The 115,343-nt window shown below is 36.3% G+C and carries 107 protein-coding genes and 2 riboswitches (2 of these 109 running past the window's edge); of the genes, 95 read left to right on the forward strand and 12 right to left on the reverse strand.

All coding sequences use genetic code 11. From position 1 onward, the window contains the following. From H0184_RS08195 to H0184_RS08210, 4 genes are all read left to right on the forward strand, one after another. On the forward strand, positions 1-11 hold the end of the coding sequence (locus H0184_RS08195; RefSeq protein ID WP_221823269.1) for an iron-containing alcohol dehydrogenase. The gene continues 1,153 nt to the left of window position 1, outside the view; 11 of the gene's 1,164 nt are visible here — the last part of the coding sequence; the start codon falls outside the window, past its left edge; it ends in the stop codon at positions 9-11. A 171-nt stretch (positions 12-182) separates the two neighbouring features. Continuing rightward, positions 183-1,529, forward strand: a complete 1,347-nt coding sequence (locus H0184_RS08200; protein WP_221823271.1) for a glucose-6-phosphate isomerase — start codon at positions 183-185, stop codon at positions 1,527-1,529. A 343-nt stretch (positions 1,530-1,872) separates the two neighbouring features. Further along, on the forward strand, positions 1,873-2,271 hold the full coding sequence (locus H0184_RS08205; RefSeq protein WP_221823273.1) for a YugN-like family protein: 399 nt from the start codon (positions 1,873-1,875) through the stop codon (positions 2,269-2,271). A 144-nt stretch (positions 2,272-2,415) separates the two neighbouring features. Further along, a complete protein-coding gene (locus tag H0184_RS08210) occupies positions 2,416-2,580 on the forward strand; it encodes an aspartyl-phosphate phosphatase Spo0E family protein (protein ID WP_260631492.1) in 165 nt (54 codons plus the stop codon). A gap of 45 nt (positions 2,581-2,625) precedes the next feature. Here the strand turns inward: H0184_RS08210 and galU (H0184_RS08215) are convergent, their stop codons facing one another. Beyond that, complete coding sequence (galU, locus tag H0184_RS08215) at positions 2,626-3,507, reverse strand: UTP--glucose-1-phosphate uridylyltransferase GalU (protein ID WP_221823275.1); 882 nt, start codon at positions 3,505-3,507, stop codon at positions 2,626-2,628. 227 nt (positions 3,508-3,734) lie between these two features. Here galU (H0184_RS08215) and H0184_RS08220 point away from each other — a divergent pair, with 227 nt between their 5' ends. The 4 genes from H0184_RS08220 to H0184_RS08235 all read left to right on the forward strand — a co-directional run bounded on the left by H0184_RS08220 (position 3,735) and on the right by H0184_RS08235 (position 7,540). Continuing rightward, on the forward strand, positions 3,735-5,363 hold the full coding sequence (locus H0184_RS08220) for a DUF6044 family protein (RefSeq protein ID WP_260631499.1): 1,629 nt from the start codon (positions 3,735-3,737) through the stop codon (positions 5,361-5,363). A gap of 19 nt (positions 5,364-5,382) precedes the next feature. Next, complete coding sequence (locus H0184_RS08225; protein WP_221823279.1) at positions 5,383-6,396, forward strand: glycosyltransferase family 2 protein; 1,014 nt, start codon at positions 5,383-5,385, stop codon at positions 6,394-6,396. Further along, positions 6,374-6,796, forward strand: coding sequence for a GtrA family protein (locus tag H0184_RS08230; RefSeq protein ID WP_221823281.1), 423 nt, complete (start codon positions 6,374-6,376; stop codon positions 6,794-6,796). Before H0184_RS08225 ends, H0184_RS08230 begins: the two co-directional genes overlap by 23 nt. Positions 6,797-6,913: 117 nt before the next feature. Beyond that, a complete protein-coding gene (locus H0184_RS08235) occupies positions 6,914-7,540 on the forward strand; it encodes a LysE family transporter (RefSeq protein ID WP_221823283.1) in 627 nt (208 codons plus the stop codon). A 33-nt stretch (positions 7,541-7,573) separates the two neighbouring features. On the opposite strand, the gene H0184_RS08240 is transcribed toward H0184_RS08235, so the two are convergent. Both H0184_RS08240 and H0184_RS08245 read right to left on the reverse strand, forming a co-directional pair. Continuing rightward, positions 7,574-8,935, reverse strand: a complete 1,362-nt coding sequence (locus tag H0184_RS08240; protein WP_221823285.1) for an amino acid permease — start codon at positions 8,933-8,935, stop codon at positions 7,574-7,576. Then, a complete protein-coding gene (locus H0184_RS08245; protein WP_221823287.1) occupies positions 8,919-9,092 on the reverse strand; it encodes a hypothetical protein in 174 nt (57 codons plus the stop codon). The genes H0184_RS08240 and H0184_RS08245 overlap by 17 nt, the downstream gene beginning before the upstream one ends. A 221-nt stretch (positions 9,093-9,313) precedes the next feature. On the opposite strand from H0184_RS08245, the gene H0184_RS08250 reads away from it, so the two are divergent. Further along, a complete protein-coding gene (locus H0184_RS08250) occupies positions 9,314-10,066 on the forward strand; it encodes a TraR/DksA C4-type zinc finger protein (protein WP_221823289.1) in 753 nt (250 codons plus the stop codon). 42 nt (positions 10,067-10,108) lie between these two features. Here the strand turns inward: H0184_RS08250 and H0184_RS08255 are convergent, their stop codons facing one another. After that, entirely contained in the window at positions 10,109-10,327 is a 219-nt protein-coding gene (locus tag H0184_RS08255) for a YozQ family protein (protein ID WP_221823291.1), read from the reverse strand. 94 nt (positions 10,328-10,421) lie between these two features. Between H0184_RS08255 and H0184_RS08260 the strand changes: the two genes are divergently transcribed. The 7 genes from H0184_RS08260 to H0184_RS08290 all read left to right on the forward strand — a co-directional run bounded on the left by H0184_RS08260 (position 10,422) and on the right by H0184_RS08290 (position 16,111). After that, the gene (locus H0184_RS08260) at positions 10,422-10,562 is read left to right on the forward strand and encodes a hypothetical protein (RefSeq protein ID WP_221823293.1); all 141 of its coding nucleotides are present in this window, start codon (positions 10,422-10,424) and stop codon (positions 10,560-10,562) included. A gap of 24 nt (positions 10,563-10,586) precedes the next feature. Next, positions 10,587-11,471, forward strand: a complete 885-nt coding sequence (locus tag H0184_RS08265; protein ID WP_221823295.1) for a cation diffusion facilitator family transporter — start codon at positions 10,587-10,589, stop codon at positions 11,469-11,471. 205 nt (positions 11,472-11,676) lie between these two features. Then, positions 11,677-12,615, forward strand: coding sequence for a magnesium transporter CorA family protein (locus H0184_RS08270; protein ID WP_221823297.1), 939 nt, complete (start codon positions 11,677-11,679; stop codon positions 12,613-12,615). Between the two features lie 177 nt (positions 12,616-12,792). Next, positions 12,793-14,058 (forward strand): S8 family peptidase, encoded by a 1,266-nt coding sequence (locus tag H0184_RS08275; RefSeq protein ID WP_221823299.1) that lies wholly within the window; start codon positions 12,793-12,795, stop codon positions 14,056-14,058. A gap of 147 nt (positions 14,059-14,205) precedes the next feature. Further along, complete coding sequence (locus tag H0184_RS08280) at positions 14,206-15,429, forward strand: helix-turn-helix domain-containing protein (RefSeq protein ID WP_221823301.1); 1,224 nt, start codon at positions 14,206-14,208, stop codon at positions 15,427-15,429. An 11-nt stretch (positions 15,430-15,440) separates the two neighbouring features. Then, the gene (locus tag H0184_RS08285) at positions 15,441-15,593 is read left to right on the forward strand and encodes a hypothetical protein (protein WP_221823302.1); all 153 of its coding nucleotides are present in this window, start codon (positions 15,441-15,443) and stop codon (positions 15,591-15,593) included. Between the two features lie 107 nt (positions 15,594-15,700). Beyond that, positions 15,701-16,111 carry a cytosolic protein gene (locus H0184_RS08290; protein ID WP_221823304.1) on the forward strand — a complete coding sequence of 137 codons (411 nt, stop codon included), beginning with the start codon at positions 15,701-15,703 and terminating at the stop codon, positions 16,109-16,111. 444 nt (positions 16,112-16,555) lie between these two features. On the opposite strand, the gene H0184_RS08295 is transcribed toward H0184_RS08290, so the two are convergent. The 7 genes from H0184_RS08295 to H0184_RS08325 all read right to left on the reverse strand — a co-directional run bounded on the left by H0184_RS08295 (position 16,556) and on the right by H0184_RS08325 (position 26,941). Beyond that, entirely contained in the window at positions 16,556-17,119 is a 564-nt protein-coding gene (locus H0184_RS08295; RefSeq protein ID WP_221823306.1) for an FAD-dependent oxidoreductase, read from the reverse strand. Positions 17,120-17,240: 121 nt separating this feature from the next. Beyond that, positions 17,241-18,443 carry an MFS transporter gene (locus tag H0184_RS08300; protein ID WP_221823307.1) on the reverse strand — a complete coding sequence of 401 codons (1,203 nt, stop codon included), beginning with the start codon at positions 18,441-18,443 and terminating at the stop codon, positions 17,241-17,243. Positions 18,444-18,457: 14 nt separating this feature from the next. After that, positions 18,458-18,868, reverse strand: a complete 411-nt coding sequence (locus H0184_RS08305) for a MarR family winged helix-turn-helix transcriptional regulator (RefSeq protein WP_221823309.1) — start codon at positions 18,866-18,868, stop codon at positions 18,458-18,460. A gap of 479 nt (positions 18,869-19,347) precedes the next feature. After that, positions 19,348-22,797, reverse strand: coding sequence for a methionine synthase (gene metH, locus H0184_RS08310; RefSeq protein WP_221823311.1), 3,450 nt, complete (start codon positions 22,795-22,797; stop codon positions 19,348-19,350). Then, positions 22,778-24,637, reverse strand: a complete 1,860-nt coding sequence (locus tag H0184_RS08315; RefSeq protein WP_221823313.1) for a bifunctional homocysteine S-methyltransferase/methylenetetrahydrofolate reductase — start codon at positions 24,635-24,637, stop codon at positions 22,778-22,780. Before H0184_RS08315 ends, metH begins: the two co-directional genes overlap by 20 nt. A gap of 13 nt (positions 24,638-24,650) precedes the next feature. Further along, positions 24,651-25,826 carry a cystathionine beta-lyase gene (metC, locus tag H0184_RS08320; protein ID WP_221823315.1) on the reverse strand — a complete coding sequence of 392 codons (1,176 nt, stop codon included), beginning with the start codon at positions 25,824-25,826 and terminating at the stop codon, positions 24,651-24,653. Then, the gene (locus H0184_RS08325) at positions 25,826-26,941 is read right to left on the reverse strand and encodes a methionine biosynthesis PLP-dependent protein (protein WP_221823317.1); all 1,116 of its coding nucleotides are present in this window, start codon (positions 26,939-26,941) and stop codon (positions 25,826-25,828) included. Before H0184_RS08325 ends, metC begins: the two co-directional genes overlap by 1 nt. 263 nt (positions 26,942-27,204) lie before the next feature. Next, a riboswitch (SAM riboswitch) is annotated at positions 27,205-27,323 on the reverse strand. A 386-nt stretch (positions 27,324-27,709) separates the two neighbouring features. Between H0184_RS08325 and H0184_RS08330 the strand changes: the two genes are divergently transcribed. From H0184_RS08330 to H0184_RS08580, 51 genes are all read left to right on the forward strand, one after another. Further along, on the forward strand, positions 27,710-29,659 hold the full coding sequence (locus tag H0184_RS08330; protein WP_221823319.1) for an asparagine synthase-related protein: 1,950 nt from the start codon (positions 27,710-27,712) through the stop codon (positions 29,657-29,659). Between the two features lie 4 nt (positions 29,660-29,663). Continuing rightward, the gene (locus H0184_RS08335; RefSeq protein WP_221823321.1) at positions 29,664-29,819 is read left to right on the forward strand and encodes a paeninodin family lasso peptide; all 156 of its coding nucleotides are present in this window, start codon (positions 29,664-29,666) and stop codon (positions 29,817-29,819) included. A 170-nt stretch (positions 29,820-29,989) separates the two neighbouring features. Next, the gene (locus H0184_RS08340; protein ID WP_396953583.1) at positions 29,990-30,943 is read left to right on the forward strand and encodes an aldolase; all 954 of its coding nucleotides are present in this window, start codon (positions 29,990-29,992) and stop codon (positions 30,941-30,943) included. Continuing rightward, a complete protein-coding gene (locus H0184_RS08345) occupies positions 30,921-31,226 on the forward strand; it encodes a lasso peptide biosynthesis PqqD family chaperone (protein ID WP_221823325.1) in 306 nt (101 codons plus the stop codon). The genes H0184_RS08340 and H0184_RS08345 overlap by 23 nt, the downstream gene beginning before the upstream one ends. A gap of 80 nt (positions 31,227-31,306) precedes the next feature. Next, on the forward strand, positions 31,307-31,723 hold the full coding sequence (locus H0184_RS08350) for a lasso peptide biosynthesis B2 protein (RefSeq protein ID WP_221823500.1): 417 nt from the start codon (positions 31,307-31,309) through the stop codon (positions 31,721-31,723). A 33-nt stretch (positions 31,724-31,756) separates the two neighbouring features. After that, positions 31,757-32,929, forward strand: a complete 1,173-nt coding sequence (locus H0184_RS08355; RefSeq protein WP_221823502.1) for a nucleotidyltransferase domain-containing protein — start codon at positions 31,757-31,759, stop codon at positions 32,927-32,929. Further along, positions 32,926-34,719, forward strand: coding sequence for an ABC transporter ATP-binding protein (locus H0184_RS08360; protein WP_221823327.1), 1,794 nt, complete (start codon positions 32,926-32,928; stop codon positions 34,717-34,719). Before H0184_RS08355 ends, H0184_RS08360 begins: the two co-directional genes overlap by 4 nt. A 168-nt stretch (positions 34,720-34,887) precedes the next feature. Continuing rightward, the gene (locus H0184_RS08365; RefSeq protein ID WP_221823329.1) at positions 34,888-35,616 is read left to right on the forward strand and encodes a YveK family protein; all 729 of its coding nucleotides are present in this window, start codon (positions 34,888-34,890) and stop codon (positions 35,614-35,616) included. Next, on the forward strand, positions 35,603-36,262 hold the full coding sequence (locus H0184_RS08370; protein WP_221823331.1) for a CpsD/CapB family tyrosine-protein kinase: 660 nt from the start codon (positions 35,603-35,605) through the stop codon (positions 36,260-36,262). The genes H0184_RS08365 and H0184_RS08370 overlap by 14 nt, the downstream gene beginning before the upstream one ends. A 230-nt stretch (positions 36,263-36,492) precedes the next feature. Next, positions 36,493-36,630: a hypothetical protein gene (locus tag H0184_RS08375; protein WP_221823333.1), complete on the forward strand. Its 138-nt coding sequence runs from the start codon at positions 36,493-36,495 to the stop codon at positions 36,628-36,630. A 20-nt stretch (positions 36,631-36,650) separates the two neighbouring features. Beyond that, on the forward strand, positions 36,651-38,495 hold the full coding sequence (locus H0184_RS08380) for a nucleoside-diphosphate sugar epimerase/dehydratase (protein WP_221823335.1): 1,845 nt from the start codon (positions 36,651-36,653) through the stop codon (positions 38,493-38,495). A 13-nt stretch (positions 38,496-38,508) separates the two neighbouring features. Further along, the gene (galU, locus tag H0184_RS08385) at positions 38,509-39,393 is read left to right on the forward strand and encodes a UTP--glucose-1-phosphate uridylyltransferase GalU (protein ID WP_221823337.1); all 885 of its coding nucleotides are present in this window, start codon (positions 38,509-38,511) and stop codon (positions 39,391-39,393) included. A gap of 33 nt (positions 39,394-39,426) precedes the next feature. After that, a complete protein-coding gene (locus tag H0184_RS08390; RefSeq protein WP_221823339.1) occupies positions 39,427-40,497 on the forward strand; it encodes an EpsG family protein in 1,071 nt (356 codons plus the stop codon). Positions 40,498-40,537: 40 nt separating this feature from the next. Then, positions 40,538-41,596, forward strand: coding sequence for a UDP-glucose 4-epimerase GalE (galE, locus tag H0184_RS08395; protein ID WP_221823341.1), 1,059 nt, complete (start codon positions 40,538-40,540; stop codon positions 41,594-41,596). Positions 41,597-41,631: 35 nt separating this feature from the next. After that, entirely contained in the window at positions 41,632-41,775 is a 144-nt protein-coding gene (locus H0184_RS08400; RefSeq protein WP_221823343.1) for a hypothetical protein, read from the forward strand. Between the two features lie 14 nt (positions 41,776-41,789). After that, positions 41,790-42,404, forward strand: a complete 615-nt coding sequence (locus H0184_RS08405; RefSeq protein WP_221823345.1) for a sugar transferase — start codon at positions 41,790-41,792, stop codon at positions 42,402-42,404. Next, a complete protein-coding gene (locus H0184_RS08410) occupies positions 42,401-43,045 on the forward strand; it encodes an acetyltransferase (protein ID WP_221823348.1) in 645 nt (214 codons plus the stop codon). Before H0184_RS08405 ends, H0184_RS08410 begins: the two co-directional genes overlap by 4 nt. Before the next feature lie 53 nt (positions 43,046-43,098). Beyond that, positions 43,099-44,238, forward strand: a complete 1,140-nt coding sequence (locus tag H0184_RS08415) for a DegT/DnrJ/EryC1/StrS family aminotransferase (protein WP_221823504.1) — start codon at positions 43,099-43,101, stop codon at positions 44,236-44,238. A gap of 33 nt (positions 44,239-44,271) precedes the next feature. After that, a complete protein-coding gene (locus H0184_RS08420; protein WP_221823350.1) occupies positions 44,272-44,616 on the forward strand; it encodes a helix-turn-helix domain-containing protein in 345 nt (114 codons plus the stop codon). 10 nt (positions 44,617-44,626) lie between these two features. Continuing rightward, entirely contained in the window at positions 44,627-45,367 is a 741-nt protein-coding gene (locus H0184_RS08425) for a glycosyltransferase family 32 protein (protein WP_221823352.1), read from the forward strand. 20 nt (positions 45,368-45,387) lie between these two features. Then, on the forward strand, positions 45,388-46,014 hold the full coding sequence (locus tag H0184_RS08430; RefSeq protein ID WP_260631493.1) for an acyltransferase: 627 nt from the start codon (positions 45,388-45,390) through the stop codon (positions 46,012-46,014). Positions 46,015-46,039: 25 nt separating this feature from the next. Beyond that, positions 46,040-47,239, forward strand: a complete 1,200-nt coding sequence (locus H0184_RS08435; protein WP_221823354.1) for a glycosyltransferase — start codon at positions 46,040-46,042, stop codon at positions 47,237-47,239. 223 nt (positions 47,240-47,462) lie between these two features. Then, positions 47,463-49,256, forward strand: a complete 1,794-nt coding sequence (locus tag H0184_RS08440) for an ABC transporter ATP-binding protein (RefSeq protein ID WP_396953584.1) — start codon at positions 47,463-47,465, stop codon at positions 49,254-49,256. A 43-nt stretch (positions 49,257-49,299) separates the two neighbouring features. Continuing rightward, positions 49,300-50,358, forward strand: coding sequence for a glycosyltransferase family 2 protein (locus tag H0184_RS08445; RefSeq protein ID WP_221823358.1), 1,059 nt, complete (start codon positions 49,300-49,302; stop codon positions 50,356-50,358). A 39-nt stretch (positions 50,359-50,397) separates the two neighbouring features. After that, entirely contained in the window at positions 50,398-51,573 is a 1,176-nt protein-coding gene (locus H0184_RS08450; RefSeq protein ID WP_221823360.1) for a glycosyltransferase, read from the forward strand. Positions 51,574-51,577: 4 nt separating this feature from the next. After that, positions 51,578-52,363, forward strand: a complete 786-nt coding sequence (locus H0184_RS08455; protein WP_221823362.1) for a 6-hydroxymethylpterin diphosphokinase MptE-like protein — start codon at positions 51,578-51,580, stop codon at positions 52,361-52,363. Next, a complete protein-coding gene (locus H0184_RS08460; RefSeq protein ID WP_260631494.1) occupies positions 52,344-53,174 on the forward strand; it encodes a 3-deoxy-manno-octulosonate cytidylyltransferase in 831 nt (276 codons plus the stop codon). Before H0184_RS08455 ends, H0184_RS08460 begins: the two co-directional genes overlap by 20 nt. Position 53,175: 1 nt before the next feature. Further along, positions 53,176-54,015, forward strand: a complete 840-nt coding sequence (gene kdsA / locus H0184_RS08465) for a 3-deoxy-8-phosphooctulonate synthase (protein WP_313771734.1) — start codon at positions 53,176-53,178, stop codon at positions 54,013-54,015. After that, the gene (locus tag H0184_RS08470) at positions 53,987-54,997 is read left to right on the forward strand and encodes a KpsF/GutQ family sugar-phosphate isomerase (protein ID WP_221823364.1); all 1,011 of its coding nucleotides are present in this window, start codon (positions 53,987-53,989) and stop codon (positions 54,995-54,997) included. Before kdsA ends, H0184_RS08470 begins: the two co-directional genes overlap by 29 nt. Further along, complete coding sequence (locus H0184_RS08475) at positions 54,994-55,521, forward strand: KdsC family phosphatase (RefSeq protein WP_221823366.1); 528 nt, start codon at positions 54,994-54,996, stop codon at positions 55,519-55,521. The genes H0184_RS08470 and H0184_RS08475 overlap by 4 nt, the downstream gene beginning before the upstream one ends. Before the next feature lie 50 nt (positions 55,522-55,571). After that, positions 55,572-56,132: an acyltransferase gene (locus tag H0184_RS08480; protein ID WP_313771735.1), complete on the forward strand. Its 561-nt coding sequence runs from the start codon at positions 55,572-55,574 to the stop codon at positions 56,130-56,132. Positions 56,133-56,335: 203 nt separating this feature from the next. Next, a complete protein-coding gene (locus H0184_RS08485) occupies positions 56,336-57,139 on the forward strand; it encodes a 6-hydroxymethylpterin diphosphokinase MptE-like protein (protein WP_221823368.1) in 804 nt (267 codons plus the stop codon). Between the two features lies 1 nt (position 57,140). Beyond that, positions 57,141-58,010, forward strand: a complete 870-nt coding sequence (locus H0184_RS08490; protein ID WP_221823369.1) for a 6-hydroxymethylpterin diphosphokinase MptE-like protein — start codon at positions 57,141-57,143, stop codon at positions 58,008-58,010. A gap of 190 nt (positions 58,011-58,200) precedes the next feature. Next, positions 58,201-59,244, forward strand: a complete 1,044-nt coding sequence (locus H0184_RS08495; protein ID WP_221823371.1) for an N-acetylneuraminate synthase family protein — start codon at positions 58,201-58,203, stop codon at positions 59,242-59,244. An 84-nt stretch (positions 59,245-59,328) separates the two neighbouring features. Beyond that, positions 59,329-60,480 (forward strand): UDP-N-acetylglucosamine 2-epimerase, encoded by a 1,152-nt coding sequence (gene neuC / locus H0184_RS08500; RefSeq protein WP_221823372.1) that lies wholly within the window; start codon positions 59,329-59,331, stop codon positions 60,478-60,480. Then, positions 60,473-61,180 carry an acylneuraminate cytidylyltransferase family protein gene (locus H0184_RS08505; protein ID WP_221823374.1) on the forward strand — a complete coding sequence of 236 codons (708 nt, stop codon included), beginning with the start codon at positions 60,473-60,475 and terminating at the stop codon, positions 61,178-61,180. Before neuC ends, H0184_RS08505 begins: the two co-directional genes overlap by 8 nt. A gap of 324 nt (positions 61,181-61,504) precedes the next feature. Further along, complete coding sequence (locus H0184_RS08510; protein ID WP_221823376.1) at positions 61,505-63,133, forward strand: glucosamine inositolphosphorylceramide transferase family protein; 1,629 nt, start codon at positions 61,505-61,507, stop codon at positions 63,131-63,133. Between the two features lie 976 nt (positions 63,134-64,109). Next, the gene (locus H0184_RS08515) at positions 64,110-65,792 is read left to right on the forward strand and encodes a hypothetical protein (RefSeq protein ID WP_221823378.1); all 1,683 of its coding nucleotides are present in this window, start codon (positions 64,110-64,112) and stop codon (positions 65,790-65,792) included. 20 nt (positions 65,793-65,812) lie between these two features. Beyond that, the gene (locus H0184_RS08520) at positions 65,813-67,948 is read left to right on the forward strand and encodes an exo-alpha-sialidase (protein ID WP_221823380.1); all 2,136 of its coding nucleotides are present in this window, start codon (positions 65,813-65,815) and stop codon (positions 67,946-67,948) included. A gap of 390 nt (positions 67,949-68,338) precedes the next feature. Then, entirely contained in the window at positions 68,339-69,439 is a 1,101-nt protein-coding gene (locus H0184_RS08525) for a glycosyltransferase family 4 protein (RefSeq protein ID WP_221823381.1), read from the forward strand. Next, positions 69,436-70,824 carry a nucleotide sugar dehydrogenase gene (locus H0184_RS08530; protein WP_221823383.1) on the forward strand — a complete coding sequence of 463 codons (1,389 nt, stop codon included), beginning with the start codon at positions 69,436-69,438 and terminating at the stop codon, positions 70,822-70,824. The genes H0184_RS08525 and H0184_RS08530 overlap by 4 nt, the downstream gene beginning before the upstream one ends. A 1-nt stretch (position 70,825) precedes the next feature. Further along, on the forward strand, positions 70,826-71,818 hold the full coding sequence (locus tag H0184_RS08535) for an SDR family oxidoreductase (RefSeq protein ID WP_221823385.1): 993 nt from the start codon (positions 70,826-70,828) through the stop codon (positions 71,816-71,818). 57 nt (positions 71,819-71,875) lie between these two features. After that, complete coding sequence (locus H0184_RS08540; protein WP_221823388.1) at positions 71,876-72,985, forward strand: glycosyltransferase family 1 protein; 1,110 nt, start codon at positions 71,876-71,878, stop codon at positions 72,983-72,985. A 5-nt stretch (positions 72,986-72,990) separates the two neighbouring features. Beyond that, positions 72,991-73,875 (forward strand): glycosyltransferase family 2 protein, encoded by an 885-nt coding sequence (locus H0184_RS08545; RefSeq protein ID WP_221823390.1) that lies wholly within the window; start codon positions 72,991-72,993, stop codon positions 73,873-73,875. Positions 73,876-73,975: 100 nt separating this feature from the next. Continuing rightward, the gene (locus tag H0184_RS08550; RefSeq protein ID WP_221823393.1) at positions 73,976-74,452 is read left to right on the forward strand and encodes a VanZ family protein; all 477 of its coding nucleotides are present in this window, start codon (positions 73,976-73,978) and stop codon (positions 74,450-74,452) included. A gap of 211 nt (positions 74,453-74,663) precedes the next feature. Beyond that, complete coding sequence (locus tag H0184_RS08555) at positions 74,664-74,924, forward strand: hypothetical protein (RefSeq protein ID WP_221823395.1); 261 nt, start codon at positions 74,664-74,666, stop codon at positions 74,922-74,924. 79 nt (positions 74,925-75,003) lie between these two features. Next, positions 75,004-75,783: a hypothetical protein gene (locus tag H0184_RS08560; protein WP_221823396.1), complete on the forward strand. Its 780-nt coding sequence runs from the start codon at positions 75,004-75,006 to the stop codon at positions 75,781-75,783. Continuing rightward, complete coding sequence (locus tag H0184_RS08565) at positions 75,780-76,061, forward strand: PqqD family protein (RefSeq protein ID WP_260631495.1); 282 nt, start codon at positions 75,780-75,782, stop codon at positions 76,059-76,061. Before H0184_RS08560 ends, H0184_RS08565 begins: the two co-directional genes overlap by 4 nt. Next, on the forward strand, positions 76,045-76,494 hold the full coding sequence (locus tag H0184_RS08570) for a signal peptidase I (RefSeq protein ID WP_221823398.1): 450 nt from the start codon (positions 76,045-76,047) through the stop codon (positions 76,492-76,494). The genes H0184_RS08565 and H0184_RS08570 overlap by 17 nt, the downstream gene beginning before the upstream one ends. A gap of 23 nt (positions 76,495-76,517) precedes the next feature. Beyond that, on the forward strand, positions 76,518-78,323 hold the full coding sequence (locus H0184_RS08575) for an ABC transporter ATP-binding protein (RefSeq protein ID WP_221823401.1): 1,806 nt from the start codon (positions 76,518-76,520) through the stop codon (positions 78,321-78,323). A gap of 16 nt (positions 78,324-78,339) precedes the next feature. Then, positions 78,340-79,422 (forward strand): nucleotidyltransferase family protein, encoded by a 1,083-nt coding sequence (locus H0184_RS08580; RefSeq protein ID WP_221823403.1) that lies wholly within the window; start codon positions 78,340-78,342, stop codon positions 79,420-79,422. Between the two features lie 59 nt (positions 79,423-79,481). On the opposite strand, the gene H0184_RS08585 is transcribed toward H0184_RS08580, so the two are convergent. Beyond that, positions 79,482-80,186 carry a DUF421 domain-containing protein gene (locus H0184_RS08585; protein WP_221823404.1) on the reverse strand — a complete coding sequence of 235 codons (705 nt, stop codon included), beginning with the start codon at positions 80,184-80,186 and terminating at the stop codon, positions 79,482-79,484. 110 nt (positions 80,187-80,296) lie between these two features. Between H0184_RS08585 and H0184_RS08590 the strand changes: the two genes are divergently transcribed. From H0184_RS08590 to H0184_RS08725, 28 genes are all read left to right on the forward strand, one after another. After that, complete coding sequence (locus tag H0184_RS08590; RefSeq protein ID WP_221823406.1) at positions 80,297-80,665, forward strand: hypothetical protein; 369 nt, start codon at positions 80,297-80,299, stop codon at positions 80,663-80,665. A gap of 442 nt (positions 80,666-81,107) precedes the next feature. Continuing rightward, positions 81,108-81,190, forward strand: a riboswitch (cyclic di-GMP riboswitch). 30 nt (positions 81,191-81,220) lie between these two features. Further along, a complete protein-coding gene (locus H0184_RS08595) occupies positions 81,221-81,349 on the forward strand; it encodes an anti-repressor SinI family protein (RefSeq protein WP_221823408.1) in 129 nt (42 codons plus the stop codon). A gap of 448 nt (positions 81,350-81,797) precedes the next feature. Beyond that, on the forward strand, positions 81,798-84,248 hold the full coding sequence (locus H0184_RS08600; RefSeq protein WP_221823410.1) for an alpha-mannosidase: 2,451 nt from the start codon (positions 81,798-81,800) through the stop codon (positions 84,246-84,248). 76 nt (positions 84,249-84,324) lie between these two features. Beyond that, entirely contained in the window at positions 84,325-85,650 is a 1,326-nt protein-coding gene (locus H0184_RS08605) for an amylo-alpha-1,6-glucosidase (RefSeq protein WP_221823411.1), read from the forward strand. 446 nt (positions 85,651-86,096) lie between these two features. Beyond that, positions 86,097-87,122, forward strand: coding sequence for a LacI family DNA-binding transcriptional regulator (locus H0184_RS08610; protein WP_221823413.1), 1,026 nt, complete (start codon positions 86,097-86,099; stop codon positions 87,120-87,122). Between the two features lie 97 nt (positions 87,123-87,219). Further along, the gene (locus H0184_RS08615) at positions 87,220-88,104 is read left to right on the forward strand and encodes a carbohydrate ABC transporter permease (RefSeq protein ID WP_221823416.1); all 885 of its coding nucleotides are present in this window, start codon (positions 87,220-87,222) and stop codon (positions 88,102-88,104) included. 59 nt (positions 88,105-88,163) lie between these two features. Then, positions 88,164-89,057: a carbohydrate ABC transporter permease gene (locus H0184_RS08620; RefSeq protein ID WP_221823418.1), complete on the forward strand. Its 894-nt coding sequence runs from the start codon at positions 88,164-88,166 to the stop codon at positions 89,055-89,057. A 203-nt stretch (positions 89,058-89,260) separates the two neighbouring features. Further along, positions 89,261-90,544, forward strand: a complete 1,284-nt coding sequence (locus H0184_RS08625) for an ABC transporter substrate-binding protein (protein ID WP_221823420.1) — start codon at positions 89,261-89,263, stop codon at positions 90,542-90,544. 143 nt (positions 90,545-90,687) lie between these two features. Next, positions 90,688-91,944 carry an amidohydrolase family protein gene (locus tag H0184_RS08630; RefSeq protein WP_221823421.1) on the forward strand — a complete coding sequence of 419 codons (1,257 nt, stop codon included), beginning with the start codon at positions 90,688-90,690 and terminating at the stop codon, positions 91,942-91,944. Positions 91,945-91,949: 5 nt separating this feature from the next. After that, the gene (locus tag H0184_RS08635) at positions 91,950-93,971 is read left to right on the forward strand and encodes a YyaL domain-containing protein (protein WP_221823423.1); all 2,022 of its coding nucleotides are present in this window, start codon (positions 91,950-91,952) and stop codon (positions 93,969-93,971) included. Between the two features lie 91 nt (positions 93,972-94,062). Then, positions 94,063-94,728: an aspartate/glutamate racemase family protein gene (locus H0184_RS08640; RefSeq protein ID WP_221823425.1), complete on the forward strand. Its 666-nt coding sequence runs from the start codon at positions 94,063-94,065 to the stop codon at positions 94,726-94,728. 13 nt (positions 94,729-94,741) lie between these two features. Further along, positions 94,742-95,659: a class II fructose-bisphosphate aldolase gene (locus H0184_RS08645; RefSeq protein WP_221823427.1), complete on the forward strand. Its 918-nt coding sequence runs from the start codon at positions 94,742-94,744 to the stop codon at positions 95,657-95,659. A gap of 32 nt (positions 95,660-95,691) precedes the next feature. After that, positions 95,692-98,121, forward strand: coding sequence for an alpha-mannosidase (locus tag H0184_RS08650; RefSeq protein ID WP_221823429.1), 2,430 nt, complete (start codon positions 95,692-95,694; stop codon positions 98,119-98,121). Positions 98,122-98,127: 6 nt separating this feature from the next. Further along, complete coding sequence (locus H0184_RS08655; RefSeq protein WP_221823431.1) at positions 98,128-98,787, forward strand: class II aldolase/adducin family protein; 660 nt, start codon at positions 98,128-98,130, stop codon at positions 98,785-98,787. Next, positions 98,784-100,061, forward strand: a complete 1,278-nt coding sequence (locus H0184_RS08660) for a four-carbon acid sugar kinase family protein (RefSeq protein WP_221823433.1) — start codon at positions 98,784-98,786, stop codon at positions 100,059-100,061. Before H0184_RS08655 ends, H0184_RS08660 begins: the two co-directional genes overlap by 4 nt. Before the next feature lie 20 nt (positions 100,062-100,081). Beyond that, a complete protein-coding gene (locus H0184_RS08665) occupies positions 100,082-100,726 on the forward strand; it encodes a D-sedoheptulose-7-phosphate isomerase (protein ID WP_221823435.1) in 645 nt (214 codons plus the stop codon). Then, positions 100,723-101,700: an ROK family protein gene (locus H0184_RS08670; RefSeq protein WP_221823437.1), complete on the forward strand. Its 978-nt coding sequence runs from the start codon at positions 100,723-100,725 to the stop codon at positions 101,698-101,700. Before H0184_RS08665 ends, H0184_RS08670 begins: the two co-directional genes overlap by 4 nt. Before the next feature lie 34 nt (positions 101,701-101,734). Further along, entirely contained in the window at positions 101,735-103,888 is a 2,154-nt protein-coding gene (locus tag H0184_RS08675) for a Sip1-related alpha-galactosidase (protein WP_221823439.1), read from the forward strand. A gap of 214 nt (positions 103,889-104,102) precedes the next feature. Then, on the forward strand, positions 104,103-105,446 hold the full coding sequence (locus H0184_RS08680) for a GH1 family beta-glucosidase (protein WP_221823441.1): 1,344 nt from the start codon (positions 104,103-104,105) through the stop codon (positions 105,444-105,446). 8 nt (positions 105,447-105,454) lie between these two features. After that, positions 105,455-107,338: a beta-N-acetylhexosaminidase gene (locus H0184_RS08685; protein ID WP_221823443.1), complete on the forward strand. Its 1,884-nt coding sequence runs from the start codon at positions 105,455-105,457 to the stop codon at positions 107,336-107,338. A gap of 20 nt (positions 107,339-107,358) precedes the next feature. Continuing rightward, a complete protein-coding gene (locus H0184_RS08690) occupies positions 107,359-108,177 on the forward strand; it encodes a sugar phosphate isomerase/epimerase family protein (protein WP_221823445.1) in 819 nt (272 codons plus the stop codon). A gap of 314 nt (positions 108,178-108,491) precedes the next feature. Beyond that, positions 108,492-109,472 (forward strand): Gfo/Idh/MocA family protein, encoded by a 981-nt coding sequence (locus H0184_RS08695; RefSeq protein ID WP_221823447.1) that lies wholly within the window; start codon positions 108,492-108,494, stop codon positions 109,470-109,472. A gap of 83 nt (positions 109,473-109,555) precedes the next feature. Beyond that, on the forward strand, positions 109,556-110,155 hold the full coding sequence (locus tag H0184_RS08700; protein WP_221823449.1) for a YesL family protein: 600 nt from the start codon (positions 109,556-109,558) through the stop codon (positions 110,153-110,155). Between the two features lie 244 nt (positions 110,156-110,399). Further along, positions 110,400-111,737: an ABC transporter substrate-binding protein gene (locus tag H0184_RS08705; RefSeq protein WP_221823451.1), complete on the forward strand. Its 1,338-nt coding sequence runs from the start codon at positions 110,400-110,402 to the stop codon at positions 111,735-111,737. A gap of 71 nt (positions 111,738-111,808) precedes the next feature. Then, complete coding sequence (locus H0184_RS08710; protein WP_221823453.1) at positions 111,809-112,771, forward strand: carbohydrate ABC transporter permease; 963 nt, start codon at positions 111,809-111,811, stop codon at positions 112,769-112,771. After that, complete coding sequence (locus tag H0184_RS08715; protein WP_221823455.1) at positions 112,768-113,643, forward strand: carbohydrate ABC transporter permease; 876 nt, start codon at positions 112,768-112,770, stop codon at positions 113,641-113,643. The genes H0184_RS08710 and H0184_RS08715 overlap by 4 nt, the downstream gene beginning before the upstream one ends. Before the next feature lie 33 nt (positions 113,644-113,676). Then, a complete protein-coding gene (locus H0184_RS08720; protein ID WP_221823457.1) occupies positions 113,677-115,182 on the forward strand; it encodes an FGGY-family carbohydrate kinase in 1,506 nt (501 codons plus the stop codon). A gap of 29 nt (positions 115,183-115,211) precedes the next feature. Then, positions 115,212-115,343: the start of a class II fructose-bisphosphate aldolase gene (locus H0184_RS08725; protein ID WP_221823459.1), read on the forward strand. 789 nt of this gene lie beyond the right edge of the window; only the first 132 of its 921 coding nucleotides appear in the window; its start codon is at positions 115,212-115,214; the stop codon falls past the right edge of the window.

Here is a 115,343-nt window from a genome sequence, read left to right on the forward strand (position 1 = left end):
AGTCACTTTAATCAAAAACAAACGGGCATTTAATGATGTCCGTTTGTTTTTTCGACAAAATCTGAAGAATGTAAAAAAAATGGCGAAAATGGGTACGCTTACAAGGGGAGACCTTTCTTGATAATCTGTCCAGCATTCGTTAAAGTGAGAATTGTAAATAAATTTATTGGAGGATTACATACATGACACACATACGTTTTGATTATTCAAAAGCGTTGGCCTTCTTTGCAGAACATGAGATTACATATTTACGTGACGCTGTTAAAGTCGCACACCATTCCCTGCATGAGCAGACAGGAGCAGGAAGTGACTATTTAGGCTGGATAGACCTGCCGACCAACTATGATAAGGAAGAGTTCTCCCGCATTAAAAAAGCCGCGGAAAAAATTAAATCCGATTCAGATGTGCTGCTTGTGATTGGAATTGGCGGATCATATCTAGGAGCAAGAGCTGCAATTGAAATGCTGCAGCATAGCTTCTACAATGCCCTGCCAAAAGACAAGCGTAAAACACCACAAATTATCTTTGTAGGTAATAACATTAGTTCCACATATATGAGAGATGTAATGGATCTGCTGGATGGAAAAGACTTCTCTGTAAACGTAATCTCGAAGTCTGGAACGACAACAGAGCCAGCGATTGCCTTTAGAATCTTCCGTAAGCTTCTTGAAGAAAAATACGGTGTGGAAGAAGCACGCAAGAGAATTTATGCTACTACAGATAAAGCTAGAGGTGCCTTGAAGACCTTATCCAACGAGGAAGGTTATGAGTCTTTTGTGATTGCAGATGACATTGGCGGACGCTATTCTGTGTTAACTGCTGTTGGCTTACTTCCAATCGCTGTAAGTGGTGCGGACATTGATAAGATGATGCAGGGAGCGGCTAAAGCGCAAGAAGACTACAGCCATTCAGAGCTTGAGGAAAACCAAGCTTATCAATATGCTGCTGTTAGAAACGCGCTTTATAATAAAGGGAAAACCATTGAAATGCTAATCAATTATGAACCTGGACTTCAGTACTTTTCTGAGTGGTGGAAGCAGTTATTTGGAGAAAGTGAAGGAAAAGACCAAAAAGGAATTTACCCTTCTTCAGCTAACTTCTCAACTGATCTTCATTCACTAGGACAGTATGTACAAGAAGGCCGCCGTGATTTATTTGAAACCGTCATTAAGGTGGAGAAACCCCGCCATGAATTGACAATCGAAGAAGCAGAAAGTGATTTAGATGGACTAAATTATCTTGCAGGACAATCGGTTGACTTCGTAAACAATAAAGCATTCCAAGGAACCATGCTTGCTCATACAGATGGAGGCGTACCAAACTTAATCGTATCCATCCCTGAAATGGACGAATACACATTTGGATACCTAGTCTACTTCTTCGAAAAAGCATGTGCAATGAGCGGATACCTTCTAGGCGTTAACCCATTCGACCAGCCAGGAGTAGAAGCATACAAAGTAAACATGTTCGCACTACTAGGCAAACCAGGCTTCGAAGAAAAGAAAGCAGAGCTCGAAAAAAGACTTTAATTTTATAATGTGTTAATAGCATATACTTGATTTTGTCGCACTGTTAATTGGAGCGTAAGGCACGAAGACTCCTGCGGGAGGACGGGGCTGGGGAGACCCCACAGGCGCTTACGCGCCGAGGAGGCTCCCCGGACCGCCCGCGGAAAGCGAAGTGCCTCGTGACAGGCAGAGACCGCCTGTCCCTGCGATGATTATTCAAGAAGCATTCCTTAGTGGAGCGGAAATTAACAGACCAAGTTTAACAACATGCTATAAATATTTTGTAGAGTACTGAGAAATTCAGTACTCTATTTTTAATTTTTTGGGAAAACTAATAAATAATGATGAAAAAGGGGGCTGTATGATGATTGAAATACCATCAAGTGTAGAAGGTAAACAGTTTGATTTGTATAAGCTCGAACAATTGCTTAAACCAATCGGATATTCAATCGGCGGCAACTGGGATTATGACCACGGTGCCTTTGACTATAAAATAGATGATGAAGTGGGATATCAGTTCCTAAGGCTGCCATTCTCAGCTAAAGATGGCCAATTAGATGCACGAAACTGTACAGTAGAACTGGGACGACCCTTCCTGTTGTCTCACAAATATCAAATAGGACTTGATGACCATATTGGTGATGCTGGCACTTTAAATCAATTTTCAGAACCAGTGGATAGTGACGCCAGTTTCCCTGAAAAGTATATTGAGACAGGGAAGACCCTAGTGAAAGAGCTGGAATCTATCTTGAGTAATGAGTAACGTCTGTGATGGGAAATATGTACTAGTATAATGTTCACGAAAGATTCAATTGTTTTATTTATTACTACTTGCTTTAAAGTGAAAAAATTTATAAATTAAGGTTAACAATATATAAAAGTTATAAACATGAAAAGAGGTAGGGCTATGGAAATGAACATGGACTATGTGTTGTCTGATATTGAGAAGACTAGAATTGAAATGATTGATTTAGCACAACAATATGGATATTCCAACCCAAATGTTGTCCTATGCAGCCAAAAGCTTGATTCTCTTCTAAATGTTTATAGTAACATACAGGTAAAACACTAAAGCCTTAAAAAATAACCTCCCTATCAGAAATGGGGAGGTTATTTTTTAATTATGACCATTTTCCACCTTATTTAAGGTTTCCTGTAAATATTGTTTAAGCTTCTCCCTGAGCTCTGGGCGTTTCAGAGCAAAGTCGATGGCTGCCTGTAAGAATCCAAATTTATCCCCAACATCATATCGTGTTCCTTTAATTAGATAGGAGAAGATAGGCTCACGAGCCAAAAGGCGGTCAATAGCTTCTGTTAATTGAATTTCCCCGTTTACGTCTGGTTTACCCCGCTCTAACATCTCAAATATAGCAGGAGTTAAAATATATCTGCCAACAATTGCATGTGTAGAAGGTGCTTCAGCAATAGATGGTTTTTCAATAAGGCTCTGAACCTTATACAAATCTTGATAGGGGTATGAATAATCAACAATTCCATATTTTACAACATCTTCCTTAGGAACCTCTTTACAGCCAAGAATGCTTGACTGAACTTCGTTATATTTTTCTATCATTTGCCGTAATGCAGGGGATTCACTATCAATCACATCATCTCCCAGCAGAACAGCAAAGGGTTCGTTACCTATAAACTTCTTGGCACATAGTATTGCATGACCGAGACCTAAAGGTTCCTTCTGGCGCACATAATGAATATCAGCTAGTGTAGAAATTTTCTGGACTACTTTTAACATTTTTATTTTTCCACTGGTTTTTAACTGCATTTCCAGTTCTAAAGATTTATCGAAATGGTCCTCTATAGCCCGCTTATTTTTACCAGTTACAATAATAATATCTTCAATACCGGAGAGGACTGCCTCTTCGACAATATATTGAATCGTTGGCTTATCTACGATTGGCAGCATCTCTTTTGGCTGAGCCTTCGTTGCTGGCAGAAATCGAGTCCCCAGTCCAGCGGCAGGAATGACAGCTTTTTTAATCATCAATGCACCCCCTCTTTTCTATGAAAAGCCGAAGCCTTCTTTTATCCTATGCACTTAAAAATATATTTAGTATTAAGAGGTAAATGAGAAGACAGCAGAAAAAAGGAATAATTTCCATTCAAAATGCAAAGTTTATTAAACGTAAAGTTAGGTTCTAGGACAAAGGTATGAGGTGTGAATGAGTGGTCACTGATACAAGAAAAAAGACAATATTAATCTTATTTGCCATGCTTATTCTAACAATATATCTTTCCCCGCTCTTTATTCTTCAAGAAAATGCTCATATTCGTGTACATGATAATTTGGATTCGAATTTAGCATGGTATAAAGTTCTGGCTAGAAGCGGTCAAATGTTTGGGGATCCCAATGCTGTGATACCCCAAATTATAAATGGTGTTCCTAGAAACGCATTTGGAACTGAATATAGTATCATAGTCTGGCTCTACGCACTGTTTCCGACTATGATAGCCTATGGCCTCAGTCAGGCGTTAACCAGGATAGCAGCTTTTATAGGGATGTATTTATTATTAAAAAAGCATCTTCTCCCTGGTGAAAGATGGACCTTTCTGCAGGTAATCACTTCTCTTGCCTTTGCTTTAACCCCCTTTTGGCCCTCAGGTATGCTTAGTACGTTAGGTATGCCGCTGGCACTCTGGGCTTTCCTTAATATCCGAAACGGGGAAGGAACGAAGAAGGATTATATCGTTTTAACGCTAATTCCTTTTTACGCTAGTATTGTGCTGGGCTTTTTCTTTTTTTTAAGTGCAATGGGCATCTTGTGGCTCGTGGATGTTTTTAGGGGCAAAGGCTGGAATCTTCGTTTTTTATTATCCATTGCCTATATGACTTTTATTTTCATGCTCGTTGAATATCGATTGATATACTCCTTTTTATTTTCTACAGAACCGAACAGCCGTGACGAGTATTTTCATGCTTCCTTACCCCTATGGAGAGTCATTCGTCTAACCCTGAAAAATTATGTTTTAGGGCATACCCATGTCATGACTGTACACGGTCTATTTATTTTACCTGTGACATTAATGGCTCTGTATTTTGTCTTTTCCAAAAAACTTTGGAAACAGGAAAAGCTTTTTGTCTTTTTATTTGTCTTAAATTTCTTGCTGTCACTCTGGTATGCTTTTTGGTTTTATAAAGGCTGGCTGCCCTTAACGAAAAGGTTTCATTTTATGGACACCTTTAATTTTGCCCGCTATCACTTTCTAAGGCCGATGGTCATCTATGCTGGATTTGCGCTGGCATTAAAAATCCTATCGCTTCAAGGACGCAGCTGGATGAAAACGGCAAAATGGTTCGCCATCCTGCAAATTCTTTTATTGTGTTTATTTAATGATGAAATTATCTATCAAAAAAAACCAACCGTAAAAGAGTTTTATGCGGAGGAATTATTTTCAGAGATTAAAGAGCACATTGGACAAGACCAAGAAGACTATCGAGTGGCTAGTATTGGGATTCATCCTGCCATTTCTCAGTATAATGGCTTTTACACACTGGACACTTATAATAACTTTTATCCATTAACCTATAAGCATAAATTTAGGGAAATAATAGAAATGGAATTAGCAAAAAATAAAACGATACGGAAGTATTTTGATCAATGGGGCGGCCGTTGTTATATCTTTACGGATCAGCTTGGAAAAAAATATATGATTAAGAAGGACTCGAAAAGGAAATTAAAAAACCTGCAATTAAATACCACTGTATTTAAAGAGATGGGTGGTCAGTATATTCTTTCCGCACTGCCCATTACGAACTCAGCGGAAAATCAACTAAAGCTTGATAAGGTATTTGAATCAAAAAGTTCTGCATGGAAAATCTATTTATACAAGACTTTGTAAACATCGGGGGTTATTACAGATGATGGAACCTGTCCTGACGATAGTGGTGCCTTGCTATAATGAAGAAGATGTTTTACCAGAAACCATTTTTCAGCTCGACCAGTTCGTAAAACAGTTGATAAGCGAACAGCTTATTTCAAAAACAACCAAGATTTTGTTTGTTGATGATGGGAGTAAGGATCGTACGTGGGAAATCATTTATAAGGCTGGATTAAAAAGTGAGCATGTCCGCGGCATAAAATTATCTAGAAATGTTGGTCATCAAAACGCATTGTTAGCAGGATTGTTTGCAGCAAAAGAGACTTCAGATTGTGTTGTTTCCATAGATGCTGATCTGCAGGATGATATTGAGGTCATTAGGGAATTTATTCATAAATTTAATGAAGGCAATGAGATTGTTTATGGTGTTCGAAAGCGCAGGGACAGTGACACGATTTTCAAAAGAAGTACAGCGCAGGGTTTTTATAAGCTCATGAAAAAATTGGGTGTTGACCTTGTTTATAATCATGCTGATTTCCGTTTAATGAGTAAACGCGCTTTAATGGAATTAGAGGGATTCAAGGAGGTAAATCTCTTTTTACGAGGGATTGTTCCGCTCCTGGGATTTCGTTCAGATATCGTTTACTATGACCGTAAAGAAAGACAGGCTGGTGAAACGAAATACCCATTAAAGAAAATGCTGGCGTTCGCCTTTGACGGTATTACTTCCTTCTCTGTTTCACCGATTCGGTTTGTATTATTTATTGGGTTTGTTTCCTTTTTTCTTAGCTTGTTGTTTGGATGTTACTTTTTAATGTTAAAAACATTAGGGGAAACTCAGACCGGCTGGACCTCACTGATTACGTCCATTTGGTTGATTGGCGGATTACAGCTGATCGCCATAGGCTTAATTGGGGAGTATGTTGGGAAAATTTATAAAGAATCAAAACAGCGGCCTAAGTTTATTATTGATATTGACACATACTCTCTGCCCATTCCAAGGCATCATTTAATTAGAAAAGGTGAGGAGAATGAGATTTATAAAACCAACTAATTCGTTCGTCCGCTTTCTTTTGGTTGGGTTCGTTAATACATGTGTCGGATTATGCATAATCTTTTTTTTACTAAATGCTGTTCATCTTTCTTATTGGGTTTCGACTTTTACTGGTAATGCAATAGGAGCATGTGTTAGCTTTTTTTTGAATCGTTCTTTTACCTTTAATAGTTCGGTATCTTTTCAACGTGGACTGCCAAAGTTTATGACCATTATCCTTATCTGTTATGTGGCCTCCTATTTTTTTAGTGAAAAGCTAGTAGTCTGGGTAAACGAAATCCAAATGGTAAGCACTTCGGTCGAACAAAATGGCGCTGTTCTTTTAGGGAGTGTCCTTTATACGATAAGTAATTATCTCGGTCAAAAGTATCTAGTGTTCAACACTGTAAAGACTGCTTAAGGGTTTTCTTTCTAAAAAGAAGACTCTTTTTTTATGAAAATTAAGTGGTACAAACCCTCCTTCCTGAATAGAAATTGATAGACAGGCTTCTATATTTCATTTCAGGGAGAGATTAGGATGAATGTATTTTTGAGTTATATTTTACTGGGATTGTCGCTCGCTGCTCCAATTGGTCCGATAAATGCAGCACAGATTGATAAGGGGATTAAATATGGATTTATGCATTCATGGCTAATTGGAGTGGGGGCTGTCGCAGCGGATGGAGTCTACATGATGGTCGTTTATTTTGGTGTTGTTCACTTCCTTGAAACTCCATTTATGAAAACCTTTCTTTGGTTATTCGGGTGTTTTATTTTAATTTATACGGGCATAGAAACCATGCTGTCGGCAAATAAGGTGAAAATAGGTGAAAACAGAAAGGATGAGCCTTTAATAAAATCCTTTTTATCTGGCTTTTTTATGTCTATATCCAATCCGTTAACGATTTTATTTTGGTTAGGAATATACGGCTCTGTTCTCGCCAAGACTGCTGCAACCTATGAAACAAGTCAGTTGATTATTTATAGCTCCGCCATCTTTATCGGATTACTGATTTGGGATTTCACAATGGCTGGGATTGCGAGTAATTTTCGAAAATACTTAACCTCTAAGCTGCTTGTAGGGATTTCGCTCCTATCAGGAGTGTCCTTGATCGGTTTTGGAATTTACTTTGGTGTCCAAGCCTTTAATGTCTTATTTGGATAATAGAAAAAAGCCAGCGAATGTAATCGCTGGCAATCAAGCAGTTGGCCATGGACTGAATACCTTGCCCTTTTTCTTTTTCTTTTTCCACTTGAAATTCATAAGTAACGTTATGCAGCCGATAATTCCAAGGAAACCCAGGCTGATAAAGAAACCTGGCCGGCTTGTGCTATGGAATAATGTTCCGCTGACTGCGATTAGAATGAACAGGATTCCTATGGAATATTTTATTTTATCCTTTGCTGTTACTTCTAATAGCTTCCAAGATGAAGTTAAAATAAAGATCCAGTTGTAAAGGAGCATGAGCCCCGCTGCTGTTGTAATGTACTCATAAACATGACCTGGCATTAATAGAGCAGAGACAATTGAAAGTGATATCCCCAATACTGTAATGAGCAAGGTAGGTATCGGAACCTTTAGTTTACCCTGTTTGCAAAATACTCCAGGTGCATCTCCTTCCTCTGAGAGTGTTACAAGGATGCTGGTAACGGCAAAAAGGGAAGCAACCATAGTTGAAAATCCAGCAATAATTAACGCTCCATTAAAAAGATGCGGAATAAATGTTAAATTGTAATTGTCCAGGGCATTAACGAATGGACTTTTCTCGCCATTAAACTGATTCCAAGGAACCATTAAGACAGCAAGACCAATGGAAAGCATGTAGATGACCATAAGAGTAAATAGCATGACTTTACCAGCCTTAGGGGCCTCCTTTGGGTCCTTTAACTGTGTTGCCATCAACCCTAAGATTTCAATTCCTCCAAATGCATAGAAGGCGAAGATAACCCCGGACCATAAACCAAGAAACCCGTGTGGAATTAAATCCTTTCTGCTATCTGGATATTGAAGGGGCCGATCTCCATCAATCACTCCGAATATCGCCAATAATGCAATAACGACGAACATTAATATTGCCGCTATTTTTAAAACGGCAAGGACATTTTCTAATTTATTTAAGATACTAACTCCGATTAAGACAACTACAAGCCCAAGGAGGGCATATGCACCAGCAAATAACCACAGTGGAACCTTTGGAAACCAAAATCGAGAAAATATGGAAAGTGCGGTCATTTGGCTCCCCATTATTAAAACCTCTGAAACCCAATAGACCCAGCCGCTGCTAAATCCTGCCCATCTGCCAAATGCCTTTTTCGCATAGGAACGAAACCCCCCTTTCAGAGGTTCTTGTGCAGTCATTTTTGCAAGAGCATCAAAGACTAAATACGTTCCAGCAGCTGCGAGGATAAATGCGATGAGAATAGCAGGTCCTGTCATTTTGATGGCGATGCTTGATCCGAGAAAGAAGCCAGTGCCAATCGTACACCCCACACCAAATAAGGAAAGCTGCCACCACTTCATATTTTTTTGTTCATTTTCTCCACTACTCGATTTGCCCATTTATTTTTCTCCCAGTTGCTCCTACTGATTTCTCCGTATTGTCCTGGTTATTATATTCAGGGTCATTCTTTCCACGCTGTTGATTGGAACCGCCTAAATATACACTTTGGTGGTCCTCTTGTTCTTTTCTAAACTTATTAAAATTTTCATTTACCATTTGAAGTCCCCTCTTTTCTTTCTGTATTCTTTCTATATGTTAATGTACACGCCTGTTAAAAACTTATTCAGCAGTTCTTCGAGAGTCAATTAGGTTTTTGTTGGAATCACTAAATAAATTACATAAACAACGACGAAAACATTGAAAATAAAAAGGTACTTGATAAAGATAAAATTAATTGGGCGATATAGATAAGCAATAAGCCTTGAAAGGGGTTTACTATGTTAACGACAGAACAGCTTGCTGGTTTTCGTTTACAGCTACTTAAGGAAAAAGAGGAAATAGAAGAGCGTCTTGAGCAAAATGATCATTATGGCCTGGAACGAGGTCATTTTCACGAATCGATGGGGGAATTATCAAGTTATGATAATCATCCTGCCGATGAGGGTTCAGAGCTATACGAACGTGAAAAGGATATTGCTTTAAATGAGCATACCGATTTACAGCTAAGAAATATAAATAAAGCATTGGAAGCAATGGAAAATGGTTCATATGGGAAATGTGAAGTATGTGGGAAAGAAATCTCTTATGAACGATTAGAGGCACTGCCCAATACAACCTATTGTAAAGAACATAGCCCAGATCAAGTGGTATCGCACGATCGGCCGATTGAAGAGGGCGTTTTAATGCCGCCTTTTGGAAAATTTGATATGGATTCAAAGGATGAAAATGTTGCCTTTGACGCAGAGGATTCGTGGCAGATTGTAGAACAATGGGGAACATCTGATACACCATCTGATTTAGCCTTCCCACAAGAACACTACAATGATGTTGGGATGGAACCGGATGAAAATGAGGGCTATGTTGAGGATTACGAAAATTTTGTAGGTAATGATATATATGGGAATAATATTACCGTTTACCCAAATCCACAACATGAACGTTATGAAGAGTCACTTGATGAAGAAGGAATAATGACGAGCTTTGGAGACTTACCAGCATATGAACATGATCCATATGTAGACGACAAGTAAAAAGGAAAACAGCTTTCGCTTGGAAAGCTGTTTTCTCTAATTTTATTCGTTTCTGTATGGCTTTTGGGCAATTGGGAGGTCCTTCGCGTTTAAATCATCATCAGTGGATGTATCTATTTCACCCTCCATATAGGCGTCACTTACCTGTTCATGTGTGGTTGATAGACCCGTAGACATCACATCATTTTTTTGATAATCACTTGTTTCGTAAGTACGGCCAGCGAGATCAGTACTGTTGTTAGTTGAATTCTTTTTATCCATGCTGCACACTCTCCTTTTAATTAAATTGGTACAACCGTATTTTCTACTTTTTATTAGAGGATTACTCATACAAAAAATCAAGGAGCTGATTCATGTGAACAAAGATAAATATCCATCAAGAGAAGAATTGGATGAAGCTTTTCATTTTCTCCATGACGCAATCAACAGAATATCTGTCGAAGAAGAAGCAGAAATGATGATGGAGGAAAATGAAACCAATCAGATGAAGAAATAGAAATTATTTGAGGTGGCAGGGAAAATGAGGGAATCCTTAGCTAAGAAAATTGCCTGGGTTAGTGTAATCAGTAATATCATCTTAACAATGGGGAAACTTTTCATCGGGTGGTATGGGAATAGTGACGCTGTTTTTGCAGATGGAATCCATTCTGCTGCTGATGTTTTTGCTTCTGTGATTGTTTTATTGGTTATTAAACTTGCTAATAAACCTGCAGATAAAGAACATCCCTATGGCCATGGAAAAGCAGAGGTTATTGTTTCCGGTATCGTTGGAATTTTACTATTCCTCGTTTCCATATATGTTGTTTATGAAGGAGTCGCTGGTTTCTTTCATGAAGTAGAAACACCAAGCTACTTAGCCATGTGGGTAGCGATTATTTCTTATGTGACAAAGATTATTTTGTACCGTTCATCATTAACGGTGGCACAGGAGCATAATAGTAAGGCAATTGAAGCCATTGCATTCGACCACAAAGCGGATATTGCGGCTTCAATTGCAGCGGCTGTCGGCGTCCTCCTTTCCATAGTGGGCGAACGCTTTGATATTTTCATTCTTCATTACGGAGATAAAGCAGCAAGTATATTTGTAGCCTACTTAATTTTTAAAATCTCAAAAGAAATGTTAACGGAAGCTTTTGATATCCTGCTCGAAAGAAACATTGACGCCGAGACACTTCAGGAATACATTAATGTAGTGAATGAATTCCAAGAGGTAAAAAGGATTGATCGAATTAGAGCGAGGGAACATGGTCACTATGTTTTAGTGGATCTTAGAATTTCAATTGACCATTATAAAACCATTAAAGAGGGACATGATCTGGCAAAATTAATTAAAGGCAGAATGATGGAGAAATATGACAATATCGAAGAGGTGCTCATTCACTTAAATCCTTATTTTCCCGAATAAATCTTGTTTGTGCTTTTTTATGTTTGGGTTTATGATTATGAAGTAATTAATTATAGAGGAGTTGATATTTTTGAGTTATGCAATAGACCCGGACCCGAGTAGGATGGGGGAAGTCAGTGTTATCTTTGAATTGGATTCTTCAGGAATATCAGCTCTAAAAAGGTAGTTTGGCTTCCTCAGAAAAAGTGAGTGAGGAGGTTTTATCATGTTGGAGATTTATAAAAGCACCGAGACAAAGATGCTAGAACAGGTTGATAAAGTTTCAAAGGGCTGCTGGATAAATATGTATGCCCCAACCGAAGAAGAAATTAACAGAGTGGCCAGCGAAACGAATATCTATGTTGATTTTATAAGAGACGCCCTTGATGACGAGGAACGTCCAAGAATTGAGCGTGAAGATGGGCAGGTTTATATCATTGTGGATTATCCTTATATTACACATGATGACGCAGGATTCCCTATCTATGAGACCATTCCAATTGGAATCGTGTTAACCGATGAATGTATTATCACGGTATCGTTAAAGGATACCCCCATCTTAGAAGTTTTTAAGAATAATAAAATAAAAGAGTTTTATACCTTTAAAAAAAATAGGTTTGCCCTTCAAATTCTGGCTATTATTACATCTTATTATCTTCGTTATCTAAAGCAGATTAATAAACGAACAAATGAAATCGAGCGGGAACTTCACCAATCGATGAAAAATAAAGAATTGTATGCGTTTCTTGCTTTAGAAAAGAGTCTTGTCTATTTCACCACTTCATTAAAATCAAATAAAGTCGTCTTAGATAAAATTCTTCGTTTTAGTTATATAAAAATGTACGAAGAAGATAAAGATTTATTAGAAGATGTAATGATTGAAAAGATTCAGGCAATTGAAATGGCTGAGACATACAGCTCAATTTTGAGCGGGATGATGGATGCTTTTGCTTCTATTATTTCTAATAACGTAAATATCGTTATGAAATTCTTAACATCCTTCACGATCATACTTTCGTTTCCAACGATTGTATTTAGTTTTTATGGAATGAATGTTGATTTGCCGCTGCAAAATAGTCCGCATGCCTTTTGGATATCCATATCCGTTGCATGTGTATTATCGACTTTAACTGCTTTGATTTTTTGGAAAAAGAAATATTTCTAAACTGCATACATGTGAAATGTTAGAGGCTCTGAAGTAAAACTTCAGGGCCTTTTTTAACGTGAATCGAAAAAATTTCCCAATCTTTCTAGGTAGATTTTCATTTCTTTATTCTGAAAATTCTAAATAAAATAGAGAAACAGGTCCAAGCCTGGAGTTGAAAAGTAGGGGAGAATGTGGATGAAAAAGAGAAAAGTAGTAGGAGCAACTGTACTTAGCATCGTAATGGGAGTATCTATGTTTGCAACAGGCGCATTCGGTCAGCAGCCCAATAGCCAGGACGAAACTTTCCGGGTTATCATACAAGGCCCATCCGCAGCTAAAGCACAGGCAAAGAAGAATGTGGGGGTTCGTTGGGACTTTGGGTCGGAAGGTTTCACTACAACTGTAAACAGCAAGCAATATCAAGCACTTTTGAAAAATAAAAACTTAAATATTGAGAGAGTGGAGGAAGTCCAGCTTACGCCAAGTAAAGAAGCTGCGGCTAAGCCAGGAGGTTCCACTAAATCGGGTCCAAGTGATCAAACACCATGGGGAATTCAAGCCATTTATAATGATGCTGCTATTCAATCAACATCCGGAGGAAATGGTATTAAGGTCGCAGTTCTTGATACAGGAGCCAATACCAGTCATGCTGATTTAACAGGCAGAATAGAGCAATGTAAGGATTTCACACAAAATAAATCACCGCTGATCAATGGCAGCTGTTCAGATGGAAATGGCCATGGTACGCATGTTGCGGGTACTGTACTAGCGGACGGCGGCAGTAATGGACAAGGAATATACGGTGTGGCGCCAGAAGCAGACTTATGGGCATACAAGGTATTAAATAACCGTGGATCTGGCTACTCAGATGATATTGCTTCTGCCATTCGTAATGCTGCTGATGAGGCAGTGAGAACGGGTTCAAAAGTAATTATTTCAATGTCGTTAGGGTCAAGCGGAAAAGACTCCTTAATATCAAGTGCTGTTGATTACGCCTATGGTAAAGGAGTACTAGTTATTGCGGCGGCTGGAAATGATGGACCAACAAGCAACACCATTGGCTATCCTGGCGCACTTGTTAATGCTGTAGCCGTAGCAGCTTTAGAAGATGTTCAGCAAAACGGTACCTATCGTGTCGCTGACTTTTCTTCACGGGGGAATCCAGCAACTGATGGAGATTATGTGATTCAAGAGCGTGATGTTGAGGTCTCTGCACCAGGCAGAGCCATTGAATCTACATGGCATGATGGTTCCTATAACACTATCAGCGGTACGTCAATGGCTACACCGCATGTATCAGGTCTAGCTGCTAAAATTTGGGCTGACAATCCATCCATGTCTCACACGCAGCTTCGTAAAGAACTGCAAGACCGTGCAAAGCTTTATGATATTAAAGGTGGAACAGGGGCTGCAACGGGCGATGATTATGCGTCGGGTTATGGTTTCCCGAGGGTAAGATAATAAGAAAAGCCATCTGCTTATTGCGAACAGATGGCTTTTCTATTCTAGTTGATAATATTTTAAATAGTCTGAACAAATAAGTGGAAGAGGCGATAGCATTGGTATAAAATAGGAAATAAGGAAGAGCTTCTAGAGGGTGGTTATGTTATGGAATTTGGGCCATTAATAAAATATTACAGAACCCAAAAAGGGATCACGCAAAAAGAACTTGCGGCTGGAATTTGCTCTATCCCTCATTTAAGTAAAATTGAAAACAACTCAAAAGATGCAAATGAAGAGACTATTTCCTTATTGCTGGCAAGGCTTGCGGTCAGCTTTGAAGAAATGGAGGAAAAAGAAGAGTTAATTAAAACCCTATTGAGAGACTTTGGTGAAAAAATTAACTTTTATTTACGAGACGAAATTGAAGAAATCTATCAAAAGTTAAAACAAATTGAACATGTCATTCCTTTCTCTGCTCATATGTATTCATACGAATTATATAAATATCGCTATCTATTATTCAAGGGATTACTATCAGAAGCTGAAGTACAGCGAGACATATTACATAAACAAAAGAAAAATTTTTCCCAACATGAGAAGTATTTATTTCGTTACTATAATGCTGTATTTTTAATATTGAAGGGACAGTATAGAAAAGCAGATGCCATCTTCGATGAACTATTTGTAGAAAACAACCATGAATCTGTAAATGGCGAATTTCTTTACCACTGGACATTTGTAAAAAGCTCACTTGATCAACCCGGTCATGCTATCCACTTTGGCAAACAGGCGCTGCAAATTTTTATGAACCAGCATAACTTCTATCGCATTCTTCATACATTAATGGTCCTGGGTATTAACTATTCTCGTTCTAGTATTTACGAGGAAGCTCAGGTCTGCTTTAACCATTTAATAAGGAATGCAGAACTGCTTAAAGAAGAAAAAATACTTCCGCAAATCTATCATAATATGGGCTACTTGCAGAATAGAATGAATAACGTAAAGGATGCATTACGGTATTATGAAAAAAGTCTTTCTTTACAGCCTATAAAAAATCAGCATTATTACGTCACTTTATATGCAATGGGCGAATTATATTACAATTTAGATTTAATAGAAAAGGCAAAGGAATGTTTCCAACATGTCAAATCTCTATCCAAGGAGATTGTTGGCGTGAAAAAACAAAGTCTTTTGTCTAGTTTTTACCTCACTCATATGGAATCTCCTGAAAAAGCAATGAAATTCCTAGAAGCAAAGGTTATTCCTTATTTGGAGAGTGCAAAAGAACATAAGGACGATTTAACTCGATATTACAAACTGCTTTCAGAGCATCACAATCAAAATGGAAGGTACTTTGAGGCAGTAAATTATCTATCTAAAATTACTTGAGGAGGAAGAAAATGAAAAAGTCAATTATACTTGTCGCGTTCTCTTTACTTGTTCTTTTATCACCTGCTGCAAAGGATGTAAGCAGTCCGTCTTCTTCAAATGAACTTGCTGCGAAGAGCATTAATTATCAACATGCTGACCCAATACACCCGCCGGTCGGATGATTAAAAAATCCTTTTAGACAATTTTACTGTCTAAAAGGATTTTTTTTTATTAAATTCAAAAATTAGGGAAAAGTAATTCATATGTGTTCAACAAGGAGGAAGATATTATGAAATCTTTTGTGGTTGGTTTTCACCAAGAAGACAATGTGGATTCTATGCAGATTCAAAAGCTAAGCCAAGAGGACTTTGAGAAAGCAACAGAAGGGGGCACAAGGCATCTCTTCGATTTAGACACGAATATTGGTTTTTTTGTCTTTTTTGACGCTGAGGACGCTGATGGTGATGTGTCATATATGGTGCTTCAATATGAGGATCCAACTGGTGAAGAAGGAAGTGAAGATCCTGTCGGCTGCTATTCCTTCCAGTTAAAGGACTTTTATGAGTTTACAGCCCTATATCTAAATGATCTTGAATTTAATGAAGAGGTAAGCGAAGAGGAAGAAGATTATGGACCGATACACCATCTAGCACACCTTCTATATCACGTTATTGAAGAAGGAAAGGATTTAGAGGTATAGTGTTAAGACTAGGACTCTAAAAGGGGCAAGGCTGTCGAGAAGGTCTCGACAGCTATTTTATAACGATTAGTTCTTAAGAAGGCGGATGAAGGACAAATCTGTCTGGTAGCGTGACCGATTAGTCCTTAAGAAGGCGGATGAAGGACAAATCTGTGAGGCAGAGCGGACGATTAGTCCTTAAGAAGGCGGATGAAGGACAAATCCGTCTGGCAGAGCGGACGATTAGTCCTTAAGAAGCCAGATGAAGGACAAATCTGTCAGTCAGAGCGAATGATTAGTCCTTAAGAAGCCAGATGAAGGACAAATCCGTCAGGCTGAGCGGACAATTTGTCCTCAAATAGCAACTAGAATATTTAAGAGTAAACTCTAAGAAAATAAAAAAATGCCGAGAAATATCCTTTCTCGACATTCTGCCCCCCTAAAAAGGGGCTTTGTTATTTAAGGTTATGCTTTTAATACGTCATGGTCAACATAACGCTCGCCGTTCAATTCGCTAACCACATTGATTGCGACTCTCGCTCCGTCACCAGCTGTAACAATGGTATGTACGCTTACACCAGCAACCGTACCAGCTGCCCAAATGCCATCGATATTTGTTTTACCTTGAGAATCTACATCAAGGATCGTTTTTACGCGGGGCTCCGTACCTGGCTTAGTAGTTAGACCTGCTTTTTCAGCTACGTCTACTAGGAAACCTGTAGCAACAATGACATGCTTTGCTTCATAGTCACCGTTTTCAGTTTCCACCTTAAAGCCTTCTCCTGCTTTGCTTATATTTGTAACAGTAGCTTGGACGATTTCTCCGCCAAATTTAGTTACCTGCTGCTTACCGATTTCAACAAGATCCGGACCAGAGATTTCCAGCACACCATAATGGTTCTCAACCCAGGCACGCTTTGTAACGGTCTTATCATTATCAAGCACCAACGTTTTCTTTCCTGCTTTAGCAGTCAATAAGGCTGCACTTGCTCCTGCTGGGCCAGCACCAATTACAACAACATCCAACATGTAAAAACCTCCATTCAAAAATAAATATACAAAAAAAGTGTAACCCAAAGAATCAGAAAAGTAAAAATCACTGCTCAGAATATAAAAAAGAACCATCAAAACAAATGATGGTTCAAGTCTATTATTGCTCTTTTACTTTTAAGTATTGCTGGCGTTTCACTTCTGGTTTTCTAACTTGCAGGAAGTAGTATAGAACTGCTCCAACAAGAACGTAGAAGGCACATAGGAAGTATAAGGAACTAAAATCCATTTTTGCAGCAAGTAATCCCACCAAGAATGAGCCTAATGCGATACCAATATCATAGATTGATAGAAAAGTAGCAGTAGCTAGACCTCGTTTTCTAGGTGCTGCATTTTGAATGGCGATCGTTTGAAAGGTTGGGAATACCGTCCCCCATCCTAATCCAATCATTCCGGCTGAAACGAGGAAAGTTATCGCTCCTCCGCTTTGACTTAATACGAACATTCCAGCTGCAAACAAGATGATGGAAGGAAAAACAATTACATTAGGGCCATATTGATCCAGCCATTTGCCCGTAAATGGTCTCGACATTAATAAGATAATTGCATATACCACAAAGAAAAGACTTGATACTTCGGCAAGGTTTATTTCATTGGCATAAACCGAAACGAAGGAAAGCAATGCAGAATAAACAATAGCTAAGAAGCTGCCCACAATGGCAATCGATACAGCTGATGGTTCAATAAAATTTTTAAAAGAAAATGCAGGAAGGACTACTTGGCGGTCATGTTGCTCAGGCTTCTTTAATTTAACTGTTAGACCGGTGATAAGTGCCCCGATGGCAACAATGACTGTTAGGATGAACATAATGTTTGCACCCCATTGCTGAATCGCTGTCAGCCCGACAAACGGGCCTAAAACCATTGCCATGTTTGTTGACATAACAAAGTATCCCATTCCTTCGCCTCTTCGAGAGCTCGGAATAAGATCTGCAACAATGGCCCCTACTGCGGTAGTCGCCATTCCAAAGCCTACTCCGTGTAATAGTCGAATGACTAGGAAGCCTGTTACCGATTGGGGGATAAAGTATAAAAGGGAAGCAGCTGCAAAAATAATAAGTGCAGTTAATAGCACCTTTTTATTGCTTCCTCGTTCAAGCCATAGCCCGGCAAGCGGACGTGATATGATGGCAGAAAGTAAGAATACGGTCGTCATTAATCCTGCCTGAGAAGCATTACTGTCAAATTCCTGTAAAGCATAAATAGGCAGAGTTACAAGCAGGATATAAAACGTTAAGAATAGAAAAAAGTTACTAAAGGAAATATTAATAAAATCCTTCGTCCATAATTTAGGTTTGTTCATTCTATGCACTCCTTTTACAATAGCTGTTTTAACCAAACACTTTGCAAGTTAGTTAATTCAAGTTGTGAGGATTCTGGAAAATTCTTTAATAATGTCTGGTTGCACTGGGTAACAGCATGTTCCCACTTTGGAAATTCCTTGACTGCTTCCTCCGTTAATTGAATATACTTCTCACGTTTGTCTTTTCCTGGTATTTGTTTAACATACCCTTGTTTTACAAGCCGTTGAATGGTACGAGTCATCGGAGGAGCCTCGACAAATAGATATTCAGAGAGTTCTTTTTGAGTTAGTGAGCCTTTGGTATGTAAAACAAAAAGGACTGACCATTGTGCACTATATAAACCAAATGGTTTTAAAGCATCATTAAGTCTATTGGTCAATTGGCGGGAAAGTTGATGAAGAGTATGAAATAATTCGTGGGTCAAATAGGTTCACTCCAAATATTAATATATGCACATTAGTTACCTGGGTAATTAAAATACTTACCTGGGTAACTATAGCGGTTTTAGAGGGAAATGTCAAGGCATGGAGCACGATTTACGGGGCTGGCGTGATTCCAGTCAGTACACTTTGGGATTAGATTAATAAAAGGCCAGTAATTATTCATTGTTGATTTCCGTGTAGGGTTGAGAATTAATAGGCGGAAAATTTCCGGCTATTGTTTATAAAGGAACCTTTTGAAGCAGTATAGGCGGAGATATTCCGCTTAACTGCTTTAAATAAGACAAATTACAAGGATTTAGATACAATAAGCGGAAGATCTCCGCCTATTTCTAAGGAAATAATGATATTTCCCAATATAAACGGAAATTCTCCGCTTATTTTCCAAACACAGTGAATTCAACATTCAGTTTTAACAGTACCAAATAAAAAAATCCGCAGAATTTTAATCTGCGGACTTCAGTTATCTTAATACATTAAAGTATCTTGCTTCTGGATGGGCAAATACCATGGCTGATACGGAGGCTTCTGGCTCCATCATGCAGCCTTCTGTTAGTTCAATTCCGATTTCTTCTGGATGAAGTAATCCGAATAGCTTTTTCTGATCCTCTAAGTCTGGACATGCAGGGTATCCAAAGGAGAAGCGCTGTCCTTGATATTTAGCTGCAAATCGATCTTGCATCGTGAATGTCAGCGGATCCGGGAATCCCCAGCGATCGCGCATTTGACGATGGATTAATTCTGCAAAGCCTTCAGCTGATTCGAGTGCTAAAGCTTGCAGGGCATGACTCTCAAGGAAACGTCCTTCTGCTTTTAACTGGTCAGCCTTTTCACGTATTCCTCTGCCTGCGGTTACGGTAAAGAAACCTACATAATCCTTTTCACCGCTGTCAACTGATTTAATAAAATCAGCCAAGCATAAATGCGGTGCAGAATCCTGACGTGGGAAATCAAATGTCTCAATGATAGTATTAGGGTCTTGTGGATCGTAAATGAAAATTTTATTTCCGTCTGACTGTGCCGGGAAGAATTGATAGACGGCAGCAGGTAAAATCCAATTTTCCTGTTTCGCATCTGCTAATAAGCCATCAACAACCTCTTTAACCTTTACAGCTTTTTCATTTCCTTCAGATATCAATTTAGCAACTTTTCCTTTTACCCCAAGGTGGTGGCCGATTAACATTTGCATATTGATATACGGCTCAATATGGGAAAGGGAATAGGTTTTTAAAATGTGCTTCTTTGTATCCATCGGTGTGAAAACCGGTACCTCCGTTGAAACGGATGGTCTAACCCTAACAGCTGTCGATACGGCTGATCGAATTGGTAAATCGCGTGGAATCTCAATAGCAGCTAGTTTTTCATTTTTTTCGGCAACTAGTTTTTCGTACTCCTCAGGAGATTGAATCTGGTTGGCAAGTGAGAGACCTGTCATGGCGTCCTTCGCATAAAGAACAAGTCCATCATACTCTTTTGCAATCTTGGTATCGGTGAACTTTCTAGAAAGTGCAGCACCGCCTACCATAATCGGAGTTGAGATTCCTGCTTCTTTCATATCCTGCGCCGTTAACACCATTTGCTGTGCAGATTTCACCAGCAATCCGGATAAACCAACGATGTCTGGTTTTTCTTTTTGAATGACTTGAACCAATTCAGTTGGTGTTACTTTAATTCCTAAATCATGAACATCATAACCGTTATTGCTAAGAATAATGTCTACTAGGTTTTTTCCAATATCATGTACATCACCTTTAACTGTTGCTAAGACAACCTTCCCTTTGGAAGCAGAAACATCACCTTTTTCCATATAAGGTTCTAGATAAGAGACGGCAGCCTTCATGACTTCTGCGCTTTGGAGAACCTCGGCAACAATAAGCTGATTGTCATTGAACAGTCGGCCTACTTCTTTCATGCCTTCCATTAATGGTCCATTAATTATATCAAGCGGAGCAGGATACTCTTCAAGTGCTAACGCCAAATCCGGCAAGAGACCTTCCTTAGTGCCTTCGACCACGTAGTATGAGAGTCGTTCTGGCAAACTCATATTTGGTACAGTACTCTTTGTCTCTTTCTTCTTACCTCGATAAAACTCAGTAAAGGTAGCTAATGTTTCATCTGTCGTATTAAATAAAAGTGCCTCTGCTAACTCAACTTCCTCCTTTGAGATAGAAGCGAACCGCTCTAGTTTTTCAGTATTTACTATCGCATAATCGAGACCAGCTAATGTACAGTGATATAAAAAGACGGAGTTTAAAATTTCCCTGCCGACAGGCGGAAGACCGAAAGAAACATTGCTGATACCAAGAATGGTTTGAACCTTAGGAAGATGTTCTTTGATTAACTTAATACCTTCCACCGTTGCTTTTGCAGAACCAATATATTGTTCATCACCCGTCCCTACGGGGAAAACAAGCGGGTCAAAAATAAGGTCTTGGGACTTCAAACCATATTTATTGACTAAGATGTCATGAGATCGTTTGGCAATTTCCAATTTCTTTTCAGCTGTAACGCCCATCCCTTTTTCATCAATCGTCCCTACAACAACAGCTGCACCATACTTATGAATGAGTGGAACAACTGCTTCAAATCTCTCTTCACCATCTTCAAGGTTGATCGAATTAATAATCGCTTTTCCCTGAGAGTATTTGAGTGCTTTTTCAATTACTTTTTCATCCGTTGAATCGATAACAAGCGGAGCTTTTATCTTTTTCACCACTTCAGGAATGAAATTCTCCATATCGCTTAATTCATCACGATCAGGGTCGGCTAGACAGATATCAATAACATGCGCGCCGCCTTTTACCTGGGCACGTGCAATCTCTGCTGCTTCTTCAATTTTACCTTCGTTAATGAGGCGTTTGAATTTACGAGAACCAATTACGTTTGTGCGTTCTCCGACCATAATCGGACGCAGTGTCGGATCATCGTAAACAAATGGTTCAATACCTGAAACCATATGGAAATCAGAAGGCTGTGCCTCGCGTGGTGAGTACTTCTTCATTTCGTCTGAAATGGCTCGAATATGATCCGGCGTTGTACCACAGCAGCCCCCAACAATGTTTAACCATCCATGGGCAGCAAAATCAGCAAGCTTCTTGGCCAATATTTCAGGTGTTTCATGATAATGTCCTTCTTCATCTGGAAGACCTGCATTTGGATAACAGATAATCGGTGTTGAAGCAAGATTAGAAAGCGAGCGGATATGATCCTGCATAAATTCCGGGCCAGTCGCACAATTTAGCCCTACTGCTATCGGGTTCATATGCTCTAATGAAATGTAAAAGGATTCTATAGATTGTCCCGCAAGTGTTGTACCCATCGGTTCAATGGTTCCAGATACAATTAAAGGAAGAACTTTACCTGTTTTGCTAAATGCATTTTTTATCCCAATAAAGCCAGCCTTAACATTCAGCATATCCTGACTTGTTTCAAGAAGGAGAAGGTCGACACCGCCGTCAATTAACCCAATCGCTTGTTCTTCATAAGCAAGAGCCAGTGCTTCAAAAGTGGTTCCACCGGTAACACTCAAGGTCTTGGTAGTCGGACCCATTGATCCTGCAACATAGCGCGGCCACTCTGCTGTTGAAATTTTATCTGCTTCCTTTTTGGCAATTTGACCAGCTATTTTATTTAATTCATACGCTTTAAAGCCTAAATCGTAGTCGTCAAGAACAATGCTTGTGGCCCCAAAGGTATTGGTTTCAATGATATCTGCACCAGCCTCTAAGTATTCACGATGAATCTTCGCGATTGTCTCAGGGGCTGTTACATTTAAGTACTCGTTACAGCCCTCATATTGCTCGCCGCCAAAGTCCTCAGCCGATAAATCTGCTTGCTGAATCATCGTACCCATGGCACCGTCCATCACTAGAATTCGTTTCTGCAGTTGTTCACTAAATAGAGCTTTCGACATAGCTGTTCCCCCTAATTTGACTAGCACGCTTTTTTGCATATACAGCCAATTCTGTTGTTAGCTCGTATCGTAAGAATGGTGTGATTAAATAAATTCCATTAAAAAGGTCAAGTGCTGTGTCAATTAATGATTTTGTAATTTCAATTCCTTCACGTGCAGCTTGAAGAGGTTGATCATTCAACGCTGACATCCGGTCACGAATGGATTGAGCAATTTTAATTCCTGGAACTTCATTATGGAGAAATTCAGCATTTCTGCTGCCTGTTAAAGGCATTAACCCAATATAAATAGGGGCTTTTAGATGTTTGGTATGTTCATAGACTTCAAGTAATTTTTCCTCCGAAAAAACGGGCTGTGAAATGAAATAATCTGCTCCAAATTCAATCTTTTTCTCAAGGCGTTTAACCGCTTTTTCAACTGAGCGGACATTGGGATTAAAGGCACCAGCAATACTAAAAGCCGTTTTTTGGCCAAGGTCTTTGCCGGAAAAGGATAAGCCTTCGTTTAACTGCTTAATCATTTGTATGAGTTCAAAGGAAGAGACATCGTATACAGATGATGCACCAGGGAAGTCTCCGACTCTTGCTGGGTCACCGGTAATCGCCAGAACATCGTGCATACCAAGCGTATGAAGCCCCATTAGATGAGATTGCAAACCAATAATATTGCGGTCGCGGCAGGCAATATGGATAAGCGGCCGCATACCTAATTCTTGTTTAACAAGATAACCTAAAGATTCATTAGAAATCCGCACCTGAGCTAAAGAGTTATCTGCCATCGTAATCGCGTCGATTCCTGCTTCTTTTAACGCCTTTGCGCCTTCAAAAAACTTGCTTGTATCAAGCTTTCTAGGAGTATCTAATTCTACGATTATTGAAGTTCTCTCTTTCACTAATTCTTCTAGTGGTTGAAAGTCGCGTTTGGCTGCACTGGATTCAACAATGATTTTCTTATCTTTTATTTGTACAACCTTTTCTGTGATCGGTTTCGCATTTTTTAATTCGGATGCAAATGCCGAGATATGTTCAGGTGTTGTACCGCAGCAGCCCCCAAGTAAACGAACACCTTGGTTCCGGAAGGACTGTGCAGATTTGCGGAAATAATCCGCATCTCCTTCATAATGGAATTTACCGTCTGTATAGGTTGGTAAACTTGCATTTGGGTAGGCTGACAAAAATGCCTGTGATGGGAGTTCAATCTCCTCAAGTGTTTCAAGCATATGATGCGGTCCAAGACGACAATTTAAGCCAACTACATTTGCACCGAGACTTTCTAGACGTTTCAGGGCTTCATTAATAGGTGTGCGGTCCTGGAGAATTCCCCGCTCCTGAAGAGAAACCTGCGCAATAATTGGAACCTTAGTTTCTTTCCTTGCAATAGTAAGGACCGTTTCCAGCTCCTCAAGGTCATAAAAGGTCTCAAATAATAACCCATCTACCCCTTCTAGCAGTAAACAATATAATTGTTCCCGGAAGCTTCGCTTTATTTCTTCTATAGAAATTGTATTGCTTTTTATTCCGCGATTGCCGCCAATCGTTCCTAAAACATAAGCATTTTTCTGGGCGGCTTTTTTGGCATTTTGGACAGCGGCAGCATTAATTTCTTTAACTGAATCCTCAAGGCCATATCTTTGTAATTTTAAGTAATTAGCCGCATAGGTGTTGGTTTGAATAACATCAGCACCTGCATCAATATAGGCTTTATGAATTTCCTGGATTTTTTCTGGATGTGAAAGATTTAGTTCTTCAAAGCAACTATCAGTTCCAAAAGAATAGAGGAGGGTGCCCATGGCTCCATCAGCAATTAAAATCTGCTTTTCTAATTTTTCTAATAGACTCATATTATCACCCTCATTATACATTCAGTTGTTTTTCATAGATTACTTGCAGTGCTTGAGAAAAGTCTTTTATAAGATCTTCAGGATTCTCTAGACCTACTGAAAGACGCAGAAGACTATTTTTAATTCCTCTTTTTTCTCTCTCTTCTTGTGGCATAGCCGCATGAGACATCTTAGCTGGGTAGGAAAGGATAGATTCTACCGCTCCAAGACTTACTGCAAATACTGGTATTTTTACATTTGAAACAAAAGTTCTTAATGCTTCTTCATCAGATAGTTCGAATGATAATACCGCTCCTGCACCGGATGCCTGTTTCTGCTGCAATTCATGCTGCGGGTGATTTGTAAGAGCTGGATAATATACTTTTTCAATAAGTGGGTGTGATTCTAAAAACTCAGCAATCGTAAGAGCTGATTTTTGTGATTGTTCCAGCCTTACATGAAGGGTCTTTAATCCCCTAAGTACAAGCCATGCATCCTGGACCCCAAGGACAGCACCAAATGAATTTTGTAAAGAATACAGCCTGTTGCCTAATTCTTCATCTTTTACAACGGCAAGACCTGCAACTACATCACTGTGACCAGATAAAAACTTCGTTGCACTATGAAGAACAATATCCGCTCCAAGCTCTAAAGGTCTTTGATACTGAGGCGTTAAAAAAGTGTTATCTACATACGTAATGGCGTTAATTTCTTTTGCCAGCGAACTAATAGCTTCAATATCGGTAACCTTTAAGGTTGGGTTAGAAGGTGTTTCAACATAAAATGCTTTCGTGTTAGGCTTAACGGCATTTTTAACTTGAGTAAGGTCTGTCATATCTACAAATGTATGCTCAATTCCGAAGCGAGTAAGTACCTGAGTAACCATGCGGAACGTACCGCCATACACATCCTCCGTAATGACGATATGATCTCCAGCAGATAGTAGAAGGAAAGCTGTTGAAATAGCAGCCATTCCTGAAGAGAAAGCAAAGCCTCTAGTGCCGCCTTCTAATTCTGCAATAACATCCTCAAGGGCTTCTCGTGTTGGGTTTGCACTTCTCGCGTAATCGTATTTTCCAAAGCTTTCGATATCGAATTGATGAAAGGTTGAGGCATGCTGGATGGGTACACTAACCGCTCCAGTAGCGGGATCGACCTTATGTTGATTGTGAAGGAGCTTGGTTTCAAAACTATAATCTGCTGAACTCATTATTGAATCACTCCTTCTTTTAATTTAGCTAATGACTGTTCAAGGTCTTGAATAATATCGGTTGGATCTTCAAGGCCAACGGAAAATCTTAATAATCGGTTACAAACACCTGACTGAATTCGAATCTCTTCTGGAATATCAGCATGAGTCTGTGTCGCTGGATAAGTAATAAAGCTTTCTGTTCCGCCAAGGCTTTCAGCAAAGGTAATAAGTGAAAGACTTTGAAGAAATGGATTTACCCAAGCTTCATCTTGTAATCGGAAGGAAACCATTCCGCCTTTACCTGGATACAGCACATCTGTTATACCATCATGATTAGAAAGGTATTCAACAATGGCCTTGGCATTGCTCTCATGTCTTTGCATTCTTAGTGATAAAGTTTTCATTCCGCGCATAACCAGCCAAGAATCAAAGGGACTAAGGACGCCGCCTGCACCGTTATGATGGAAGGCTAATGCCTCACAAAGTTCTTTCCCCTTGGCAACAACAAGACCTGCAAGGACATCATTATGGCCGCCTAAGTATTTCGTTGCACTGTGAATAACAATATCCGCTCCAAGCAGAATTGGCTGCTGAAGAAGAGGAGTGTAGAAGGTATTATCAACAATCAGAATAATTCCATGTCTCTTTGCAATTTCTGATACAGCGGCAATATCTGATTGCTGCATAAGTGGATTGGTTGGAGTTTCAAGGAAAATCGCCTTCGTTTGCGGGGTAATCTTACTTTCTATCTCTTCCGGACTACACGTATTCACATATTGAGTTTGGAGTCCCCATTTCTTAAATCCCTGTTCAAGTAAACGATATGTTCCTCCATATAAATCTTCGCTCACAATCCATTCGTCTCCAGATTGGAATAACGATAAGATTGTAAAAATCGCTGCCATTCCCGAGCTGCAGGCAAATCCTTGGTCTGCGCCCTCTAAGTCTGCAATCGCCTTTTCAAGTAACTGGCGTGTTGGGTTTCCCGTCCGCGAATAATCAAACCCAGTTGACTGGCCAATCCCCTCATGGCGGTAAGCAGTTGAAAAATAAACAGGAGGATTGACAGTGCCTGTCACCTTATCACTTCTATTTCCAATCTGAGCTAACTTCGTATCGATTTTATAAACCATTTCAATTTCCTCCTTTATATAGACTCTTTTCTTAAATCTTTCTTTTTGTATCATAATTTAATGATTGTGCTGTGGTTTCGTAGTAAATCGCAGAAATAAGAAAAGAGCTTGCAAACTAAATTAAATTGCACAAAATAGCTATTTCCAGGGTTAAAATCGGCTTTTAGATTTTAACAACTATCGTTAAGAAAACACCCTTGATAAAACAAAAAAAGCCTTCTATAAGAAGAAGACTTTTGGATGCACATTCGCATAGGTCATTCTTCTTATCTCACAAGTTACCAAATAACTTGATGGACTTAGCACCTTTTCAATGAAAAAAATGTCATTGAAGGTTGCTGAGACTTCATAGGGCCATTCCCTCAGCCTCTCTTGATAAGAAAGTATAATATTTAGACTTTTTATAAAATTTACTACAGATTAGTAGGTGTGTCAATTCCTTTTTGTATTGTTCCTTTAAACCGTTAAAATCTTGTCGAAAAATACTCTTAATAAACCGTATATAATAGTTAAAAAAAAGTTGACTCTTAAATTGGGAGCATTTATGATAGGTATATCAAGACGTTCTTTATTGAGAACTTGTAGGTATTATTAATTCTCATTATAGCACCAATAATTATATATTTACACTATAAAGGATTGCTTTTTAGAATCCATTAATTCACTAAAATTTTGTTGTTCATTTTAAAGAACGTGAAAGTCGTAACTTCTCTAAGTTTAAATTATTATTAAGTACAAACGTAGATGTAAAAGTGGCAGGAGGAAAAGATGAGCGCTATTGCTGGTATATATCATTTAAACGATGAACCTATTAATTTCGAACACGGCAGGAGAATAATGAAAGAGTTAGATAGATTTCCTGCTGATGATGTTCAAACCTGGCATAGCGACAAAGTCTTTCTTGGCTGCCATGCCCAATGGGTTACACCGGAGTCTATAGGCGAAAAACTTCCCTACTATGATCAGGAAAGAAATTTAGCTATTACGGCAGATGTGATTATTGATAATCGAGAAGAATTATTTGAAAGATTACAAGTTGATAAAAGGAAAAGAAAAGAAATCACTGATAGTGAATTGATATTACTCTCTTATCATAAGTGGGGAGAAGACTCTCCGAAATATCTAGTTGGCGATTTTGCTTTTATGATTTGGGATGACAAAAAACAACAATTCTTTGGGGCAAGAGATCCTTCTGGCTATAGGACACTTTACTATTTTAGAAATCATTCCCGTTTTAGTTTTTGTACTACAATTGAACCATTATTGGCTTTGCCCTATATTGAAACGCAACTGAATGAAAATTATATTGCCGAATTTTTAGCTATTACTGGAATGATTGATACGGTAGATGCTCGTATAACACCTTTTAAAGATATAGAACAAGTGCCACCATTTCATTCGATTACGATTGCTGGAAACAGAATCAATCTTAAACGCTTCGGTACATTTACGCCAACTGAAAAAATAAAATTAAAATCAAATGAAGAATATGTTGAGGCTTTTCGAGATGTTTTTCAAGAAGCAGTAAAATGTAGATTACGAACTTTTCGAGAAGTTGGCTCCCAACTAAGTGGAGGACTGGATTCAGGTGCAGTCGTAGGGTTTGCGGTTAAGGAACTTCAAAAAAGTAGTAAGACATTACATACTTTCAGTTATATTCCGCCAAAGGATTTTGTTGACTTCACTCAAAAGCGAATAATGCCGGATGAGCGGCCATTTATTAAGAAAACTGTTGAATATGTAGGAGGAATTTCCGATCATTATTATGATTTTGATGGGAGAAGTTCTTATACCGAAATCGATGATTATCTTGATGTTATGGAAATGCCGTACAAATTTGCAGAAAACTCTTTTTGGCTAAGAGGCATTTTTGAGAAAGCGAGCGAAAAGGGTGTTGGAATCCTACTAAATGGTGATAAGGGTAATTCAACGATATCATGGGGATCTGCATTAGATTATTATGCGATTCTATTAAAGAGGTTTAGATGGCTACATCTTATACATGAATTACATCAATATAGTATGAAAACCGGAGGAGCTAGATTTCGGCTAGTTCCTAATATTATTAAAATTGGCTTTCCGATTTTAAATCAAATGGTAACGAGGAACAACGCGGAGGATCTACCGATTTTAATTAATTCAGAGTTTGCAGAGAGAACGGGTGTATTTTCAAAGTTAGGTGAGTATGGAATTGATAATTCTGGCTGGTTAGCCACAAAAAATCTTTATGAGCAAAGAAGAATCATATTTGACAATATTTCCACTTGGAATTCTGGAAGTACATTTAATGCTAAACTCTCATTGCGATATAAACTCTGGAAACGTGACCCTACAAATGACATACGGGTGGTCCGCTATTGTTTTTCATTACCTGAAGATCAATTTGTTCAAAATGGCTCAGACCGTGCACTCATTAGAAGAGCAACTGAAAATGTGCTTCCAGATCAAATTAGGTTAAATCAACGTATTTGGGGGATACAAGGTGCAGATTGGCTCCATCGAATGGTTCCACATTGGAATTTGCTCATAGAAGAAGTTAAGGAACTTCTTAAAGATTCCAACCTATTGAAATTTTTCGATGAAAAGGTAATAAGGTTTGCAATGGTTAAAAGCGAAAAGGTTCTAAGGACAGAAAGTATGTCCGACCCCGACTATAGAATTTTAATGAGAACTGTAATAGTGTATCGCTTAATAAAAAAATACTTTGAAAGGGGGTGAAAAGATGAAAAGAGAATGGCAAAAACCAGTTTTAGAAATGTTAGATGTGAAGATGACGATGCACAATGTTGCAGGAAGCAAATATGACGGGGACTTTTCAAATGGTCAGCCGATTCCAATAGACCCAGGCACGGGTCAACATTTGGATTCTAAGAGTTAAGAAGAATTATACAAGTATTTATAGTAAGTTATTGTTAATCTTACTGGTTTATTTTGAGCTCATTTAATTATACATCTAGATATTATTAGTTTAACTTACATAAAAGGCCCTTATATATTGTAGAAGATATAAGGGCTTTTTATATAAAGAGATTCATTGGAGTGAGAATGATGGAGAAAGTTGCTAGTGACTTTATTTATAAGGCTTTTGGATTTACAGTTAGAAGTAAGATCCAATTCCCGGAGCTATTGGAAGTAGTTAACCGTAAGGACTCTATAGATATAGAGATTAATTTTAAAGACTTATCAAATATTTGGTTAGAATGGTCTGAACCAGGAAACAAATTTGTCATGAATGAACGTTTAGTAATGTTTAAGGTTTCGGATATAGCAATTTTTCTTATCGAAGAAGGATGCCGAATCACCGTATGGCCATTAAATGAATATAAAGAAGATGTAATTAGACTATATTTATTAGGTAGCTGTATGGGGGCAATTTTGATGCAAAGAGGTATACTACCTTTGCACGGAAGCGCAATTGCTATAAATGGAAAAGCTTATGCTATTGTTGGTGATTCTGGGGCCGGGAAGTCTACGTTAGCAACAGCATTTCTTCGTCAAGGATATAAATTGCTAACTGATGATGTAATAGGTGTTTACTTTAATCAGGAAAATGTACCAATGGTCATTCCGGCCTACCCTCAGCAGAAACTTTGGCAGGAAAGCTTAGATGAGTTTGGAATAGACAGTAGAGAATATAAATCTGTTTATCAAAGAGAAAATAAGTTTGCAATTCCAATTAAAGATCAATTTTCATCAGTACCTTTACAACTAGCAGGGGTATTTGAACTAACATTTTCCGAAAATGATGAGATAAAGCTTAAACAACTTAAAGGTCTTTCTAGATTACAGACATTATTAATCCATACATACAGGAACATACTTATCCCAAACCTAGGGCTTACCAATTGGCATTTTACAAATTCAACAAAAATTATTAATCAGATTAATTTGTTCCAACTACAGAGGCCAGAGAACCGATTTACAGTGAATGAGTTAGTTACACAAATATTCAATTGTATAAACAAGGAGAATGAAAAAAATGAAAATCTTAAGCGAAAATAGTCTCTCTATGGAAACAATCATCGTGCAAAATCCCGGGAATATAATAAGTGATATGGATGGAGAAACTGTGATGATGAGTATTGATAATGGTAAATACTACAATTTGGGGGTAATCGGTGGCTATATTTGGGGGAATATCGAAGAACCTATTTCTATTAAATCATTAATCTCTAAAATAATTGACGAGTTTAATGTAGAAGCCAGTGAATGCGAAAAAGATGTTTTCGCTTTTCTAGAACAGTTATTAAATGAAAAAATAATTAGGAAAGAAACAAATCTGTAAGTGTTAAATAATTTTTGACTGTAAGGAAGGATTCGTTAAAGGTGAGAAAAATATGGTTGTTCTTCACTTCAGATATTCAGATGAGAAATTTACTAATTGAAGCATACATTTTATTAGCATGGGCACGCGTTCTAAAAGTTGTACCTTTTAGAAGAGTTTCCCCGTTTCTTGGCTCTCAAATGATCGAAACATCTTTTGACATTGATGCTGTAAATATAAAAATCGTTAAACAAATATCCCATGCTATTCATATTATGAGTAAATATACATTGTGGGAAAGTAAATGTTTAATAAGGGCAATGGCTTGTATGAAAATGTTAGAACGACGTCAAATAGATAGTACCCTTTATTTAGGAACAGCCAGAGACGAGAACGGACAGTTGATTGCTCATGCTTGGCTAAGAAGCGGTCCATTTTATTTAACCGGTGCCGAGGAAATGAAGAAATTTGTAGTAGTAGGTAAGTTTGCCAAAAAAAGTCGAGGTATTAAAAAATAAGGAGTAATTACAGTGAAAAAATTTAGTCTCGACATGCGGGATGTTCCTAAAGAACTAATTCTTATACTAAATATATTAAAAAATGACGATGGTTATATTCAAGATTATTTAAGAGAAGAGCACAAGAATATAGATTGGAAAATGTTTTTGGATTTAACATTACATCACCGGGTTTATCCTTTATTAGCCTCAAAACTAAAAAATATTGATACTAGTTTAATTCCCCAATTCGTAATCCAAACAGTTTATGGATACTATAAGAGAAATATTTTCAAAATGCTTCAACTCAGTGGCGAAATGGAACAATTAGCAAAATTATTTAATTCTAATGGCATAAAAAATATCTTTTTAAAAGGACCTTTTCTGGGAAATGAAATCTACGGGGATGTTTCACGTAGGACATGTGGAGATTTAGATATACTTATTCCAATTGAAGATTTAGATAGTGTGCATAAAATTCTAGAAAACCAGGGTTTTATAAAAGATGATTATATACTTAGTATATTGGGAGATTGGAAATGGAGACATCATCATGTTACTTATTACCAAAAATCCAAAAATATTAAGGTGGAAATTCATTGGCGACTAAATCCAGGACCTGGTAAGGAACCAAGCTTTTTAGAATTATGGGAACGTAAGAGAAGAAGCTTATCTGTTAATAGTCCAATTTATTTATTAGGCAGGGAGGATTCATTTTTATTTCTTGTTTCTCACGGTGCAAGACACGGATGGTCACGTCTCCGTTGGTTATTAGATATTGAGAGAATGATTGAGCAGGAAATGGATTGGCAAAAAGTATATTATTTAACGAAAACACACAACAATTTTCATGTGGTTGGACAAAGTATAATCTTATCTTCAGCCCTATTTAATGCCAATGTAACAAAAGAATTGCTTAGTTATACAAGTGATCGATCTAAATCATTAGCTCAGGGTGCGATGTTTTATATGGAAAATATGGTCAATTTGCATGATGACCTTGTCCCAAAACATATTTCTATATACCATGGACGCCATTTATCTTCGTTAATGTCTCGGCAGCAAAAGTTTTTGTACAAACTGAGTTATTTATACCCCTATCATGTCGATAGCTTGACTGTACCATTACCTAAAAAACTCCACTTTTTATATTTTATTCTAAGACCTTTTTTATGTTTATGGAGAAAGGCAATAAAGCAAGAACTATCCTTGGAGGAACCGAAATGAAAGAAATCATGCATTTTGTAAAGCTTATCCATTCCTTTTCAGGGAGAATATTGTATTTTAATCTTTCTGCAATGTTATTAATAAGCCTATTTGAAGGTATAGGTATTTTTTTGCTATTACCCTTAATTCACTTAACGGGAATAGTTGACTTAAATATAAATAATAGTTTATTAAACCAATTTTCTTTCATTTTTCAAGATATACCTCAAACAACCTCTCTTATAATAATCATAAGCTTATTCGTGTTAATAATGGTAGGACAAAGTTTTTTTCAAAGGCAGCAAACCATATTGAATGTAAAAATTCAGCAAGGCTTTTCTTGTTATATTAGAGAAGAAACGTATAAATTGATCTTATTGGCTAATTGGGGATTTTTTCTAAGAAATCGGAAATCAGATCTAATTAATTCAATGATTTCGGAAACTGGTCGTGTTAGTGGTGGTATAAGTGTTTTTTTTAGTTTTATCTCTTCATTTATATTTACACTAATTCAGATTGGAATTGCTTGTTTTTTTTCGATAAAGATGACTATATTTGTTACTTTATTCGGACTTTTAGTGGTATTTTTCTCGAGAAAATTTATAAAACAATCTAGTAAATTAGGTATGGATAATATCGAATTGGGACAATTGTATATGGCGGGAGTTACCGATTCTTTCAATGGAATTAAAGATATAAAAAGTAACAATATAGAGGAGCACCACATCTCCTGGTTCAAGGAACTAAACGGCAAGATGGTTAAGAACTCAATCAAAGCAGTGGAATTAAAAACAAAATCAAACTTTATTTATAAAGTAGTATCAGCATTATTAATTGGAATCTTTATTTTTATTTCAATAAAAATGTTCGAAGGACAGTCTGCTTCGTTGTTTCTAATACTTATAATATTTTCAAGAATATGGCCAAGAATAACTGGAATTCAATCAAATTTAGAGCAGTTAGGTTTAGCATTACCTTCATTTAAGAAACTTCTAGATCTACAAAATCAATGTATTGAGGGACGAGAGTTAAATGAAAGAATGATTCATAGCGTAAATCCAATCATGATGAAAAAAGGTGTAGAATGTAAAGATGTGTATTTTAAATATACTAAAGCGGAGCGATATGCCTTACAGAAAATTAACTTGCAATTTCCCGCGAATCGAATGACTGCAATAGTTGGTCCATCCGGTGCAGGTAAAAGCACGCTAATAGATATATTAATGGGGCTTAATCGTCCTGAAACTGGAGAGGTATTAATTGATGGAAAGAATTTATCAAGTGAAAATTTACTTGCGTTGAGACGCTCAATTAGTTATGTACCCCAGGATCCATTCTTGTTTAATACTACAATCAGAGAAAATTTGTTAATTATTGATAAGAAAGCAAGCGATGAGCAAATCTGGGAGGCATTAGAATTTGCAGCTGCTGCAGACTTTGTTAAAAGGATGCCCCATGGCCTTGATACTATGATAGGTGATAGAGGAATAAAACTCTCAGGTGGAGAACGTCAAAGACTAGTACTAGCAAGAGCTATATTACGTAAACCGTCTATACTTGTTTTAGACGAGGCAACTAGTGCTTTGGATACAGAAAACGAAACTAAAATTCAAAATGCAATTGAAAATTTAAAGGGATCAATGACAATCATAATAATCGCGCATCGATTATCAACTATTCGTAACGCTGATCAAGTAATTGTATTAAATAACGGTGAAATTATTCAACAAGGCCAATTTGGCCAACTAGCAAATGAGAAACATGGAATGTTTAGTAGGTTGTTGAAAAAGCAATTAGAAGTTAGTGTTTGATTTTAGAGCTTATTATTATAATTATTATCGTTTAATTCTGAAAATAACGATTGACTAGTTCTTAATAAAGAACTAACATAGGGTTATAAACCAACTGAATTTTTTTTTGCTCTACACGTTCTTTATTTAGAACGAACGGTATTTCAGGTCTTAATAAAAGGTGGTCTAATGAATAGCTTTAATCAGAATAACAACGACAAGAGAAAAGCCAAGGAAATTAATTTACTAGAATTATTTAACGTTATCAAAAGAAGATTTTTGGTGATAGCAGTTATTACAATTCTAGCTGGTTTTGCTGGGATGTTCTTTAATAACACTTCCATAGTTCCTCTGTATCAGTCTTCTTCAAGAATTATTATTGGAGCAGATGAAGAGTCTAGAAAAACACTTCAAGTAATTGTCAGAGATTCAGCTATTTTAGACTTGGTTGTTAAAGAATTAAATTTAAGTAAATCAGCAGAAGCGTTAGCTGGACAAATAAGTGTTTCAAGTGTAGATGGTTCGCAAGTAGTGAGTATAAGTGTAGTTGATACAGATCCAAATCAAGCAGCTGTAATAGCTGATACTACGGCAAAGATTTTTCAAGAGGAAGTTCCTAAGATAGTTGGTCAAGATTATATCCGTTCATTATCTAAGGCGAAAGTAAATCCACTGCCAATTAATCCAAAAGATAATAATAAAGTGTTAATGGGGATTATTGGTGGACTTGTTGCGGGTATTGGTTTGGCATTTTTACTAGAGTCTTTAGATGATAAAATTCGTTCAGAGAAAGAAATTGAATCAATGCTTGGAGTTCAAGTGCTTGGTAGAGTTTCAAAAATGAATAAGCGAAATATTAAAAAGAAGAATGGTCAGTCTAATTTAGAGATAAGAGGTGAGTCAATTGGTTTTAAATAAAATCACAAGACGAATTAGTCAGAAGAAGAAAAGAATTTTAATTACATCCTCTTATCCTGACTCCATTATTTCTGAACAATATCGGATGATTCAAACAAATATTAAATTTTCTATGGCAGGAGAGAAAAGCCAAATCTTTTTAATTACCTCCCCAAACGATGGGGAAGGGAAGTCTACCACTGCTGCTAACCTAGCGATCACTATTGCCCAACAAAAAGAAAAGGTTCTATTAATTGATGCTAATCTACGGAAACCATCATTACATTCATTTTTTAAAACGTCTAACTCTAGTGGACTAGTAGATGTATTGAATGGAAGGGTTTTATTCCATGATGCTATTTTCCATACTGAAATGGGAAGGTTAGACTTGTTACCTAGTGGTCCTACCCCTAATAACCCAGTTGAATTATTAGGATCACAAATGATGCATGAACTTCTACAGAAAGCCCTCAGGTCTTATCAAATCGTATTAATTGATTCCAATGCCATTTTAGATGTAACTGATACTAAGCTTTTAGCAAACCAATGTGATGGAGTTGTATTGGTCATTAAAAACGGTAAAACAAAGTTTGAAAAAGCTGCTGAGGCGAAAAAAGTACTGGAATTTGCAAAGGCAAAACTTGTCGGAGTTGTAATGAACCATTAATTAATTTTTTTTATTAATATGTTCGTTATTAAGAATATAATGATTATTGGTGATGTCTCCTATCCATTATCTATGGAGGCACTCGGTCATACTGTGGGTCAATAGACCTTAGCGCTAGTCGTCGGTAGTGTGATGTGAGGATGGGTTAAATGCCCAAATTTTAAAAAATATTAATGATCTGTTTTTTCCTCAAAGAACCGATCATTAATATTTTTTAAGGAGCTGTTATTGTGAATAACATTGATCAATATCCAAAGTCTATTGTTAAAGCTATTAGGTACATAAAGCAAGATGCAGATAAAGAGCTTCTTGAAGATATTAAAAGATTGATAGACGATGCAATCAAAATAAGGTTAAAAAGAAGTTAATCTGATAGTGGAGGAAGAGTATGACGTATAGGCAACGATTGTCCTTATTTATTTTTCTAGACTCTTGCATAGTCTTAACAGTGATTTTCTTTAGTCGCTTCTTAACCTATGGAACATTAAAAGTAATCACCTTACCAATGGTATTAAGTGCTATTGCCATTTTAGTAAGTCATCATCTATTTTCTTTTCAATTGCATCTTTATAAAAAGGCCTGGGAATATGCAAGTGTAGGAGAATTAGTAAGCATCCTTAAGGTAGTTACCATTTCTGTTTTTTTTGCAACTGTAATTCAACTGTTTGTTGTTCGAGAAATCCCTGTCAGGTTGCTGTTGGTAACATGGTTTCTAAATATGTCCTTTATAGGCGGTTCCCGCTTTTTGTGGAGAATGTATAGAGACTCGTATCTTAATAGGGTCGGTAACAAGAAAAGAACACTCATTATCGGAGCTGGTTCAGCTGGTATGATGGTTGCTAGACAGCTCAAAAAGGAAAATGAAAATAATCTTATACCAGTAGCCTTTATTGATGATGATAGTAAAAAGCATCAGCTTGAGATTTTAGGAATACCTGTCGTTGGTGCGACTCAAACAATAAAAGCTACTGTTAATAATCTGAAAATAGACCATATTGTCATTGCCATACCATCATTAAGTAAGAGGGAACTTAGTAATATTTATAAGCAGTGTGCAGAAACGAGCGCTAAAACACAAAGTCTTCCAATGATAGAAGATTTGATCACAGGCAAAGTGTCTGTCCAACAAATTCGGGATGTGCAGGTGGAGGATTTACTTGGTCGCGAACCTGTAGTATTAGATATTGATAGTATTACAGAAAATATTACAGGAAAAGTTGTTCTTGTTACGGGTGCAGGTGGTTCCATTGGTTCGGAAATTTGCCGGCAAATTTCAAAATTTCAACCGAGGCAATTAGTTTTGCTTGGACATGGTGAGAATAGCATCTACTCGATTGAGTTGGAGTTAAAAGAGAAGTTTAAAGATACAGAAACAGAATATATTCCCATAATTGCTGACTTACAGGATGAAAAGAAAATGATGGATGTTATGAGTACATATCATCCTAATATTGTATATCATGCAGCAGCCCATAAGCATGTACCATTAATGGAAGCAAATCCTGAGGAGGCAGTCAAAAATAACTTAATTGGAACCTTGAATGCAGCAAAGGCGGCCAGCTGGAATGGAGTAAAAACTTTTGTCATGGTATCTACTGACAAGGCAGTTAACCCTACTAGTGTTATGGGAGCAACAAAAAGGCTCGCTGAAATGGTTATTCAATCAATCGACCGAATGAGTAACACTAAATTTGTTGCAGTACGTTTTGGAAATGTTCTAGGGAGCAGAGGCAGTGTAATCCCATTATTTAAGAAACAAATTGAAAAAGGCGGTCCAGTTACTGTCACCCATCCTGATATGGTCCGATACTTTATGACAATTCCCGAAGCATCGAGATTAGTTCTTCAAGCTGGTGCATTAGCAAAAGGTGGAGAAATATTTGTATTAGATATGGGAGAACCAGTGAAAATTGTAGATTTAGCTAGGAACTTAATCAAGTTATCAGGTAATTCCATTGAAGAAATAGGTATTGATTACACAGGAATTAGACCAGGTGAGAAACTTTTTGAAGAACTTTTAAAAGAAGATGAAGTTCATGAAAAACAAATATATCCCAAGATTTATATTGGAAAAACTTCAGAAATTTATATACAGGAAATTGAAGAGTTAATTTCATCATTTGCTCATATGGAAAAGGAAGAAATAAAAGAAAAGCTTTTAAATCTTGCAAATAATAAAGTAAAGAAAAGTCAAGGAGTTGCTTCAACACCATCACTCTCCATAACTGTATAAAGGGGTTTATTAAATGAAAGTAAAAAAGGCCATTATACCTGCAGCTGGACTGGGAACAAGGTTTCTCCCTGCTACTAAGGCAATGCCAAAAGAAATGCTGCCTATAGTAGACAAACCTACGATTCAATATATTGTAGAGGAAGCTGTTGAATCAGGAATTGAAGATATTATTATTGTTACGGGAAAAGGTAAAAGAGCGATTGAGGATCACTTTGATCACTCCTTTGAATTAGAACATAACTTATTGGAAAAGGGAAAATATGAGTTACTAAGCGAAGTGCAGAAATCTTCTAAATTGGTGGATATTCATTACATCCGTCAAAAGGAACCAAGAGGTTTGGGTCATGCTATTTGGTGTGCCAGAAAGTTTATAGGCAATGAACCGTTTGCAGTCCTATTAGGAGATGACATTGTTCAGGCAGAAAAGCCCTGTCTAAAACAGTTAATGGAACAGTATGACAGATACAATGCCACGGTATTGGGTGTCCAATCAGTTCCAGAACAAGATGTTTCTCGTTATGGAATAGTAGGTGGAAATCGAATGGGAAGCCGATTCTATAGTGTGGATAGATTAGTAGAAAAACCAAAGAGGGAAGAAGCACCTTCCAATTTGGCCATACTCGGCCGCTATATTTTAAGTCCGAAGATTTTTGAGATTCTTAGTCAACAGGAACCGGGGGCTGGTGGAGAAATTCAACTTACTGATGCCATTGCCACTCTAAATAAATATGAAGCAGTTTATGCGTATGACTTTGAAGGAACTCGTTATGATGTCGGGGATAAAATGGGTTTTATACAAACAACTATTGAATTCGCCCTAAAGCATAAGGATTTAAGACCTCAGTTATTAAATTATCTATCTGTTACTTTAGATAAAGAACTAATTAAAAAATGTTAATAAAAATTTTAGTTTACTGAAAGGATCTATTGTATGACTGTTCTATGGGTCAACCTTGCAATAGTATTTTTATTGTCTTTGCTTGCTCGGTATTTTTCCAACACTCTAGTATTAAATAATTCTTTAGTATCAATCAAACCAAATAAATTGTTGGTATTTGGTACGATGATTTCCTTTATAGCAGTCTCTGGGCTGCGTAGGAATATTGGGGATACACCCTTTTATATGCATACCTTTAATATTAATAATTTCACTTGGGAATATGTCAAATCTCAAGATGATATTGGATTTGCCATTCTTCAAATGCTGTTAAAGAAATATTCGGAAGATCCACAAATACTTATATTTACAACTGCGTTAATCACTAATGTTCTAATTATTATCGGTTTGTATAAGTACTCGAGATTATTTGAATTAAGTATCTATATTTATGTAACCGGTGGATTATTCTTAGTTACGATGAACGGAATACGGCAGTGTCTGGCAACTGCAATTCTTTTTGTTGCTACGAAATATTTGATTGAAGGTAATTGGTTTAAATATATATTAGTGGTCATTTTTGCTTCTTTATTTCACCAAAGTGCACTTATCTTAATTCCAATTTCGTTTTTAGTTAGATTTAGAGCCTGGTCAAAGGCAACTTTAGTTCTTTTACTTTTTTCAGCTGTCATCGTATTAGGGTTTGATCAGTTTTCAAGCGTATTATTCTCTGCGATTGAAGACAGTCAATATAGTGTTTACAGTAATTTTAATGAGGGTGGGGCCAATATAATTAGGGTTATTGTTTTTGGTGCACCATTGGTTATTGCCTTTTTTGGAAGGGAAAAGTTGAGACAGATATATCCGGAAAGTGATGTAATTGTAAATATGGCTATAATTGGTCTGTCCTTTATGATTATTTCGACTGCAAATTGGATTTTTGCGAGGTTTAATATTTATTTTGAACTATACCAAATCATCCTAATTTCATGGATAATCAAGGTCTTTAGAAAAAAAGATCAAAAGTTGGTTTATTACATAATTATTTTATGTTATTTAGCCTATTATTTTTACGAATGTGTAATTAATTTTAATTTAGTATATAAAAGTAATTATTTGGGTTAGCTTCTATGCTTCTTTATAGAAAATTTAGTGGAGGAAATTAATGGCTATATTAATTACTGGAGGAGCCGGATATATTGGCAGTCACACTTGTGTAGAATTATTAAATGCAGGTTATGAAATTGTTGTTTTGGATAATTTTATTAATAGTAAACCTGAAGTAATTAAAAGAATAACCGAAATTTCAGGGGGTACTTTTAAGTTTTATTATAATGATTTGTTAGATAAGAGTAGGTTGGAAGAGATATTTTTAGAAAATAATATTGAAGCAGTTATTCATTTTGCAGGATTAAAAGCAGTTGGTGAATCCGTATATATTCCTCTTCAATATTATCATACCAATATTTTAAGTACCCTTGTTCTGTGTGAAACGATGAAGAAATATAATGTAAAAAAGTTAGTTTTCAGTTCCTCTGCAACAGTTTACGGTGTACCCGAAAGATGTCCAATCTCTGAGAATAGCCATTTAGGTGCACTTAATCCTTATGGCCGTACAAAACTTATGATTGAGGAAATTTTAAAAGATCTTCATGTTTCAGATACGGATTGGAGTATATCTATTTTAAGATATTTTAACCCTATTGGAGCTCATGAAAGTGGACTAATCGGAGAAGATCCGCATGGTGTTCCCAATAATCTAATGCCTTATATTTCACAAGTGGCTATTGGAAAACTAAAGGAACTTAATGTTTTTGGTAATGAATACCCTACAACAGATGGAACGGGTGTAAGAGATTATATTCATGTGGTTGATTTAGCGTTAGGACATTTAAGTGCTTTAGAAAAGGTTACAAATTCAACAGGTATCGACGTATACAATCTTGGTACTGGAAAAGGTTATAGTGTCTTAGAATTAATTTCTGCTTTTGAAACGGTCTCAGGGAAGAAAATTCCTTATAAGATTGTTGATCCACGACCAGGCGATGTAGCTGTTTGCTACTCTGATCCAGAAAAAGCAAAGGAAAGTCTCGGATGGATTTCAAAGAAAGGGATAAACGAAATGTGTGAGGATACTTGGCGCTGGCAATCCAAAAATCCAAACGGATACGAAAAAAGTTTTGAAGTCGAAAGTCCTCACTTATTACCAGTGAGGGTTTTTTAATTAGAAGTAAATAGACTTTTAGGAGAGGTTAGGAAATGGCAATATCTGAACATTTGACCCAACAGAGATTAAAAGAAATTATGAAGAGTATTTATGCAAAGGGGATTGAGACAGAAACCATTCAAGTTAAAGAACTTATTGAAGAAATAAAAAAACAAGTATTAGCTGATTCTAAATAGCTGAGGAGGAAATCATGAAACGGCTATTTGACTTAACTCTTTCATTCATACTTTTTATTTGTCTTTCTCCTATTTTTATTGTAATTGCGTTGTTAATAAAAGTGAAGCTCGGATCTCCAATCATATTTATACAGGAACGTCCTGGTTTAAATGGAAAACGGTTCTCTCTTTATAAGTTTAGAACGATGACAGATGAAAAAAATGATCAAGGTGAATTGATGCCGGATTATATTAGGCTAACTTCATTTGGAAGTTTTCTTCGGAGATATAGTTTAGACGAATATCCGCAATTATGGAACGTGATAAAAGGGGATTTAAGCTTAGTTGGACCAAGACCGTTACTGATAGAATACTTGCCGCTTTATACCAAGGAGCAATCCTTACGGCATAATGTTAGACCGGGTATTACCGGATGGGCCCAGGTAAATGGAAGAAATGCTCTTTCATGGGATGAAAAATTCAAACTTGATGTTTGGTATGTTAACAACCAATCTTTCTTCCTTGATATCAAAATTCTTTTTCTTACCGTTTATAAAGTCATCATATCGGATGGAATTAATCAACCTGGAAATGCAACAGTGGAAAGCTTTAAAGGATCAAACTCCACTATTGGAGGGGGAAATCCATGAAAGTTATTGTAATTGGTCATGGAGGTCACAGTAAAGTGGTTTCTGATATTATTCGGGCAACCAATGGCCTTCAAATTATCGGATATCTGGATAATAAGTATGAAAGAATTCAAGTCGATAACGACCTGATTTTTGGACCCATAGATGAAGCAATACAATTTTTAGAAGAACAAAAGAATATTAAATTTGTGATGGCTATAGGGGAAAACAGAGCAAGAAAACAAGTCGTTGAAAGACTGGGTCTAAGTACAAAAGATTACCTTACAATTGCACATCCGTCTGCAAGTATAAGCCCAAGTGCAAAAATTGGTTACGGGACTGTTGTCATGCCGCAGACAGTTATTAATGCAGATGTGAAAGTGGGTAATCATTGTATTATCAATTCTGGCTCAGTAGTGGAGCATGATAGTCTGCTAGATGATTTTGTTCACCTCTGCCCTAATAGTACGATTGCAGGAACAGTCAAAATACAGGAGGGTGCCTGTGTGGGAAGCGGGGCAACCATTATCCCAAATAGAAGTATTGGTGAATGGACGATGATTGGTGCAGGTGCAACTGTAATTGATCATCTACCTGGATATAGTCTTGCAGTGGGTACACCTGCCAAGGTGAAGATGAATAATAAAGTGAACGCGAGGTGACGTAATTGGGGCAATTAACCTTTAAAAAGAGGATTTTTCTGTCCTCTCCACATATGAGTGGTAATGAACATAAATATATAAATGAAGCATTTGAAACGAACTGGATTGCTCCACTTGGTCCAAATGTTGATGAGTTTGAGAAAGAAATTGCTCAATACGTGGGAGTTAATGGGGCAGTGGCCGTTAGCTCAGGAACGGCAGCCATTCATCTGGCACTATTATTATTAGGAGTGGGTAAGGGGGATAAGGTGTTTTGCTCCAGTCTAACCTTTGTTGCGAGTGCTAATCCAATTGTTTATCAAGGAGCTGAACCAATTTTTATTGATTCAGAACCTGATACCTGGAATATGTCACCTCAAGCATTGGAAAGAGCATTTAAAGATGCATTAAAGGATGGGAATCTCCCAAAGGCGGTAATTTTGGTAAATTTGTATGGTCAGAGTGCTAAGATGGAAGAAATTACAGTCATCTGTAATCAATATGGAGTACCCATTATTGAGGATGCAGCGGAATCAATTGGAGCAATGTACAAAGGGAAAGCAAGTGGTACGTTCGGAAAGTTTGGCATTTTTTCCTTTAATGGTAACAAAATTATTACCACTTCTGGTGGGGGAATGCTAGTTTCAAATGATCAGGAGGCTTTACAAAGAGCAAGATTCTTAGCTACACAGGCCCGAGATGCAGCGCCACATTATCAGCACAGTCAAATTGGATTCAACTATAGATTGAGTAACATTTTAGCTGGGATTGGGCGGGCACAATTGGAAGTACTGGATGATAGAATAACTGCAAGAAGAGCTGTTTTTCAACAATACTATGACGCTCTTTCCAATATACCGGGATTGAGGTTTATGCCTGAGTTAGCCGAAACTTTTTCTAATCGCTGGCTGACTGCATTAACGATAAATGAGAATGAGACTGGAATTTCGGTAATCGACATACTCAATGCATTAAGCGAGGAAAATATTGAAGCCCGGCCGGTCTGGAAGCCGCTTCATCTTCAACCTGTATTTAAGGAAAGAAAATATTATTCTCATAATAAAAACGAAAGCGTTTCAGAAACCCTCTTTAATAATGGATTGTGCTTACCGTCGGGCTCTAATATGACTGATGAGGATATAAAAACGGTTATTCACTATATCAAACAAACAGTTATTAAAAGGAAGGAAAGAGTGGATATGTTAAGAATCTAGTAATTTACTTTTTGAAAAAACGGGGTATGAGTCGTGATTGGAAAAACGATATATCAATTTCGAAAGCAAAAGGGATTAACTTTAACTGAATTAGCTAAACGAGCAAATCTATCAAAGTCTTACCTAAGTAATATTGAAAGAAATTTAAACCAAAATCCCTCTATAGAAGTAGTAAAAAGAATCGCTGCAGTGCTGGATGTGGAGCTGGACATTTTTTTGAGACCATTACATACAAATGAAGTTCAACAAGAATTGGACCAGGAATTGATTGATTTAGCAGCAGAACTAAAAGAAACAGGAATAAAAATTAATGAATATAAAACGTTAATTGAATTTATTAAGTGGAAAAATTTGAAAACAAAAGTAGATGGAAATTGAGGTAAGTAAAATGGACGATCATAATCTAATACCTAAGAAGATCCATTACTGTTGGTTTGGCGGAAAAGAAAAACCTGGAATTGTTAATAAATGCATAGATAGCTGGAGAAAGAATCTCCCAAATTATGAAATTATCGAATGGAATGAAGGTAATTTTAATATAGATGCAAATCCATTTGTAAAAGAAGCTTATGATTCAGGGAAATATGCCTTTGTCAGTGATTATGTACGTGTGTATGCTCTCTATCATTATGGTGGGATATATCTTGATACGGATGTCGAGGTTTTTCGATCCTTTGATGATTTTTTACATCATCCATCCTTTTGGGGGTTTGAACAAGAAAACTTTATTGCAACAAGTACCATTGGAGCAAAAAAGGAAAATCACTTAATAAAGGAATTTCTAGATTCTTATAATAATAAAAATTTTATCAAAAATGATGGGACATTTAATCAATTAACAAATGTAGCTATTATTACAAAGTTACTTAAAGATAAGGGACTGTTGCTAAACGGTCAGTATCAGAAAATTAATCAGATAGGGGCTTTTTATCCTCAGACTTATTTTTCGCCTTATGATTATATTAACTGCCAAACTTTTATTTCTGATAAAACATATGCTATCCATCATTTTTATAAGAGTTGGCTGCCGTTAGAAAAAAGAATAAAAGGAAAAGTGAAATTTGTCCTCTCAAAACTAATAGGTGGGCACAATATTGCTAGATTAAGAAAATCTTTTCCCTTGAAGTAAGTTGTAGAAGGAGTATAAGTATGCTCAAAAAAATAGTTATGACACTTATAACCGAGAGTAAAAAACGTGGATTTATGATTACAATTTTGATGAATCTTTCCCATCTAGTTGGAATAATGAGGGGGATTTTATATAAAGCCCTGTATTTTAGAAATATTAAATCCTCCATCTATTCTCTTCAAGCCAAAAGTAAGATAGAAGTGTTTAATAAAAGGGCAAAGATTAATATAGGAAAATTTGTTTTTATAAGGAAAAATGCGAGTATCCGTATTGATTATGATGGGGTACTCACTATAGGAAAAAATGTTTTTATAAATGATAACTGCACTATTAATTGTGTAAACCGAATTACGATAGGAAAAAACACTAAGATTGCACCAAATGTCTGTATTAACGACCATGATCATAATTATAAAAAAAACACCACAGACCATCTAATAAGAGGAGAAGTTACAATTGGAGATAATGTCTGGATTGGGTCGAATGTGGTTATTTTAAGAAATACCCATATTGGTGATAATGTGGTTGTTGCTGCTGGAAGTGTTGTTAAAGGAATCATTCCTCCTAATACAATCTTTATGAATAAAAGAGAGACAGAAACAAGACCTTATAAAAGTGAAGATAAGATTGTGCAGTTTAGTGTTTAATACTACTTTTAGGTGAGGATAGAGGATGAAAAAGAATATTTTAGTTTCTGTTTATAATATGGAGATTGGCGGCATTGAAAGAAGTTTAATTAATATGTTGGAAAGCTTTGATTATGAAAGATACAATGTTGATCTTTTAATCTTTCATCATGTTGGCGAGTTTATGAATTTAATACCGAAATCAGTGAATCTTTTGCCTGAGGTAGGAAGGTACACGGTTTTTAGAAAACCAGTTACTCAATGCCTTAAAGAAAAACAATATGCATTATCTTTTATTAGAGTTTTATCAAAGTATATAGCAAAAATGAAGTCTGCTTCACGAAACTTAGAAGAGGGGGCAGGATATATACAAATGCAACTTACTCAAAAATACTCTTCCCTCTTTTTGCCGCAAATTGATAAGGAATACGATGTAGCCATTAGCTATGCTTGGCCACATGATATTATTGCTAATAAAGTAAAAGCGAAGAAGAAAATTGCATGGGTTCATACGGACTATAGTAAATTGGAAATTGATAATGAGCTGGATCTCAGAGTTTGGAATCAATATGACCATATTGCTTCAGTATCTATTGCCTGCAGTGAGGCATTTTTAAGTACTTATCCAACATTAAGAGATAAAGTGTTGGTTTTGGAAAACATAACATCCCCTAATTTCATAAAGAAATTGGCGGAGGAAGAGATACATCTTAATAAAGTAAAGTCTGATACCTTTAATCTAGTCTCTGTTGGCAGGTTATCCTATGTAAAAGGATTTGATTTGGCAATAGAAGCCCTTAAACTGCTGCATGATAAAGGTTTAACCAACATCAAATGGTACATTATCGGCTATGGTGGATATGAGAAAGAACTAAAAGATTTAATTTCTAGGCACCATTTAAAAGATAGTTTTATTCTTCTTGGAAAAAAATCAAATCCCTATCCTTATATGAAAAATTGTGATTTATACGTTCAGCCATCTAGGTATGAAGGAAAAGCGGTAACTGTTACCGAGGCAAAAGTGCTTGGTAAACCAATCCTTATTACCAATTACCCAACAGCATCCAGCCAAATAGAGAATGGGGTTGAAGGAGCAATTTGTGATTTAAGTGTTTTAGGTTTAGTAAACGGGATTGAAGAATATTACCATAATCAAAGATTTAAGAATACTATAGTAAACTATATCAAACAAAAGGATTATAGCAATGATTGTGAATTAGAAAAGCTATATAAAATAATTAGTTAGCTTTAATTGTAGATAAATAAGAGTAATATAAAGAATTAACAGAAGAACTGTAGAATTATGTCGAAGAAATGTTCTTTAATAAGAACTAAATATGGTTTATAATCTATTAAAGAACATGCTAAAATGGACGGTGTAGAAATTGCACACACACACTGAATAGTAATTCTATATTTTTTTTGACCACTTTGTTCATTATAATGAACAGTAATAATAAAATTAAGGTGTGACTAAATTGAAAGATACATTTAGAAAGCTAAGAGTACTCTTTGATAAAAGAGACAAGAAAAAGTTTTTATTACTTTTTATTATGATGATCATTGCCGCTATATTTGAAACGGCAGGAATTGGTTTAATAGTTCCTTTTGTTGGAATAGTAACAAATCCTACGATGATACAAGAACAACCGATTTTATCATTTGCATACAAATTGCTAAACTTTCAGTCCGTAAATACTTTTATTATATTCGCTGTTGGAATTTTACTTACAGTCTTTATTTTAAAAAATGGCTATTTATTAGGGTTTTATTATTTACAATATAGAGTCATTTTTAATCAAAAAGTAAAACTTTCTAGTTTAATGTTTAAAGGGTATTTAACCAAACCTTATACATTCCATTTGCAACGAAACTCCGCTGAGCTCTTAAGAAATGTAAATGGTGAAGTGTCGAAAATATTTGATGGGATTCTCTTAGCAACTTTTCAATTGCTGACTGAGACTTTAGTCGTTTTTTCTATACTTTCTTTACTTATCATTACAGCGCCATTAGCTACTCTAACAGCTGGAATACTATTAGGTGGAAGTGTTTTTATTTTCTTTAAAATCTTCCGTAATAAGATTACTTATTTAGGAAAGGAAAATCAAAAAATAAGTCGTGAGGTCATTAAATGGGTCAATCAAGGATTAGGTGCTAGTAAAGAAATAAAGGTTTCAGGAAAGGAACATTACTTTGTAAATTCATATGAAAAACAAAGTAGAATCATGGCTCGTAATACGATTTATAAAAATATGCTGGACCAAGTACCCAGGCTTTTCATCGAGACATTATTAGTTTCAGTTGTCCTTATTACGATGATTATTATTGTTTTTCAAGGAACAAATACAGCAAACCTTGTGGCTACTATGTCATTATTTGCAATGGCAGCTTTTCGTCTTATGCCTTCAATAAATAGAATTGTTGCTAGCCTATCAACAATACGATTCAGTCAACCAGCGTTAACAGTAGTTTATAAAGATTTAATTGAAGACAATTTAGGAAGAAAACCAAAATCTGAAAATGAAATCAATGAATCAAAACCAGTAAAGGTGGCTAAAGGTGAGAAAACATTCAAAAAATCGATTAATTTGGAAAAAGTATACTTCCGTTATCCAAACCAAGATGATTATTCAATAAATGATGTATCTTTAACCATCCCAATTGGTAATTCAGTTGCTTTTGTTGGAACTTCTGGTGCTGGTAAAACAACTATTGTTGATATTATACTGGGTCTCTTGGAACCTGAGAAGGGTCTAGTATTTATAGATGGGAAGGAGCTAAATGAACTTTTGCCAACCTGGAAAAGTAAAATTGGTTATATCCCACAATCCATTTATTTATCAGATGAAACCATTAGGAAAAATGTTGCATTTGGAATAGATGATAATGACATCGATGAACTTGCTGTTCAAAAGGCAATAAAAGATGCTCAGTTAGAAAATTTTGTTGATTCACTTCCTGAAGGATTGGATACAATTGTCGGGGAGAGAGGAGTAAGGCTTTCTGGAGGACAACGCCAACGTATTGGGATTGCTAGGGCATTGTACTATAATCCTGAAATTATCTTTTTGGATGAAGCAACATCTGCTTTGGATAACAGTACTGAAAAAGAAATTATGAGAGCAATAGATGGTCTTAAAGGTGAGAAGACGTTAATCATTATTGCTCATAGACTAAGTACAATAGAAAATTGCGATATTGTATTTAAAGTGGATAAAGGAAGGTTAGTAACTGTAGATCACAAATTAATGCGGTCGATGTAAAAATAAATTTATATGTCAATTCATTAAGAAAGGAGGGAATAAGGTGCTTCCTAAAATCAGTGTTGTGATACCAGTTTATAATGTTGAAAATTATTTACATCGTTGTGTTGATAGTGTGCTAAAGCAAACATTTCAGGATTTTGAAATAATATTAATTAACGACGGATCCAAGGATAGTTCTGGTAAAATTTGTGATGAATATGCAAAAAAGGATAAACGGATAAAAGTCATCCATAAAAAAAATGCTAGAGTTTCAGCAGCTAGAAATGACGGTATTAAAATGGCAAAAGGAAAATATGTAAGCTTTATTGATTCGGATGATTGGATTGAACCCGCAATGTACCAGGAAATGTTTAACAAAGCTGAAGATTTAGATCTGGATTTTATTATGTGTGATTACAAAAAAAAATCAAACAATTATGAGGATAAACGAACACAATCAATTAGAGGAGGGTACTATTCAAAGTATGACATAAAGAATGAACTGTACCAAAGTTTAATAATGTTTGAAAATATCGAATATCCGCCTACCATTTCAAATTGGGTTTGTTTATTTAATTTAAATTTCCTTAAATCAAATAGTTTATACTACGATGAGGATATACACTACGATGAAGATTCTATATTGGGCACGAAGATTATGTATCATGCAACTAATTTTTACTATTTAAAAGGTCATCATTATTATAACTACTTTTACAATCCAAATTCTACTACCAATACATATAATGAAAAAAAGTGGATTTCTTTCCTTAAAATTAATGAAAGGTTAGTGAAGTATTTTGGCAACAATATTGAATTTGATTTTTCTAGACAAATTAAAATTAATATGTTGTATCTAACATTATCTGCATTGGGACAAATAAAATATTCTGAGAAAGGCGGGAAAGAACGATTAAATATGATTAAAAAAATCATGTTTCATCCGAAAGTTATTGAAATATTCAAAGACTTTAAAATACCTAACGTTTCTTGGAAGACGAAAATTATTATTATTCTAATTAAGTATAAAATGGTTAGACCATATAGTTTATTAGTGTTGAAAAATCGAAGGCCCAGCATATTACATTTTACTGATGAGTTACTAGATAAACAAAAATAGAAGACAAAATAAATCATAAGTACATTGTGAGGTTAAATTTTGAAAAAAAAAGTTTTGTTTGTAAACGGTCATTTAAATGTTGGCGGGGTTGAGAACTCTCTGATAAATGTGCTAAAAAGTATTGACTATAATTATTATGAAGTTGATCTGATATTATTTGAAGGGCTTGGTGATTATGCTAATGAAGTCCCAATAGAAGTAAATATTATTTACTACGATTTGTCAAAAGCGTATGGACCAATTAAGCAGTGTTTTTTAGAGAACATAAAAAAAAGGAATTGGTTCGCGTTAGGACTTAGATTAATATTCTTGCTAGAGAAAATAATGGGAGTAAAGACATTATATCTAGCTAAGCCACTTTTTAATTTACATAAAGAATATGACTGTGCCATTGCATATCGAGTTGGCATCTGCACTGATTTTGTTGGATATATCATTAACAGTAAAAAGAAGGTAACCTGGTGGCATCACGGAACATATGATTATCCAGAAAATCAAACAAAACGATGGATTGAAGTTTTCAAAAATTTTAACAAGATAATAGCCGTATCGGATAGCAGCAAGGAAATGCTAATAAATAATATTAATGAGATAAATAATAAAATCATTACAATCCCCAATATTATTAACGTTGATGAAATTCAACACAAAGCAAATGAAGGAACAAGTTTGGAGATTAATAGTAATGAAACTATAAGTCTATTGAGTGTAGGTAGACTATCACCTGAAAAGGGTATGATTAATTGTGTACATGCCTGTAAAAAGCTAGTTGACAACGGGTATAAAGTAAAATGGTATCTCATAGGGGAAGGTACGGAACGATATGTGATTGAAAGATGTATTAAAGATTATCAATTAGAAAATAATATCTATCTTTTAGGTGCTATCTCCAATCCTTACCCATATATAAAAAATGCATATATATACGTACATCCCTCTCTTGTTGAGTCATTGTCAATTACGGTATTGGAAGCCCTAGCTATAAATACACCTGTTACTGTTGCGAAGTCCATGGGGCCTGAGGAGTTTATCCGACATAAAGAAAATGGTTTACTAGTGGATCCAACCCCAGATGCTTTATTTAATGGGATTGTTTCTTTAATTAAGAATTATAAACTATATAACCAATTGAAAAATGATAAAAGTGATGTATTAAAAAATTACAGTCCGGAAGTAATAATGAAAAAAATATATGATTTAATCGAGGCTGGCTAGCATTATGAAAAATGTTAAAAGATCAATGTTTGAATTAAATTATAGAACTAAAAAATATATAAAGGAATCCATATTCCCCATTTCAAGTAACGGAAAAAACATTAAAACGCTAAAAAATCTTCATTTAAGTAAACGCTGTTTTATAATTGGTAATGGTCCAAGTTTAATACCTAAGGACCTTGATAAATTAAAAAATGAGATTACTTTTGCTTTTAATCGAATTTACTATATTTTCGATAAAACTGATTGGCGGCCCACATATTACTGTTCTGAAGATGATAAAACAATTTTTAAAAGTAAAGAAGAGATTAATAATTTAAAGATAGAAGACAAATTTTTTCCTGTTAACTTTCCATGGGACTATAATATTCATTTTAAAAATGCAAATTATTATATCTTTAAGTTTGGTGATAGGAATGTCGAACCGAGGTTTTCTGAAGACATCGTTAAAGGCATTTACTGGGGAAATACAGTAGCTTATACGGCCATTCAAATGGCAGTTTACATGGGAATCAAAGAGATTTATCTATTAGGTGTTGACCATAATTTCAGTAAGATGATAAACGATATAGGCGAAATTGTAATTGATGAAAAAGCAAAAGATTATTTTATTGAAAAGTATAATACAGACAAAGAGGATTTATATATTCCTAATATTGAAATGTCAACCAGGGCATTTATTGCTGCGAAAAAATATGCAGACAATCACAATATAAAAATATACAACGCAACACGTGGAGGGAAATTAGAAGTCTTTGAGAGAGTAGATTTTGATAAAATATTATTTTGAAAGTGTGGTTTCAAATATGAGAATAGTTGGAGTAATACCTGCAAGAGGCGGGTCTGCCAGATTTTATAATAAACCCTTAGCAAATATTTTTGGAAAACCTATGGTTTGGTGGGTCTATACACATTCTAAAGAAGTTGAATGTTTTGAAGAAGTGTATATTGCTACAGACAGCGAAGAAATTAAATCAGTATGTGAAAACTTTGGTGCAAAAGTAATTATGACTTCAAAGGAACATGATACAGCAACGGAAAGGCTTTATGAAGTATCGGATAAAATAGATGCAGATCTATATGTAATGGTTAATGGTGATGAGCCAGTCATAGAAGCCAAGGATATTGTAAAATGTATCCCAGCAGATTTAAAGAAAGATGAATTTTATGTCTCTAACCTAATGACTAACTTTACTGACCCTGTTGAAGTGGTTGATACAACGAACTTAAAAATAGTAACAAATAAAGATGGGATATGTTTATTCATTTCTCGCAGTCCTATTCCGTTTCCTAAGGGTGGTATGAATTATACTTACCAGAAATTTGTGGGGGTAGGGGCATTTACTAAAAAAGCTCTTCAATATTACCATGATACACCAAGAGGACCAATTGAAAAAATTGAGGAAAATGACTCTTTTAGATTTATTGAGAATAGGAAGGACATTTATTATATTAACGCATATTGTAAAACAATCTCAGTCGATACTCCTAAAGATATTGAAAAGGTTGAAGAGTATATGTTAGCAAGTGGGAAACATCCAGATTATACACTTAATAATGAGACAGATACAGATTTTATTATTTTAGGAGGAAGAAAATAAAATGAAAACAATGAAAGTCGGTAATATTACAGTAGATAATAATATATTTACGCTGATTGCTGGTCCTTGTGTAATAGAATCAGAACCACAAGTGATGGAAGTGGCAGCAAGGATGAAAGACATTACAGGATTACTTGGTATTCCTTTTATTTTTAAGTCTTCGTTCGATAAAGCGAACAGAACGTCCGTTTCAGCGTTCAGAGGTCCCGGTATAAATGAAGGCTTACGTATTCTTAAAAGAGTAAAAGAAGAGTTAGGGATACCTGTAGTAACTGATATTCATGAACCTTATCAAGCAGGGATTGCTGCTGAGGTTGTAGATATGCTTCAAATACCAGCCTTCCTATGCAGACAAACAGATTTGTTAATAGCAGCAGCAGAAACAGGATTGCCAGTTAACATTAAGAAAGCACAGTTTTTATCGGCTAGAGATATGGTAAATGTCATTAAAAAGGTAAAAGAATCAGGTAATGAGAATATTCTATTGTGTGAAAGAGGTAATACTTTCGGTTATAACAATTTAGTTGTCGATATGACAAGCATCATCGAAATGAAAAAGTTCGGCTATCCAGTTGTTTTTGATGCTACACACAGTGTTCAAAAGCCAGGTGGAAACTTAACTTCCACTGGTGGTAATCGTGAGTATGTGGAACATTTAGCGAAAGCAGCTTTAGCAGTAGGTGCAGATGCACTATTTATGGAAGTTCATGAAGACCCTGACAATGCTAAGTCAGATGGACCCAATATGGTTAAACTTGATGAGATGGAAGGCATCCTTAAAAAGCTAATTAAAGTATATAAGGCGGTGCATGATGTTGAATCAATTAGCCTCTCGAACTGAATTGAAAAATGCTCATCTAATAGATATTCTTTCTGAATCTAGATTTGTTTTTGAAACTGAAGTAAATGCAATAAACCAAGTAAAAGACGCTTTAGATGATAGGTTTGTAAGAATAGTAGAATTAATATCTAATTGTACCGGCAAGGTAATTGTAACAGGTATGGGGAAACCTGGACATGTTTCTAGAAAGATTGCTGCAACCATGTCAAGTCTTGGAACTTCATCTTTTTTTCTACATCCTGCGGAGGCACTCCATGGAGACTTAGGAATGGTTTCGTCAAATGATATAGTTATAGCCATTAGCTATAGTGGAGAAAGTGAAGAGATTACAAGAATCCTTCCAAACATAAAGATGATTGGTGCAACACTAATAGGAATTTCGGGGAATCAAAATTCATCTCTCATAAAATATAGTGATTACTCGTTTGTGTTTCCTAAATTTAAGGAAGCTTGTGCTATGAATCTAGCACCTACATCAAGTACAACGGTTGAATTGGTTTTAGGAGATGCACTAGCAGTTTGTTTATCGAAAATCTATGGATTCCAAGAGCATAATTACGCATTGTACCATCCAGCAGGATCTCTTGGGAAAAAACTGCTAATCAAAGTTAAAGATATTATGCATGAAGGGGACAAAAATGCAGTTGTAAAGGCTGGGACTAAGTTAAAGGATGCCATTATTGAAATGAGTACTAAAGCGATAGGAATTATTAATATTGTAAATGAACTTAATGTATTAGTCGGAGTCTTTACGGATGGTGATTTAAGAAGAACGTTTACAAGAGAAGTGGATGTGTTTGATTTATCTGTAGATGATGTAATGGCAAAAACACCATTATATATAGATTGTGAAATGCTTGCTGTAGATGCACTTAAGATGATGAAAGATAATAATATCTCTGCATTACCAATCGTTAAGGATAATAAACTGGTAGGAACAATAAGGGTTAACGATATTCTTGGAGTGGGGATAATCATATGATCAAAGATAAAGATCTATCAAAAATAAAAATGCTAGTTATGGATGTAGACGGTACTCTGACCGATGGGAAAATTTATGTAGGTGATAGTGGTGAGGTATTTAAAGCGTTTAATGTAAAAGATGGCTACCGGTTAATTAATATAGAAAAGTATAATATTATACCCGTTATCATAACTGGTAAGAAATCAGAGATTTTATCAAAACGTGCTGCTGAACTAAAGATTGAAGAAGTTTATCAGGGTGTTGACGATAAACTGAAGGTTTTGGACGAGGTAATTAAAAGATACCAGTTCACATATGAAAATGTTGCGTATATCGGTGACGACGTAAACGATATAGATTGTATGAAGGTATGCTATCTTAAAGCTTGCCCTGCTGATGCGATTGAAGAAGTTATTGAGGTAGTAGATTATATTTGTAAATCTAATGGTGGAAATGGAGCTGTTAGAGAATTTATTGATTTAATTGTAATGCGAGGGATATATCAGAATAGCAATACAATTAAAATAAGAAAGAACAATTAAAAAACTTATGGAGTTAACTAAAATTGGGTCAATAAAAAAGGGGCTATTTAGTGCTGAAAATATTAAATTTCATAAAATCGAGAATTAGAAAATATTTACTTGAAGAGATTTGGCTTGAAGATTATAAAAAATTAGGCATGAAAATTGGAAAGAATTGTAAAATTCAAGCAGGTGTAACTTTTGATTATTCCTTTTGCTGGTTAATAAAAATTGGAAACAATGTAACAATTGCGCCAGAAGCTTTTATTCTGGCACATGATGCAAGTACAATGAAGGAACTTCACTATACAAAGGTTGGATCTATTACAATAGAGGATAATGTTTTTATAGGAGCAAGAGCCTTAATTATGCCGGGGGTAACTATCGGAAAAAATTCAATAGTTGCTGCAGGGAGTATTGTTACAAAATCAGTCCCAGAAAACTCTATAGTTGCAGGTAATCCTGCAAAAGTCATATCAACCACTAATGAGTACCTAGAAAAGAACAAAAAGTTATTCAAACAGTCTAGTGTTTATGACTATTCATACAAAGGGGACGCCACGAATTTAAAAAAAGAAAAGATGTTTGGTGAATTAGAGAATAAAGTAGGGTACTTATTAGCACGAAAATAAATTTAAATAGTAAAAATAAATTTTATTTAGTGCTTAATGAAAAAGAGGCAGACATAATTAATTTTTAAAGAATGTAAAGTGGATTATGGAAAAAAAGTAGCTGTTCTATCTGCGAATTGGAACCGTTATAGAGTTTATTGAATGATTATAAAAAAATGATGAACAAATTATAATGTATAGGAATTAGAAATAGGAGATTTAAGATGTTAAAAATAAAAAGAAGTATAATTAAAGTTTACAATAGACTATATCCAATAATCTTTTATATTGTTAATTCTTTCTCAAAAGTAAATATCCCTTTAACAAAAAATAACTATAAAATACTAAGGTTAAAAAACAAATATAAGGGTGAGAGTTGTTTCATTATTGGTAATGGGCCAAGTCTGAAACCCGAGGATTTAGAAAGATTGAAAGGTGAAATTACATTTGCTTCTAATAAAATTTATAAAATTTTTAATAAAACTACTTGGAGACCAACATTCTTTATGGTCGTTGATCCAATAGTACTAGAAGAAAATGTAAAAGATATAAATTTAGTTGAGGCAAAAACAAAATTCACATTAAAGGCTTATAAAAATTCATTTAATGCAGATATATATTTTAATAATAATCTTTATAAGAATAAACGAGGTACTTTTTCAACTAATATTATGGAATCTTTATACTCGTCAGGGACTGTCTCTTTCCATCTACTTCAAATAGCTCATTATATGGGGTTTTCAGAAGTATTTTTGATTGGGCATGATTACAATTTCAAAGGAGCAATTTCAAAAACAAAAGATTTATCCTTCCTAAAAAAAGAGGATAATTCACAAATTTATTTTAGTGAAGATTACATTAGAAAAGATGAAAAGAAGGCAGGTCAGGCTCCGGAAGAGATGTATGATGGAATGGAAAAGGCGAAAATAGTATATGAAAATTCGGGCAGAAATATATATAATGCAACACGGGTTACTTACCTGGATGTATTTGAACAGAAGAATTTTGATGAATTGTGTGGAGATTAAAATGATTAATTTAATTAAAAAATCTACAACTAATGTATTATCTTTTTTTATATGGACATATAGGGAAAATCTTAAACCATCCTTTATTAATATAAGGATAAGACTTTTGTCCAGAAAGGTAAAAAAGCTTAAGGACAGCCATATTGGTGATAGTTGCTTTATCATAGGGAACGGACCTAGCTTGACAGTTGAAGATTTAAATAGGATAAAAAGTCAGGTATCCTTCTCAAGTAATAGAATCAATTTACTTTTAGATAAAACTGATTGGAAACCTTATTATTATAGTTTTACTGATTCATTAATTGCTAGTAAATTTTTTGATGAAGTATATAATATGCCCAAGAAGCAGATGTTTGTAGTTGTTTCAAATACAAGTTATTCTTCCTTAAAAAAACAATTAGGCAAAGGTTGTATTTTTTTAAGATCGTATTATGAGCTTGAAAAAAATGGCTTACCTAAATTTAGCAATGATGTTTCAAAAAAATTATTCCAACATGGAACAGTAACGTATGCAAATATTCAGCTTGCAACGTATATGGGATTTAAAAATATTTATCTAATTGGAGTTGATCATAATTTTGGAATTAGTAAGCAAAAAGACGGGAGTATTAATTTTAATAAAGATTTGATAGGTTATGATCACTTTGATAAAAATTACTACAATTCTGTTGAACATAAAAAAGAAGTACCAGTAAATGTATATGAAATGACAGAAGCCTATTTGTCTGCAAAGAAAAATTGCGATGCAAAAGAAGTAAAAATTATTAATGCTACCAGAGGTGGTAAACTCGAGGTATTTCCACGGGTAAACTTTGATGATTTATTTGATAATAATGGTGAATTTATTGGTACTTCAGTAGAGGTGGAGTAAAAAATCTATAATAAAGTTAGCTTCCTTTATAATTTACGGAATATTCAATTATATAATATGTGTGAAATTAGAGATTATATTTTTTAAAAGGGAGTACCAGATTTCTTCATTAATTTTGATGTTTTACTGATGATTATAATTTAAAGTATAACAAACTATTAAGACTAGTTTGTTAAGGGGAGGTATAAAAATGATTAAACCATATATCCAAATAGGAGATAGAAAGATTGGGGAGGAATACAAACCATTTGTAATCGCCGAAATTGGGATTAATCATGAAGGCAGTTTGGAAATCGCTAAACAGATGGTAGATGCGGCTTATAAAGCTGGAGCTGAAGTTGTAAAACACCAGACTCACATTGTAGAAGATGAAATGAGTAAGGAAGCTAAGAAAGTTATACCTGGAAACACTGATGTATCAATTTATGAGGTAATGGAAAGATGTGCACTGACCGAAGAGGAAGAGCTAGCCTTAAAGGAATATGTTGAGTCCCTGGGAATGATTTTTATAAGCACTCCATTTTCACGTGCTGCTGCAGATAGGCTTGAGAGAATGGGAGTCTTAGCTTACAAAATCGGGTCAGGTGAGTGTAACAATTATCCTTTAATAGAATACATTGCTTCATTTGGCAAGCCTATGATCGTTTCTACTGGTATGAATAATATTGATAGTATAAAGAAAACAGTTGAAATTTTAGAGAAAAAAGGTGTGCAATATGCCCTATTACACTGTACTAATTTATATCCAACTCCCACACATCTTGTAAGATTAGGTGGTATGCAAGAATTACAAAATTATTTTCCACGAGCTGTAATTGGCCTTTCAGATCATACAGCTAACAATAATGCAGCATATGCAGCAACTGCCTTAGGAGCATCAATACTTGAAAGACACTTTACAGATTCAAAAGATAGACCAGGACCTGATATTTTGTGTTCAATGGATGCAAAGGATTTGAAGGACTTAATTGTTGCGAGTTCAGAGATTGCTGAGATGAGAGGTGGGAAAAAAGAAGCAGCTTTAGAGGAGCAAGTAACTATTGATTTTGCTTTTGCAACTGTAGTAACAACTAATAAGCTTAAACATGGTGAAGTTTTAACCAAAGAAAACATCTGGGTCAAAAGGCCAGGCATGGGGGAAATTAAAGCAGAACATTATTATTCAATCTTAGGTAAAAAGGTAAATAGAGATATTGAAACAGATGAACATCTTTCATGGGAAGATATTAAGTAACAGTAGTTTAGATTTTCATTATTAATATACTAATAATAAACATTACAGAAAGGGAAGAAAAAATATAGATTAGGGGTTTATCAAATGAAAAAAATACTATTTTTAACTGGTACAAGGGCTGATTATGGAAAAATAAAGACTTTAATGAAAAAAGTAGATTCAAGTCCAAATCTTGATTTAAATGTATTTATTACTGGAATGCACATGTTATCTAAATATGGGTCAACATGGAAAGAAATAGATAAAGATGGTTTTCAAAATGTATATCACTTTGTAAATCAACAAACAAATTACAAAATGGATACGGCCCTTAGTAATACGATAATTGGATTAAGTAATTATGTACACGAATTAAAACCAGACTTAATTGTAGTCCACGGTGATCGACTTGAGGCATTGGCTGGTGCAATTGTAGGTGCTTTCAATAATATAAAAGTAGCACATATTGAAGGAGGAGAGGTGTCTGGTACTATAGATGAATCTATCAGACATGCTATAACAAAATTTTCTCATCTTCACTTTGTTAGTAATAATGAAGCAAAAAAAAGAATAATTCAATTAGGGGAGTTTGAAGAAAATATTTTTGTAATAGGTTCACCAGATATTGATGTTATGATGTCTATTGACCTACCAACAATATCAGTAGTAAAAAATCATTACGATATTAATTTTGAGGATTATTCCATTTTGATGTATCATCCTGTTACTACACAGGTTGATAAATTAAGTAATAATATTAAACATATAGTAGATGCATTGATAGAAAGTAAAAGAAACTATGTAGTTATTTTTCCAAATAATGATGAAGGCAGCGATATTATATTAAATGAATATAAACGGTTAAAGGATAATAATAACTTTAAGATTTTCCCATCTATGAGGTTTGAGTATTTTTTAACATTATTAAAGCATAGTGAGTTTATGATTGGCAATTCAAGCGCTGGGATTAGAGAAGCAGGAGTATATGGAGTTCCTTCAATTGATATTGGCAACAGGCAGTCTGGTAGGTACGATCCTAGTATCGCTAAAAATATTACACATGTTAGAGAGAATAACATTTTAATTAAGAAAGCAATATATGAACAAGAGGGGATTAGAATATTTAATCACGATTTTGGTCATGGAGAGAGTGCTGAAAAATTTATTAGAATAATAGAGAATAATTTTATTTGGGATATTAATATTCAAAAGCAATTCATAGATATTAATCATATAGGTGAAAACGCTTATGTATAACCAAAAGTCTTTTTTAGCTGTTATTCCTGCTAGAGGTGGGAGTAAAGGTATTCCAGGTAAAAACATTATTGAAGTATACAATAAACCATTAATCCAATATACAATTGATGCAGCTCTTGATTCGAAATACTTAGACAGAATCATCGTCTCCACGGATAGTCAATCAATTGCAGAAGTTTCATTAAAATGTGGAGCAGAAATACCATTTATGAGACCCGAAACCTTATCTACAGATACTTCAAAGACTATTGATGTTTTAATACATGCAATAGAAGAGCTGAAGAAAGAAGGGAATGAATACAACTATCTTGTACTCCTACAACCAACACAACCCCTAAGAACAGGTCATAATATAGATGAAGCAATTGAAATGATTATTAATAATAATGAAGAGAGTTTAGTAAGTATTTCTGAAGTATCAGAACATCCACTTTTAATGAGGGAACTTAATGAAGATGGTAAACTTCAGAATTTATTAAACATGGAAAGTACAGTGAGAAGACAGGATTTCCCTAAATACTATAAAGTTAACGGTTCAATTTATATTAATGAAATTAATATAAATTTTAATTTAAATACAAGCTTAAACGATAACAAACTAGGGTATCTTATGAACAAAGAAAATGATATTGATATAGATGATTTTTTTGATTTAGAATTATTCAAATTAAAGATAGATAAAATGAAAGTTCATACATAAAGTATTTCTATTTACTAGGTCTTAACTATCTTTACGTGGTAATGATCAAACTGAAAGTAAGATGTTACTTTTTATAGTTTAGAAATATATTAATATAAATCATAAAAAGTGAGCCTTACTAATTACTAAATAGATTACAATTTTAGTTAATGTTTATTCTCAAACCATAATCTAATAAATTGCAAATTAAGTGATGGTTGAATTGATATTTTTCAAAATTATTAGATCTTGAAGGATAAAATTAAATTTTATTTAAAAAAAGATTTAATATTCTAATCTAAAAAAATAAAAAAAAAAAAATGGAAAAAAAGTAGGGTAGTAATTATGGAATTAAAACAGAATAAAAAATTAATGAATGTAGGTATTATTTTAGATTCCTTCGATGTACCAAAATGGATTGAAAAAATAATTACCGATATTCTCCAAGTTAATTTCATAGAATTAAAAGTAGTTATAGTTAATACCAACTATTCTGCAAATAAATTTCAAAGAAATAATTATAAACATTTCCTTTATAAGCAATATTGTAAACTAGACTATAAATATTATAGTACAAAAGTGAAAGAAAATGCATTTGAAAAAATAAATATAGAGTCAACCTTTACTCAATCAAATAACAAAGTAGATTTAATTAGGTTAAATACTATCGGATTCTCTCAAGTGGAGATTGAAACTTTAAGGAAGGAAAAACTAGATGTAATTATACAATTTGGTTTCAGTGAAATTAGACCACATTTGATTGGTTTATCCAAAAATGGTATATGGTTCTATCCTCACGATAATTTTGGAGAAGGATATATTACAGAACCCAAGTTTTTTAGATCGATGTTTAGCAAAAATGATCCTTTAGAAATCTCTTTAAATACTTTTTTTGAAAGTCCAGAAAAAAGCAATATTATCTATAAGTCACAATCTTCAGTAATAAGAGATTCCTTATTCTTTAACAGTAATGCAGTATATTGGAAGTCATCAGAATTTATTTTAAAAAAACTTCGTGATTTAAACGAAGGAAAAATGAGGGGCTTTAATATTAATTCAGAGGAAAGATTGATAAAGCAAAAAGAGACCAAAATCCCAAAAAACATAGAGGTTCTTAACCTATTGGTATGTTTGTCATTTGAGAAAATTAAATCAAGGGTTTTTTACGAACAATGGTTTCTCGCATTTAAAAAACAAAATGGTAAGAAGGGAAATTACACTATAATTAAGCCCCCTCTAGATAGGTTTTATGCCGATCCATTCATTATTAAAAAGGATAACAAAACTTTCATTTTTTTTGAGGAATTTATATATAGAAAGGGAAAAGGTGATATTTCTGTCCTAGAAATTGATTCAGAAACCAATATAAGCTCTGAACCCATTACTGTATTAGACAAGTCATATCATTTGTCATATCCTTTTCTTTATGAGTGGGAAGATGATATTTATATGATACCTGAGACTTCTGGAAATAGGACAATTGAATTATATAAGGCGAATAAATTTCCATATGAGTGGGAATTAGTTAAAGTTTTAATTGATGATATTAATGCTGTTGATGCAACCATTATCCATTATAATAATAGGTTTTGGATGTTTACTAATGTTTTTATTGATGGATCCTCATCATTAGATGAGTTGCACATTTTTTATTCTGATAATCTGTTTGGCGAATGGAAGCCACATCAGATGAATCCTGTAGTTTCTAACGCATCTTCTGCTCGTCCAGCTGGAAATATATTTTTAAAAGAAGGTAAGTTAATTAGGCCATCGCAAGACTGTTCATTCAGTTATGGTTATTCTGTTAAATTTAATGAAATAGTGGAATTGACAGAAGAAGCCTATATTGAAGAACTTCTTTCTGAAATGAAACCTAACTGGTTAAAAAATAATAAAGGAACACATACTTATAATTTTAATGAGGATTACGAGATAATTGATGGAAGGATTATAGGGATGAGAAGATTTAGATAGTAATGTATCAGCTCTTTAATAAACTTAAGGTAAAAAAAGCTAATAAATTAGGCTATAACCCGTCAAGTAGTTTTGAAAACTTTTTTATAATTAATTTTGAACAATTTTGTTAGAGATTATCCTCATCCTTCTATTAAAGAGGTGGTGATAATCTCTGATTATCGTTTAAATTGCATTATTCCTAATTGATTCTCTAATATTGCTTACTCTTTTTGTAACGTAGAAACTTATTGCATTAAGTCGGAAATTTCTTCTAATAATCTACTAATCTTCCTATCATTTATTCCCTTTTCGTATGCTGTTCCTTCCCATCGATAGGCTTCTAAGAAGTTGTAAACTTCTTCTTCCTTTATTAATAATTCCCGTAACTTTTATTCCGAGGAATGTAAACGTGTACATTATTCCAGATTCTCTTTTTCACTTTTAATCCCGGAGGAAATCTGAAATAATGTGCTATTTTTTTCACTTTATTTTGGAATGTGCAAAAACTTGTTCAAATTTTACCAGCTTAATTCTAAGAAAAGAAAACATCCATGATGAGGAGCTTATTTTGTACCATCAAGACGATAATCTACATACAACAGGAATATTCAATATATGCCTAGATAATAATCATAGGACTACCAACGTAGTATTAAATCTTTAAATGCAGTTTTCCATGTGTGGAAGTTGCATTTATTAATCACACAATATTGATTACATTCATATATATGGAATGGAATAACAAAAGGTTTGAGGAAGCAGCCACTTAAAGGGCTAGTACTGGCTTACATCTTCAATAGTAAGAACCAAAGTGATATTTTCGAGCGATGCTGATATATCATTTATCACCAAATGGTGGGGGTCTAGACAGACAAGCCCAAACTGTGGAGGACAAGCTTCTGTAACAAGTGCAAGCGTTGGTGGGACAAGTAACATTAACCAATTGTTGAGAGCAAGAAATCAGTACAGTAAAAGTTGATGGAGGTGAATTTTAGTGGATGGTGGTTTATTTACAGGAACCCCGGATTCATTAGTGGATTGCGGAACATTTAAAATGGAATTAATAGATGGCGGATTATTTCAGGAGATGTCTATAAATAAAAGCATCGAAACCCTTGAAGTAGGAGAAAACTTCTCCGTTATGGCTACAAGATACCCATATGATGTGATGTATAGCAATATAGTTGAATGGGAAACATCGAACCCTAACATCTGCACGATAAATTATGGGGTTTTAGAAGGTGTCTCAGTGGGAACTTCAATTATTACAGCTTTAGATCGTACAAGAACATATTCTAAGAGTTTTACAGTTGAGGTTAAAGAGCCAATAATACAAACCCTAACACCAACGGATATATATTATGTAACAGCTTCAAGTTATGGAATTTATTTAGATAATACCCATTCAAGTGAAACCACAAATGGGATTATTAATGCTTTGAATTTTGCCATGTCAAAGGGATATAAAAAGATTGTATTCCCATATGGAACATATCTTGTTACGCCAATGGAAGGAACAGTTAATTTTCCTAGTAATATGATAATTGATTTTAACAATTCCAATATAAATATCGAATTTAGTGCTAAAACATCAACAGGATATGACATGTTTAAAATGGATAACGTCCAATATACAAAGCTAATTAATGCACATGTTTATGGGGAAAAGGACTTTACAACTATTGCAGGTTCGCATGAAGATTGTGTTTCATTACTCATTGGTGATGCCTATAAATCCGGGTTTGAATTATGCACTTTTAGTAAATCGCCTGGTTTTAATGTCAAAACATCAACTAAACGTATGAAAGATGGCACAGGTGATTCCTGGTTTATCTATTCCAATTTTGAACCGGGGAATATTGATAATTCAGGTGTTAATGATAATAGTATCGTTAATTATCATTTCCGGACACCGAATTTTATTGATATATCACGTTTAGGAAATTATTATATGGTTGGTTATAATCAAGGCTATTGGGATTACCGTTTCTTACGATCAAGATTATATAGCATTTATTTCTATAATGTTAACCATCAATTCATCGAAGTCCAACATTACAACTTACAATACTATTGTTACGATAAACCTCAAAATGCCTATTACGCAAAGATTGTTATTTATCAGGAAACAGCGCCTACTTCTGGTGATACAGATTATAATGGTGCAGTTGCTTTTATACGCACATTAGGAATCCCTCGAAAATGTTTTATTAAAAACTCAATCCTTTCAGATAGTTGGACATCTGGATTAGCTATGACTGGTGGACAAGATTGGAATATTTCAGGAAATAAATTCTCTGGTAATGGAGGAAGATCACCTGGATGTGATATTGTCTGGGAAGATGGCTGGGATGCGATGGTGGGCGATATTGTTAAAAACAATATATTTAACTCCACATTAGGTATTGTAACAGCAGCAGGGGCAAACCATTCTATATTCGAAAACACCTTTAATAAATCATATATTTATATATGGGCAAGAACGCAAAATTGGCGAATATTTAGGAATACCTTTAACGGCAAGGGTGGTACATTAGGACAATTTAATATGCATCTCGGAACTCAAGGAGATTCATATTTCGCGGAAAATACACTAAAGGAAATCCGATATACGACAGCTAAGAACCATTCAGACGCCGCTTATGACATTCATTTTATCGAAAATAATTTAATATAAAGCGTAAGAGGGGTGAGAAAATGACTCAAACACATAAAATTCAAATCCGCAGAGGATTGAAAGCAGATTTACCCGTTCTTAGTGAGGGAGAGTTTGGTTTTTGTTTGGACACAAAGGAACTATATATTGGTACAAGCGGGGGGAATGTTTTAGTAAACAACTTTTCCTGGTCTAACATTCTAGGTAAGCCTAGTTTTTCAACAGTAGCAACTACTGGAAATTATAACGATTTATTAAACAAACCCGCTATTCCTTCTCCCTACACTTTGCCCAAAGCTAGTTCAACTACACTAGGTGGGGTTAAGATTGGTAACGGTATTACTTTAGGTAGTGATGGTACTATTTCCGTCTCAGGTAGTACCGACGGAACTTCATATGAGATTTATAAAACTGAGCCAATAGGCGAAATATTTAACCCGCCAGCAAAATATAATGCATGGTGTCCCAGCAATCTACAATTTGATAAAACAAGAGGGGTTTACGCTGTTTTAATTAACGGGGCTAATGCTCACGTATTTACTGCCTTAAATCAATATTTTTGTACAATTAATCCTGATACACTTGTTTCAACAACACCAAATCTTATTTCAGTGGTTGATACAAACGGGAATCCAGTTACGTTTGATGTATCTTCCTCAAATAACTTTATGGTATTCGAAGATGGAACATATATGTACCTCCTGCGAAAAAATGGTATTTATCACAGAATTACTTCGGTAGATGGTGGGGTGACTTGGGTAGACCGGGGGCAAATAGTTGTAAGTCCAAGCAATAGTTTAACTACCTCTAGCAATATTTGGGGCATTACGAAATTATCTAACGGCAGATTAATTTGCGGGTTTGGAGCACAATCTGAAGTTCGTGGAAAACTCATGTATTCAGATAACAATGGGGTCAATTGGACATTTGTATCTGTCGGTACTAGTTACCCTAGCGGTACGACTAGTGCTGAGCCGTGTATTATTGAAGTATCACCTAATAAACTAATAAGTCTTGCAAGGAGAACAACAGGCGGAGCACCTACAGGTAGTGCACCTGAACCTGCTCTAATTTCGTTTTCTACTGATAATGGAGCAACATGGACAAATTACAAAAATTCTACTTCTATTCTTAATATGAACGCCTCAGGAGCTACTGCATACGTACATGATGGCATTGTAGAAGTATTCGTAGCTTCAAGATATTACTTAACGACCGCTAGTTCAAACACTGGAGAAACAGGTAGTATAACTCACTATATTGCAACCCTAGAGAATGCATTTAATGATAACTTTACCTTGAAAGAAACAACTGTTTATGCTAATGCAGCAAATAGCGTAGACTTTCATTCCCCATGTGTTTCGATTGATGATCAAAACAGATTGTTGTTAATGTATATGGACGAATCCGAATATTCAAATGCCGATGTTAATTATTGGTTTGTAAGAGGTGGCTTAGGATATGTTTCTTACAAAAACCGTGATGGTGCAAAGTCTCCTATCTTTAGTTATAGTGGAAAATATATTGAAAATTTAATCTTTAATTTAAGGACAGATTTAGCTAGTCTTCAATATGCAGTGTCGCAAATAAGTACAGGTGGAGGTGGCGTCGTTAACCCGCCAACAGGAACACTTATTTGGACAAAACAATATAGTGCTAAAAATGAACAATTACTATTGATTAATGACCCAGACTTTACTGGTACGACAAGTTGGGGTAGTTCATCCCCAGATTATAACCAATTAAGAACTGATGCAAATGGAATTACTTATAACTGGAACGGTAACAATTGGGGTATGGCTATTACAACGTCAAAACCTAATTTTGCTATTGCTTATAAAGGAACGGTAAGTAACAATTCAGTTGGCTTACCAGTCGTTGGTGCTATTATCAATGGAGTTGGTTATGGTATTTACAAAATAGGACCGACATACGGATTACCTCGAGCTACACTTTATGATTTCAGATTAGAATACTGGGATGGAATAATGAAAGCATTTGTTAATGATAACGAAGTAGCAGTTAAAACATTCCCATTTGATTCAACAAACGTAATTAACTACACTTATCTAATCAATGTTATCAGTACAGTGGATAACACGAAAATTTATGCCATCCATGGCGGTTATAATGGCGGTAATATCTACGAAGTTAAGTTCGGTGAGTGGGATAGCTAAAGACTTTTGAATAAAGAACGACAATCTTAGAGGGCTGATTTCAGTTCTCTTTTTATTTGAAAAAATAGTGTTGACTTCATTTCCTTAAGGTAATATGATGATTATATCAGGGTGTTCTTTATAAAGAACTATTGGCGAACTTATTATAATTGATTTAAATTATTAAAGAAGATGGAGAGGAACTTGTACCTAGTATAAAAACCTCTTGATTTTTTGGACAGAATGTTCTTTTTAATGAACAACAACCTAAAAGGTTACTGATAATTACTCTTTAAGCACCACTCTTGCAGTGGAGAGTTAAAAGTTATTGTTTATTAGTGGGGAGTTTAAGTGTTGTGATATAGATAAGGCTGGAGCTAATTATGGGTTCAAGTTAGGGAGAGTAAGAAGATGAAAATTCTGGTAATAGCAAACTTCGGAATGGGTCTATATAACTTCCGTAAGGAATTGTTAGAGGAGCTAATAAACCAAAAAAATGAGGTTATTATTGCACTACCTAATGATGAATATGTTCCCAAGCTAAAAAGTTTGGGTTGTGAATTTATGGAAACTCACCTTGAAAGACGTGGAACAAATCCAATTAAAGATTTAAAGCTTTTGCTCCATTACATAAAAATAATCAAACGAATTACACCAGACGTTGTTTTAACCTATACGATTAAACCAAATGTCTATGGTGGTCTTGCATGTAGAATTACCCAAACACCATACTTCACAAACATAACTGGGCTAGGTACAGCAGTTGAAAATAAGGGGATTATGCAGAAAATCACATTGATGCTCTATAAATTAGGATTGAAAAAAGCATCATGTTTATACTTCCAAAATAGGACGAATCTAAAGTTCTTCTCTAATCAAAATATTGTGAAGAATAAAACAAGATTAGTTCCAGGCTCTGGTGTGAATTTAGAGCAGCATATTTTTGAGGACTATCCTTCCAGAAATCAGAATATTAGATTTATTTTTATAGGAAGAATCATGAAATCAAAGGGGATAGAGGAACTGCTGGAAGCAGCTAAAATTGTCAAACAAGAATATCCAAATACACATTTTGATTTAATTGGCCATTGTGAAGAAGATTATCAACAACAATTGAGTGAGCTAAATAAATCAGAGGTAATTAACTATCACGGTCAACAATCTGATGTCCACTCTTTTATCAAAAATTCTCACGCTACAATCCTTCCTTCCTATCATGAGGGAACCGCAAATGTATTGCTGGAATCTGCCTCATCTGGTCGGCCAGTTCTGGCATCAAGAGTACCTGGCTGTAAGGAAACTTTTGATGAAGGCATCAGTGGTTTTGGTTTTGAGGTTAGGAGTGTTGATAGTTTAGTTGAGTCAATCATTAAGTTTATTAATCTATCTTATGAGCAAAAAAAGGCAATGGGGATTGCTGGACGTAAAAAGATGGAAAAAGAATATGATCGGAAAATTGTAATAAATGCATACTTGGAGGAAATCAGAAATTTAAAGGGGGGAACGATATGAAATTATACGAAAAGATTGTTAACAGAGAAGAAAAAGTATCTTTGATTGGCCTAGGCTATGTTGGTATGCCGATTGCGGTTTCTTTTGCTAAGAAAGTTGATGTCATTGGCTTCGATGTTAATCGAGAAAAGATTGAACTCTATAAAAAGGGTATTGATCCTACAAAAGAAGTGGGAAATGAAGTAATAAAAAATACTCCAGTTGATTTCACCTCAGACGAAAAAAAGCTCAGAGAAGCAAGGTTTCATATAGTGGCAGTACCAACGCCAGTAAAAGAAGATCGTACACCAGATTTAACCCCTATAGAATCAGCAAGTCGTACCCTAGGTAGAAATTTAACAAAAGGGTCTATTGTTGTTTTCGAATCAACCGTTTATCCAGGCGTAACAGAGGATATTTGTGTTCCTATCTTGGAAAATGAATCTGGATTAAAGTGTGGAGTTGATTTTAAAGTTGGATATTCCCCAGAACGAATTAATCCAGGAGATCAAGAACATAGGCTAGAAACGATAACGAAGGTAGTTTCTGGCATGGATAAAGAGACACTCGATATCGTGGCAAAAGTGTATGAGCTAGTTGTTGATGTTGGTGTTTATAAAGCGGAAAGTATTAAGGTAGCTGAAGCAGCAAAGGTTATAGAAAATTCACAGCGGGATATTAACATTGCATTTATGAATGAACTATCAATTATCTTTAATAAGATGGGCATTGATACAAAAGCAGTACTAGAGGCAGCAGGAACAAAATGGAACTTTCTGAAATTCTCACCTGGACTCGTAGGTGGTCACTGTATTGGTGTTGATCCATATTATCTTACATATAAAGCAGAGCAAATGGGCTATTATTCTCAGATTATACTTTCGGGAAGAAAAATTAATGATGATATGGGGAAGTATGTAGCTGAGAGTACGGTGAAAAGTATGATAAAGGCAAATAAACAAATAAATGGATCAAGAGTGGCAATCTTTGGGGTCACCTTTAAAGAGAACTGTCCTGATGTTCGTAATTCAAAAGTGGTAGATGTCATCAAAGAACTTGAAGAGTATGGAATTGAGGTAAAAGTGGTTGATCCTCTCGCGGATAGAGATGATCTATGGCATGAATATAGAATTAATCCAAGTGAAATCCATGACATTAAAGATGTGGATGCAGTTATCTTTTCAGTGCCACACGATGAGTTTAAAACTATTACATTAGAGGACGTTAAAGGGATGTATAGATCATCAGGGCAAAAGTATATTCCATTTGAAGCTATGAATGAAGTAGCAGCGTCATCAGAGATAAATACAGTTCTTGAAAATAAAAATCATGTGTTAATGGATATCAAGGGAGTTTTTAATCGAACAGAAGCAGAGAGTGCTGGTTTCTTATATTGGAGGTTATAGAGTGGGATATGAAAATATAAGTTTTCCAAAAGGTTCAACATTTTTAGTAACTGGTTCAGCAGGATTTATTGGTTCTAATTTAGTTGAAGCTATTCTGAATTTAGGCTATCAAGTTAGAGGACTTGATAACTATTCAACAGGAAAAAAAGAAAATGTACAACAGTTTATATTTAATTCCAACTATGAATTCATCAAAGGAGATATACGTGAATTTAATACATGTTTAGAAGCTTGTGAAGGAGTAGATTATGTCCTCCATCAAGCTGCTTGGGGGAGCGTTCCTAGAAGTATTGAGATGCCTTTGTTATATGAAGAAATTAATATTAAAGGTACGTTAAACATGATGGAAGCAGCAAGACAACTTGGTGTTAAAAAATTTGTTTATGCATCAAGTTCATCCGTTTATGGTGATGAGCCTAATCTGCCTAAAAAAGAAGGTAGAGTGGGCAATGTTCTATCACCCTACGCACTTACCAAAAAGGTAAATGAGGAGTATGGCAGGCTCTATACAAAGTTATATGGACTTGATACCTATGGGTTACGATATTTCAATGTATTTGGAAGAAGGCAGGATCCGAGTGGTGTCTATGCTGCAGTTATCCCGAAATTTATTAAACAATTACTGAATAATGATAGTCCGACTATCAATGGAGATGGGAAACAGAGCAGGGATTTTACGTATATTGAAAATGTAATTGAGGCTAATTTGAAAGCATGTAACGCTAAGAGTGAAGTGGCAGGACATGCTTTTAATATAGCTTACGGTGGAAGAGAGTTTTTAATTGATATCTATAATCAGTTGAAGAATGCACTGGGGAAGGATATTCAGCCCATATTCGGACCTACGAGAAAGGGAGATATTAAGCATAGTAATGCCGATATATCTAAAGCACAAGAAATGCTTGGCTACGAACCAGAATGGAGTTTCGAGCAAGGAATTGAAGCAGCGATAGAGTGGTATAAAAGTAATTTGGGAAGTTTAAGCCATTCCTAGTTCTAAAGTTTATCCGCCAGGAGGTTTTTATAATACTGCATACTAGGAGGGTAGTGAATGAGTAAACCGATAAGAGTTTTACATGTAGTAGTCAATATGAACAGGGGCGGGGCTGAAACGCTTATTATGAATTTATATCGGAATATCGACCGATCCAAAGTTCAATTTGACTTTCTGACATGTAAAGATGGAATATTTGATAGTGAGATAAAAGAACTCGGGGGAACAATTTACCGAATTCCATATGTGAGTGAAGCAGGTCATTTTGGTTACATAAAATCCCTTAACGACTTTTTCTCTAGACATGACGATTATACTATCGTCCATTCTCATTTAAATCGCATGAGTGGTTTTGTATTACGTGCTGCAAAGAAAGCTGGGATCCATTATTGTATCACTCACAGTCATAATACTGGGGGTGAAGGAGGGATTTTAACAAAAGGATATAAATGGTACTCTGGATTATTTATTCCCTCCAACTCTGATTATACCCTAGCTTGTTCCCAAGCTGCTGCTAAATGGCTATTTGGCAAAAGATCAAGTTCCACAACATTACTTAATAATGGAATAGAACCAGAATTGTTCAGTTACTCTCCTGATATTAGAATGACAAAAAGAATGGAATTAGGGATTAGTGACCAATTTGTAATTGGGCATGTTGGCAGATTTACAAAACAAAAAAATCACAAATTTCTACTAGAGGTTTTTGCAGAATTTGTAAAAAGAAAACCAGAGTCTATTTTATTATTATGTGGTGACGGGATATTACGAAAGGATATTGAACAAAGAGTAAATGAATTAAATATACAAAGTAAAGTTAAGTTCCTAGGTGTCAGAAGCGATATTAATAAATTACTTCAAGCTTTTGACTTATTTGTATTTCCTTCACTACATGAAGGACTGCCAGTCACGCTTATTGAGGCTCAAGCTGCAGGGATTCCTTGCTTGATATCAGAAGAAATAACAAAAGAGGTTGACATGGGGTTAGAATTAATGAAATTTATAGAACTTACAAGTGTAGATTCATGGGTTACTGAACTAGAAAACTCTAGTGTGGAAAGAAGAGAACGTAATACCTCTAAACTAAAAATGCTAAGAGATAAAGGCTATGATATAAAAAATACAGCAAGATGGCTAGAAGATTTTTATTTATCAAATGCGAGGTGATGATCTTGCCGATATTAACTATTTTTACCCCGACATATAATAGGGCATATACACTTCACCATTGTTATGAGAGCTTAAAAAGACAATCGAATAAAGAATTTATTTGGTTAATTGTTGATGACGGGTCAACTGATAATACGGAAGATTTAGTTAGAAGTTGGATGACCGAAAATATTATATCGATTCGGTATTACCAACAAGAAAACCAAGGGATGCATGGAGCGCATAATACGGCTTATTCTTTAATTGATACAGAATTAAATGTTTGTATAGACAGCGATGACTACATGCCGGATGATGCAGTTGAAAAAATTATTTCTTTTTGGAAAGCAAATGGTAGTGAAGAAATAGGAGGTATAGTCGGCCTAGATTGCAATACCAGTGGGGAAATAATAGGAACAGAACTACCAAGCGATATTAAAAGTTCAACACTTTATAACCTTTATAACAAGTATGGAGTTAAGGGTGATAAAAAGTTAGTATATCGGACGAAACTAACGAAGAAGTATCCATACCCTGTTTATCATAATGAAAGATTAGTGCCGCTTTCCTATAAATATTACAAGCTTGACCAAGAATATGAACTGCTATTAATGAATGAGGCACTTTGTTGTGTGGAGTATCTTCCGGATGGATCGTCTATGAATATCATAAAACAATACAAAATCAGTCCAAGGGGATTTAGATTTTATCGAATGGAAATGATGAAATTACCAAACACTTCGTTACTCTTCAAATTTAAGCAAGCCATCCATTATGTATCTTGCAGTATTTTTGCAGAAAGTAAAGGTGTTTTAAGGCATTCACCCCAAAAGCTACTGACACTTATTGCTTTACCATTTGGTATAGCACTCAATAAATATATTTTAAATAAGGTGTCAGAAAAATAAAGTCTATCTCAATAACTTATCCTACTTGCAAAACAAATAATTCAATCTGTAAATATTAAGGTTGGAGAAAAATTAGCTAAATTAAGGAAGACACCCCTATATGAGATCAATAGGTCGATTTACTATTTCAATTGCTCCATTTATTTATATGTACTTGATTTGGCAGCAAACAAGCCACTTTGACCCAGATTCTGTCAGTGATTTAACAAAGTTAATAAACCCCTTTGTTATACTAGCGATTGGTGCTGCATTAGAGTTTGGACATTTCTTTGAGTTTGGAATTCTATATCTTCTTTTAATAATGTTTTTTCTTTTATATGGACCTTTAAAGAAATGGAAAGAAGTAGTAGTGTTGGTTTTATCCATCGGATATGGAGTGATAGATGAAATTCATCAACTATATGTACCTTTTAGGTCTTTCTCTATTATTGATCTAGTAAAAAACGCTATTGGCGTTTTTGTAATTGCCATTCTTATTCATAGGAAATATTTTAATAGTAATGGGTCTAGATTTGGTCGATTTCTAAGAAGAAGTACTTTATTTTTCAAAGAAGATAAATCAAAAGTTAATTTTTAACCCATTGTTTGGTATCAGCGGAAGAAAGGTGGTTTTTTGTCGAATGATTGTTCTTTAATAAGAACTATTATTAAATTATAATTTTAGGATAGAGGTTATTCAATTATAATAGTAAGTTATTATTTTCAATTATATAATTTAATCATCGATATTTTTTTGAACATTTAGTTCTTTATAATGAACATCCGTCCTGATAAAGGAGGTGAAAAGAGTGATTATAGAAAAGGTTTATACCCGTCCGATAGTTTTGAGTCATCAAATGATTCGCTTTGAAACTGCGCAAAGTTGGAATCCGGGTAAAGGAAAACATGATCATAAGGGCAAAGGGAATGGAGGAATACATTTCCCGCCAGGAAATCCAAATCCGCAGCCATGTGGAGCAGGTACACCTGGAAATGGTAATAACAATGGGAACGGAAATGGTAATGGAAATACTGGTGTTGGCCAGTGTAATCCAAATGTAAATCCATAGTACGTTCCAAGGTGGGAAGGTTGATGAGGAAAGTTCATTGACTTTCCTTATTAAATAATTTTAGGAGACCAATATAAAAATGTTAAAAACGAAAATTGGCGACTTTTACATTCGAATCTTGTGTGAATCCAAAAATCTTCGGACCATGCTTGAAAAAAATTTTCACTCATACATACCCATAGGAAATAAACAACCTGACCTTGTAATTAATATTGAAGATGGATTTGGTGTATCTTTCCAAGATTATTATGTAGACATCATGAAGGACAGTAACCAAATCTTCTATCGTCGTGCTGATTATTACATAAAGGTAGATTCAGATTTTAGAACTGCTTTGGTATCTGTTCACAATGAACTTGCACTAAAGCATGCACTAATGAACCTATTTAGTTCCTTCATCGTTTATCATAATTGGGGTCTGTTGATCCATTCATCCTGTGTAATTGATAATGGAAGGGCACATATATTTTCAGGGCAATCCGGGGCAGGTAAATCGACTGCAGCTAAACTATCCTTTCCACGTAATCTCCTCTCAGATGAAGCAACCCTTGTAAAAATCACGGAAGAGGATGTACAGGTCTATAATTCTCCTTTTCGCAGTGAAATTGAGGCGGACTCATTTAGCGGGAACCTTTCATTAGGCAGTGTACAAATTCTTTTCCAAGCACTTCAAAATAAGCGTGAAAGGGTAGCAAAGTCTGAAGCTCTTTTTCAATTAATGGATAAGGTTTTCTTTTGGCCCCATAGCCAGGAAGAAACCAGCAGAATTATGAAGCTAATGACACTAATGGTAAAGCAAGTACCAGTTTATGAACTTCATTTTCAAAAAAATAATTCATTTTGGGAGTTAATATCATGATGACTCATTTTATTCAAAAAGGAAATGTAGAAGCAACCGAATTAGATGGTGAATGGATCATCTTAAATACAGAACAATATACCATTACGAAATTAAATGGAGCAGGAGGGCTTTGCTGGTCCTTGCTAAATAAGATCCAAACTGTTGATACTCTTGTTAATTCCTTGATTGAGGAGTATAAAACAATCCAAAACAAAGAACAAGTCAAACAAGATATTGAAGAATTCCTGGCTAATCTTACCGAGTGTGGGTTGATTGAACATGTTAATCGACCATAGCACGTATCTATTGTTAAAAAACACGATAAAAAAGGATGGCTGGCTCGAGCTCCCTTCTTTTGGTAATAGTATGTATCCTTTTATTCAACAAGGAAACCTTTGCAGGTTTGTTCACTGTCAAACGACACTCTTAAAAAAGGGTGATGTTATTTTATTCTATACAAAAACCGGTCAATTGATTGCCCATCGTCTAGTTTCAATAAAAATCGTAAAAAATCAACGCTTCTTTCAGCTTAAGGGGGATACTAACCTGGGGTTTGACCCATTAATAGGTGAGGATCAGATCCTTGGGAAATTAGTTAGTGTCCAAAAGAAACATAGAATATTTACCCCAGAAGGTTGTGTTGCGAGGTTTTGGGGAAAAGTTATCCTTACCTTTCCCGCCCTTTCAGGTATTCTTCGAAGATATCTTAATAGAAACTTGCAATATTAATAACGAAGTGTGGAGTGTACCTTATGAAAGAAAAGCTAGATTTGCTAATCAAACAGTATTTTACCATAAAGGATTTACGTAGGACTTTTACGTTTGTGAAGCCTTTTATCAGGAAACAGTGGAAGGCATATTTGTTTATTATACTTTTATTAGGACTCGATATTTACTTAACAATTGCCTTTGCAAAGTTCTTTGGTGAGATTACTGACTCAGCTATTCATGGGGGATATAAACAAATCCTCTCATTCATTCCATATGGAGGACTACTTATTTTATTAAGCATTTTCTCAAGTGTTTGCTATACCTATTGTGAAATTTTTGCAACTAATGGTGTGAAAATGGATATGAAAAACCATTTATTTCACCATGTATTACGATTGCCGGCTGGAGATGTTTCTAATTATCGCTCTGGTGAATTAATGTCCCACTTTTCTAACGATATACATGGTGTTGACGGTGTAATTGGCAGTAATCTCATTAGTTTAATTAGATTGCCAATAATTTATATTGTTGTCTTTGTATACTTAGCAAATATCAATTTAACACTGTGTTTGATTAGTTTAATTGTTGCCCCAATTGTGGCAATATCAGGTGTAGTGTTTGGTTTATTACTTCGGAAAAATGGGAGATTGATTCACAGTTTAATAGGTAATATTAATAGCCTCTTAAGTGAAACGTTTCACGGATTTCAGGTAATTCGTTCTTTTACACTGGAAAAACTTTACTATCATAAGTATGCTAATCAGAACAAGGAACTGCTTGATTTAGAACTGGAAAATGCGAAGCTAAGATCTTGGTATAATACGGGCGGACAGATCATCGGGTCGATTACTTTTATGGTAAATTTGTCTATAGGCGCCTTGTTTGTATCAAATGGTGAATTAACTGTTGGAGCTCTCTTGACATTTTTGAATTTAGTTAACCACTTGTTTTATCCCATCACCGGCTTTGCTGGGCTTTGGGCTGGTTTTCAACGGTCCGTGGCTGCACTTGAAAGAGTGCTAGACATATTAGAAAAATCACCAGATATAAAGGAACTTCCATCTTATTCTCCAACACTAAAGGATGTAGATTCCATTGAATTTGCTGATGTTACCTTCAGCTATGGAAATAATAATGTATTAGATAAATTTAATCTAAATATCCCGACTGGTAAAATGATCGCATTAGTCGGTCCTACAGGGGCAGGGAAGAGTACACTTTTTAATCTATTGCAAGGTTTTTATAAGCCGCAATCAGGGGAAATACGACTATCTGGTAAATCCATTAAAGACTACGCTGTCTCCGAATTAAGAAGTTCGATTGCTCATGTTCCTCAAGATACTTTCTTATTTGCAGGCACTATCCGTGATAATCTGCTGCTTGCGCGCCCAGATGTGACAGAGAAACAAATGGTAGAAGCTGCAATTAGTGCTGAGATACATGAATTTATCCTCTCACTGCCAAAAGGGTATGACACTCAAATTGGTGAAAATGGAATCAAACTTTCAGGTGGTCAAAAACAAAGAATAGCAATTGCACGGGCTATTATTAAAGATGCTCCCATTCTTTTGCTAGACGAGGCAACATCAGCCTTGGATGGAGAAACGGAGTTTCATGTTAAGGAAGCACTCGAGGAATTGATGGAAGGAAGAACAACCATTGTTATTGCTCATCGGTTGTCCACCATTCAAAATTCAGACCTTATTTTGGTTATGGATAATGGGAAAATTGTTCAACGCGGAACGCATAACGAGTTATTGAATCAAAATGGATTGTACCGCAAACTCAATAAAGCATCATTTAACTCGAAAAAAGGAAGCCCATTAGCTTTGGTCTCGAAATCTTAAAGGGGAGGTGGGTGCTGTGAGTTTTGATTTTATTTCAGCCTTAAATGGGTGTAAAGCACCGATGCAAATCGATGATTATGATTACCACAAAGTCCTTAGGGATATAGAGCACGATGGAATCCAATCACAGGTTTACTTTTTATTAAAACAGAATGGAATGCTCACACAAACTCCGACCTTTTTTCAAGCATACTTAAAAGAAAACTATGATAAAGGACTTTTTCAAAACCTATTCATAAAAAATCAGACCGATGTACTCTTAAAAAGGTTTGAAGAACAAGGTATTGACGTTATTACTCTTAAAGGAGTTTATTTTGCAGAAAAATACTTTGGGCATATTGGTGCGAGAGCAACCTCTGATATTGACTTATTAGTCCGATTACAGGACTTAAATCTGGCCATTGAGTCAGTAAAAGCATTAGGGTTCTCGGTTGAAGAGGAGCCTATTCCTGGACATTTCCATTGCAGTTTTAGTAAAAGGCTCCCCCATTCTCCGGTTCCATTAGTCGTGGAATTGCATTGGGGGCTTGTAAAGGAAGAAACATCAAACTTTGATATGAATGATATATGGAACGAATCGAAGGCGATTGGACAATATTCACATGTCCGAGAACTTGCTAACATGCATTGCTTTTATATGATTTGCCTCCACGGCTGGAGGCATAATTTAGATTCACTGAAATATTTCATTGATATTATCCAAGTCATTCACCAATATAGAGATGAATTGGACTATGAAGAACTGTTTAAAATGGCTGCAAATCACCAAACGTTAAAGAGGCTGACTAGGACTTTGTCCATTGTTTATGAACAGTTTCCGTATTTAAATGATGTAATAAAGCTTCCTTTTAAAAGAAAGACGTTATGGAGGCATAATAAAGTTAAGGGCCTTAAACAATATTTGGACTTCTTTGACTACCAATTTTTCAGCTATGATACCGTTAAGCACAGATTGATAGAAATCCGTCATTGGATATGGCCTTCTAAATTTGAACTCTCTTGTGAGCTAGGGGAGAATCAGCAAGATGGGGCTGCCATTATAATGTATTTATCGTTATACAGAAAAAGGATTTCACGGCTGTTAAAGGTGATTTTTTAGAATCATTGATAATCAAAAAAATAGAGCACTGAAGGAAGCATACCCTGCGGTGCTCTATTTTATTTATACAGAAAAACCTTCAAATTTTCTTTATTGTCAATAGTTGCAAGCAACACGTTCTTAATATTTGTATGATAAATTTTTTCTAGCTTCTCAACTACCCATACCTCATCTTTGTTCACTTGTTTTAACACGTTAGGATAAATGATACCTTCCTTTATTATCGTTTTTGGAAGGTCAAATGGTTCAGGTTTCATTTTATATGTTGCAGGTGTAAGAGGGTTATATTTTGGATCCAAAAAAACGGATACTTTCCCATCAGCTTCCCACAAGGCTAATGCCACTTTTTTAATATCCTCTACTTTTTCTTCCCGTAATTCTTCTAACAAAACATCGATTGAAATTCTTGCCTTACTCAAACCTTTATAGTCAATGTCACCGTCTTTAACAAGTGTAATAGGGGCAGGGTTGATTAGTTTTCTAACCCGTGGCAATTTTATAATAATATAAACACTGCCAACGTATAAGACCATCAATACCACTGTAGTTGTCAGTGAACCTTTTAGACCCAGATGTTCATCTGACAATGGGTGAGCAATGATATTTCCGATCATGAGCGCAATTACGAAATCAAGCAATCTAAGCTGTGCAATCGAACGCTGCCCCATAGCCTTTGCAACAAGAATCAAAAAGAAATAGGCAATTACTGCACGTAGAGTCCATTCTAAAGTGGTTAGTGTTTCCTGACTCTGGAGGAAATCCATTGTAAACACATCCTATGTTTTTTCGTCATCATGTAAACAACTTCTATGAATTACCATCATTTTATTATATCTACCTTGCCATAGATTTATTTACGAATGGAGCTATTGATTTGGTTATATTACGTTTTTTATTTACAATAAAAGCCGAAAATAGACAAGGTATGAGAATAGCTTGTCTATATTCGGCTTATTGGCTTATATCAATAATCTTCTTCACCCTATCAACACTAGAGACAATACCATCTTTTCCATATTTCAGCGGAGTCTATGCAGCCATCATCGTTGCCCCAACCCATCTTATCATTGGTACACTGCTCTTTTTCCCAGTCATTGTAGTGTACATCTTTACTGGATTTGAACCAGCTTACCATGGAAATCAACCAATCATTAGTATTCGATTCATAATAATTATGATTATTTTGATTGTCATCGTGCTCATCTGGATTACCAAAGTTGAAATAAGAAAGGAAGTTAGTTAGAAAAGATTCGCTAGAAGAAGATTGAGTTGTATTAGATGAAGCATATACTGAATTAGGGATAACAAATACAAAAATTAATAATGTGGTAAAAAATACCCTTTTTATATGATTCATAGTATATCTTACCTCCTTTCTAAGTTATAAAAGCAAGTCCGTTCCTTATTGTTCGAAAAACCATTCTTTATAAAGAATGTTACTATAATTCTCATATTTTGTAAATGAAAATCAGTAAATATAACCCAGAAATAGCGATTGAATAATTCAATAATTTTACAGTTTAGTAGGTATTTTGGTTTGACTTGTCTTGTTTCTGTTTCACATCGTTAATATTAGTAACGGCTCTATGGAAGAAATGTAAATAAATGTCGAAACTTTTAGAATTATTTATGTTCGATATAAAGAATTTTTGTGGTACTATTGTCATATAATCTTTATTACCTTAATCAGATAAAGGCAAACCTATCGAAAGGTTGGGACGCAAAGCTACGGGTCTAAAGTGCTAACAATGATGGCTGAGCTGCCTAAAACTAATATTTTAGGAGGACACCAAGTACTATGTTAACATCTCTATTAGATGAAACAGAAATTGATAAGGAATGGCTGGAACTTATTTTAGAAGCTCGAAATTTAGGGATTACTGTTGATGAAATCAAGGAATTCCTAAGAGAACCTTCTAATACATAGAAATGTCCTCCATTGATCTTTACCTGCGTAGTAAGGCAGCCATTTTCTCATTTACAAAGGGAGCATGAACAAGAGACAAACAATGTCTGGAAAGACCCTGATAAGTGAGACAAGGAAAAAGCACCCCCTGAATCGTACTATAGCAATATAGTATTCAGGAGGGTGTTTTTCTATGGCCACAATCGTACATTATCAAAAAAAATAAAAAATAAAAGCTGAATAACCTGGCCCAGCTCTAATACAGGGAACAGACAATATAGGCGTATGCTATTAATCTGGTATGTTAAGAGAAACTTAATTTATCGAATATACATAGGTATAGTTGAGTGTTATAATAATCAAAAAAATGAGGTAACTCTCATTTTTAGGAGGTGAAGGCGGTTACATATTTGCGAGTATTGTTTAACAAACTAGTAAACTTAAGAATCGGATTTGGAGGAAACTACCTATGAAAAACATGTATATGATAGGCAATGCACATCTCGATCCTGTATGGCTTTGGCGCTGGCAGGAAGGTTTTCAAGAGGTGAAGGCGACATTTCGTTCAGCACTCGATCGTCTGACAGAATATGAGAATTTTATATTTACTTCAAGTTCTGCAGCGTATTATGAATGGATTGAAAAAAACGAGCCAAAAATGTTTCAAGAAATCAAGCAAAGAATTCAAGAAGGCAGATGGATTATTTGCGGCGGCTGGTGGATTCAGCCAGATTGCAATATCCCAAGTGGAGAATCATTTGTCCGCCAAGGGCTGATCGGCCAGAACTATTTTAAAGAAAAGTTTGGTGTTACTGCCACGGTTGGCTACAATGTTGACAGCTTTGGTCATAATGGAATGCTGCCGCAAATTTTAAAGAAATCTGGTATGGATTCTTATGTATTTATGAGACCTGGTCCAGAGGAAAAAGGTTTGCCAAGCCGGTTATTTTTATGGGAATCTAAAGATGGTTCTCGCGTGAAAGCGTTTCGAATTCCTTTTGAATATTGCACCTTTGATCATTTAGAAAATCACATTATGCATTGTGAAAATGAACTGAAGCACTCTTTCAATCATCTCATGTGCTTCTATGGTGTTGGTAATCATGGAGGAGGACCGACAAAGGAAAATATCCAAATTATTGAAAGACTAAACCAATCGATGGAAGATACCAATATAATGTTTAGTTCACCAAATGAATTCTTTGAGCATGTAGAAAGTTTTAAGGATAGTCTTCCAGTTGTTCATGACGATCTGCATCATCATGCAATTGGTTGTTATTCTGTTCATTCTGAAGTCAAAAAGTTAAATCGATATTCTGAAAATCTCACTTTAATGGCTGAGAAGTTTTCCTCCCTTGCCAACTGGACAACAGGACAGCACTATCCAGAAGACATGAATCAGGCTTGGAAAGGAATCTTATTTAACCAGTTCCACGATATTTTAGCAGGAACAAGCATTTCAGAAGCTTATGATGATGCAAGAGATTTATTTGGAGAATCGATAAGTATTGCATCAAGAAATATGAATTATGCCCTCCAATCGTTAAGTTGGAATATTAATATCAAAGAAGAAAAAGACATGAAGCCAATGGTCATCTTTAATCCTCATTCATGGCCTGTAAAGGTGAATATTGAAATCGAGTATGGGCTATTTGTGAATTATTTATTGCCAGAAGAATTTATTATTGAAGATGTTCATGGAAATGAAGTTCCTTACCAAATCATAGATTCTGTGGCGAAAGTACCGAACCGAAAAAGAGTTGCACTTTTAGCTGAACTGCCGCCATTAGGATATAGCACGTATAAACTTCGTAGTGTTAAGCCTGCAAAAGTGTTTGAATCTGTAAAAGTAAACGATTACGAAATGGAAAACGATACCTTCAAGCTTGTAATTGATAAAGAAACAGGTGGTATCAGCAGTTTGTTTGACAAAGAGAAAGAAATCGAAGTGTTCAAGAGTGATGCCGCTATTCCGTACGTCATGAATGATTCATCCGATTCATGGGGACATGGGAAACTCCGCTTTGATGAAATCGCCGGTGTATTTAAGCCAATCCGGATTAAAAAGCTGGAAGAAGGTCCGGTAAAAGGAGTTATTCGTGTCACGTCTAAGTTTCAATCTTCTACGATTGTTCAGGACTTTATCATGTACAAGCAGTTAAATAAGATTGAAGTGAAAGTAAAAGTAAATTGGCAGGAAAGCTACCAAACTCTTAAACTCAAGTTTCCAGTAAGCTTCAATCAACGGCATGCAACTTCTGAGATTCCATTTGGACATGCTTCACGCGAGGCAAATGGAGATGAAAAGCCAATGCAAAATTGGATTGATATCACAGGCACGATCGGCAAACATAGAAAAGATATATATGGTTTAAGTCTCCTTAATGATGGTAAATACGGTGTTGATGTAAGTGGGAATAGTATTAATTTAACCGTTTTAAGAAGTCCGATTTATGCCCATCATGCTCCATTCGTACCAGATCCGGACGAGGATTATCCAATCATTGATCAAGGAATTCAAACTTTTACCTATCAATTACTGCCGCATGAAAATAGCTGGCAAGAAGCAGAAACGGTAAAGCATGCATTAGAACTAAATCAAAAGCCGCAGCTGATTGTGGAAACCTATCATAAAGGTCCACTCTCTCAAGAAGATTCATTTATTGAGATTGACCAGCCTAATATTATTCTTTCTGCTTTAAAAAAGGCTGAGAATCATGATGATTTAATCATTCGACTTTATGAAGCTCATAACGAAGAAACAGTTGTGAATGTAGATTTGAAGAATTGGGGCAGAAAGATCGAATTGCATTTTGGACCATCTGAAATTAAAACGTTATCCATCCCAAAAAATCCTGAGGAGCCAATCAAAGAAACGAACTTAATCGAAGATCTTGAGAAATCCTTAGTGACTGTGTGAAGCATTACTCTTTGTGAGATTAAGAGATTTAAAAGTATGGGAATAGGTAACTTAAATTCAGTTGGGAGAGAAGGATATGACAGAAAGTATAGTAGATTTAGGCAGAGAAAAGGCTGAAAAAATATTACTGAAAAATGGTGGAGAGCTAGGATTACTCGGCTCAAGTACCGCCTATCAACAGGTTTGGGCAAGGGATAGTATGATTTGTGGACTAGGTCTTCTTGTCTGTCAGGATGATATTGGCCCAAGCATTCATCGCCGTTCATTGGAAACCTTGGGGCAGTTTCAAAGTGAACTGGGAAAGATCCCTCATAATGTTGGTTTTCCGAATGTAGCCGATCCTGCGTTAATCGCCCATGGCGGGAAGCTGGATGATGAGAGTGTAAAAGGACAAGCTGTTGAAGATTCGATTCATGCAGGCTGTGTGGATGGGAACCTTTGGTATATCATAGGTCATTACTCATACTATATGGAAACCAAGGACAAGGAATTTTTACAAAGATGGTGGGGGAATTTAGAAAACGCATTGCTTTGGCTCCGCTATCAAGATTCAAATGAGTGCGGCTTACTAGAGGTTCATGAAGCAATGGATTGGGCGGACTTATTTGCAAACCGCTACAATGTCCTTTTCGATAATGTGTTATATGCTGCAGCTTGGAAGTGTATGGGACATATGGCAGATGCATTGAAACTTCCTTCGAGTTATTATTATGAAAATGCAAGAGATGTTAAAAAGAAGATAAATATTCTATTGTGGATTACACCTGAAAATCAGGAAAAAATGGATTGGGTTAAAAAAGAGCGAAAAGAATGGATTTATCCCATTAAGCGGGTAGAAACCGAACTTGTGGAAAGACCATTTTATCTTCCGTATATGGGATTTCGTGATTATGCAGACCGGTTTGATACGCTTGGCAATTTATTAGCAATTGTTTTTGGGATTGCGGATGAAGAAAAAGCGAATAAAATCCTCGATTATATCCAGGGTTGTGGCATTAATAAACCGTTTCCTGTTCAAGCCTTATATCCTGCTATTCGTGAAGGTGAAAAAGATTGGCGCGATTATTATCGTGTTCGAAATCTTAATTTGCCGCACCACTATCATAATGGCGGATCATGGCCGTTTATCGGTGGTTTCTATGTGGCAGCACTTATTCAAGCTAAAAGGTTTGATGAGGCAGAGTATCAATTAGGGAAACTGGCTAGTATGAATAAAACAGGTAAGAAAACAGAATGGGAATTTAACGAATGGTTCCATGGCCAGTCAGGACGTCCGATGGGATTTGCAGGACAATCGTGGTCAGCCGCGATGTATTTGTTTGCGGAGAATGCAGTGAAAAATAAAAAGGTTAATATTTTTAATGATGAGGATGAATGGTTACGATTTTCTGATAAAAAGTAAGTATGCAAAAAGAGGTTTAGGAACCTGGTACACGACAAAGTCGAAACTTGTTGCGAATAATTTAAAAGAAAGTCGAATAATTGTTTGACAAAATCATCAATACATCCTAAAATTTAAATAGACAAATAATTCTTACACTAAATTGGGAACGTTCCCAGATAACTCAGCAGGATACCTGCAATATCCTGCTGAGTTATCGAATTAACAATATCATTACGATTGTAAAAATTTTTTCTGCTAGTTGAAAACGGTTTCTAATTCTTACATAGTAGTAATTCGGCTCTTTAATTTTGTGTATTTTTTAAAAAGTAATTGTCTTTCTTGGGGAACTAGGGATGTAGTGGAGCAACTGAGTTTTACGATTGATATGAATCCGTTTCATTAATTTTGGGAACGTTCCTATTCTAAAAAAGAAAAATAATAAATTAAGGGAGAGGAGGTCAATAATGAATCCTACAATCAAAGATGTGGCTAAACATGCCAATACATCCAAAAGCACTGTCTCTCGTTATTTGAATGGTCTGCCAGTTAAAAAGGAAACAGAAGAGGCATTAAAAAAGGCGATAAAAGAATTAAACTACCACCGCAATGAAAATGCGAGAAGATTAGTTAGAAGTAAAACTCAAACCATTGGTATCGTGGTTGATAGTATTACAAACATCTTTTATCCATCCATATTTAGAGGGATTGAAGAGGTAGCGAAGGAAAAAGGATTTAATTGTGTGTTCTACAGTATGACCTCAAATAAATATAAGGAGTCATACTTTCAAAACTTATTTTTCGAAGGCCATGTTGATGGAATCATAATGATTAGCTTCAGTAAAAGAGATAAACAAGAATTAGTTGAAATAGCAGAAGCTGGTTTCCCGGTAGTTGTTTTTGGAGATTCCGCTGGTGTTCCCAATGTCATTTCGGTAGATGTTGATAATTATTACGGCATAGCAGAACTTGTTCGTTACCTTCATCGTATTGGCCACGAAAAAATAGCCTATATTTCAGGACCAGACGATGCTGCAGCAACAAAATGCCGCTTATCAGGTTATCTTGAAACAATCGGACAGCTAGGATTAGAAGTCAATTCGAACTGGATTGTTACTACTGATTGGTCGAATGAGGGCGGTTATCGTGCGATGAATCAGTTGCTGGCTGACGGAGATTTCACTGCGGTTGTGGCTTCAAATGATGAAACGGCAATTGGGGCATTAAGAGCGTTTCAAGAGCGAGGATATCATGTTCCTACTAATTTTTCGATTACGGGTTTTGATGACATCACTTTGGCCAGCTGGGTATATCCATCATTAACGACGGTAAAACAGCCATTTATGCAAATGGGCATGAAAGCCGCAACGGAATTATTTAATAGAATGGAAACGGGAGAAGAGTACCAAGCAAAACGACATCTTTTAAAACCTGAATTAATTATTCGTGACTCATGCAGGAAGATAACCGAACATGTTTCTACTTTAAAATAAGTCAGTTTCTAAAGTAATAGACTTTATTCAAGTGACATCGAAATATTTAAAGAAAACTAGAAAAGGTGGACAAAAAAGTTTAAAAGGCTGTGAAAACATGAGAACTTCTTCTATTAATAAATCAAAATATGGATTCTATTTTGTACTTCCATACTTCATTGCATTTCTTATTTTTGGTTTAGTGCCAATTATTTTCTCGCTCTATTTAAGCTTCACGAAGTGGGATGGGTTTTCAGACCCAGTGTTTGTTGGGCTGGATAATTATGCACGACTACTCAAGGATACATTCTTTTTCAAAGCAATAGGAAACACATTAATCATTTGGATTTTATCAATTGTTCCGCAATTGGTTCTAGCTTTGGCGCTAGCCATGATCCTTAACGAAAAATTTATTAGAGGAAAGCATTTCTTTCGAGCGGTGTTCTATTTCCCTAATATTGTAACACCTGTCACACTAGGGGTTTTGTTCAGCTTAATGTTCGATTGGCAAACAGGAAGTGTTAATAAATTTTTAATGGGAATTGGGCTTATTGATGATCCAGTAAACTGGTTTAACAGCCCTTGGCTTTCAAGGTTTATTGTAGCAGGAGTAATTATGTGGCAATACTTTGGATTTAATATGCTTGTCTTTATTGCTGGTCTTCAATCAATTTCTGAAGAGTTATATGAAGCAGCTAGAGTTGACGGAGCTTCAAAATGGGATATTGCGACTAAAATAACATTGCCTTTATTAAGACCGGTTCTATTGTTTACGTTTATTACTTCCGTAATCGGTGGTCTTCAATTGTTTGATGCGCCGTTAATGCTCGGAAATGGACCTGATAATTCGACACTGACGATGGTAATGTACTTATTCCAAACCGCTTTCCAACGATTTGATTATAGTTATGGAGCAGCCATTGCCTATGCAATTTTTATCATCATCTTGTTCTTCTCATTAATTACAATGAAGTTTTCAAAAATGAACAAAGTTGAACAGTAAAATATCTTTTTACTTTAGAAAAGTAGGAGACTTTCAGCTTGGAATGAAAGGGGATCCTTATGAAAGCAAATGATAGTATTGTAGAAAAAAGTTTTTCTTTTAGCAAAAAGAAAACAAAAAAAGAGTTTAATTCAAAATCATTCTTAGGGAAATTTGCAGTATACTTCTTGCTGATTGCCGTTGCCTTTACCTGTCTGCTGCCTTTTTACAGTATGATGGTCACTTCTTCTCATGCAAATTCAGATATTGCAAGGAAGCTGCTGCTCGTTCCTGGGAGTGAGTTTATCGAGAACTATAAACGATTAATTGATACCGTGCCAATTTGGAGAGGTTTTGTCAATACCGTGTTTATAACGGTTACTTCAACTGTATTAAACTTATATTTCTCGGCATTAGCAGGTTATGGTTTTTCAAAATATAACTTCAAATATAAGAATCTACTTTTTCTTGCTGTGTTAGGAACGATGATGATTCCTGGTCAGTTAGGTATTATTGGTTTTTTCAAGTTGATGGATAGCTTTCAAATGTTAAACACTTATTGGCCGCTCATTCTTCCATCCATTTCGAATGCATTTGGTATCTTCTTTATGAAGCAAATGTGTGATTCTAGTATCCCAACAGAAATTCTAGAATCAGGAAGAATTGATGGCTGCGGGGAATTGAAAATATTCCATCGTTTAGTATTGCCGTTGCTCATGCCATCTCTCGCAACATTGGGAATCTTTTCGTTTATTGGAAAGTGGAATGACTTCTTAACACCAATGATTGTTCTGTTTGATAATGAACTGCAGCCGCTGCCAGTCATGATTGCAATGGTAAAATCACAGTTCTCAACAGACTTTGGAGCCATGTATGTGGGAATCGTTATCTCCGTTATTCCGATTTTAATCTTCTTCTCAATGGTTTCTAAGAAAATTATCAGCGGAGTTACAGCTGGAGCATTAAAAGGATAATCCTATTAAAAACTTGATAGGGGTGATGTGAAAATACATAATAAAAAACTTCAGTGAAAGGATGAAACCATCGATCACTGAAGGATGCATAGCTTATCAAATTCAATTTTAGTGTAAAAGAATTGACGGTCTTAGGCACTAAAAGAGAACGATAAGAAAAACAATAGACGTTAATTATACCAAAAAAGGGGCTGTACATCTATATGAAAAAGTGGATTTCTGTTCTATTAGCTTCTGTTCTTGTTGTAGCATTATTTGCTGGATGTTCTAACAGTGAAAGTGCGAATGCTTCTAATGATAAAAAAGGTGATAGCAATAAAGTCGAAGGTAAATTAACAATCTGGACTTTCTTTGGACAAGTTGAAGATATGGCCAAAGAATTTGAGAAAAAATATCCGGATGCAGAGGTTGAAGTGAAAATCTTCCCTGGCGATCAATACCAAACAAAGCTGTTAAATGTACTTCAGACAGGTAGAGATGTACCGGATATTTTTGACTTAGAAAGAGCCTATATTGACAAGTTTATTAATTCTAAGTATGCAGCAAATCTATCTGATATGGGTGCAGAAGCTCTTCTTAAGGATTACGTTCCATATGTACAAGCATTAGGCAGAGATAGTAAAGGTGATGTACGAGCAGTTTCTGACCACTCTTCACCAGGTGGATTCTGGTATATCAAAGAAAATGCTAAAAAATATTTAGGAACGGACAACCCTGATGAAATCAGTGCCATGGTAGATTCATGGGACAAAATTATTGAGTTAGGTAAGAAAGTAAACAAAGACAGCAATGGAAAAGTTCATTTAATTTCTCATTATGGTGATGTATACAATGTTGAAGCCTATCATGAAAAGCCTTGGGTAAAGGATGGAAAATTAACCATCGCTAATAGCTGGAAAAAGAATTATGAAATTCAAAAAGAAATCTTTAATAATGACGTGGATGCAAAGCTTGAATTTTTCTCAGCAGGCTGGGGAAATGCCATCAATGATGGAAGTGTTGTATTAAATGCAATGCCGGCTTGGGCTGGCTTCATGGTTGATAACAAAGATAACAGTGCAAATGATAAATATGGCCTGGCGAAAACACCAAAAGGCTTCTATATGGGTGGAACATACCGATCTATCTATGAAAAATCAGAAAATAAAGAGCTGGCATATAAGTTTATAGAGTTTATTACAAGTGAAGAGTGGCAGCAACACAACCTAGAAACAACAGGAAACATGCCAGGATTATTAAGTGTTTATGAAAAGAACTTAGAAACGTTCAAAACTCCGATGTTTGGTGAGCAAAATATATTAAAGCCATATTACGAATCGGTGAAAGAAATTCCTGGAATGAAATCAGACAAGTATGGTGAAGAAGTGTTAAGTAAGTGGAGAAAAGTAGCGGGTCAGGGAATAAAAGATAATGCTGATATTGATGAAGTAATTAAAGACTTCAAGAAAGAAGTACAAAACTCATTCCCTGAACTTAAGGTTGATTAATTAGCAAGTTGTAAGAATTATGAATGGCTTAAAAAAATACACTAGGAATCCTCTCCCGCTCATAATCGTGAAGTTAATAGATTCTGAGTGGGATGAGGGGGATTCTTTTAAGTCATTCTTTCATCATTGAGAGGGGCAGTAAAATGAGTAGTATCCATGAAGAAATTAACAAAATTCGCATTATTGATGGTCATGAACACATAGACCCGATGGAAATTAGAAGGAAAAATAAAGTGGATTTTTTTGGTCTTCTTCATTATTTAGAATCTGACTTAATAACGGCTGGAATGGAACGCGGGATCTTAAGCAAAAATTCACCATTAAATGATGAAGAGAAAGCAGAGAAATTTTTAAACTTCTATCAAAAGGCGAGAAATACAACGTATGCACGTACATTAAACACAGCTGTAAAGGACTTATATGGAATGGAAGAATGGTCTGTTCCCGGCATACTAGCTTTAAATGAAAAGGTGATAGCTGCTACAAATGATGACCAATGGTACCCGAAGGTGTTAAAAGAAAAGTCGGGAATTGATATGGCTATCACACTAGCTTATACGACCAATGTTGACTTTTCTCTTTTTCGTCCGGTCATGTTCATGGATTACGCATATAAATTGAGAACAATTAAGGATGTACAGGTAATTGAAAGACATTCAGGAGTAAATGTTCATACATTCCAGGATTATCTGCATGCTGTCGATGCCTTATTAAATAAATTTGTCTCTGAAGGAATGGTTGCGGCAAAGCTCGGACATGCCTATTGGAGAACGCTTAAATCATCCAAACCAACATTTTATGAAGCGGAAAAATGTTTCAATACTTTACTTTCCTCGTTTTTAGACGAGCCAATGGCGCAGCAGGATGCGATTGTCCTGCAGGATTACTTGATTCATCATATTATCCAAGGATCAATCAGACATGATTTACCGATTCAGATTCATACAGGACATCATGAAACCAGTGTTGCAGGGAACGGCAATATTATTACAAACTCAAACGTTACGGATTTACTTCCATTATTGCTTTCATATCCTGATGCAAAATTTGTTTTGTTACATTGTGGTATTCCCTACCACCAAGAATATTTGACCATTGTAAAAAACTATCACAATGTATATGCAGACTTTACATGGGTGTATATCCTTTCTCCCACAATAGCAAAACAAATATTGCATCAAATGATTGAAATGGTTCCGCAAACAAAGATCTTTGGTTTTGGCGGTGATTACAATTTTATTGAGGGAACCTATGCTCATCAAAAGCTTGCCCGTAAAATTGTAGGAGATGTTTTAGTCGAAAAGGTACAAGACCAAATGTTGACAGAAAGTGAAGCAGTTGAGTTTGCACAGCGAATTTTTAGAGATAATCTGATTGAATTTTACAAACTAAAGGTGTGATTTCCTTGAGTACTATTATTAACCTTCATGATAATGAAATTGAAGTGTATTCGTCAGAACGAAAGAGCATTAATGCTTTTCTAAAACTGTCTTCACTGCTTGAAATTTATAACGGTGAACAGACAGTAGAGGATATCCAAATAACAGAAGTGAATCAGAAAGGTGACAGCTTACATGTTTCGGGCAAAGGAGAGTTTTTCTCTGTCCAGTCTGAGTGGAAACAAGTCAAGGAAAGCAGTCAGTATATTCAGGTTGACTTAAATGTTCACTATAACCAGGAAGTTTCAGGGGATTTTGGATTACAATTTAAAGCACAATTAGCCGGTAACGGAAAGCCGACTTGGATGATTCCGGGTGCCTTTTATAAAGAAAATCGTTTTGAGCATAATGCTCGGCAATACCCTAGATATGATTACCGCGATGGCAATCATGAAGAAATGGTATCTGACCACTGGTCCTTTCGATCAGACCGTGCTGCACTTCCGGCAGTTTTTGCTTGGAATGATGAAATGTGCGGGGCTTTATCTGTGGAGGAAATGTCACCACTTGGTTTGACAGGCTTAGGGTTTAAAGGAAATGAAACGGAAACCTCTATTTGGGTAAACTTTCCTTATAAAGAAGAGCCGGTTACATTTGTTGGGGAGCCAATTCCTGAACCAAAGGATATTTCACTATATACCTTTAAACCAGGTGAAAGTGTCAATTTGCGAGTAAAAATCTATACTGGATCAGCTGATTTACATTCTTATGATCCTTTTGTCCGCGAAATCTATAAGCAGCATCAGCAAGAGCATGCATTAAATCCGTGGATGGGACTTGAAGAAGCAGCAGAATTAACCGCACATGGCTTATATCGCTGGCATTATATGCCAGAACATAGCATTCTAGCAGAAACTGCCGCCTTTGACCGTGAGTTTAATAACAATGTAAAAGGAATGGGAGACCGCCCTCACATGCATGTTGGCTGGGTCAGCGGGGCGCCGTACGCCTATGCATTACTAACATATGGAAGAAAAAATGGGATAAAGCAATATGTGGATGCCGCAATCGATGTCATAAATAATATTGCATCTGCACTCGCTCCGAGTGGTACGTTTTGGGCGTCATGGGTGCTCGGGAAAGGCTGGGGAACTGGCTGGAATCCAAAAAACACTTGGCTGCAGGCAAGAACTATCTCTGAGGCAACCTTGTTTATGGTTCGTGCTCTATCTTTTGAGAAACAATCAGGATATAGCCACCCTAATTGGGAAAAGGCTGTAACATCCAATTTAAACTTTGCAGTTAAAACGCAGCGTCCTGATGGAAATTTCGGTTCGTATTATCACTGTGAAAGTGGTGAGGTCGAAGAGTGGGACGGTGCAGGAGGTATTTTATGGATTGCCTCTTTATTAGAAGGAAGTAAATTTTTTGAAAAAGAAGAGTATCGTGCCGCAGCAGAAAAGGCAGGCTTTTATTATGAAAAATTTGTGGTGGATGAATACATCTATGGAGCGCCAGAAGATGTCCATTTAACACCCACATCTGAAGATGCTTATAATGCTGTGGTCGCATATGTATTACTCTATGAAAGTGATAAAAATGAAAAGTGGTTAGAGCTTGCCAAATCTGCAGCAGATTGGTTAATGACCTTCCGTTGGACTTATAATCTAGCATTTCCAGAACATACATTGCTGAATCAGTACGATTTCCGCTCTCGCGGTGCAGACCAAGCATCGCCGTCTAATCAGCATTTACATAATTATGGCCTGTTTTGTGTACCAGAAATGCTTCGTTTATGGAAATATAGTGAGGATCCCTATTACTTGGACCGAACTCGAGATCATATCGCATGTTTCTTGCAATTTATTGCTAGAAAAGATGGTGATTTTAACGCTTATAAAGGAATGGTTACAGAGCGTTTTTATAATACGAATTGCTTCCAGCCGAAGGGAATGATGTTAACATTGTCTCATTCCTGGTGTGTTGGTCTAGTGCTCTATGCTGCTCAGGAAGCATTAGCTTTTAATAGCGATTTGAAGCTATCTTAATTGAAAATTCAATTAGCCATCCTGGTCTGTCCAAGATGGTTAGTTGAGTTTACATAAACTGCAGAGCTATCAAAAAGATGGAGGGATGAAGATGAAAAAGAAGCTTGCGATTATCCATACGACTCCAGTTACTATTGAGCCGTTAAAAGAGTTAGCCAAAAAAATAATTGGAGAATGCGAGATTGTCAATTTAGTAGATGACTCTATCCTCCCGCAGCTAAGTAATAATGGCGGGAATATCAAAGAAATTGCTAATCGCTGGGAAAGTTATGCGAAGACAGCTGAGGAACTTGGAGCAGATTGCATTTTAAACGCCTGCTCTTCCATAGGTGAACTTGTTTCCTTGACACAGCCAAAAGTAACTACGCCAATTGTCCGGATTGATGATGCAATGGCAGAATATGCGATTAGTACGGCTGCAAAAATAGGGGTTGCGGCTACATTGGAAACCACATTAAAGCCGACACTGGATTTGCTGAAACAAAAAGCTGCAGAGAAACAAAAAGAAGTTGAGTTTGAACCGATTCTAGTGGCATCAGCTTATCAGAAATTAATGGCAGGCGATAAAGATGGTCATGATTCGGACCTTTCTGCAGCTTTACTTGAATTAGCAAAAACAGTAGATATCGTTATTCTAGCTCAGGCGTCGATGGCCAGAGTTGTTTCAACCTTTACCCCAGATGAACAGCGTCAATTTGTGACGAGTCCAGAATTAGGCATGAAAGCTGTTAAATACACATTACAAAATACTAAATAAAAGGATGATTATGTTGAACAAAGTAAAACCAGCTAATGTACTCCCATTAACAAACGCATTACAAATGGCGGAAAAATTTCAATATGCAACAGGTTCATTTTCACCTCGTTATACAGCAATGATTAAACCAGTTTTACAAGCAGGTCAAAAAACAGATTCACCGCTTATTGTTCAAATCTCACAAAAAGAATTAGAGCGTTATGGAATTACACCATTTGAATTTGGTGATGAGTTTTATAAACAAGTAGAAACTTTAGAAATTACAGTACCCGTTGTTTTACATTTAGACCACACGAAGGAATTAGCCGTTATTAAGGATGCAATTGAAGCAGGTTTCACATCTGTTATGATCGATGCCTCAGAAAAACCATTTGACGAGAATGTAAAGATTACAAAAGAGGTTGTGGAATATGCGCATGCAAAGGGAGTATCTGTTGAAGCAGAACTTGGCATGATTGGTACAACTGATTTTATTGAAACAGATAGTGATGAAGAATTATATACAGATCCAATTGAAGCGGCAGAATTTGTTAAACAAACGGGAGTTGATGCCCTAGCAGTTTCATGTGGTACAGCACATGGTGTGTACATGGTTCGTGAACCCAAGGTTGATTATGACCGTTTAAGTGGTATCCGTGAGTTAACACCTGTCCATTTAGTCCTTCACGGCGGATCCGGTGTGCCGAGTGAAATGATTCATAAAGCATTTCAGCTGACAAACGGCGGCGTGAGTAAAGTAAATATTGCCACTGACCTAGAGCTGTCTTTGCTAAAGGCAATCGGGCGAGAAGAGAGAATGACCAATGCTGAATGTAAAACATTACCATTAGATGAATTGCAGGCAGGTCAAAAGGCAGTCGAAGAAACAGTATCAGAAAAGATTACTCAATTTTTATTAAGTGCTAATAAAGCAAGTCATTTCAGCCAATAACACAAAGAATCAACAGATTGGGGTTTTAGGAAATGAAGGATAAAACATTTCATATGATTGGTAATGCTCACTTAGATCCAGTTTGGCTATGGCAATGGCAAGAGGGATTTCAAGAAACAAAAGCTACATTTCGTTCAGCACTGGACCGAATGAAGGAATATGAAGATTTTATTTTCACCTGTAGTTCAGCAGCAATGTTTGAATGGGTAGAAGAAAATGATCCTGAAATGTTTGCTGAAATCAAAGAGCGGGTAAAAGAAGGCCGCTGGGTGATAGTCGGAGGCTGGTGGATTCAGCCAGATTGCAATATTCCTAATGGAGAGTCGTTTGTACGTCAGGGGCTATACGGTCAGCATTATTTTCAAGAGAAATTTGGTGTAACAGCGCGTGTTGGCTACAATGTTGATAGTTTTGGTCATCACGGCATGCTTCCACAAATTCTAAAGAAAAGTGGAATGGACTCTTACGTTTTTATGCGGCCAGCACCAAATGAAAAAGGTCTTCCGGGCAGACTCTTTTGGTGGGAATCAGATGATGGCACACGTGTATTGGCATTCCGAATTATGCAGGAATACAATTCATGGGGCAAAGAGCTTGATCGAATTGTCCATAGAAGTAAAGGCGAGTTCAAAGGAAATGTCAATGATCTAATGATTTTCTATGGAGTTGGAAACCATGGCGGCGGACCAACGAAGGAAAACATTGAGAGTATCTATCGATTGAATAAGGATGATAGTCTTCCTAATCTAACAATCTCATCACCTGATGAATATTTTGAAAAAATGAAAAATACAAATGATTTACCTGTAGTTCATGATGATCTGCAGCACCATGCAAGCGGATGCTATGCTGCTCATTCTGGTGTGAAGCAATACAATCGTAAAGCAGAAAATATCGTAATGACAGCAGAAAAATATTCGGCCCTTGCTTCTTGGTTAACAGGACAACCCTATCCAGCTGAATTTAAACGGGCATGGAAAAATATTTTATTTAATCAATTTCATGACATTCTAGCGGGTACAAGTATTGAACCAGCCTATGAAGATGCAAGGAATTTATATGGTGAAGCGATCGCGATTGCTGACAGGGCATTAAATAATGCAGTTCAATCGATTTCATGGAAGATTGATATTGAACAGGATGAAAGAATGAAACCCATTGTTGTCTTTAACCCGCATGCATGGGAAAGCAAAGTGAATGTAGAAATTGAAATTGGCGGCTTTAAATCAACCTCCGTTTTAGTGGATGATCAAGGAAATGCTGTTCCCTTTCAAACCGTACAGTCACAAGCAACAGCAGGTGGAAGATGGCGCTTAAACTTCTTGGCTGATTTACCGGCCATGGGATATCGTGTGTACAAACTTTATACTGAACTAAGCACCGTTACACCAGTGGGTGAACCAATTAATGCAGGGTATTACTCCATGGAAAATGAACGTTTTAGAATCGAATTTGATTCCGAAACAGGCTGGATTAAGAGTTTATATGATAAACAAGTAGAGCATGAAGTTTTTTCAGGTCCTGCTGCAATTCCGATGGTCCTGAATGACAAAACAGATACTTGGAGCCATGATACACTCCATTTTAATGATAGATTAGGCGAGTTTAAAGCTACGAAGATTTACCTGGCAGAGCATGGACCCGTTAAATCTGTGATTCGAGTGAAAAGTGAGTACGGGCGCTCTATATTGATTCAGGACTTTACCATGTATCAAGAGAAAAATCAGATTGATGTAAAGGTTACGGTTGATTGGCGTGAAAAGTTCAAGATGTTAAAGCTTGTTTTCCCTATTAATTCTATCTTTAGGAAACAAACATATGAAATTCCGTATGGAACCATTGAGCGGGAGCATAATGGCGAAGAGGAACCAGGTCAAAGCTGGGTGGATGTAACTGGCGTTCGTCCAAACCACGAGGGCGTATACGGTTTGAGTTTGATGAATGATGCAAAATATAGTTACAGTATCCATAATAAGGAACTTTCTTTAACGGTATTACGCAGTCCAATTTATGCTCATCATGATCCGCTTGTACCAGAAGAGGACGGGGAATATACGTTTATCGATCAAGGAATTCAGCGCTTTGAATACTCGTTACTGCCGCATGAAGGAAGCTGGGAAGATGCGGAAACAGCGAAAAGAGCAGCGGAGTTAAATTGTAAACCAATTTCTATTATTGAAACCTTCCATAAAGGTTCATTACCACAAACAGATTCTTATGTGAATGTAAATGGTGCCAATCATGTGCTTATCAGTACAATCAAGAAAGCAGAAGACAATGAAGATTTGATTATTCGCGCGTATGAAACGAATAAGGTCGCAGCAGAGGTTGAAATCACTTTGCCGAAATTTAATCGTTCCTTTAAGGCATCCTTTAAACCTTCAGAAATAAAAACTTTCCGAATCCCTAAGGATAGCGAAAAGCCAGTTAGGGAAACGAATCTAATTGAATGGGATGAGTAGATCGATATGAAGCTGCTAGAACTAAAAAAGCAATTGCAGGAAACAGGTAAGTTCATGATGGAATATGACCTAGCCTGGGGAAATTCAGGTAATATCAGTGCGAAAACAGAGGATAATTCTTTCCTTATTACAGCCAGCGGGACCTATTTAGGAGATTTAGATGCAGAGGATTTTGCACAATGCTCTTTAGGAGTTTCCGGGGGATCTAGTTTCGGTCCCAAGCCTTCGAAAGAAGTACCCATGCATCAAGCAATCTATGAAACAAGGCCAGAAATTGGAGCGGTACTACATGCTTCACCATTATATAGTACGCTGATTGCTTCATCTAAACACGACATACCTGCTGGATGGTTTGTTGAAGGGATGTATTATTTAGAAAAGATTGAACGTGTCCCGTATGCACATCCTGGTTCCATTGAATTAGGTGAACTGGTTCGAGAAAAGGCGAAAAACGCCAACATTCTTTTATTAGAAAACCATGGTGTTCTTGTTTATGATACCAGCATAAGGGAAGCGAAAATGGCACTGCAAACATTAGAAATGGCATGCCGTATGTATATCATCTCCCGCAGCTCCGGAATTGCACTTCAAGAGCTACCTGAAAATGTGATACAAAGTTTTCTGCATGATTCAGGATACAAGCCGAGAAGGAAGTGGGAAAATTGATTGGAATTGTTGCGGATGATATTACAGGGGCAAACGATATTGGGATCATGTATGCGAAAGCAGACTGGCGGGCAGATGTCTATCCTTATCCATTTTTACAATCAAAAATGGGAACGTTCCCACCAGATGTGTTAATCATCGATACGAATTCTCGTCTCGATTCCTATGATGAAGCCTATGAAAAGGTCTTTTCGAGCACAGAAAAACTTAAGCGGCTTGGCTGTGAACAATTTTTTAATAAAACATGCTCGGTTTTTCGTGGAAATATTGGTGCTGAATTTGATGCGATGCTCGATGCGCTAGAAAGTGAGTTTGCTGTTGTGGTACTTGGTTTCCCAAAAAACGGCAGAACTACGATAAATGGCCAGCATTATGTTCGTGGAAAAAAATTAGCAGATTCTGAGTTTCGTCATGACCCTGTACATCCGATGAAGGAATCTAATCTGGTTGAGATTTTACAATCACAAACAAAAAGAAAAGTAGCACTTGTGGATGTCAATATCGTTGAACAAGGCAGCGAAATACTTAAACAAGAAATTGAAGTAATGCGAACAAAGTGCAATTACTTGTTGATTGATGTTAGAGACCAGGTATCTTTACAAATTATTGCGAGTGCCATCAAGGAAGAAAAGATTATCTGCGGTGCATCAGGCATTGCAGAAGAATTAGCACTCGTAATGAATCAAGGTTTAAAGGAACAACAATCTATTAAATTACCAAAATTAGATACAGGAGTACTATGTGCCGCTGGCAGTTTAATGCCCCAGACCTTTAGGCAAGTAGAAGAGATGAAGAACAGAGGACTTCCAGTATTGGAATTGGAATCACGTAAATTGTTTTCTGGGCAAAGAGATGTCCATATAGAAGAGCTTATTAAGAAGCTTGTCACCTGCTTAACAAAAGGGGAAGATGTGCTGGTGCACTCTTCAAATGACATTGAAGTAGTACAAGTAACAAAGCAAATTGCTGCAAGTTTAGGTTATTCGAATACAGAGATTTCAAGGGTCGTATCGGAATCATTAGCGTTTGTAGTCGATGAAACAGTAAAAAGGACAAATGCTAATCGCCTGTTAATAGCAGGCGGTGAAACCTCTGCTTCTGTCTGCAGCAGGCTTGGGATTGAAGGACTTCGAGTCTGGAAGGAAATTGAACCTGGTCTTCCCTCATGTTTGAGCTTAAATAAGCCCTCCATGATGCTTGTTTTAAAGTCAGGCAGTTTCGGGAGTCCTGACTTCTTTGCAAAGGCGATTGAGCACCTTAAGGAAAATGAATGATCTTAATAGGGGATGTCACAATGAATGCTAAATTAGAAAATGCTAAATTAGAAAAGCTAATTGAAAAATATCCAGAGTTAATAGAATGTCAGGATAGTATTATGGAAGCTTTTAATGCGATTAAAAAGTCGTATGAAGCAAATGGAAAACTGCTGCTTGCTGGGAATGGAGGCAGTGCAGCCGACTGTGAGCATGTTGTTGGTGAATTAATGAAGGGGTTTATGTCGAAGCGGCCTTTGCCTCAAACAGTCAAAGCAAAGTTAAGGGAAGCGGCAGATGGCAGTGACTATCTTGGTGAGAATTTACAAGGGGCACTCCCTGCTATCTCGCTTGTCAGCCATTCGGCACTTATGACAGCCTTTGCCAATGATGTTGCTCCTGATATGGTGTTTGCACAGCAGGTTTACGGTTACGGAAAACTTGGCGATGTATTCTTGGGCTTTAGTACTTCAGGTAATTCCAACAATATTAACCATGCTGTAAAAGTGGCAAAAGCACTTGGATTAACAACGATCGGATTCACAGGTAAAAGCGGCGGGGCTTTAAAAGAGCTTTGTGATATCACCATATGTGTTCCTTTCGATAGCACACCAGATATTCAGGAAAGACATCTGCCTATTTACCACACCCTTTGCATCATGCTTGAGGAGGCGTTCTTTGGATGAAGCCCGTTCTAGCAGGTTTAGATATCGGTGGAACCAAGTGTGCTGTAGTAGTTGGTACAGAAGATCTGCATGGAATTCAGATTTTAGCAAAACAAAGTTTTCCTACTCCTGATACACCCGAAAAGGCTTTGTCGGAAATGATGGATGCATTAGAGAAAATGTTATTTGAACAGAAAGAGTATGTCTTAACAGCAATTGGAATAAGCTGTGGCGGTCCTCTTGACAGTAAGAAAGGTCTCATCTTATCACCTCCTAATTTACCAAACTGGGATAAGATTGATGTATTAACACCGCTAAGGAATCGTTTCCAAGTCCCTGTTTCAGTCCAAAACGATGCCAATGCCTGCGGTCTGGCTGAATGGAAGTGGGGCGCAGGTAAAGGCACACAGAATATGGTCTTTCTAACATTTGGTACGGGAATGGGTGCAGGTTTCATATTGGATGGCCGCTTGTATACGGGTACTAATGATATGGCTGGTGAAGTCGGCCATGTTCGATTGGAACAGGATGGGCCAATCGGATACGGAAAGGCTGGATCATTCGAAGGCTATTGCAGCGGCGGAGGTATTGCCCGTTTAGCTCAGATGATGGTTAAAGAGTGGTTTAATCAAGGAATGAGCACCGCTATTTGTTCTTCAATGGAAGAAATTGCTGAGATCACAGCAAAAAGTGTTGCTGATGCTGCAAATGCCGGGGATGAGCTGGCCAATCAGGTTTATCAGCTTGTCGGAAAGAAATTAGGGAGAGGCTTAGCGTTATTAATCGATATGCTTAATCCCGAAAAAATTATTATCGGCAGCATTTACTTACGGCAGGAGGCTTTATTAAAACCGATTGTGATGGAAGAACTGCGGAAAGAAGCCCTCCCTTTCTCACTGGAGGTTTGTGAGGTTGTTCCTTCAGGGTTAAAAGAAAGTGTGGGTGACCTAGCGTCTCTCTCTGTTGCCAAATATGCACTTGAACTCGAAGGATAGGTCAAGCCCAAAAAAAGACTAAAGGAGTCATACTATGTTTCAAATCGAAAAAACACAAGACGAGCTGGATTTTCTTTTTCATAATCAAAGGATTTTATCAGGAATCCAAGTCTCGGTAAATATAGATTCTCACTCAAATTTATTTTTAGGTTTCAAATCTTCCTCAGAGAGTACAGCAGAAGACCGCCTCGGCACCTATAAGGAATATCGATATCAGTATAGTGATGAGGTGGAAAGTGTAACCGCTGCAGTAACATTCCGCTGCTATGATTCTTTTATAACCACATTTGTTGATGCAGCAATTAAAAATGATGAATTGTTTAAAAAACAAGCTTATTTCTCTCCAAAGCAAGCAATTAACATCAGAATTGCTAACCTTATGGATGATTATCAGGCAATGGCAAACTATCAGCATAAAGATTGGTGGACCCGCCCATTTTTTACGAACAACATCAAGGAAGTGCCTGAACGAACACAATCTTTGCTTTTAAAAGGTGATCATCATTATTATCATCTGCTTCCTGTGTGCGATCAAGAAGCGCGGACAGATTTAGCTGGAACTGAAAAGGGCTTGCAGATTTCTGTTTCTCCATTTCATGGAGGTTATAACCAGATTAGTACCTTTGCCTTTATTCTTGGAGCATCAAAAGACCCTTTCCAATTAGTTAATGACAATGTAAAGACTGCTTTAAATTTCTGTGGGCAAAGTGTCCTTTCTAGAGAAGAAAAGAGCTATCCAGAAATACTAGATTATTTAGGCTGGTGCAGCTGGGATGCCTTTTATCATGAAGTCAATGAGGAAGGAATTCTTACGAAAGCAGAAGAGCTGCAGCAAAAAAATCTTCCTGTTAAATGGATGATGATTGATGATGGCTGGTCAGAAGTGAGTGGAAGAAAGCTTCAATCCTTTGATGCTGATCAAGCGAAATTCCCTAGTGGACTATCCAGTACTGTATCCTCCCTTAAACAGAAGTATGGGGTAAACTGGGTAGGTGTTTGGCACACACTTGCAGGGTATTGGGAAGGAATTGCGCCCGATAGTTCTTTAGCAAAATCTTTAGATAAGCATTTATACCAAGCGAAAAATGGCAGTTTAATCCCATCCCCTAATGCGGAAGCAGGCTTTGGTTTTTGGCATGCCTGGCATTCAAAACTTAAAAAAGATGGAATCGATTTTGTTAAGGTAGACAGCCAAAGTGCCATTTCAAACTTTATGGCTCATAACCAGTCAGTTGGTGAGGCTGCCAGTGGAGCTCACACAGCACTTGAAGCGTCCTGTTCTTTGCATTTTAATAATACGGTTATCAATTGTATGGGAATGGCAGAGGAAAATATTTGGCATCGTCCATACTCCGCTGTTTCACGAAACAGCGATGATTTTGTCCCGCAGGAATTGAATGGTTTTAAAGAACATGCGCTGCAAAATGCCTATAATTCCCTTTATCATGGTGCCTTCTATTGGGGCGACTGGGATATGTATTGGACGAAAAACCATGATGATCAGCAGAATATGATTTTGCGCGTCATAAGCGGCGGTCCCATTTATTTCAGTGATGCTGTTGATAGCACGAATCCAGAAATGATTTGGCCGCTGATTTACAAGGATGGCCGAATTATTCGCTGTGACCAGCCTGGGATGCCAACAGAGGATTGCTTATTTAATGATCCTTTCAAAACAAAGGTGCCGCTTAAAATCTGGAACACCAGTAAAGGGGCAGGCGTTGTCGCAGCTTTTAATATATTTGAAGGAAATGAACCTATTAGAGGCTCTATTGGTCCAAAGGATGTACCCAATTTAATAGGTGAAGAGTTTATCCTCTTTGATGTCCTAACAAAGAAACATTGGAAGCTGAAAAAAGACGAAGTAATCAATATCGAATTAGGTGAAAATGGCAGTTCAGTATACCTTCTAATACCGGTAAAGAATTCAATCACGCCGATTGGACTTATCAATAAGTTTATTTGCAATCATGCAATAGAAAATAGTTGGTGCACGGAGACAGGGTTGAAGCAAAGGTTAAAAGAAGGCGGAGTATTTGCATTCTTGTCTGAAACGCAGCCATTAAAAGCAACCGTTAATGGTGTAGCGGCACCAATCGAAGTGGATGCTGTTAACCAGTCTATTTATAGTATTGATTGTCAAAACATTGAGGGTGAAGTGCTTCTAGAAGTAGTGATAAAAGACTAAGGTGAAGGAGGTATGAATGTGAAAAAAACAAGTATGAAGTAAGAATTCCGGTTGATCTTTTAGAATAGAGACTTAATTTTGGGAACGTTCCCAAACAAGGAGTTCTCCTCACTAAAAGAGCTCAGGTGCTTGTTACCACATTGCGGATCAGGCTATTGAAAATGAAGTTATCTCAAGAAGAATATAAAGGTTATGAAAGGAAGGGGTAGAAAGCATGGCAACCATTACTTTCCCTAAAGATTTTCGTTTTGGAGTGTCAACAGCATCTTATCAAATTGAAGGTGCCTATGACGAAGATGGCAGAGGTATGTCTATATGGGATACCTATAGCCGAATTCCTGGCAGGGTCCTAAATGGAGACAATGGTGATACTGCTTGTGACAGCTATCATCGTATGGATGAAGATATTGCATTATTAAAAGAGTTAGGTGTGAATACTTATCGATTCTCCATTGCATGGCCGAGGATTTTTCCGAACGGAAGAGGTGAAGTCAATCAAAAAGGGCTGGACCACTATCATCAGTTTGTCGATAAACTAATAGAAAACGGAATTGAACCTCTTTGTACCATCTACCATTGGGATCTACCGCAATCTCTCCAAGATGAGGGCGGTTGGAAGAATCGACAAACCATTGAAGCTTTTGTTGAGTATTCCGATTTATTATTCCGTGAGTTTTCAGGGAAAATAAAATCCTGGTTAACGATTAATGAACCGTGGTGTGTTTCCTTTTTAGGATATTTCGTTGGCGAACAGGCTCCAGGGGAAAAAGATCTTCAAACATCCCTTGATGTTGCCCATCACCTTTTGCTCGCACATGGACGAGCTGTAAAGCGATTTAAAGAACTAGGTATTCCTGGAGAAATCGGATTTGCGCCAAATGTTACATGGTATGAACCTTTCAGCAATCAACCAGAAGATGTTGAGGCTTGTAAGCGGATTTCAGCATGGTTTATGGAGTGGTTCTTAGACCCAGTATTTAAAGGCAGCTATCCGCAAATTCTAGTAGATTGGTTTGCAAAAAAAGGGGCAAAAGTAAATATTCAGGAAGGCGATATGGAAATCATTTCGCAGCCTATTGATATTTTAGGAATCAATTTTTATACAGGAAATGTTTCGCGCTATAAAGAAGGAAATGGAACGTTTGATTGTGAACATCTGGATGGTTTATTTGATAAAACAGACATCGGGTTTACGATCTATGCCGATGCTTTTTACAAGGTGCTGGTGGATATCAAAAATAAATATGGCGATGTGCCCGTCTACATCACAGAAAATGGTGCAACGTATAATCAAGATCCAGTCGACGGTCGTGTTATTGATGATAAACGAATCAAATACTTAAAGCAGCATTTAACACAGATTAGTCGTGCGCTGGCATCGGGTGTGAATTTAAAAGGCTACTGCGTTTGGTCATTGATGGATAATTATGAATGGTCTTATGGCTACAGTATGAGGTTTGGTCTTGTTCATGTTGATTATCATACATTGAAGCGTACGAAAAAAGACAGCTATTTCTGGTACAAGAAACTGAATCAAAACCATTGGTTTGAATTGTAGGTGTTACGATGAATATTCACTTTAGTGGTGATTTGCAGGGACTTGAACAAGGAATAGAAATTATTTGCAGAGAGTTAGATATCAAGCAAACGGAAGATGGAATTCCTATCACTGTGGAACAAATGACAGGTCCATTAATGGCTGCCTGCAAGAAAGACTCTGGAGTAATTCGCTATCAAGAAAAAATACACTTTTTTCGTGCATTAGGATTGTGGCTGCAGGAGTTTGAGGAGCGTAATCAATTTGAAATAAGTGAAGAACCGCAATTTAAAACAAATGGTGTGTTGGTAGATTGCTCGCGTAATGCTGTAATGACCGTAGACGGGATTTATACTCTTTTACGAAAAATGGCTTTAATGGGTTTGAATATAGTCATGATGTACACAGAGGATACCTTCACAGTTGAGAAATATCCCTATTTCGGGTATATGCGCGGCCGATATACCGAAAAGGAATTACAAGCTTGTGATGAATATGCGCAGCATTTAGGCATTGAAATGATTCCATGTATTCAGACACTCGCCCATTTAACAGAGGCTTTGAAGTGGAATTATGCATCAAAAATAAGAGATACTGCTGATATTTTGTTAGCAGATCTTGATGAAACCTATGAATTTATTGAGGAGTTGTTAAAAGCTGCCTCACGTCCATTCAAGAGTAAGCGTATCCATATTGGAATGGACGAAGCACATCAGCTTGGCTTAGGAAAGTATTTAGAGGAGCATGGATATCAAAAACGTTTTGATATTATGAATAAGCATCTTCACAGGGTGGTATCACTCGCTGAAACGTTAGACTTAAAACCGATGATTTGGAGCGATATGTATTTTCGACTGGGCTCCAAATCAGGGAATTATTATGATTTGAATGTGGACATTCCTGAGGATGTTATTGAATCTATGCCGGGCAATGTCCAATTTGTGTATTGGGATTATTATCATAGTGATGAAGAGTTTTACCGAACATTCTTGAAAAAACATAAAGAATTTGGCTCAGAGCCTATCTTCGCCGGCGGCGTATGGACATGGAATGGCATTGCTCCGAACTATGGAAAAACAATCGTTACAACAAACGCCGCTTTAGAAGCTTGTAAAAAGGAAGGAATCACTGAGGTATTTGCAACCATGTGGGGCGATAACGGAGCAGAAACACATCCATTTACCGGATTGGCTGGTTTGCAGTTATATGCTGAACACGGTTATGCCAGTGAAGTGAGTCAAGAGAAGTTAGCTAAACGATTCAATTTTTGCACCGGCGGAAATTGGGATGATTTTGTTGCCTTAAATGAATTTGATGAGACACCTGGTGTTTCTAAAGATAACCTGCATGAATCAAATCCATCTAAGTTTTTGTTATGGCAGGATGTTTTACTCGGTTTATACGATGAGAATATTCGTTCCTTGCCGTTACGTGAACATTACGCAAATTTGGCTTTGGTCTTGGAAAGAGCAAAAGACAGGAATACAAGCTGGTCAGCCATTTTTAGTTTTTATACCCAGCTGGCTCATGTATTGAGTATGAAAGCCGACATAGGCATCAAATTAAAGGATGCCTTTGACCAAAATGATAATCATCGATTAACAGACCTGAAAATGGAGCTGCCAATATTACGTGATATGGTAGATGATTTACGTAAACTCCATCGTTCCCTATGGTTTTCTACAATGAAACCATTTGGCTGGGAAATTATTGATATTCGCTATGGAGGAATACTCTCAAGGTTAGAAACAGCAGAGTATCGAATTGACCAGTGGCTTAATGGTGAGATTGACAGATTTGAAGAGTTAGAAGTCGAGAGGCTTTACCATGATGCACCATGGAAAATGCCTGAAGGTGCTTTAGGAAGAAATTCGTACCATCGGATTGTAACTGCTGGAACATTTTCCGGATAAACTTTATAGAGGTGTAGAGAATGATCATTGGTTTTCAAACTGCAAATTATTTTGCTCGTGCAACGAACTATCAGTCAAGTGTGGAAGCATGGGGAGAAGCTGAGCGCAAAGTAATTGAAACCTTTAGCTTAGCTGAATTCAATAACATTTGCCGGGATATACAAGGTGCGGGCTTTCAAAATATGGAACTATGGATGGGACATGCCTTTCCTAAATTTATGACTCCTTATTTTGCAGAAGAATTAAAGAAAATATGGCAGAGCTATGGTTTAAATGTCTATTCCTATTCTTGTTCGCTAGGTGATCCAATCCATTATCCAAGATGGACAAGGCTATGTTTTGAGACAGCTCAAATGCTGGGAATTGACTTGATTACAAGCGGAATTTCCAAAGAGTCTGCTCCTGTTATATATAGTTTATGTAAAGAATTTGGAATCAAGGTGGGCGTTGAGAACCATCCAGAAAAGCATCCCGATGAAATCAAAGCCATCATCGGTGATTATGGTGATTTACTTGGTGCTGTGGTTGATACAGGTTGGTATGGAACACAGGGTTTTTCTGCATCTGAAGCGATTCTGCAATTAAAGGATTCGTTACTTAATGTACATTTAAAAGATGTCAGAGAAGCAGGCAAACATGATCCTGTCGCACTGGGAACGGGGATAGCCGGTATTGCAGAGTGTGTTTATGCACTAAAAGAAATTGGCTATGACCGGACAGTATCCATCGAGCAGGAAACGGGGGAGTATGATCCGACTGAAGACTGCGCCCATGCACTTCAATGGGTTAAGAGTTTAATAGATGAAAAAAAGACTGATTCCCAGTCGGTAATGCTTTAATTCCTTTTATCCAAAGGCTCTGTAAAACTGAATGTTGATTTCACTGTGTTTGGAACATAAGCGGAGAATTTCCGTTTAAATTGGGAAATACCTTTATTTCCTTGAAAATAGGCGGAGTTTTTCCGCTTATTGTATTCAAATCCTTGTAATTTGTCTTATTTGAAGCAGTTAGCCGGAATATCTCCGCTTATACCTGCTTCTTAAGGTTCCAATATAACAATAGCCGGAAATTCTCCGCCTATGAATCCTCAACCCTACACGAAAATCAATAATGAATAATAACAGAGCCTATCCAAAAAACGATGAGGAGTGAAATGATGGTACGGATTGCAGTAGTGGGTACAGGCTGGCAGGGCCAGGGGCATTTAAGTACGATGCAGAAGATAGCTGGAATTGAAGTCGTGGGTGTTTGTGAATTAAATGAAGAAACTCTCTTAAAAGCCGTAACTAAATTTGGTGTAAAGGGTTTTTCTGATTATGTGATAATGCTTGAAGAAAGTAAGCCAGAAGGAGTCATTATCTGTACACCTCCAGAAGTGCGGGAATTTCTTGTGCGTGAAGCGGCGGAAAGGGGAATTCATTGTTTTATTGAAAAACCGCCTGCGAAAAATCTCGAGCAGGCCCTAAAGGTTGTTGAGATATTAGAACGTACTGGAGTGATTAACAGTGTTGGCTTTATGTACCGATACAGTCCTGCTGTCGCCTTTTTAAAAGAACTTATTAAAGGCAAAAGGGTTGCATGGGTCCGCAGTGCCATGCTTGATGGTTTAGCACTCCGCCCAAACTGGCCGCGCTGGTTTTTTAATAAGGAAATTTCAGGAGGGCCAGTTTTTGATCAGGCAATTCATATTTTTGATCTCTCTCGCTATCTGCTTGGGGAAGTAGACGAAGTAACTGGTTTCCAAGGCAATCTTGTTGTTCAAAAAGAAGGGGACTTTACGGTTGAGGATAGCTTTACCCTATCAATGAAATACCAAAATGGAGTATTACAAAATCATACCCATACATGGTCCTATCCGGATGTATTTACGCAAATAGAAATGATTTCCGACCAGCTGCATGTAACACTTGACCTTGTTAAAGGAAGTGTAAGCGGTAAGGTGGAGGGTGTAGAAGTGTTCTTTGAAGCGGAGGACCATGGACTCTATCAGCTTGAACTGGAAGCATTCGCAAAGGCCATTGAAGAGAAAAATCCCGCTTTTGTCCTGGCAACCTATAAAGACAGCATTCAATCTCTATCAGTTTCCCTCAACGCACTAAAGGTACTTGAGGCAGATAAAATAGTAAATGAATAGGAGTGTCACTTAAGAGAGTGCCGAGACTGCTTATAAGGTGTCCGCAGGCATTCTCTATAATTACATGTAAAGGAGAAAGTGATATGGGCAGAGCGCTTACTTTTTTAATGGAGTGGCTATGGAGACTATTATACTTAAACGCACTCTGGATATTGTTTTCATTACCGATTATTACCATAATCCCTGCAACGGCTTCAATGTTTAGCGTAATGGACAAATGGGTCAGGAATGACCAGCATGAGCCAGATTTTAAAGTCTATGTCAGTGAATTTAAGAGATTATTTCTAAAAAGCTACCCGCTTGGACTCTCCATAATGTTGGTTGGGTGTTTACTAGTATTGGACCTGTTGATTCTAAGAAATGCGGTTTCTGAAATCTTTGTGACTATTCGCTATGCATTATTGTTGTTGAGCTTATTATTTTTAATTGCCGTGGCCTATAGTTTTCCCGTTTATCTGCGTTTTCAGTATCCATGGTATAAGACCCTATTCTTTTCGTTTATGCTGGGAATCCGTAACCCTATTATCACATTTTTGGCATCGTGTGGTTTCTTGTTGGTTTTGTTACTATTTATGTTTGCAACAGGTGTCGGATTATTAATATTTGCTAGTTTAATAGCATTAATTAGCACGATTTCTGCGCATTTTATCATTATTTCGTTGCCGGAAGCAGCGGTTAATTAAGTGTTTTGACTACTAATTGTGTCTTTTTTAAGAAAATAGCCAAAAAATATTAATGGAATTTTCAAAAATCAGTTGACGTGAAAGCGGATTCATATAATAATAGTAATAAGTCCACAACATACAACAACAAACGTCAACAAAACACCAAGAAACAATGTAATTCCATAAGCCTCTAAGAAATATAGATTAGTAGTTTGTGAGGGTTGTGACCAAAAAAGAATAAATCTATTTAGGGGGAAAATGAATGAAGACAGTAAGAAAAACATTGGTGTCGCTGTTAATTCTGGCAATAAGCTTCTCTTTGATTCTGGCTGGCTGTTCTAGCAAGGAATCAGGCGGGTCAAAGTCGAGCGGAACGAAAGACGGTGAAAAAGTGGTTATTGATTTCTGGACCTTTTGGGGTTCTGAAACACGCAGGCCAATCATTGAAAAGATTATCGATGATTTCAATAAATCGCAAGATAAAATTGAAGTCAAACATACATATCTTCCATGGGGAGATGTTTGGACTAAAAACTTAGCTTCAATCGCAGCTGGAAATCCTGCGGACTTAATCATTAACGACATTAATGCAGTTGGCCACCGTGCGCAAAACAATCAAAATACGAATCTTGCAAAGTATTTAGAACAGGATCCAGAAGTGAAGGATCGCTTCTACCCAGAATTATATAATGCAAGTTTGTATGAAGGGGACCCATACGCACTTCCTTTCAACACAGATACACGTTTAATGTTCTGGAATAAAGATATGTTTGAAGAAGCTGGTCTTGATCCTAATACACCTCCAAAAACATGGGCTGAGTTAGAAGAAATGGGTAAAAAGCTTGATGTGAAAAAGGGAGATAAATACGAAAGAATCGGTTACCTGCCTAATCAGGGAATCGGAGCAGATGTCTGGATGATCAATGCTGATGGAAAAGGATATTGGGATTTTGATGCAAAGAAAGCCATTATCAATGATGAAACGAACGTAGAAGCCTTAACGTGGATGAAAAACTATTATGACTATTACGGCGATAAAACGATTAACAGCTTTAAGGCTGAGTTTGGTGAGCAAACTGCAGATCCATTTGTTGCTGGTAAATTAGCTATTACTACTGATAATGCAAACTTCTTCACGAAAATAAGAGATTACGGTGACGGTATGAACTTCGGTGTTGCGCCGCTGCCAGCAATGGAAGAAGGAAGCGGTAATTCAAGCTGGGGCGGCGGCTTTGTCGCTGAGATTCCTAAAGGAGCAAAACATCCTGATGAAGCTTGGGAATTCCTAAAATACTTAACAGATGTTCAGGCTCAGGAATATTGGGCAGTGAAGAACTTTGATGTTGTTGCGAACAAAGAAGCAGCAGAAAAAGCTGCTGGCAGTGCAGAGTTTTCAGAGGAAGGAAAGATGGTTTATTCTGAAGCTGCTGAGAATATGAAACAAACCTTACTTACTCCAACACCTAACGAAGCACCTGACTATATCAATTTAATTCAGCCTGAAATTGAATCGGTTCTATTAGGGAAAAAGTCTCCTAAAGAAGGATTGGATGCAGCACAAAAAGCAGTAGAAGAATTGGTTAAATCAAACAAAAAGTAACAGTAAATTGTTCAGGGAGTGACTTTAATTCGCTCCCTGATTGTTTAACCTTGGAAGAAGGGATGAACGAGATGGAACGAATTGTAATAAATAAACCAGAGATAACAAAGAAATATAAAAAACAAAAAGCAAGTTCTTCATTACAGAGAAAAGAAGGTTTGCAGGGTTATCTTTTTATAGCACCGTGGATCATTGGTTTTCTGTTTTTTATGGCTGGACCACTATTATTTTCCCTCTATGGAAGCTTTACCAATTTCAACATCACTTCAAAAATGGATTTTATCGGTCTCGATAACTTCAAAAAAATGTTTACAAATGACCCAATCATTTGGCTTTCACTGAAAAACACACTCTACTTTGTTGTAATCTCTGTACCGCTAACGACAGCAGGGGCTGTCATGCTTGCTGTTCTTTTAAATCAAGGGATAAAGGGAATGCGAGTATTTAGAACCATATTTTATTTACCGGCAGTTTTATCCGGTGTAGGGGTCTATTTACTTTGGATGCAGCTTTTAAGTCCTTCCTCCGGATTGGTAAACACACTGCTGGGCTTTGTAGGAATTGATGGCCCTGCTTGGCTGACAGATCCTTCATGGACAAAGAACGCACTGATTTTCATGAAAATGTGGAGTGTCGGCGGCGGAATGCTTTTGTACTTAGCAAGTCTTCAAGGTGTATCACAGTCCTTATATGAAGCAGCTGAGATTGATGGGGCTACTTCATTCAGAAAGTTTTTCCATATTACATTACCAATGATTACCCCAGTTATCTTTTTTGATCTTGTGACAAGTACAATTGGCGCCTTCCAGATTTTCCAGGAAGCCTACGTAATGAGTGAAAGTGGCGATGGAGGACCGGCCAATTCACTGGTATTCTTCAATTTGCATATGTGGAACAAAGCGTTTGAGGTTTTCGATATGGGTTACGCGATGGCCATGTCATGGGTATTATTCATCATTATCCTTGTATTAACAGTTTTCAACCTAAAGATTGCCCCACGCTGGGTTCATTATGAAGGGGAGGATCGGAAATGAGTGCAGCAGCCCAAACAAAGGAAAATTATTTTAAAAGTGCAAACTTCAAGAAAAAAACTGGACAAACCATAGTCCTAATCGTTCTCATTCTAGGAAGTCTGTTAATTTTATCTCCTATTTGGTGGATGATTGCCACCTCTTTAAAGGATATGAAAGAAATTATGACCTATCCGCCAACCTTTATACCGAAAGAATGGCATTGGGAGAACTATTTAATAACCCTGCAAAAAGGTCCATTTTTGCAATATACCTTAAATACACTGTTTATCACTGTTTTTGTTGTAATCGGAAATGTTGTGGCCAACTCGTTTATTGCTTATGGATTTGCAAAAATCCATTTTAAAGGACGAAATGTTTTGTTCGCATGCGTCCTCGCAACGATGATGATTCCTGGATTTGTTACATTAGTGCCGCAATATGTGATTTATGCGAAGCTCGGATGGTTAAACACTTATTTACCGTTAATTCTACCCGCTTTCTTTGGAAGTGCCTTTAATATTTTCCTGCTTAGACAGTTCTTTTTGACGATACCGAATGAATTAATTGAAGCAGCTAAAATTGATGGAGCTAATCATCTTTATATATGGTGGAAAATATTTATTCCACTGGCAAAACCGGCGATTGCCACTGTTGCCATCTTTTCCTTTAACGGAGCATGGAATGATTTTCTTGGTCCATTATTATACATAAATGATGAATCTCTCTATACGCTGCAATTGGGATTGCAAATATTTAAAGGTCAAAATGATACTCAATGGAACTTTTTAATGGCAGGTTCGCTTATGGTACTGCTTCCGGTCATCACAATCTTTTTCTTCTTCCAGCGTTACTTTATAGAAGGAATGAACTTAACAGCCGGATCTAAAGGATAATTTGAACCTATAAAGGAAGGAATTGTTTAGTTAATGGCATTACTTGGGATTGATATTGGGACCACTCATTGTAAGGCAGGGGTATTTAGAGATGATGGATCACAGATTCAGATAGATGTCTCCCCAACCATTACCCATTATAACAAGCAAGGAGAACCGTATTATTTGCCTGATGAAATATGGGGAAATATTACAAGATGTTTAAAGGAAGTTATGCTCTGCTGTGATGAGAAAGTATGGGCTATCGGCATTACAAGTATGGCGGAAACTGGTCTCTTGGTGGACAGGCAATCTGGTAAACCAAGGACCAATTTCATTCCTTGGTTCAGCCGGTGTGCTGAAGGTGAAGCGGAGGAAATTGCTAATGAGGATAGTCCTTTACATCGCTTTCAGAAAACGGGTCTCCATAGCAGCTATAAATATGGACTTGCAAAAATAATCCACTTAAGAAAGCAGCAAACAGACATTTTGGACGATGCAGTCTGGCTGTCGGCTTCAGACTTTATTGCCTATAAGCTTACCGGTCATTTTGCAACAGACTATTCTTTAGCAGCAAGAACCTATGCGTTTCAAATTGATCAACTTTCTTGGGACCAGGACTGGATTAGGCATTTCAATTTACCGGACCAATTATTCCCGGAGGCATTGCCCAGCGGAACAAAAATGGGAATTACTCTGTCTACAGAGTTAGAAGAGCTTGGTATACCCCAAGGGATACCTGTTACAGTTGCAGGTCATGACCACCTCGCAGCTGCCCTTGCCGTTGGTGCTGTCACCCCTGGAAGTGTATTTGATTCTATTGGTACGGCTGAAACACTTGTTGGTGCGATAGAGAAAAAGCAGCTTACAGAAGTGGATTTTGCATCAGGACTTACATTTGGATGTCATGTTGTGAGGGATAAATTCTTTTGGATGGGAGGAATTTCAGCCTCAGGAGGTTCAATTGAATGGTTTAGAAATCAGTTTTCGGATCGAAAAATGTCCTATGATGAAATTATGAGTCTATCAGCTCGATCAATAGAGGGGCCGTCAGGTATTCTATACTATCCATACTTATCTGGGAGTGGTTCCCCACAGCCTGACCCGTTTGCAAGAGCTGCTTTCATCGGTCTCAAGACATCTCATAAACGTGAAGATCTTTTGAAAGCGATGATGGAGGGAACTGCGTATGAACTGGAATCGATTCGCAGAAGTGCTGAAAAAATAGCGGGACAACTCATAAATCAAATGATTTCTGTTGGCGGCGGGACAAAAAACCATTACTGGATGCAGATAAAATCCGATATTACAAACTGCCATTTGGCCGTCCCGGAAATAAATGAGGCGACCCTGCTTGGAGCCGCAATAACAGCAGGGATTTGCTCAGGTGTATATAAAGATGAAGAAGAGGCTGCAAAGGCAATTCAATTTACTAATCCTAAAGAAATAATACCTAATCAGCAGTACCATCATGAATATAAACGATTGTACGAAGAAGGATATATGGGTCTTCAGCTGCATTTACGGAACTTTTATCAAAATTTTCACAAGAGTGTTTAAATCAAAAATAATCATAGGGGGACAAGGTTATGGAAAAGAATATTAATCTAATAAATGTACTGCCGTTAAAAGAAGTTTTGATAGAAGCTGAAAAAAAGGGCTATGCAGTCGGTTCCTTCTCACCTAGATATACTCCGATGATTCGTCCGGTTTTACGGGCA

The sequence above is a fragment of the Neobacillus niacini genome, from assembly GCF_019749295.1.
GTDB lineage: Bacteria > Bacillota > Bacilli > Bacillales > Cytobacillaceae > Neobacillus > Neobacillus niacini_D.

What these genes read in the sequence shown, in the direction of transcription:
- H0184_RS08200 (WP_221823271.1), top strand. Translation starts at nt 183, where the DNA reads ATGACACACATACGTTTTGATTATTCAAAAGCGTTGGCCTTCTTTGCA.
- H0184_RS08205 (WP_221823273.1), top strand. Translation starts at nt 1,873, where the DNA reads ATGATTGAAATACCATCAAGTGTAGAAGGTAAACAGTTTGATTTGTAT.
- H0184_RS08210 (WP_260631492.1), top strand. Translation starts at nt 2,416, where the DNA reads ATGGAAATGAACATGGACTATGTGTTGTCTGATATTGAGAAGACTAGA.
- galU (WP_221823275.1), bottom strand. Translation starts at nt 3,507, where the DNA reads ATGATTAAAAAAGCTGTCATTCCTGCCGCTGGACTGGGGACTCGATTT.
- H0184_RS08220 (WP_260631499.1), top strand. Translation starts at nt 3,735, where the DNA reads ATGCTTATTCTAACAATATATCTTTCCCCGCTCTTTATTCTTCAAGAA.
- H0184_RS08225 (WP_221823279.1), top strand. Translation starts at nt 5,383, where the DNA reads ATGATGGAACCTGTCCTGACGATAGTGGTGCCTTGCTATAATGAAGAA.
- H0184_RS08230 (WP_221823281.1), top strand. Translation starts at nt 6,374, where the DNA reads ATGAGATTTATAAAACCAACTAATTCGTTCGTCCGCTTTCTTTTGGTT.
- H0184_RS08235 (WP_221823283.1), top strand. Translation starts at nt 6,914, where the DNA reads ATGAATGTATTTTTGAGTTATATTTTACTGGGATTGTCGCTCGCTGCT.
- H0184_RS08240 (WP_221823285.1), bottom strand. Translation starts at nt 8,935, where the DNA reads ATGGGCAAATCGAGTAGTGGAGAAAATGAACAAAAAAATATGAAGTGG.
- H0184_RS08245 (WP_221823287.1), bottom strand. Translation starts at nt 9,092, where the DNA reads ATGGTAAATGAAAATTTTAATAAGTTTAGAAAAGAACAAGAGGACCAC.
- H0184_RS08250 (WP_221823289.1), top strand. Translation starts at nt 9,314, where the DNA reads ATGTTAACGACAGAACAGCTTGCTGGTTTTCGTTTACAGCTACTTAAG.
- H0184_RS08255 (WP_221823291.1), bottom strand. Translation starts at nt 10,327, where the DNA reads ATGGATAAAAAGAATTCAACTAACAACAGTACTGATCTCGCTGGCCGT.
- H0184_RS08265 (WP_221823295.1), top strand. Translation starts at nt 10,587, where the DNA reads ATGAGGGAATCCTTAGCTAAGAAAATTGCCTGGGTTAGTGTAATCAGT.
- H0184_RS08270 (WP_221823297.1), top strand. Translation starts at nt 11,677, where the DNA reads ATGTTGGAGATTTATAAAAGCACCGAGACAAAGATGCTAGAACAGGTT.
- H0184_RS08275 (WP_221823299.1), top strand. Translation starts at nt 12,793, where the DNA reads ATGAAAAAGAGAAAAGTAGTAGGAGCAACTGTACTTAGCATCGTAATG.
- H0184_RS08280 (WP_221823301.1), top strand. Translation starts at nt 14,206, where the DNA reads ATGGAATTTGGGCCATTAATAAAATATTACAGAACCCAAAAAGGGATC.
- H0184_RS08285 (WP_221823302.1), top strand. Translation starts at nt 15,441, where the DNA reads ATGAAAAAGTCAATTATACTTGTCGCGTTCTCTTTACTTGTTCTTTTA.
- H0184_RS08290 (WP_221823304.1), top strand. Translation starts at nt 15,701, where the DNA reads ATGAAATCTTTTGTGGTTGGTTTTCACCAAGAAGACAATGTGGATTCT.
- H0184_RS08295 (WP_221823306.1), bottom strand. Translation starts at nt 17,119, where the DNA reads ATGTTGGATGTTGTTGTAATTGGTGCTGGCCCAGCAGGAGCAAGTGCA.
- H0184_RS08300 (WP_221823307.1), bottom strand. Translation starts at nt 18,443, where the DNA reads ATGAACAAACCTAAATTATGGACGAAGGATTTTATTAATATTTCCTTT.
- metH (WP_221823311.1), bottom strand. Translation starts at nt 22,797, where the DNA reads ATGTCGAAAGCTCTATTTAGTGAACAACTGCAGAAACGAATTCTAGTG.
- H0184_RS08315 (WP_221823313.1), bottom strand. Translation starts at nt 24,637, where the DNA reads ATGAGTCTATTAGAAAAATTAGAAAAGCAGATTTTAATTGCTGATGGA.
- metC (WP_221823315.1), bottom strand. Translation starts at nt 25,826, where the DNA reads ATGAGTTCAGCAGATTATAGTTTTGAAACCAAGCTCCTTCACAATCAA.
- H0184_RS08325 (WP_221823317.1), bottom strand. Translation starts at nt 26,941, where the DNA reads ATGGTTTATAAAATCGATACGAAGTTAGCTCAGATTGGAAATAGAAGT.
- H0184_RS08330 (WP_221823319.1), top strand. Translation starts at nt 27,710, where the DNA reads ATGAGCGCTATTGCTGGTATATATCATTTAAACGATGAACCTATTAAT.
- H0184_RS08335 (WP_221823321.1), top strand. Translation starts at nt 29,664, where the DNA reads ATGAAAAGAGAATGGCAAAAACCAGTTTTAGAAATGTTAGATGTGAAG.
- H0184_RS08340 (WP_396953583.1), top strand. Translation starts at nt 29,990, where the DNA reads ATGGAGAAAGTTGCTAGTGACTTTATTTATAAGGCTTTTGGATTTACA.
- H0184_RS08345 (WP_221823325.1), top strand. Translation starts at nt 30,921, where the DNA reads ATGAAAATCTTAAGCGAAAATAGTCTCTCTATGGAAACAATCATCGTG.
- H0184_RS08350 (WP_221823500.1), top strand. Translation starts at nt 31,307, where the DNA reads ATGAGAAATTTACTAATTGAAGCATACATTTTATTAGCATGGGCACGC.
- H0184_RS08355 (WP_221823502.1), top strand. Translation starts at nt 31,757, where the DNA reads ATGCGGGATGTTCCTAAAGAACTAATTCTTATACTAAATATATTAAAA.
- H0184_RS08360 (WP_221823327.1), top strand. Translation starts at nt 32,926, where the DNA reads ATGAAAGAAATCATGCATTTTGTAAAGCTTATCCATTCCTTTTCAGGG.
- H0184_RS08365 (WP_221823329.1), top strand. Translation starts at nt 34,888, where the DNA reads ATGAATAGCTTTAATCAGAATAACAACGACAAGAGAAAAGCCAAGGAA.
- H0184_RS08380 (WP_221823335.1), top strand. Translation starts at nt 36,651, where the DNA reads ATGACGTATAGGCAACGATTGTCCTTATTTATTTTTCTAGACTCTTGC.
- galU (WP_221823337.1), top strand. Translation starts at nt 38,509, where the DNA reads ATGAAAGTAAAAAAGGCCATTATACCTGCAGCTGGACTGGGAACAAGG.
- H0184_RS08390 (WP_221823339.1), top strand. Translation starts at nt 39,427, where the DNA reads ATGACTGTTCTATGGGTCAACCTTGCAATAGTATTTTTATTGTCTTTG.
- galE (WP_221823341.1), top strand. Translation starts at nt 40,538, where the DNA reads ATGGCTATATTAATTACTGGAGGAGCCGGATATATTGGCAGTCACACT.
- H0184_RS08400 (WP_221823343.1), top strand. Translation starts at nt 41,632, where the DNA reads ATGGCAATATCTGAACATTTGACCCAACAGAGATTAAAAGAAATTATG.
- H0184_RS08405 (WP_221823345.1), top strand. Translation starts at nt 41,790, where the DNA reads ATGAAACGGCTATTTGACTTAACTCTTTCATTCATACTTTTTATTTGT.
- H0184_RS08410 (WP_221823348.1), top strand. Translation starts at nt 42,401, where the DNA reads ATGAAAGTTATTGTAATTGGTCATGGAGGTCACAGTAAAGTGGTTTCT.
- H0184_RS08415 (WP_221823504.1), top strand. Translation starts at nt 43,099, where the DNA reads ATGAGTGGTAATGAACATAAATATATAAATGAAGCATTTGAAACGAAC.
- H0184_RS08425 (WP_221823352.1), top strand. Translation starts at nt 44,627, where the DNA reads ATGGACGATCATAATCTAATACCTAAGAAGATCCATTACTGTTGGTTT.
- H0184_RS08430 (WP_260631493.1), top strand. Translation starts at nt 45,388, where the DNA reads ATGCTCAAAAAAATAGTTATGACACTTATAACCGAGAGTAAAAAACGT.
- H0184_RS08435 (WP_221823354.1), top strand. Translation starts at nt 46,040, where the DNA reads ATGAAAAAGAATATTTTAGTTTCTGTTTATAATATGGAGATTGGCGGC.
- H0184_RS08455 (WP_221823362.1), top strand. Translation starts at nt 51,578, where the DNA reads ATGAAAAATGTTAAAAGATCAATGTTTGAATTAAATTATAGAACTAAA.
- kdsA (WP_313771734.1), top strand. Translation starts at nt 53,176, where the DNA reads ATGAAAACAATGAAAGTCGGTAATATTACAGTAGATAATAATATATTT.
- H0184_RS08470 (WP_221823364.1), top strand. Translation starts at nt 53,987, where the DNA reads ATGTTGAATCAATTAGCCTCTCGAACTGAATTGAAAAATGCTCATCTA.
- H0184_RS08475 (WP_221823366.1), top strand. Translation starts at nt 54,994, where the DNA reads ATGATCAAAGATAAAGATCTATCAAAAATAAAAATGCTAGTTATGGAT.
- H0184_RS08485 (WP_221823368.1), top strand. Translation starts at nt 56,336, where the DNA reads ATGTTAAAAATAAAAAGAAGTATAATTAAAGTTTACAATAGACTATAT.
- H0184_RS08490 (WP_221823369.1), top strand. Translation starts at nt 57,141, where the DNA reads ATGATTAATTTAATTAAAAAATCTACAACTAATGTATTATCTTTTTTT.
- H0184_RS08495 (WP_221823371.1), top strand. Translation starts at nt 58,201, where the DNA reads ATGATTAAACCATATATCCAAATAGGAGATAGAAAGATTGGGGAGGAA.
- neuC (WP_221823372.1), top strand. Translation starts at nt 59,329, where the DNA reads ATGAAAAAAATACTATTTTTAACTGGTACAAGGGCTGATTATGGAAAA.
- H0184_RS08505 (WP_221823374.1), top strand. Translation starts at nt 60,473, where the DNA reads ATGTATAACCAAAAGTCTTTTTTAGCTGTTATTCCTGCTAGAGGTGGG.
- H0184_RS08510 (WP_221823376.1), top strand. Translation starts at nt 61,505, where the DNA reads ATGGAATTAAAACAGAATAAAAAATTAATGAATGTAGGTATTATTTTA.
- H0184_RS08520 (WP_221823380.1), top strand. Translation starts at nt 65,813, where the DNA reads ATGACTCAAACACATAAAATTCAAATCCGCAGAGGATTGAAAGCAGAT.
- H0184_RS08525 (WP_221823381.1), top strand. Translation starts at nt 68,339, where the DNA reads ATGAAAATTCTGGTAATAGCAAACTTCGGAATGGGTCTATATAACTTC.
- H0184_RS08530 (WP_221823383.1), top strand. Translation starts at nt 69,436, where the DNA reads ATGAAATTATACGAAAAGATTGTTAACAGAGAAGAAAAAGTATCTTTG.
- H0184_RS08540 (WP_221823388.1), top strand. Translation starts at nt 71,876, where the DNA reads ATGAGTAAACCGATAAGAGTTTTACATGTAGTAGTCAATATGAACAGG.
- H0184_RS08550 (WP_221823393.1), top strand. Translation starts at nt 73,976, where the DNA reads ATGAGATCAATAGGTCGATTTACTATTTCAATTGCTCCATTTATTTAT.
- H0184_RS08560 (WP_221823396.1), top strand. Translation starts at nt 75,004, where the DNA reads ATGTTAAAAACGAAAATTGGCGACTTTTACATTCGAATCTTGTGTGAA.
- H0184_RS08565 (WP_260631495.1), top strand. Translation starts at nt 75,780, where the DNA reads ATGATGACTCATTTTATTCAAAAAGGAAATGTAGAAGCAACCGAATTA.
- H0184_RS08570 (WP_221823398.1), top strand. Translation starts at nt 76,045, where the DNA reads ATGTTAATCGACCATAGCACGTATCTATTGTTAAAAAACACGATAAAA.
- H0184_RS08575 (WP_221823401.1), top strand. Translation starts at nt 76,518, where the DNA reads ATGAAAGAAAAGCTAGATTTGCTAATCAAACAGTATTTTACCATAAAG.
- H0184_RS08585 (WP_221823404.1), bottom strand. Translation starts at nt 80,186, where the DNA reads ATGGATTTCCTCCAGAGTCAGGAAACACTAACCACTTTAGAATGGACT.
- H0184_RS08595 (WP_221823408.1), top strand. Translation starts at nt 81,221, where the DNA reads ATGTTAACATCTCTATTAGATGAAACAGAAATTGATAAGGAATGGCTG.
- H0184_RS08600 (WP_221823410.1), top strand. Translation starts at nt 81,798, where the DNA reads ATGAAAAACATGTATATGATAGGCAATGCACATCTCGATCCTGTATGG.
- H0184_RS08605 (WP_221823411.1), top strand. Translation starts at nt 84,325, where the DNA reads ATGACAGAAAGTATAGTAGATTTAGGCAGAGAAAAGGCTGAAAAAATA.
- H0184_RS08610 (WP_221823413.1), top strand. Translation starts at nt 86,097, where the DNA reads ATGAATCCTACAATCAAAGATGTGGCTAAACATGCCAATACATCCAAA.
- H0184_RS08615 (WP_221823416.1), top strand. Translation starts at nt 87,220, where the DNA reads ATGAGAACTTCTTCTATTAATAAATCAAAATATGGATTCTATTTTGTA.
- H0184_RS08620 (WP_221823418.1), top strand. Translation starts at nt 88,164, where the DNA reads ATGAAAGCAAATGATAGTATTGTAGAAAAAAGTTTTTCTTTTAGCAAA.
- H0184_RS08625 (WP_221823420.1), top strand. Translation starts at nt 89,261, where the DNA reads ATGAAAAAGTGGATTTCTGTTCTATTAGCTTCTGTTCTTGTTGTAGCA.
- H0184_RS08630 (WP_221823421.1), top strand. Translation starts at nt 90,688, where the DNA reads ATGAGTAGTATCCATGAAGAAATTAACAAAATTCGCATTATTGATGGT.
- H0184_RS08640 (WP_221823425.1), top strand. Translation starts at nt 94,063, where the DNA reads ATGAAAAAGAAGCTTGCGATTATCCATACGACTCCAGTTACTATTGAG.
- H0184_RS08650 (WP_221823429.1), top strand. Translation starts at nt 95,692, where the DNA reads ATGAAGGATAAAACATTTCATATGATTGGTAATGCTCACTTAGATCCA.
- H0184_RS08655 (WP_221823431.1), top strand. Translation starts at nt 98,128, where the DNA reads ATGAAGCTGCTAGAACTAAAAAAGCAATTGCAGGAAACAGGTAAGTTC.
- H0184_RS08665 (WP_221823435.1), top strand. Translation starts at nt 100,082, where the DNA reads ATGAATGCTAAATTAGAAAATGCTAAATTAGAAAAGCTAATTGAAAAA.
- H0184_RS08670 (WP_221823437.1), top strand. Translation starts at nt 100,723, where the DNA reads ATGAAGCCCGTTCTAGCAGGTTTAGATATCGGTGGAACCAAGTGTGCT.
- H0184_RS08675 (WP_221823439.1), top strand. Translation starts at nt 101,735, where the DNA reads ATGTTTCAAATCGAAAAAACACAAGACGAGCTGGATTTTCTTTTTCAT.
- H0184_RS08680 (WP_221823441.1), top strand. Translation starts at nt 104,103, where the DNA reads ATGGCAACCATTACTTTCCCTAAAGATTTTCGTTTTGGAGTGTCAACA.
- H0184_RS08685 (WP_221823443.1), top strand. Translation starts at nt 105,455, where the DNA reads ATGAATATTCACTTTAGTGGTGATTTGCAGGGACTTGAACAAGGAATA.
- H0184_RS08690 (WP_221823445.1), top strand. Translation starts at nt 107,359, where the DNA reads ATGATCATTGGTTTTCAAACTGCAAATTATTTTGCTCGTGCAACGAAC.
- H0184_RS08695 (WP_221823447.1), top strand. Translation starts at nt 108,492, where the DNA reads ATGATGGTACGGATTGCAGTAGTGGGTACAGGCTGGCAGGGCCAGGGG.
- H0184_RS08700 (WP_221823449.1), top strand. Translation starts at nt 109,556, where the DNA reads ATGGGCAGAGCGCTTACTTTTTTAATGGAGTGGCTATGGAGACTATTA.
- H0184_RS08705 (WP_221823451.1), top strand. Translation starts at nt 110,400, where the DNA reads ATGAAGACAGTAAGAAAAACATTGGTGTCGCTGTTAATTCTGGCAATA.
- H0184_RS08710 (WP_221823453.1), top strand. Translation starts at nt 111,809, where the DNA reads ATGGAACGAATTGTAATAAATAAACCAGAGATAACAAAGAAATATAAA.
- H0184_RS08715 (WP_221823455.1), top strand. Translation starts at nt 112,768, where the DNA reads ATGAGTGCAGCAGCCCAAACAAAGGAAAATTATTTTAAAAGTGCAAAC.
- H0184_RS08720 (WP_221823457.1), top strand. Translation starts at nt 113,677, where the DNA reads ATGGCATTACTTGGGATTGATATTGGGACCACTCATTGTAAGGCAGGG.